We start from the raw sequence: 111613 nt of genomic DNA on the forward strand, positions 1-111613 counted from the left end.
CGTCAGCATCAGCTGCAGCAGCGGTTGATGCAGCTCTTGCGCAAACGAATTCTGCAGCAGCGCGACGAAGCGCAGCCAATCCTCATTGCCTTGTTCTGAAAGAGCGGGGTCGTTTAACGATAATTGCGTCATGGCAGCCACCATACTATTTAACTAGTACAGCAGCATACCATAGGGCCGTCAAAATCAATAACGTCTCTGCCACTCGGCGTCGGTCAACACCTTGGCCGGCCGGTGCGTCAGATAACGGTAAAACGCATCGTAGGCCAGCACATTCTTGACGTAGCCGCGGGTTTCCGAGAACGGAATGCTTTCGATGAACGCCACCGGATCGATACGCCCCGCGCTGTTGCCCAGCCAGGTGTTCACCCGTGACGGGCCGGCGTTATAGGCGGCGCTCGACAGGATCCGGTTGCGGCCGAACTGCTGATAGACCGACTCCAGATAGCTGGTGCCGATGGTGATGTTGGTCTGCGGATCGAACAGCTGGCTCGGGCCAACGTAACCGGGAATATTGAACATCTGCACCGTATGCTGCGCGGTGCGCGGCATCACCTGCATCAGGCCGGAAGCGCCAACCGGCGACTGCGCCTTCGGATTCCAGGCGCTCTCCTGGCGCGCTATCGCCATCGCGTAGCTGGTGGTGATCCCCTTGTCATCGGTGGCGCGGCGGAACTCCTGCGGCCAGGCGACCGGGAAGCGCTCCTCCAGATGATCCCACAGCTTGCCGACGATGGTCGCCTGCACGCTCAGATCGGCCCATTTTTGCTCAAAGGCGTAGCGCGCCAGCGCCTCTTGTTCCGGCCGGCTGCGGCTGGCGACGTAGGAGCCCCACTCGCTGCGGGCCAGGTTGTCCATGTTCCAGTACATCAGCTCGCGCACCCGGGCAACCTCCGGCCCGTCGACCAGCGACGCGCGCGGCTTGGCCGCCACCGCCACCATCACCGGATAAGTGGCGTTCAGCTTCTGCGCCGCCGCCATCGGATAGAAGCCGCGTTCGGTCATCAGGTTACGCAATATCTCCTCGCCTTCGGCGCGTTTGCCTTCGTCCATCAGCTGACTGGCGCGCCAGTAGCGCCACTCATCCTTGTTGCGCGACGCCTCCGGCAGGCGGGCCAGCCAGGTCGCCACGCCCTGCCGATCGCCGTTGCCCAACGCCATGCGCACCCGGCGCTCCAGCAGCGAAGGCGAACGGCTGCGCAGAATCACCCGATCGCGCCACTGCGCCTGTTCATAGGTGGCATCGCTGCCCATCAGGCGCCAGGCCACCGCCTCTTCCAGCCCCAGACGCTCGTCGTCGCTCATTTTCTGCAGCCGCGCGAGCGTCGGGATCATCGCCCGCGCGTTTTCCACATCCTGCCGCGCCAGGCGCTCAAAGGCGATGCCGGTGGCGGCGCGGGTAAAGTCGGTCGGCCCCACGCTGCGGGCGAAGGCTTCCACGGTGGTCGGATCGTTTTGCAAGCGCACCAGGGCGTTGCCCATGGTTTGGTAGTCGGCCGGCAGCTGGCTGTAGAGGTTGCTGACCAGCGAACTGTTGCCCTCCTTCAACGCCAGCTTCATGCGCGCCAGAATATCCAGCGGCGTTTGCTTGCCTGCGCCGCGCCAGACGCTGAACAGCCGATCGCAGGCGCCCGGCAGCGTTTTGCCGTTCAGCCACAGTTCGTCGGCGCCGCTCCAGGCCGCCTGCTGATCGCCGGTGGCCCACTTGGCGTAGTAATAATTGCAGCGCGCCGCCACCGGTTTGGGCGGCTGCGGGCTGAAGGCCAACAGGGTGCGCCAGTCTTCGCGCCGCGCCAGCTCATTGACGAAGCGCGGGGCCAGTGATTTCGCCGGCGGCAGCGTCGGGTTGCGTTTGATAAAGTCGTTCACCTCGGAGAACCCCGCCTGGCTCAGATCCTGTGTCAGCTCGCGGTATTCCAGGTAAGGATAAAGCGGATAATCGCGCAGCGTCGGCATCAGCTGCGCCACCACGCCCATCTGATTGCCGTCCCATGCCTGTTTGATCTGCTGGTAGCGCTGACGTTGCGCATCCAGAGAATCCGCCAGCGCCGCGCCTGAAAACGCCGTCAGGCACAGGCCCATTGCCAACAGCCGTCGCTTGTCCACCTTGACCATCCTCGCTCTTTCCTCACTGGTTGGACCGCAGGAGCCGCCCAGCTCCCCGGTGACCGCCGCGCCACGGCACAGCGGGACAAAATAAAGCCGGGCGCACGGCCCGGACGCAGATATCTACCATAGACAGCGCAATCGCTCATCCATTCAATACTGTAGAAGAAGAAGTGTATCGCCATGACGGGAGCCAGGTAAAAAACGTTTACTTTGGCTGACAAATCAGGCCGACGGGATATTTCCAGCCACCGGATTTTTATTAGCCACCCCGGCATTTATAAGAGAAGTAAAATAATTTTTAATTATTAGCTATGACATTATTGCATTTGTGAGATGGCGCCGCCGTTGCGCAAATCGCCTGACAGCTGGCCAAACGCGCCAACTTTGCAGAAAAGCGGTGGCAAACCCGGGTAGGCATTTTTATACTATCAAAAATAAGTAGGATAATTCCGAGAAAACAGCACATAAAGCGCCCAACGAAGACATCTTATAATACAATCCGCGCCAATTATGGGTGAGATAGTGTTCATTAGGCAGTGCGACTGACAGCTTTCAGCAAAACGATTGTCCCTTCAAGCGGGCCGAACTTTTCCTTGTCAGGCCACGGCCTGCGGGCGGTGGATCAGGCCGGAATGGCGGGTGAAGATGGCGAATAAGACCGCGATAGCGATGCGTTGCGCAAAAAGCCCCGTGCCGGGCTTCCTTGGCGCACGTCTGAATATCGGTCGCCTGCTGCTGATCGTGTTGTTGGTGCTGCTGACGTTGTCCGGGCCTGCGCGCGCCGCTGATGATCCCTATCAAAAACGCACGCACGCCGTGACGACCGTGGTGGTAGGCATCATCAGCTACGCCCGCTGGTCGCGTGAACCCAATCCGATCCGCTTGTGCGTGACCGCACCCACCCAGTATGCCGAAGGGCTGTTCGATCCGATCCTGCTGAGCGCCCCGCGTCCGATTAAAGCCGAGCGTGTGCCGTTCGACAGCCCAACGCTGAGTACCGGCTGCGATGTCATCTACTTAGGGAACATCACCGCCGCGCAGAGACAAAATTTCATGCAGCGCATTTCCGGCAACTCCATTCTCAGCATCAGCGAGAACGATAGCGAATGCTCCGCCGGCAGCGCATTTTGCCTGCAGATCGATGGGGACCAGGCCAGTTTCAAGGTCAACCTGGATGCTCTGGCGCGCAGCGGCGTGCGCGTTCACCCCAACGTGCTGCAGCTGGCACGCAAACAGGCGCCGCCGCTATGAGGCTGTTGCACAGAAACCGCGCCGGCAATGCGCGCCCGACGCTGGGCCGAGTGCTGCAGCGGGTGCATCTTGGGCTGGCGCTGATCGCCGTCGGCACCGCCGGCATCTTTTTGACGCTGGTGGCGCTGTTTGCGCTGCGCGCCTATGCCGACCACAACCTGCACCTGATCGCGCGCTCCATCAGCTATACCGTCGAGGCCGCCGTGGTGTTTGAAGACGGCGTCGCCGCGCGTGAGGCGCTGATGTTGATCGCCTCCAACGAAGAGATCCTGGAGGCGCGCATTCTGGATAATAAAGGCAAGATGCTGGCCAGCTGGCGCCATCCCTCCGACAGCCCGCTGCACGGTCTGGAGCAGATGGTTGCGCACTGGGCGCTGCCCGAGCCGGTCATCCTGCCTATTTCTCACGGGGGCAAACAGGTCGGCCAGGTCTGGTTGAGCGGCAACGGCGGCAGCCTGTTGCGTTTCCTGTTGCGCGGCCTGGTCGGCATGATCGCCTGCATGGTACTCAGCACCCTGTGCGCTCTGGTGTTGTCGCGCCGTATGCTGGTCGGCATCGTCAGTTCGCTGGACGACATCGCCAACGTGGCGCACGCGGTGCGCCGCGATCGCACCTTCGGCCTGCGGGTGCCGTCGGCGCCGATCGCCGAGCTGCATGAGCTCAGCAACGATTTCAACGGCTTGCTCGACGAGCTGGAGGCCTGGCAGGCCCATCTGAAGCAGGAGAACGACTCGCTGGCTCACCGGGCGACACACGACAGCCTGACCGGCTTGCCGAACCGCGCCTTCTTCGAAGGGCGGCTGAGCCGGGCGCTGGGCGATATCGAACCGCCGGCGAAATTGGCGGTGCTGTTTATCGACGGCGATCGCTTCAAGGAGGTGAACGACAGTTACGGCCACGCCGCAGGCGATGCGGTGCTGACCACCATTGCCGGGCGCATTCGCGCGCAGCTGCGCGAGACCGATCTGGTCGCGCGTCTGGGCGGGGATGAATTCGCCGTGCTGCTGGCGCCGGTACACGGCACGGAAGATGTCCTGCAGATCGCTGACAACATCATCGACTGCATGACGCAACCGGTCATTTTGCCGAACGACGAGGCGGTCATTACCTCTCTGAGTATCGGTATTGCGCTGTACCCTGATCACGCGTCGACGCCTCAGGGTCTTTTGCACGAAGCTGACGATGCGATGTATCAGGCAAAGCATCGTTATAACGGAGGCTGGCGGCTGGCTATACATAAATAAGAGCCCCGGCTATAACACTTGAACTAGGGATTTTGACTATGATACAGCAACTGTTTAAAGGTCGTTTTTCACTGCTGACGATGGTGTTCGTCGCCCTGCTGGCGCTCGCCGGCTGCCAGAGCAAACCGCAGGGCCTGACGCCCGAGCAGATCGCGCTGCTGCAATCGCAGGGCTTCAAGCTGACCGATAACGGCTGGGAGTTCGGCCTGTCGGATAAAGTGCTGTTCGGCAATAACATCGGCAAGCTGAACCCGGAAAGCACCGAGACGGTGCAGAAGATGGGCCGTGCGCTGCTGAGCGTCGGCATCACCAAGTTCCGCCTGGACGGCCATACCGACAACTACGGTGAAGACAGCTATAACGACCAGCTCTCCCTGCGCCGCGCCGATGCGGTGGCCGATCTGCTGGCCAGCGTCGGCATTCCGCGCGCCAATATCGAAACCCGCGGCATGGGCAAGCGCGATCCCGTTGCCGATAACCGCACCTCCAGCGGCCGCGCGGAAAACCGCCGCGTCGCGATCGTCGTCACGCCATAAGCCACCAATATGCGCCTTTATCGGCGCATAAACGGTTATACTTAGCGATCGCTGAGCGATGTCTGGGATCCGAGATCGAAACGGGCTACACTCATGCCGCCAGACATCCTATAAATACTGATATAGAGAGGCTTAGAGCAACGTGGCTCAATACGTCTATACCATGCACCGCGTCGGCAAGGTGGTACCGCCGAAGCGTCATATTTTGAAAAACATCTCCCTGAGCTTCTTCCCCGGGGCCAAAATCGGCGTACTGGGCCTGAACGGCGCCGGTAAGTCCACCCTGCTGCGCATCATGGCCGGCATCGATACCGATATCGAAGGGGAAGCGCGCCCGCAGCCGGGCATCAAGATCGGTTACCTGCCGCAGGAGCCGCAGCTTAACCTCGAACACACCGTGCGTGAGTCGGTGGAAGAAGCGCTGGCGGAAGTGGTCGGCGCGCTGAAACGCCTGGACGAAGTGTACGCGCTGTACGCCGAAGAAGGCGCAGACTTCGACAAGCTGGCCGCCGAACAGGGCCGCCTGGAAGAGATCATTCAGGCGCACGACGGTCACAACCTCAACGCCCAGCTGGAACGCGCCGCCGACGCGCTGCGCCTGCCGGACTGGGACGCCAAAATCGCCCACCTGTCCGGGGGTGAACGCCGCCGCGTCGCGCTGTGCCGCCTGCTGCTCGAAAAGCCGGACATGCTGCTGCTGGACGAACCGACCAACCACCTGGACGCCGAGTCCGTGGCCTGGCTGGAACGCTTCCTGCACGACTTCGAAGGCACCGTGGTGGCGATTACCCACGACCGTTACTTCCTGGATAACGTGGCCGGCTGGATCCTCGAACTGGACCGCGGCGAGGGCATTCCATGGGAAGGCAACTACTCTTCCTGGCTGGAGCAGAAAGACGCGCGTCTGGCCCAGGAAGCGTCCGCCGAAGCCGCTCGCCGCAAGTCGATCGAGAAAGAGCTGGAGTGGGTGCGTCAGGGCGCCAAAGGCCGTCAGTCCAAAGGCAAGGCCCGTTTGGCCCGCTTCGAAGAGCTGAACAACACCGAATACCAGAAACGTAACGAAACCAACGAACTGTTCATTCCACCTGGCGCACGCCTGGGCGACAAAGTGGTCGAAGTCAGCAACCTGCGCAAGTCCTACGGCGACCGCCTGCTGATCGACGACCTGTCGTTCTCGGTGCCGAAAGGGGCAATCGTCGGCATCATCGGCCCGAACGGCGCGGGTAAATCCACGCTGTTCCGCATGATGTCCGGCCAGGAACAGCCGGATTCCGGCAGCATCGTGCTGGGCGACACCGTCAAGCTGGCGTCCGTCGATCAGTTCCGCGACAGCATGGACGGTTCGAAAACCGTGTGGGAAGAAGTCTCCGGCGGGCAGGACATCATGCGCATCGGCAACACCGAGATGCCGAGCCGCGCCTATGTCGGCCGCTTCAACTTCAAGGGCGTCGATCAGGGCAAACGCGTGGGCGAGCTGTCCGGCGGTGAGCGTGGCCGTCTGCACCTGGCCAAGCTGCTGCAGGTTGGCGGCAACGTGCTGCTGCTCGATGAACCGACCAACGACCTGGATATCGAAACCCTGCGCGCGCTGGAAAACGCCCTGCTGGAATTCCCTGGCTGCGCCATGGTGATCTCGCACGACCGTTGGTTCCTCGACCGTATCGCCACCCACATTCTGGACTACCAGGATGAAGGCAAGGTGGAATTCTTCGAAGGCAACTTCACCGAGTACGAAGAATACAAGAAGCGTACGCTGGGCGCCGACGCGCTCGAGCCGCACCGCATCAAGTACAAGAAGATCGCCAAGTAATGCCCGAGGCGCCGCATGCGGCGCCTTTTTTACGCCTGCGCCCGGCGATAGTCGCGCGGTGAGCACGCCATCACGCGTTTGAACGCGTGGCTGAAAGCGCTGTCGGAATCGTACCCCAAACGCTGCGCGATAGCGGAGACCGGTTCGCCGCCGGTACGCAGCGCCCGCGCCGCCAGCAGCATGCGCCAGCGCGACACGTACTCGAGCGGCGCCATGCCGGCTTTCTGCTTGAAGCGCAGCGCCAACGTCGAACGGGAAACGCTCGCCGCGTCGGCCAACGCCGCCACCGTCCAGCGCCGGGCCGGATCGGCATGTACCGCCTGCATCGCGGCGCCGATGCGCGGATCGAACAAAGCGGGTAGCCAGCCGGACGCCGCACTCTCCTCCCCCATCAGGTAAATCCGCAGCGCCTGGGTCAACATGATTTGCCCCAGATGATGCGCCATCAACGTACTGCCCGGCGAAGGCCTCACCAGCTCATCCGCCAGCCGCTGCAGCGCCCATTGCAGCACGGCTGCCTCTTCCGTGCCCCCGCGGATCACCATCAACGCGGGCAGGCTGCCGAACAGCCGCTCCACCTCCTCGCCAAAGCTAAAACGGCCGCCGATAAACAGGCACGTTTCCCCCTCGCCGCAGCTCGCCACGCCGTTTTGCGCCTGCAGATAAAGCGCGTCGGCGTCGAGCGCCGGAAGAGACAAGTCGCTGCCGACGGTCAGCGGCAGGCTGCGAGTCAGCAGTAAACAGTCGCCGGCCGCCAGCCACAGCGGTTCTGCCAGCCCTTCCGCCGCCAACCAACAGCCGCCGCGCACCACCGCGTTGAACTTCCCGCCTTGCGGAGCGGGAAAATGAACGGCCCAGTCGCCGCCGGCCTTCAGGCCGCCGAAAAACGCATTCTGGCTGTTCAGTGGCGCCAGCACTTCCGATAAAGGATCCATACCCTCTCCCCATAAAGATCTTGCAAGAGCATAACCCGCGCGATGCGCTGGTCGAAGACTTTAGGACGATGGCGACAGAAATTAGGTTTTTGTTGCATTCATCCGCCGGATAGCGCCGATTTACACTCCCTGTGTCACAGCCAACCACAGCGAGGAATCCCCAATGAACAAACAAACGCCCATCGGCTCTGGCTTCAACGCCACCACCACCGCCGCCGACGTGCTCAAAGATCGTCAACTGGCCGGCATGACGGCGCTGGTCACCGGCGGCCATTCCGGCCTGGGGTTGGAAACGACTCGCGCATTGACGCAGGCGGGAGCACAGGTGATTGTCGCCGCCCGCGATCCCGTCATCGCCCGCACTCGTCTGGCCCTCGCCGGTATCAGCAACGTCGACATTTATGAGCTTGATTTGGCCGATCTGAACAACATTAGAGAGTTCGCGCAACATCTTCTGGCGACCGGCGTCCACCTCGATATGGTGATCTGCGGCGCCGGCATCATGGCCTGTACTGAAACCCGCATCGGCCCAGGCTGGGAGGCACAATTCGCGATCAACCACCTGGGGCATTACGCACTGGTGAACCACCTCTGGCCGGCTTTGGCGGGCGTCGCCCGCGTTGTCGTCATCTCCTCTTCCGGCCACCATGCCAGCGCCATACGCTGGAATGACGTGCAGTTTCACAGCGGCTATGACAAGTGGCGGGCCTACGGCCAGTCGAAAACCGCTAATGCGTTATTCGCCGTGCACCTCGACAAACGAGGACGAGCCGCCGGTGTACGCGCCTTCACGCTGCATCCCGGCATGATCCCCACGCCACTGCAGCGTTACCTCTCGCAGGAAGAGATGCTCGCATTGGACTGGATCGACGCCGACGGCAAACCCGCCCACCCGGAAATGCTGAAAACGCCGCAACAGGGTGCGGCAACCCAGGTGTGGGCGGCGACATCGCCTCAACTCAATGGCCTTGGCGGATTGTATTGCGAAGACTGCGATATCGCCCGGCGCAACGATGACGAGGGCCTTTCCTTCAGCGGCGTAAAAAGCTACGCCGTCGATCCTGAACAGGCCCAACGCCTGTGGGAATTGTCGGCGCAACTCACCGGCATCGACATCTTCGGCAAGATTTAAACAGGAGCCCCCTATGCAGAATCGCCAAATCATCCTCGGCAAACTCCCGCAGGGAAAGCTGACCGTCGATTGTTTTCAGACTCGCGAGACCCCGATGCCGATCCCCGGCCCCGGAGAGGTTCTGTTGCGCACGCTTTACGTGCCTTTGGATGCGGCCAGCAGAGCCTGGATGCAGGGCGTCACCTATCGTTCCGGATTGCAGCCAGGAGACATCATGGCCGCGACGACGCTGGCCGAAGTCGTCACGTCGCGCTCTCCCCTGCTGGCCGCCGGCGATATCGTGTTGGCGGAAACCGGCTGGCAAACCTTCACGGCCCTGCCGGCGGCTGAGGCGCTCAAACAGCCGGACATCGTTCCGCATACGCACTTGCTTAGCGTTTACGGCGTGCCCGGACTCACCGCTTACTTCGGCCTGCTGGAATGCGGACGCCCCAAGGCCGGTGAAACCGTCGTCATTTCCGCCGCCGCGGGGGCGGTAGGCATGTTCGCCGGACAAATCGCCCGGCTCCACGGCTGCCGCACGGTGGGCATTGCCGGCGGCGCCGCCAAAACGGCTCTGCTGACGGACAGGCTGGGTTTCGACGCGGCGATAGATTATAAGGCGGGGAATCTGCATGACGGCCTGCGCCGCTCGTGCCCCAACGGCATTGACGTGCTGTTCGACAACGTCGGCGGCGATATTTTGGCGGCCTGCCTGCCGCACATGGCGAAACAGGGGCGCATTGTTTGCTGCGGCGCGGTGTCGCAGTACGATACGGCCTCCCCACCGGCCGCGCCGGCCGGGATCCCCGGTTTGCTGATCGTCAACAGCTTGACGATGCGGGGGTTCCTGTTGGCCGACTTCCTTCACCGACAAGAACAGGCGCTGACGGCGCTCACGGCCTGGGTCGCGGAGGAGAAATTAGCGGTCATCGAAGATCTGATCGCCGGTTTTGAGCTGCTGCCCGCGGCCCTGGTTGGCCTGCTGGCGGGGGAGAACACAGGAAAACGCATCGTGCAAGTGACGTAATATCTTGTTTAACCCAGGAGCGGCCTGGGCTTCCTTGGTTCTTATTCCCGCGGCAGCTCGCGGGCGTAGTCGTCGAACGCCGGATGCTGCAGCACCACATCGATGAAGCAGGCCAGCGCCGGGGAATTCAGCTTGCGGCTCGGGTAAACCAGATACAGCTCGTTGCCCTCCGCGCGCCACGCCGGCAAGACTTCCACCAACAGCTTCTGCGCCACCACCTCGCGGCTGAGAAACGCCGGCAACAGCGTGATCCCCGCGCCGGCAATAGCGCATTCACGCGCATACAGCAGGTTGTCGGTGGTGTGCGCCAGCGGCAGCTGCCAGCGGTAATAGTCATCGCCGCAGCGCAGGTTCCAGGCCGTCCAGGCGCGGTGGGCAATGCAGCGATGCTGTTGCAGCTGCTGCGGGTGTTCGATCGGCGGATGCTGCGCCAGATAGGACGGCGCGGCCAACAGATAGCGCGGCGCATACCCGAGACGGCGACCGATCAGCGAAGAATCCTGCGGCTTGCCGGTGCGCAGCGCGGCGTCGAAGCCTTCCTGCACCAGATCCACCATGGCATCGGATACCGACACCTCCAGCGAAACGTCCGGATACTGGCGCTGAAAATCCGCCGCCAGCCGCGCCACCAGGGTCGCCCCCAGCCCGGCGGGCGTTGAAATGCGCAGGCGGCCGCTCGGGTTATCGCGCAGCCGCTGCAGCGCCAGATCGGCGCGTTCCGCGGCGGACATCATCGCCTGACAATGTTCCAGATAGCGCTCACCGGCGAAGGTCAGGTTCAGCTGGCGCGTGGTGCGATTGAGCAAGCGCAGCCCCAGCGTCTGTTCGAGCTGGCTGATGCGCTGGCTGACGCTGGACTTCGGCAACCCGACGCGCTGCGCGGCGGCGGTGAAGCTGCCGCACTCCGCCACCAGCGCGAACAGCGCCATGTCCTGCAGCTGTTTGAATTTCATTGTTCACCTTAAACGAACACTCCGTTAGATATTGTCCATCTTATCACCCCACTGCCGCGGGTCTACACTGGGGACATCATTTAAAAGGAGCACAATCATGTCGATAAAAGCCATTGCCGTAGACCCGCAGAACCCCGCCGGTTTCATCGAAATCTCACCGGAAATGCCGGTTCCCGGCCAGTACGATCTGCTGGTGGCAGTGAAAGCGGCGTCGGTCAACCCGGTGGACACCAAAGTGCACGCCGGTCTGCAAAAGAGCGGCCTGCAGCAGCCGCGCATCCTCGGCTGGGACGCCAGCGGCGTGGTGGTAGACGTGGGCAGCGGCGTCAGCGGCTTCAAGCCCGGCGATGAAGTGTGGTACGCCGGCGACATCACCCGCCCCGGCAGCAACAGCAGCCACCAGCTGATCGACTCACGCATCGCCGCGCACAAGCCGCGCAGCCTGAACTGGGCCGAGTCCGCCGCCCTGCCGCTCACCGCCCTCACCGCCTGGGAAGCGCTGTTCGAACACCTGAACATTCAGGACGCGCCGGAGCACAAGACGCTGCTGATCATCGGCGGCGCCGGCGGCGTCGGCTCGCTGGCCATTCCGCTGGCCGCGCTGCGCAGCAAGGTGAAAGTGATCGCCACCGCCTCAAGGCCGGAATCCGCCGCCTGGTGCCGTGAGCGCGGCGCCGATCTGGTGGTGGACTACCGCGATCTGAAGGGCGAGCTGGCGCAGCACGGCATCGAGCAGGTGGATTACATCCTGTGCCTGAACGATACCGACGGCCACTGGCCGGCGATGGCCGAGCTGGTCGCGCCGCTGGGCCATATCTGCACCATCGTCGAGAACGCGCAGCCGTTGGATCAAAACGCGCTGAAGCTGAAAAGCGCCGCGCTGCACTGGGAATTCATGTTCACCCGCAGCATGTTCACCACCCCAGACATCGCGCAGCAGGGGCGCATCCTGCAGCAGGTGGCGCAGCTGCTGGACGAGGGCAAGCTGAGCACCACGCTGAGCGAAACCCTGCACGGGCTGTCGGTAGAGACGCTGACCGCCGCGCATCAACGGCTGCTCGGCGGCCATATGCAAGGCAAGCTGGTTATCGCTTACTAAGCCTGAATCGCGGCGGCGTTTTGCGCCGCCGTTACTGCGGACGAACGAAGCCGACGCACAGCGCTTGCTCGTCGGCATGCGGATCGGCGCGGAACGTCAGCGTCTGCTGCCAATCGAGGCGCATCTTCGGCCAGTGGGCCAGCTCGCCGCCGAAGTCGCTGCGCGCGCAGTCTTCACCCAACCGCCCGAACAGAGCGACGCCGTGCTGCGCAATCTGCGGATAGCTGATGTTGACGTTGTAGATATTCGGGCGCGTATGATTAGACCAGCGCGTAATGGTCTGCGGCCGGGAGCCGGCGTACACCGTCATCCACTGCGACAGGTATTCGCCGCCGACGTAGCGCAGGCTGACGCCATACCGCTCCTGCCACAGCCGCTCCACTCCGACGCTGAACGCCTTGATACCCACCATTTTCTGGCCGGCGTTGCGCACGTTGCCCAGCATCACCGCGGCATACCCCAGATAGACCGCCAGCGCCGCGCACATCAGCCCGATGGTCGCCGCGCGCAGCGAACGCACCGGCGGCTGGCGCACGCAGCCGACCAGCAGCGCGGGCGCCAGCATGAAGAACGGCTGCAGCCACTCGGTCAGCCGGCCGCCGACGTTGAAAGAGAACCAGAAGGTAATGATGCCGAGCGGCAACAGGTAGACCCACAGCAACACCCGCATCGGCAACGCCGCTGGCCAGGCCAGCACCGCCCCGCTGCGCCGCAGGATCACCCACAGCGCCAGCGACGGATAGAACACCAGCAGCAGCGACTGCAGCATATCGAGGTTGAGCTGCATCTTGATCTGCGAATCCACCCACTTGAAGGCGGCGAAGTCATGGTTCCACAGCCAGAACAGGTTCGGCAGCACCAGCGCCAACCAGATCGCCACCGCCAGATAGAACTGCGGCTGGCGATAGCAGCGGCGGATCTGCGGTACGAACAGCGTCGACAGCGCCGCGAAATAGACGAAGGCGAAGGTCGAGTATTTCGCCATCATCGCCAGACCGGCCACCAATGCGAAAGCCGGCCACCAGTTGGCCGAACGCGAGATCGCCAGGTGGAAGAACAGCGCCATCCACGGCCACAGCATCACCAACAGGTAATTGTCGTTGTAGGGAATGATGTCGAAATTGATGATGCCGGACAGGTTGAGCGTCAGCAGCGCCATCCAGGCCAGCGAGGTGCTGCCGCTCAGGCGGCGCGCCAATAGCCAGACGCCCAACATGCCGATGGCGATGGCGATGAAGTGCCCGCCATACCAGTACAGGTTCAGCGGCAGCCACGAGAGCCAGATCGCCGGCTGCATCGCCGCACCGACCAGCCAAGGATTTTTCGGTGAGCCCCACTCGGCGTTGAAGCCCCAGTTGAGCGCCTCGACGGCGTCGTAAGGCAGGGTGGGATCGAGATGAACGGTCAGCAGCGTCCAGGCTGCGGCATAGCAGATCAACCAGAGAGCGAGTAAGCGATAAGACATGTCTTCTTCTGAGCGTTATTGTAAAGAAAATCTTAACCTAGTCGCTACCGAATGAACCATGTTTAAACAAGCCGTCAAATGTGCGCCACAGAGGCGTTTCTGCCGCCGCGACCGCACATTCCGCTAATTTTCTCAGCCTGCGGCGTGGCGATGGGCGGGCGCATTCGCCAACCGGCCGGCGTCCGCCGCCAGCAGCTGCTGCACCAGCTCGACGCAGCGCAGGAAACGCTCTTCGTAATCGCTGGATTCAACGTGCACGTACTCGATGTTGTTGGCGCGCAACATCTCCTCCAGCAGGCGCTGGAACGCCAGGCGATCGGCGGTGCTGCCGAGGCTGCGCAGGCCGTCCGCCACCCACGGCGTGTTGTTTTCCAACAGGATCACCAGATCGAAACGGTATTCGTCGATCAGCGCCTGCACGAAGGGGTGTTCACGCCCCTCGTACTTTTTGCAAAACGCCTGGGTGGTGACGAAATCGGTATCGATAAACGCCACCTTGTTGGCGTACTTGACCGCGAAATCCACGTATTGCGCCTGCCCGAGAGCGATTTTGTCGTAGTCGGAGTACTGCAGCGCCATCTCGTCGCCGCCCAGGTGCGAAAACACGTAATCGCGGCCATATTCCCAGGCGCTGGTGGTGTTGAAGATGTTGGCCAGCTTGTTGACCAGCGTCGACTTGCCGCTCGACTCGCCGCCGAGGATCGCCACGGTGCGCACGAAGAACGGCTTCACCTCGGTCGGGATATAGTCCCAATAGCGGAACGGATCCTGGCGGATCTGATTGCCGCTGATGTTCATGAACGAACGCTCGGGATCGACCAAGATGGTTTCGATGCCCAGATGCTCGCGGTAGCGCGGCGCATCCTGCGCTTCGCTGGAATAGATGAAGCTCGGCACGATGCCCTTCTGTTCCATAAAGGCCTTCATGCCGTCGCTCCACACGTTCCAGCCGTGCGGATAGGGTTCGATGCCCTGCTCGTCGAACGAGTGGATATGGATGTTTTTCTGGTACTTGAAGGTCTGCAGCAGCCAGCGCAGGCGATCGCTGACCGTTGGCTGTTGCGACATCGAACTGTTCTCGAACAGCTCGCGGTCGCGCGGTTCGTCGTGGCACAAGATAACGTGAAGTTCGTCCACCTGGCTGCAGGCGCGCTGGATCAGATAGATGTGGCCGGTGTGCAGCGGGTAAAATTTACCAAACACCACGCCGACTTTGATCTCTTTACGCGGGAACTCCAGCCCGAGAAAACGGTGCAGCGCCTCGAGCTTTTGCGCGCTCGGGCTTTTGATTTTGTCGTTCAACAGCTGGCTCAGATAGCCCTTGGTCATGCCGCTGGCATCCGCCACCTGCTGCAAAGTACAGCCCTTTTGCTTAATGGACGTCTTCAGGTAATCAAATTGCGGCATGGCCACCTCCGTTTAGTATGCTAAACAAAATAGCATATCTTACTCGCCGTCGGCGACATTAATAAAACTCTTCCAGCACGTCGAGCGCGTCCGCCAGCTTCTTGACCCCAAACACCTGCATGTTGGCCGGCGGCTTCTTCGGCATGTTGCCGTGCGGCACGATGGCGCGCTTGAAACCGTGCTTGGCCGCTTCGGAGATGCGCTCCTGGCCGCTCGGCACCGGACGGATTTCTCCCGCCAGCCCCACTTCGCCGAACACCACCAGATCGTTCGGCAGCGGCCGATCGCGCAGGCTCGACACCAGCGACATCAGCAGCGCCAGATCGGCGCTGGTCTCGCTGACCTTCACCCCGCCGACCACGTTGACGAACACGTCCTGATCCGACATCTGCAGCCCGCCGTGCCGGTGCAGCACCGCCAGCAGGATCGCCAACCGGTTCTGCTCCAGGCCCACCGCCACGCGGCGCGGGTTGGACATCATCGAGTGATCCACCAGCGCCTGGATCTCCACCAGCAGCGGCCGGGTGCCTTCCCACACCACCATCACCGAGCTGCCGGAGGTGACTTCATCGCCGCGGCTGAGGAAGATCGCCGAAGGGTTGCTGACTTCGCGCAGCCCCTGTTCGGTCATGGCGAACACCCCCAGCTCGTTGACCGCGCCGAAGCGGTTCTTGTGGCTGCGCAGGGTGCGGAAGCGGGAATCGGCGTCGCCGTCCAGCAGCACCGAACAGTCAATGCAGTGTTCCAGCACTTTCGGCCCGGCCAGCGAGCCGTCTTTGGTGACGTGGCCGACCATGACGATCGCCACGCCGCGCGTCTTGGCGAAGCGCGTCAGATAGGCGGCGGTTTCGCGCACCTGGGCCACGCTGCCCGGCGAAGACTGAATGTCCGCCATGTGCATCACCTGGATCGAGTCGATCACCATCAGCTTCGGCTGTTCCTGCTCGGCGATCAGGCAGATCTGCTCGATGCTGGTTTCCGACAGCATGTTCAGGCCGCCGGTCGGCAGCCCCAGCCGATGAGCGCGCATCGCCACCTGCTGCAGCGACTCCTCGCCGGTGACGTACAGGGTTTTCATCTGCTCGGACAGTTTGCACAGCACCTGCAGCAACAGGGTGCTCTTGCCGGCGCCGGGGTTGCCGCCGATCAGAATGGCGCTGCCGGGCACCACGCCGCCGCCCAGCACGCGATCGAACTCGAGAAAGCCGGTGGTGAAGCGCGGCAGCGCCTCAAGGCTGATTTCCGACAGCTTCTGCACCTTGCTGACGCCGGCGTCGCCGGCATAGCCGCTGAGGCGATCGTTGCGCGCCGCTGCGGGCGACGCGGCCAAACGCACTTCCGTGATGGTGTTCCAGGCATGACAGGCGCTGCACTGCCCCTGCCAACGCGGATAGTCCGCCCCGCACTCATTGCACACAAATGCCCGTTTTGCCGCTTTTGCCACGTCTTACCTCAATCTTTCGTTATCGCACTTCGTGTTTCAGGCTGCCGGTGAGAATGCACAGCACGCCCATCAGATCCGCATGCCGGATCGCCACCTGCGCTTTTTCATATACTTTCGGCTTGGCGTGGTAGGCGATGCCCAGCCCCGCCGCCTGCATCATTTTCAAATCGTTGGCACCGTCGCCGATGGCCACGGTCTGCGCCAGCGGGATCTCCAGCTTCTCCGCCAGCCGCAGCAGCGTATCGGCTTTGAACTGCGCGTCCACCACCGGCCCCAGCACTTCGCCGGTCAGCTTGCCGTCGCGGATCTCCAGCTCATTGGCCGCCGCCGCCACCAGCCGCAGCCGGTTGCGCAGGTATTCGGCGTAGTAGGTGAAGCCGCCGGAGGCGATCGCCACATGCCAGCCCATCGCCTGTAGCTTGCCCACCAGGCTGGTCAGCCCCGGCATCAGCGGCAGCTCGTCGCGCACCTGCTTGAGGATGTTGGCGTCGGCTCCTTTCAGCGTGCCGACGCGCTGGCGCAGGCTGGCGGTAAAGTCCAGCTCGCCGCGCATCGCGCGTTCGGTGACTTCCGCCACCTGCTCACCGACGCCCGCCAGCTTGGCGATCTCGTCGATGCACTCGATCTCGATCGCCGTCGAATCCATGTCCATCACCAGCAGCCCCGGCGTGCGCAGGTGCGGGATCTTGCCGAGCGGCGCCACGTCCAGCCCGCTTTCCGCCGCCAGCAGCTTGGCGCGCGGCGTCAAGGTGCCTGCCAGGCGCACCACCTGATAGTCGTCCACGCCCCAGGCGGTGACGATCACCATCGCCGCGCCCAGCTTGCGTTGGAATTGTGTAATGCGCGCCTTGTCCAGCTTTCTGCCGTATAACAGCCATCCGGTATTGCCCGCCCGGTAGTCCAGCGGCATCACTTCGTCGCCGCTGAGCGAAAGGGGAAGACCCGGCCATTGAGAGATCTCCGCCGGAAGATCGCAATAGGTCAGACTGTTTGACATCATTGACTCCTGAATGGACAAAAACGCTGCATGATAAAACGACGCATCAAGCTATCCTATCGCCAGCGGTTCTGGCAACATAAAGTGTCCCCGATGCCCAAGGAACCTGCATGGCTCGCGCTAAACTGAAATTTCGCCTGCACCGTACCGCTATTATCCTGATTTGCCTGGCTTTGCTGGTGCTGCTGATGCAGGGTGCCTCTTATTTTAGCCTGAGTCACCAAATGGCGCGATCCGAACAGGTCGAAGAGCTGGCGCAGACGCTGACCAAACAGGTCGCCTACAGCCTGGCGCCGCTGCTGGACGACGACGGCAACAACCCGCGCATCGACGCAATCCTCAAGCAGCTCACCGATCACAGCCGCATTCTCGACGTCAGCGTGTATCAGTTGGACGGCACGCTGGTCTCCCACGCCGGGGAGCAGATAAGTATACGCGATCGGCTGTCGCTCGACGGCAAGCGCGCTGGCAGCTACTTCAACCACCAGTTGGTCGAATCCATTCAGGGCAAAGACGGCCCGATCGGCTTTATCCGCATCACCCTCGACACCCACGTGCTGGCGACCGAGTCCAAGCAGGTGGACAACACCACCAACCTGCTGCGCCTGATGATCCTGCTGGCGTTGGCGATCGGCATCATTCTGGCGCGCACCCTATTGCAACACCGCCGCAGCCGCTGGCAGCAGTCACCGTACCTGTTGACCGCCAACACGCCGTTGGCAGAAGGCAATACGGTGGAAGACGACGAAGAGGATGCGCCTGAGGCAAAACAGGAAGCGCCGAAGAAGGGGTAACTCAGGCCAGGCGCTGAATGCGCTCGTGCAGCTTCTGCAGTTGCACCAACATTTGCTCGGCAATCGCCCGAAACGCCTCGCTGATGTCGTCATGTTGCGCCGTTCGCCGCCAGAACTCGAGAGCCAATAGCTCCGCTTGCCGCCAGACGGCGCCGCTCACCTCGTTGCTCAAACGGATCTCCAGCGCGTCGTGGCGCAGATTACCGCTGCTTGCCGGGGCAAAAGCCATCGGCAACATATCATACAAAGGCGCCAACATGACCGGCCGCTGGGTTATCCGCAAGAACGACAGGTTGCCTTGGTGCATATCGCTGTTGGCGATCAACCGGCCAAAGGCCCAATACAGGGCAACCCGTTGGTAGACTGAGTGATCGATCACCCCTTGCTGCAATAACCGCTCGGCGGCCACGACCCAGTTGGCGTGGCCGCTGCCGCTGAACTCGGCATCCAGCGCCTCCAGCGACACCATCGCTACCCTCCCTTCTTCACCGATGCGATCAAAGCGCTCGATCTCTAAAAAGCATTGTCGGTCAGCACCGAACAGGATTTGCGCCGATGCGGCAGGCAATCCCGCAGCGGCGACCGTCTGCAACGCCAGCGACTCGGCGATCAGCAAATCGCTCCAGCGCTGTGCAATGACATGCGTCGGCGCCAGGCTGAACTTCACCAAAACATGCGCACGGCGCCCTGGCGCCAGCTCAGCATAGGCGGCAAACTTGGGTTGCTCGCCACCGGCGGAAGAGCCTACCAGCTCCCCGGCCAGCGCCTGGACAGACAATGCGGCGTAACGCTCGATTTTATCTTCCACCGTGATGGCGACGGCTGTATCCCGCATTAACCAACGCTGATAGCTGTCGGCACCAGGCAACAGATCGCCGGTCATGTCTTCGCCATAACGGCAGAGCGCCAACAAGCGTTGACCTTCATCCCATCGCCGCACATCCTCCGGCAAATTCAACTCGCGCGCCGCTGCTTTTCCCCAGGCTCGCCCGAGAAAGCCAATCGGCCGTAGGTCGTTCAAATACCATGGCATGCCGTCATAGAGCTGCCACTCTCCGCTGCGCTCATCGCACACCGCACAGTTATCGGCAGGATACAGCGGGCAAAGCGTGGCAAACAGGTGCGCCTTACCCCGTTCATCAACCCGATATAGCGGAAACTGCCTCTCACCGCCGATCCCGCGCCGCAACGCATAGCGCGTCGCCTTACCTTTACCGAGGATCAATACGGCGCCCGCCAGTTCACGGAGACGGCGCGATAGCGTCGGCTGGCTGATGCCTAACGCTTCTGTCAGTTGACGAGCCGTAGCCGGCCCATGACGCAAAACTTGTTCAACGGTGAGCATCGGATGAATAGATTGGTGAATAGATTGATAAAGGAAGTAATAGCGTTAAATGGCAGAAAGGTAAAGCGTTAGCCAAAACTGGCCAAGCGGAATGAATAGATTGACGGGCGGGCGCCATGATGACGCCCGCCGGGGTATTATGCTTTGTCGCCCAGCAGCACGGATTCCAGCGCGATAACGATCATTTCGTTAAAGGTGGTCTGGCGTTCCGCCGCCGTGGTCGCTTCGTGACGCAGGATGTGGTCGGACACGGTGCAGATGGTCAGCGCCTTGCAGCCGAACTCTTCGTACAGCTCTGCCGCCACGCCGTAGATGCCGGCCGCTTCCATTTCCACGCCCAGGATGCCGTACTTCTTCATCACCTGGAACATGTCCGGATCCGGGGTGTAGAACAGATCGGCGGAGAAGATGTTGCCCACGCGCGCCGGGATGCCCTGCGCCGCCGCTGCGTCGACCGCGTTGCGCACCATGTCGAAGTCGGCGATCGCCGCGTAGTCGTTGTCCTTGAAGCGCAGACGGTTCACCTTGGAGTCGGTGCACGCGCCCATGCCGATCACCACGTCACGCAGTTTGATATCGTCACGCACCGCGCCGCAGGAGCCCACGCGAATGATCTTCTTCACGCCGAATTCTGCGATCAGCTCGCGCGCATAGATGGAGCAGGACGGGATGCCCATGCCGTGGCCCATTACGGAGATGCGGCGGCCTTTGTAGGTGCCGGTGAAGCCCAACATGCCGCGCACGTTGTTCACTTCCACCGCGCCTTCCAGGAAGGTTTCGGCGATGTATTTTGCACGCAGCGGATCGCCCGGCATCAGTACTACGTCAGCGAAATCACCCATCTCAGCATTAATGTGCGGCGTAGCCATAATTCTCTTCCTTTAAATCGTATTAAATAGCGTTAAACGTATAAGCCGTGGCATGTCAGACGGCGGCCAACTGCGCCGCCGCCTTAAACTCACGGATTAAAACATGCTCTTACCGTAATCCATCGGCGACAGGCCAAAGTAATTGGCGACGGTCTGGCCGATGTCGGCGAAGGTCTCGCGGTGGCCCAGCGAGCCCGGTTTCACTTTCGGGCCGTAAACCAGCACCGGGATGTGCTCGCGGGTGTGGTCGGTGCCCGGCCAGGTCGGGTCGCAGCCGTGGTCGGCGGTGAAGATGATGATGTCTTCGTCTTTCACCAGCTTCAACAGCTCCGGCAGGCGGCGGTCGAACAGCTCCAGCGCGGCGGCGTAGCCCGCCACGTCACGGCGGTGGCCATAGGAGGAATCGAAGTCCACGAAGTTGGTGAACACGATGGTGTTGTCGCCGGCCTTTTCCATTTCGATCAGGGTCGCGTCGAACAGCGCGTCGATGCCGGTCGCCTTCACCTTCTTGGTGATGCCGACGTTGGCGTAGATGTCGGCGATTTTACCGATCGACACCACTTCGCCGCCCTTCTCGTCCACCAGCTTTTTCAGCACGGTCGGCGCCGGCGGCTCTACCGCCAGATCGTGACGGTTGCCAGTGCGCTGGAAGTTGCCCGGCTTGTCGCCGACGAACGGACGCGCGATCACGCGGCCGATGTTATACCCGCCTTCGGTCAGCTCTTCACGCGCGATTTCGCACAGCTCGTACAGGCGATCCAGGCCGAAGGTTTCTTCATGGCAGGCGATCTGGAATACCGAGTCGGCGGAGGTGTAGAAAATCGGCTTGCCGGTTTTCATGTGCTCTTCACCCAGCTGATCGAGGATCACGGTGCCGGATGAGTGGCAGTTGCCCAGGTAGCCCGGCAGCTTGGCGCGTTCGACCAGTTTGTCCAGCAGCGCCTGCGGGAAGCTATTGTGCTCGTCCTTGAAATAGCCCCAGTCGAACAGCACCGGCACGCCGGCGATTTCCCAGTGGCCCGACGGCGTGTCTTTACCGGAAGAGAGTTCGCTAGCGTAAGCGTAAGCGCCGATGATGTCGGCGTTGCGATCCAGCCCCTGCGGGAAGTTGCCGGTGGACTCTTCCGCCGCTTTGCCGAGACCCAGACGGCTCAGGTTAGGCAGCGTCAGCGGGCCCTGGCGGCCCACGTTGGCCTCACCGCGCGCGCAAACCTCGGCGATGTGGCCCAGGGTGTCGGAACCCTGATCGCCAAAACGTTCGGCGTCTTCGCTGGCGCCGATGCCGAAGGAGTCCAATACCATAATAAATGTGCGTTTCATCTGTGCTCTCCTGCGTGTTCTCACGCTTTGGACGGCCGCGAAAAAGCCGCGACCGTTCCTGATTCTTGGGTTATTCCGTGATGCGCTTATATACCACCGGCGTCGCTTCCGGCGCCTTGTCGCTCAGCGTCATCGCGCTGCGCACCGCATCGGCCGCCTGCTGCCAGCTCTCTTCATCGTTGGCGTGGATCATCGCCAGCGGCTGCTGGGCATCCACTTTCTCGCCCAGGCGCGCCACCTCGGTCAGGCCAACGCTGTAATCGATGGCGTCGCTCGCCCGGCGACGGCCGCCGCCCAGCGCAACCACCGCCATGCCCAGCGCGCGGGTATCCATGGCGCTGATGATGCCCGGCTTTTCAGCATACACCGGCTTGCTCAGCGTTGCCGCCGGCAGATAGCTATCGTAGCGTTCGACGAAGTCTATCGGCCCCTGCTGCGCCGCCACCATGCGGCCAAACACCTCCGCCGCCTTGCCGTTGTCCAGCACCGCCTGCAGTTTGGCGCGCGCGTCGGCCTCGTCTTGCGCCAGGCCGCCGGACAGCAGCATTTCCACGCACAGCGCCAGCGTCACTTCCAGCAGGCGCGGGTTGCGGTATTCGCCGGTCAGGAAACGCACCGCTTCGCGCACTTCCACCGCGTTGCCGGCGCTGGAGGCCAGCACCTGGTTCATGTCGGTCAGCAGGGCGGTGGTCTTGCAGCCCGCGCCGTTGGCCACGCCGACGATCGCCTGCGCCAAGTCCTGCGACAGGGCATAGGTCGGCATAAAGGCGCCGGAGCCGACCTTCACGTCCATCACCAGCGCATCCAGCCCTTCCGCCAGCTTCTTGGCCAGAATGGAGGCGGTGATCAGCGGGATCGAATCCACGGTGGCGGTGATGTCGCGGGTGGCGTAAAAACGTTTGTCCGCCGGCGCCAGCGAGCTGGTCTGGCCGATGATCGCCACGCCGACGTCCTGAATGATTTTGCGGAAGGCGTTATCGTCCGGGAAAATATTGAAGCCCGGAATGGCTTCCAGCTTGTCCAGCGTGCCGCCGGTATGCCCCAGGCCGCGGCCGGAGATCATCGGCACATAGCCGCCGCAGGCCGCCACCATCGGGCCGAGCATCAGCGAGGTCACGTCGCCCACGCCGCCGGTCGAATGCTTGTCGACGATCGGGCCGTTCAGCGCCAGGCTTTTCCAGTCCAGCACGGTGCCGGAATCGCGCATCGCCATGGTGAGCGCCACGCGCTCCGGCATGCTCATGTCATGGAAATAAATGGTCATCGCCAGCGCGGCGATCTGCCCTTCCGACACCACGTTGTCGCGAATGCCGTTGATGAAAAAGCGGATTTCCGCTTCGCTTAACGGCTGGCCGTCGCGTTTCTTACGAATAATTTCTTGAGCCAGGAACAAGGCATCCCCCTGTGTCGCCGAGAGTCGGTGCAGACGGGCGCGCCTGGCGCCCGCCAACGAAATCGATCAGTAGCCGCCGCCGGCGGTCTGGGTCTGGTGGCCCAGCGCGGCCAGCAAGCTGGCCAGCAGGCTGGAAGCGCCAAAGCGGAAATGCCGCGCATCGGCCCAGCCTTCGCCCAGAATACGATCGGCAAGCTGCAGATAATGCAGCGCATCCTCTGCGGTGCGCACGCCGCCGGCCGGCTTGAAGCCCACCGTCTTCGCCACGCCCATATCGCGGATCACCGACATCATCAGCTCGGCGCTTTCCAGCGTGGCGTTGACCGGCACCTTGCCGGTGGAGGTCTTGATAAAGTCCGCCCCGGCCTTGATGGCGATCTCGGACGCCTTGCGGATCAGATCGGCCTGCTTCAGCTCACCGGTTTCGATGATCACTTTCAGCAGCACGTTGGCCGCCTGGCAAGCCTGCTTGCACTGTTTCACCAGCTCGAAGCCGACCTGTTCGTTGCCGGCAATCAGCGCGCGGTAAGGAAACACCACGTCCACTTCATCCGCGCCATAGGCGATGGCCGCGCGGGTTTCCGCCAGCGCGATGTCGATATCGTCGTTGCCATGCGGGAAGTTGGTCACGGTGGCGATGCGGATGTCCGGCGTGCCTTGCTCGCGCAGCGCCTTACGCGCCACCGGGATAAAACGCGGGTAGATGCAGATGGCCGCCGTGTGGCCGGCCGGGCTGTTGGCCTGACGACAGAGCGCGATCACTTTCTCGTCGGTGTCATCATCATTCAGCGTGGTTAAATCCATCAAATTCAGCGCACGTTGCGCTGCTGCGGTTAATTCGGTCATAAAACTCTCCAACTGAGTACCTGGGTGTTGGCGAGCGGACTTGGTTCCATGAAGATAGCGCTGGGGAACGGCGTTCCCGCGGCGGCAACTGAGATCCTTCTCACCGCACATGGCCACCCGCCTTGCGGCCGGCCAGTAATAGCTATTTGAACACGAATGCCGGGGGCGATTCGCGTTCATCGTCACACTATATGAAATAGCACTGTAACAGACCGGAATTATATGTGAAGAACATCACAAAATAACGCGATATCGTTCACAAATTCGCTAAAGAAGCGGCTGAAGATCGCGGGTGCGGCACGCACCCGCGTTGCTTAGAGTATAGGCGGAGTCCCGCGATCGGTCGCGCCGTCGCGGGCCTCGGGATGGCTTACAGCGCCAGGAAGAAGCCAGCGATGGTGGCGCTCATCAGGTTGGACAGCGTGCCCGCCGCCACGGCCTTCAGACCGAAGCGCGCGATGTCGTGGCGACGATTGGGCGCCATGCTGCCCAGACCGCCCAGCAGGATCGCCACCGAGGAAAGGTTGGCGAAGCCGCACAGCGCGAAGGAGATGATCGCCTTGGTATGGGCCGACAGCACCTGCAGGCCTTCCGCCGCCACTACGTCATCCGGACGCAGATAGGCGCCGAAGTTCATGTAGGCGACGAACTCGTTGACGATGATCTTCTGGCCGATGAACGAACCGGCGGTCATCGCCTCGCTCCACGGCACGCCGATCAGGAAGGCGATCGGCGAGAACACCCAGCCGAGGATCAGTTCAAGCGACAGCTGCGGATAATCGAACCAGCCGCCGATGCCGCCGAGAATGCCGTTAAGCAAGGCGATCAGCGCGATAAACGCCAGCAGCATCGCACCGACGTTCAGTGCCAGCTGCATGCCGGAGGCCGCGCCGGAAGCCGCCGCGTCGATCACGTTGGCCGGACGATCCTCTTCGGCGATCAGCTTCATCGCATCGTCTTTATCGTGGGTCTGCTCGGTTTCCGGCACCATCAGCTTGGCGAACAGCAGCCCGCCCGGCGCGGCCATGAAGGACGCGGCGATCAGGTATTCCAGCGGCACGCCCATCTGCGCATATCCCGCCAGCACCGAACCGGCCACCGAGGCCAGGCCGCCGCACATCACCGCGAACAGTTCTGATTGGCTCATGGTGGCGATATACGGACGCACCACCAGCGGCGCTTCGGTCTGACCAACGAAAATGTTGGCGGTCGCCGACAGCGATTCGGTGCGCGAGGTGCCCAACAGCTTTTGCAGCCCGCCGCCCAGCACGCGGATCACCAACTGCATGATGCCGAGGTAGTACAGCACCGCAATCAGCGAGGAGAAGAACACGATCACCGGCAGGACGCGCAGCGCGAACACGAAGCCGCCGCCGCCGAACACCTCGAACATCTTGTCGGACACCAGCCCGCCGAAAATGAACGAAATGCCCTGATTGCCGTAGGCGATAACGTTTGCCACGCCGTTCGACATACTGCCGAGGATGCTGCGGCCCAGCGGCACATACAGCACCAGCGCGCCGATGCCGACCTGAATGATGAACGCCCACGCGACGGTGCGCAGTTTGATGGCCCGGCGGTTGCTGGAGAGCAGCACCGCAATGGCGATCAGCACCGCCATGCCGACTAGGCTCATGATGAGTTGCATGCAAAGTTTCCCTGTTGCAAAAAATAAAATACATCCCTGCTCATAAAGAGAGGTCTGCTATTGGAGAGTTTCGGGGGGATTATACTGAGCGAGGTCACTCTCGCACCGATTTATGTCACAAATGCATACAACGAGACGCAAATGAAAATCTTATAACGTGACGCATGTCACGTTATCACCTCATCAATCCGGCATGGCAAACAGCGCCTGAGCATTGCGCTGCAGATGGGCGGCGATCTCGTCGGCCGGTTCCGGCCGCAGCTCGCACAGCGTTTGAAACACCTCGGCGGCGCGTTCGGGGCGATTCGGCTGCCCCTGATAGCCCGCCAGCGGCATGTCCGGCGCATCGGTCTCCAGCAGCAGCGCCTCGAGCGGCAGCTGCGCCATCACGCCGCGCGTTTTCTGCGCCCGCTCATAGGTGATGGTGCCGCCCACGCCGATGTAATAGCCGAGGCGGATAAACGCCTGCGCCTGCGACAGGCTGCCGGCGAAGCCGTGCACCACGCCGCGACGCGGCAGCTGCACGCGCCGCAGGGCTGCAGCCAGCTGATCGTGGGTGCGGCGCGAATGGAGGATCACCGGCAGGTCATGCTGTTTCGCCAGCCGCAGCTGGGCCAGCAGCACGCTTTGCTGGCGCTCGAACTGTGGGTTGTCCATATACAGATCGAGCCCGACCTCCCCCACCGCTACCAGCTTGCGCGGCCGTTCGGCCAGCAGCGCCGCCAGTTGCTCCAACTGCGGCTCATGATGCTGCGCGATATACAGCGGATGCAGCCCCAGCGCGGCGAACAGCGGCGCGTGATCCTGCGCCAGCCGCAGCACCCGCGCGAAGCGATCGGCGGTGACCGTCGGGACGATGATGCGCGTGACGCCGGCGCTTGCCGCTCGCACCAGGCTCTCGCCCTCATGCCCGGTAAAGGGCGGGAAATCGAAATGACAGTGGGTGTCGGTAAAGGCATAACTCACAGCGCGCCCCCTTCACCCGGCGGCAGATCGCCCGGCAGAATGATCTTCGGCGCCGCCACCGCGGCCTCCGGCTGCGCGCCAAGATCGGACGGCATGACGATGTCGGTCACGATCGGCGAAGGCATTCTGACGTTCTCCGGCTGGATCAGGCGGCGCGACAGCGCTTTTTTCACCCTCATGCCGTCCGGCTCCGGCTGCGCCATCCACTGGCCGACGGTGGCCAGGAAATAGCGGCCGCAGCGGCGCCCCAGGTGATAATCCTGATTGAGCGACCCCAGTCGGCTGCCCAGTGCATTGCTGGCCAGCGGCTTCGGCGGGAAGATCTCGAAGATGCGCAGCTTGCCCGGCGGCTTCTCGATAAAGCGCTGGATGCGGTGATAGCTTTGCTCGTGATGCTGCAGGATACGCACCATCTGCTGCAGGCTGCTGTCGCTCAGCCAGTGCTCCATGCGCTTCATCCACTGCGGGGTGTAGTACATCTGCGAAGGCACGGTGCGGATCACTACGATGGTGTCGGCGCCGCGGCGATAGGCCTCTTCCACCGGGATCGCATCGCTGATGCCGCCGTCCTGATAGCTGATGCCGTCCAGCTCCACGCCTTGGCGATAGAAGCCGGGAATGGCGCTGGACGCCTTGATGGCCGGCAGCCAGCGCTCGCGCTGCGCGGGCAGATAGGTCGGTTCGAAATCGTCGCTGCGGCAGGCACACAGCAGAAACTCGCGCCCGTCGGTAAAGTGCCGTTCCGCTACGTCCATCGCCAGCGGCATCTGCGCCGCTGCCGTATCAACCAGCCAATCGAGATCGATCAGATGCCCGCCGCGCACGAAGCGCAGCGGATTGAAGAATTGAGCCGAGGTGGTGTAACGGGTGATCACCCGGCGCGCGTAGCCCACCTGTCCGCAAATATAGGCAGACAGATTCTGGGCGCCGGCCGACGTGCCGATCAGCAGGTCGAATGGGTTAAAGCCCGCGCGCTGAAACTCGTCCAGCACGCCGGCGGTGAAAATGCCGCGCTGGCCGCCGCCTTCGCAGACCAGCGCCATCTTGCCTGGCCGAAAGGGCTTAGACGCCAGCGGTTCTATATTGCCGAGCGTGATGGGTATTCTGTATCCCAACTTGGCATCCTCAGTGAGATGTTTTCTCCGAGGATACCGCGTCTCGCTCTCTTCCGTAATCCTCTTGCAGCACGCCGGCGAGGAAATCATTGCTGCCGGCCAGCCAGACGCAATCGCTGCCGGACCATTCGGCCAATGCCTGCCATACCTGGCCTTTCAGCTGTTTCCAGCGCCCGACGATGATGTCGCTGTTCATGGCCGGCCCTCCCCGACGTGAGAAAAGGAATTAAGCTTTGTTACAGTTTGCAGGAAAATACCGGCCGGCTAAGGGCGCCGGCGGCCGGTGAACAGGCTGACCAGGAACAGGATAATGCCGACGACAAACACGATTTTAGCCGCCCAGGCGGCGGTGCCCGCCAGCGAACCGAACCCCAGTGCCGCAGCGATAAGCGCGATGACTAAAAAGATAATGCCCCAACGAAACATAAGCTTCTCCTTACCATTGTGAAAAAATTCGCTGCTGTCTACCGCCCCGACAACGGGGCGCGACGGCAAATCAGTTTCTTTTTTTGGTGGTACATGTCGGGCCGCCTTCACGGCCCGACCGATACGGCTTGTTGTTACTTGTTACGGGCGCCTGGCGGGATTACGGCTTGACCACCAGGTCGTTTTTCACGCTTTTCACGCCGTCGATAGCCTTGGCGATGCTTTCCGCACGCTCAGACTGCGCCTGCGTTTTCACCTCACCGGAAAGCTGCACCACGCCATCGGTGGTTTCCACTTTCACATTGCGCGACGGCACGATGTCATCGGCCAGCAGCTTGGCTTTCAGCTCGCTGGTGGTGGCGGTGTCGCCGGCATACGATTTGATCGACTGGTTGGCTTCATCTTTCACGTGCAGCTTGTCGCTGACGGTCTTGACGCCTTCCACCTTGCCGGCGACAGCGACCGCATGCTCCGCCTGCGCCTGGCTGCCGACGAACCCGCTCAGGGTCACGGCGCCTTTTTCGGTTTTCACCGAAATGTCGGAACTTTTGATGGTTTTATCTTCCACCAACGCACTTTTAACTTTAGCCGTTATCGCGCTGTCATCCATGTAACCGTCAACTTTTTTCATGGAGCTATCGATTTTGGCACCGGCACTGTCCGCGGCGTTAGACGCCTTGTTGAGCAGACTCTCTTCGGCCAGCGCACTGCCGCTGACCAACACAGAACCCAATACAACAGCCATCAACGAGTGTGCAAATTTGGTCTTTTTCATCGATCTCTTCCTTTTGTTGGGGGCTCACAACGCCAGAGCGCCGGAACCCTGCGGCCACCTTCACGCGGCCTTCTCGGTAAATACTTCATCATCGCTATACGATTAAGCGTTCACGACAGGAATATTGCAACGGCCGTGCCAACTCAAAAAAAACCTTAAAAATCAAAGAAAAAAAATCAGACGTTGGATTTTTAGCCAAAAAACTGTCGCCTATTGACGACAGGCTAAGTCACACAAAACTGAAATATAGTTATCTCATTGATATTTAAAGATACTGACTGTCTCCTATCGGCAACACATCAGAATAACTCACCAAACAAACAACATATTACAGTGATTTACTCTCAAGCAATGTGCGGACATCCCGTTAAAGATAGACCATTAGACAGAAAATGCAGGCCGAACGAACATCGCCTGGTGTCCTAGGTTCGCAAGAAAAATATGAGGGAGGTTTATTAATTAGCGCAGTGGGAATAGGAGAGGCGTGCAGGGCGCACTGGGCGCCCTGCCGATTGATCAGTGTTCGCGCGTCTTGCGGAAGGTCACATCAGGATAACGTTCCTGCGTCAGGTTGAGGTTCACCATGGTCGGCGCGATATAGGACAGGTTGTCCCCGCCGTCCAGCGCCAGGTTGATCTCGTTCTTGCGCTTGAACTCTTCGAACTTCTTCACGTCGTCGCACTCGACCCAGCGCGCGGTCGACACGTTGACCGACTCGTACAGCGCTTCCACGTTGTACTCGCTCTTCAAGCGCGCTACCACCACGTCGAACTGCAGCACACCGACCGCACCGACGATCAGATCGTTGTTGGCGATCGGACGGAACACCTGCACCGCGCCCTCTTCGGACAGCTGCACCAGCCCCTTCAGCAGCTGTTTCTGCTTCAGCGGATCGCGCAGGCGAATGCGGCGGAACAGTTCCGGCGCGAAGTTCGGGATGCCGGTGAACTTCATGTCTTCACCCTGGGTGAAGGTATCGCCGATCTGAATGGTGCCGTGGTTGTGCAGGCCGATGATGTCGCCCGGATAGGCTTCTTCCACGTGCGAACGGTCGCCGGCCATAAAGGTCAGCGCGTCGGAGATCACCACGTCTTTGCCGGTGCGCACCTGGCGCAGCTTCATGCCCTTCTCGTAGCGGCCGGAAACCACGCGCATAAAGGCCACGCGGTCGCGGTGTTTCGGATCCATGTTGGCCTGGATCTTGAACACGAAGCCGGTGAATTTCTCTTCCGCCGCCGTCACTTCGCGGGTGTCGGTTTTGCGCGGCATCGGCGCCGGCGCCCAGGCCACCAGGCCGTCCAGCATGTGATCCACGCCGAAGTTGCCCAATGCGGTCCCGAAGAACACCGGGGTCAGCTCGCCGCTCAGGAAGGCTTCCTGATCGAATTCGTGGGAAGCGCCCTGCACCAGCTCCAGCTCATCGCGCAGCTGCGCCGCCAGATCTTCACCCACCGCCTCATCCAGCTCCGGGTTGTTCAGGCCCTTGACGATGCGCACTTCCTGAATGGTGTGGCCTTTACCGGTCTGGTACAGGTAGGTTTCATCCTTGTACAGGTGGTAAACGCCCTTGAACAGCTTGCCGCAGCCGATCGGCCAAGTGATGGGCGAGCAGGCGATCTTCAGTTCGCGCTCGACTTCATCCATCACTTCCATCGGATCGCGGATATCGCGGTCCAGTTTGTTCATGAAGGTCAGGATCGGCGTGTCGCGCAGACGGGTAACCTCCATCAGCTTGCGGGTGCGATCCTCAACGCCCTTGGCGGCGTCGATCACCATCAGGCAGCAGTCGACGGCGGTCAGAGTACGGTAAGTATCTTCGGAGAAGTCTTCGTGCCCCGGGGTATCCAGCAGGTTGACCAGGCTGTCGCGGTACGGGAACTGCATCACCGAGGTGGTGATCGAGATCCCACGCTGCTTTTCCATTTCCATCCAGTCGGATTTGGCGTGCTGGCTGGAGCCGCGGCCTTTTACCGTACCGGCGGTCTGGATCGCCTGTCCGAACAGCAGCACTTTTTCGGTAATGGTGGTTTTACCGGCATCGGGGTGCGAGATGATGGCGAAAGTTCTTCTTTTGGAGACTTCGCGGGCAAATTCACTAGGAGACATGGTTTTCAGGTTCTACGGTTAGTCCGCCCTGCGACATCATCAGAACGCGCCGATCGCGGCGCCGGGCAAAGCGGTGAATAAAAGATAACAGCCGGGCATTTTCGCCGATTTGCCAACCGGTGACAATCAATGCTTTTACCGGCCGGGCGGATTACGCCAGCGGCAGCGCCATCACGATCGCGTCTTCGCGGCCGTGGGCGCTCGGGTAATAATTGCGGCGCACGGTAACCTCGTTGAAACCGAGATCTTCATACAGCGCGATCGCCGCCTGGTTGGAGGCGCGCACTTCCAGCCACAGCGTGACCACGCCGCGGCTCTCCAGCCGTTCAATCAACGCGTTGAGCAACAGGCGGCCAAAGCCACGGCGCTGGTACTGCGGATGAATGGCGATGTTGAACAGCGTGGCTTCGTCCAGCACGATCTGCGTGATGGCGAACCCCGCCATCTCCCCGTCGGCGCTCAGCTTCAGGTTAAGATAGCGATCGCCCTGATTGCTGGCGAAGGTGGTTTCCGTCCAGGGGAAAGCGTGGCTGGCTTGCTCAATGGTGAAGGCCGTGGCCAGGTCGGCCGCCGTCAGGGTAGAAATCGTGTTCATGATGACAAATCTGCTGCCAGAGGGCGCGTTTGGCCCCCGCGTCTTGGGAAAGCTCGGCCAGCGCCGGGCTGTGTAGCTGCGCACCGGCGACCGCAAGCGGTTCCGCCACGCCCAGCCGCCAACTGTTGCATGCGGTCTCTTCAGGCAGCATCGCCGCCTGTTCCGGCGTCAGGCTGTAAGTTTGCGCCGGCGTCAGCCCCAGGCTGCGCAGCACGTCGCAAAACAGCGGATCGTCCGGTGCGGGCAGCGTCTGCGCCACCACCAGCAGGCGCGCCTCGGGTGGCAGACTGACCGCCACTTCGCCCTGCAACACGCCCGGGCGGCGCAATGTCCACTGCGTAATACCCAGTTGTTGTAACAGCCAGTCGCGTTTTGATGCCATGCCGATTCCTACCCGTTGTGGTGCGCCATGCCTGCCATGCGCCGCGCTATGCTAACAAACCCGCGCAGCCCGCGCCAACAAACCCGTCGAACATATCGCCACAAAGCTCTATAATCCCCGGTCTCATTTCCAGGAGCCAATATCTGATGTCTGCATTAACCCCCGCCAGTGAAGTCATGCTGCGCCACAGTGATGAATTTATCGAACGCCGCGTGCTGTTTGCCGGCGACCTGCAGGACAGCCTGCCGGCCCAATTCGAGGCCGCGGACGTGCGCGTCCACACTCAGCAATACCATCACTGGCAGTTACTGAACCGGACGATGGGCGATAACGTGCAGTTCGGTTTGACCGTCGATCCCGCTTTCGTCGCCAACTGCGACACGCTGGTTTACTACTGGCCGAAGAGCAAGCAGGAAGCGCAATTCCAGCTGTGCAACATCCTGGCGCTGCTGCCGGTGGGCGTAGACGTGTTCGTGGTCGGTGAAAACCGCAGCGGCGTGCGCAGCGCCGAGCCAACGCTGGAAGGCCACGCCACGCTGGTGAAAATCGACAGCGCGCGCCGCTGCGGCCTGTATCACGGCCGCCTGGACGCACAGACCGAGTTCAGCCTGGACGACTGGTGGGACAGCTATCAGCTGCACGATCTGGAAGTGAAAACGCTGCCGGGCGTGTTCAGCCGCGACGGCCTGGACGTCGGCAGCTCGCTGCTGCTGTCGACGCTGGAAAAACACATGAAAGGCAAGGTGCTGGACATCGGCTGCGGCGCCGGCGTGATGGCCTCGGTGATGGCCAAGCTGTCGCCGAAGGTGAAACTGACCCTCAGCGACGTTAACGCCGCCGCGGTGGAGTCCAGCCGCGCGACGCTGGCCGCCAACGGCATCGAAGGCGAAGTGATCGTCAGCAACGTTTACTCCGACATCACCGGCCGTTTCGACATGATCATCTCCAACCCGCCGTTCCACGACGGGCTGCAGACCAGCCTGACCGCCGCCGAAACCCTGATCCGCGGCGCGGTGAAACACCTGCCGATCGGCGGCCAGCTGCGCATCGTCGCCAACGCCTTCCTGCCGTACCCGGACATTCTGGACGCCACCTTCGGCAGCCACGAAGTGCTGGCGCAGAACGGCCGCTTCAAGGTGTATCAGGCCACCGTCGGCCGCCCACCGCGCGCGCCGAAGAAGAAATAATTCGCCGTTGGCGGAAAACGACAGAGCGCGGCCTGAGGCCGCGCTTTTTTTTAGCCGTTGATATAGGCCATCGACTCAGCGCCGTAGCGATCGCCGGCCGCCGCACTCAGCGGAAACACCGCGTCGATCGCCGCCAGTTCGGCCGCGCTCAGCGTTATCTCCGCCGCCGCGACGTTCTCTTCGAGGTAGCGACGGCGTTTGGTGCCGGGGATCGGCACGATGTGCTCGCCCTGCGCCAACACCCAGGCCAGCGCCAGCTGTGAAGGCTTGACGCCCTTCTGTGCCGCCAGCTCCCCCACCTTCTCCACCAGCGCCAGGTTGCGGGCGAAGTTTTCCCCCTGGAAGCGCGGGTTGCCGCGGCGGAAATCGTCCTCGGCCAGATCCTCCGGCCGCCGGATAGCGCCGGTGAGGAAACCGCGCCCTAACGGGCTGTAAGGCACAAAGCCGATGCCGAGGCGCTCACAGGCCGCCAGCACGCCCTGTTCGGCATCGCGCGTCCACAGCGAATACTCGGTCTGCAGCGCGGTGATCGGATGCACCTTGTGCGCCCGCTCCAGCGTGGCGACCGACGCCTCGCTCAGGCCGATATGGCGGATCTTGCCTTCGCGGATCAGATCCGCCATCGTGCCCACGACGTCTTCGATCGGCACCTGCGGATCGACCCGATGCTGATAATAAAGATCGATCTCTTCTACGCCCAAGCGCCGCAGGCTGCCTTCCACCGAGCGCCGGATATACTCGGGCCGGCTGCTGACGCCGCGCGCCGAAGGATCCGCCGGATCGCGCAGGATGCCGAACTTGGTGGCCAGGAACACCTGTTGCCGTTTGCCCTTGATCGCTTCCCCCACCAATTCCTCGTTGGTGTGCGGGCCATACATGTCGGCGGTGTCGAGCAGCGTGACGCCCAGCTCCAGCGCCCGGTGCAGCGTGGCGATGGCTTCCTGCCGATCGGCGCCGGTGGAGTAGAAGTCGCTCATGCCCATGCATCCCAGCCCCAAGGCGGAGACGAGGGGGCCGTGAGAACCCAGTTTACGTTGTTGCATTGTGCTGCCCTCATGCGATGAACGGATAACGCAGCAAAGTCTGGTTGTTTACGCTACAAAGATAAATAATGCAGATTGCACATCACTGTTCAAAAATCACCAACAATCCGGAGTGGACATGGATCAGGTTCAAGCCATGCGCATTTTTACCCGCATCGTCGAACTGGGCAGCTTCAGCCGGGCGGCCGAGCGCTTGCAGCTGCCGCGCGCCACGGTCAGCAACGCGTTGAAACGGCTGGAGCAGCGGCTGGGCGTGCGCCTGCTGATCCGCACCACCCGCCAGGTGCAGGTGACCAGCGAAGGCAGCCTCTACTATCAACGCTGCGTACAGTTGCTGGGGGCGCTTGAGGAGGCGGACACGCTGTTCAGCCACCATAAGCTGCAGCCGTCCGGCAAAGTGCGCATCGATATGCCCCATTCGCTGGCGCGCCAGATTGTCATTCCGGCGCTGGACGGCTTTTACCGGCGCTATCCCGACATCACGCTGGCGCTGGGCGCCAACGACACCCACGTCGATCTGTTGCGCGAAGGCGTGGACTGCGTGCTGCGCGCCTGGGAAACCGAAGACGACAGCCTGGTGGCGCGGCGCATCGCCCAGCTGCCACAGGTCACCTGCGCTTCCCCCGCTTACCTGCAGGCCTGCGGCACGCCGCGCGACATTGATAGCCTGGAGCCGCACCGCGCGGTAGGGTATTTTTCCCTGGCCAGCAACCGCGATTACCCGCTGGAATTCTGCCGCGGCGGCAAAGTGGAACTGCGCGAACTCCCCGCCCGGCTGAGCGTCAGCGGCGCCGACGCCTACATCGCCGGCGCGCGGGCCGGCATGGGGTTGATTCAGGCGGCGCGCTATTCGCTTGCCCCCTGGCTGGAACGGGGCGAACTGGTGGAAGTGCTGGCGGACACGCCGCCGCCGCCGATGCCGATTTACATCATGTATCCGCCCGGCCGTTTCCTGGCGCCACGGGTCAGGGTGTTGATTGATTGGCTGATTTGGCTGTTTGACCAGCGGAAAAGCGGCGATATGGCTGTTTTTCCAGCAAACGCCCGCAATGCGGGGAAATAACTGTTGACGTGCCCGCCAAAATCTCTAGAATTCGCCTCCGTGGTAACGTTACTCCGGTAATGTTTCTGGTACGCGAAGGTGGCGGAATTGGTAGACGCGCTAGCTTCAGGTGTTAGTGTCCTTACGGACGTGAGGGTTCAAGTCCCTCTCTTCGCACCAAATAACCACATGATTTATATTGCACTCAGCATCGATGCGAAGGTGGCGGAATTGGTAGACGCGCTAGCTTCAGGTGTTAGTGTTCTTACGGACGTGAGGGTTCAAGTCCCTCTCTTCGCACCACGCTGGCGACGTAATATAAATCAAAGCAACAACATCGACTGTGCGAAGGTGGCGGAATTGGTAGACGCGCTAGCTTCAGGTGTTAGTGTCCTTACGGACGTGAGGGTTCAAGTCCCTCTCTTCGCACCAATTGATGATCTCTCCGGTAGTTCCTTCGAAAAAATCCCAACGCATTGATGAAAAACACGCCTAAGCGTGGTTTTGCCGTTTCCGGCGTTTTACCCGAAGTTGAAGTTGAGGCTGACCGCCGCCAGGCCGCCCGCCAGCGCCATGCAGGAAGGCAGCAGCAGATAATGACGCAGCCGGCTGTTGAACAGCATCACCAGCGTCGCCAACATCGCTATCACGATCAGGCTGCGCAGCTGCATCATATCGAGATCGATCAAGGCCAGCAGCGGCATCAGCGCGCATGGCAGCAAAACGCCCCAGGCGCTGGCCAGGCGATCGCCGAGGCACCAGCTGACGCCCCACAGCCCGCATGCGGCAATCATGGCAGTGAGCATGACAACCCCCTCAAGTGATAATGATAACCAATATCATATAACACTTTTTTGGCCGCCGCATCATTTTCGCTGCGATGACCAAACCCAGATGACACCAGCAGGAAAAAATGATAATTTGACATAAGAAAATTCCTAGTCCTGTTTGCATGATAATAATCACAACGGTCAACCATGCAATTCAAGTGGATATTTCGCGCCAAGGGAATGCTTCTCAACCTTAATTATTCGACAGTACGACTTTGCAAAGAGTGACCTCCGTATGAACGCCCGTTCTTATCAGGAATTACTGAACAGCAAGCAGCGCCTGGCATTATTTCTTTTTCTAATGATGAATGCCGCCTCTTCCATATTTACGTTATTGTTCCCTTTTAGGGATGTCCCTTCTTTTACTCTGCCTTTATTATGCATCCCGTTATTTTGTCTGGCGGCGGCGCTATTTTCTCTGCATACGCCGCGGCAATACCTGTACAAACTCAACCTGTTCGCCAGCGTGCTCGGCCTGCTGTGGGCTGCACATATCTACGTTAAAAGTCAATATTGCCTGCCGAATAACCAAGATTTTTTATTAATTAGTTTGTTCAGCATCTTTTTTATCAGCGCTATTTCTCTGACGGATAACTTTACCGCCTTTTGTTTACATGCCGTGCCTTCCGCAATGATGATCCTGGCTTTAGACGGTATGCATAATACCCTGCGGATATTATTCACCACGCTATTGCCTATTATTGCTTTCTCCATTCATCACCTGATGTTGAAACGCAGTGAAATCTTTACCCACGCGCTGGTGGCCAACCTGTATAACGAGCGGGACAAATTCAATAATTTGAGCATGCTCGATCCCCTGACCGGCCTTTATAACCGTCGCGGGCTGGAGAATAAGATCAACATGCTGCTGGAACCGCAAACCGGCCGCCACTACGTGCTGCTGCTGGATATCGACCACTTCAAGGTCTACAACGACAGCTACGGCCACGCCATGGGCGACCGGGCGCTGGTGCAGGTGGCGATCGCCATCCGCGATGCGGTGCGTTCGCGCGACATCGTGGTGCGCTACGGCGGGGAAGAGTTTTTGGTGCTGCTGACCAACGTGCACGAAGGCTACGCGGCGCAGCTGGCCGAACGGGTGCGCCAACGGGTGGCGGAACTGAATATCCCGCACGGCGCCAGCCCGCAGCACAGCGGTACGCTGACGCTCAGCGCCGGCATCTCGGCATTGGAAAAACTGGACGTCGAATCGGCGATCGGCGCGGCCGACGCCGCGCTCTATCTGGCGAAGCAAAGCGGCCGCAACAATATTCAGCTGGCGCAAAACGTCCAGCCCGCCCTGCTGCTGCCGCAGGAGTAAATACCCTGCCCGGTTAAGCGGCCGTTGGCCGCAAGCCGTTCAGCAATAGCGACAAACCGGCCAACGCCTGCTCCAAAGCGGTTTTCTCATCCGGCTGGTGCGCGATCCAAAGCGCGGCATCCATCAGGCCGCCGTTGATCAAATGCGCCAGCGATTCCGGCTCGGCGACGGCGATGCGCCCCTGCGCCATTAACGCCTGCAATGCGCCCGTCATCCAGACAATGCATTGCAGCTTACTGGCCTGCAAATATTCAGCCCCCAGCACCGAAGGTGAATCGCGCAACAAAATGCGTTGCGCTTGCGGCTCCGTCATCATGATCAAATAACCGCGACAACGCGCCGCAAACGCCTCCCAGCCATCCGCCGAACTCGCGGTAATGTCGGCCAAGCGCGCATCTATCTCGGCGTCGATTTCTTGCACGACGGCCAAAAACAAACCTTTCTTGTCCCCAAAGTGGTGGTAGAGCGCACCGCGCGTCATGCCGGCTTGCGCGGTGAGTTCATCCATCACCGTCTCGGCATACCCCACGCTGCCGAACTGCTGACGGGCGGCCGCCACCAGTTTTTGTCGGGTTTCTTCAATCATTTCTGCGCGCGCTTTACGTGCCATGGGTCCACTCCCGCCTCATTATTGATGAACGTTATAATTGACATACGCCATGTATGTCAATTAACGTAACATACGTGGCGTATGTCAATGATGGCCATTGAGCAAATACTGAGCCGCCAACTTCTGGAGCCCTTTCCATGGCAAATCCTTATTTCAACCTGTTCAACGCCCCGGGCAGCAAGGCGTTTTCCTCTGCCGGGCTGATCGCGCGCCTGCCGGTCTCGATGACCGGTATCGGCATCATTACCATGCTCTCACAGGTACGCGGCTCTTATTGGTTGGCGGGCGCGGTGGCGGCGACGTTCGCCTTTTCCATGGCGCTGCTTGCGCCGCAAATCGCGCGCGCGGCGGATCGTCACGGCCAAAGCCGCGTGCTGCCATATGCCACCGGGATCAGCACGCTCGCCCTGCTACTGCTGTTGCTCTGCACCCACTATCGGGCGCCGGACTGGACGCTGTTCGTCTTCGCCGCGCTTGCGGGCAGCATGCCCAGCATCTCCGCGATGGTCAGAGCCCGCTGGAGCGAAATTTATCGCGGCACGCCACAGCTGCACACGGCATTTTCATTCGAGTCCGTGTTAGATGAAGTGGCCTTTATCGTCGGCCCACCGATCGCCGTGGGGCTTAGCGTTTCACTCTTCCCAGAAGCCGGCCCTCTGGTGGCCGCGCTGCTTCTGGTGGCGGGCGTTGCGGCATTCGCCTCGCAAAAAAGCACTCAGCCCCCGGTCTACACCCGCAATAACCAGCGGCAGCGCGCCATCCTGGCCATGCCGTCAATGCAGATCCTGCTGCTGGCGCTGATCGCCCTGGGCACCATCGTCGGCACCGTGGACGTCATCAGCGTGGCCTTCGCCGAGCAGCAAGGACAGCCGGCCGCCGCCAGCATCGTGCTGTCGGTTTATGCGTTCGGCTCCTGCCTGGCCGGGCTGATTTTCGGCGCAATGAAGATCCCCGTCCCCTTGCCTCGCCTGTTCTTATACGCGGCGTTCGCCACCGCCTTCACCACCCTGCCGCTGCTGTGGGTGCACAATGTCTTGACGCTGGCGGCGGCGATGTTTGTCGCCGGACTGTTTTTTGCGCCGACCATGATCATTGCCATGGGGCTGGTTGAAAACATCGTGCCGCCCTCCCGGCTGACGGAGGGGTTGACCTGGATGGTCACCGGCCTGGGGATAGGCGTGGCGCTCGGCGCCGCATTGGCGGGCCTGGCGATCGATGCCGCCGGGATAGCGGCCGGCTTCGGCGTCACGCTCACCGCCGGGCTGATCGTGCTGCTGGTGGCGGCCGGCGGCTACCGCTTAATGCGGCGAACGCTGGCCTTGAAAGCGGCGTGAATCGCTCGCGCTAAGCGGTTTCCCAAATCGCCTTGCCCTGCCAGCGCCGTTCGATCGCCGCCAGGAACAGTTTCACCTTGGGGGAGAGATGGCGCCGGCTGGGATAGACGGCGCAGATCGGCGGCCCCGGGCGGCAATAGCGCTCCAGCACCGGCACCAGCGTGCCGGCCGCAATCTGCTCGCCGACCAGAAACGCCCCCACCTGGCACAGGCCGGCTCCGGCGACGGCCGCATCCCGCAAGGCCTCGACGTTGTTGAAACGCATCCGGCCGCGCACCGGCTGTTCGTGCAGTTGGCCGTTGACCAAATAGCGCCAGGGCGCCGGCAGCCCCTGATGGCTGAAGACCAGCGTCTCGTGATCGCCCAACGCCTCCGGTTTTGCAGGCGTGCCGTGCCGCGCCAGATAATCCGGCGCCGCGCAGGTGATCAGGCGATGTGGCGCGAGCACCCGCCGCACCAGCCGGCTGTCGTCGTTGCCGCCGACGCGGACAGCCACGTCGATGCCGTCGCGCACCAGATCGCTGTAATCGTCGGAGAAGCTGACGTCGGCGTCCACCTCCGGCCACTGCGCCAAAAACTCCCGCAGAATCGGCAGGATATGCAACCGCCCCAACGAGACCGGCAGATCCAGCCGCAGCCGCCCGCGTGGGGTTTGCCGCCGCGTATTGAGCGCCGTTTCCGCCTCTTCGGCCTGCGACAGGATGCGCTGCGCATACTCGTAAAACACCGCGCCGTCTTCGGTCAGGCTGACGCTGCGCGTGGTGCGCTGCAGCAACCGGGTGGCTAATCGCTCCTCCAATCGGATCACGCATTTGCCCGCCGCCGAGCGGGAGATGCCCAGCCTCTCGGCCGCCAGCGTGAAGCTACAGGCGTCGGCGACGCGAATGAACACCAGCAGGTCGGTCAGGTTATCCAACGGCATAGACGGTAAATTAGCCACGATGTGTCCCCAATGTTGCGCATTCAGGCCAGTTTATCAGCCATTTTGGCGCGGATACACTGAGGCTCTTCATCTGTTGGGAGAGTCATTATGAGTGCCTTACACGCCGGCGGCGGCGCAAAACCCTGGCTGGCGACCTTCGCCATCGGTCTGTCCACCTTTACCGTCGTCACGGCAGAAATGCTGCCCGTCGGGCTGCTGACCCCGATAGTCAGCACCTTGAACGCATCGATAGGCCGCGCCGGGTTACTGATTTCCCTGCCTGCCCTGTTCGCCGCGCTGTTCGCCCCGCTGGTGGTGCTGGGCGCCCGGCGCACGGATCGCCGCAGCCTGCTGATCGTCTTTCTGCTGCTGCTGATCGCCGCCAACCTGCTGGCCGCCGCCGCTACCTCCATAGCGCTGCTGTTCGCTGCGCGCATCCTGCTGGGCTTTTGCATCGGCGGTATCTGGGCCATCGCCGGCGGCTTGGCGGAACGTCTGGTGCCGCCGGCCTCCGTCGGATTGGCGCTGTCCGTCATCTTCGGCGGCGTAGCGGCGGCCTCGGTGCTCGGCGTGCCGCTCGGGGTGTTGCTCGGCGAAGCGCTGGGCTGGCGCATGGCGTTTCTGGCCGTCGCCGTCCTGGCGGCGCTGACCCTGCTCCTGCTGCTGTGCGTGCTGCCGCCGCTGCCGGTCACGCAGGCGGTGAGCTGGCGGTCGTTCACCGCGCAGCGCGCGAATCGCCGGTTGCTCCTCGGGCTGCTGCTGACGTTTCTGCTGGTCGCCGGCCACTTTATGGCCTACACCTTTGTCCGCCCGCTGCTGCAGACGGTCGCCGGCATCGAGAGCCGCTGGGTGGGGCCGCTGCTGTTCGCCTACGGCGTCGCCGGTATCGTCGGGAATTTCATCGCCGGCCAGGCCGCCGCCAAACGGCTGCGCCGCACCCTGGCGCTGATCGCCTTCGGGCTGGCGCTCGCCGTCCTGCTGCTGCCGCTGCTGGGCCGCGCGCCGCTGAGCGGCGGCGCCTTCCTCCTGCTGTGGGGCATCGCCTACGGCGGCGTTTCCGTGTCGCTGATGGCGTGGATGCTCAAGGCGGCGCCCAATGCGGTCGAGGTCGCCTCTTCGCTGTATATCGCGCTGTTTAATCTGGCGATTTCCTGCGGTTCACTGGCGGGCGGGCTGGTGGTGGATGCAGGGGGATTGACGATAAACGGTGTGCTGTCCGGCATCGTGCTGCTGCTGGCGCTGGCGATCCTGATGCGAACGCGCCCACAGGCGCTGACAACGGCGGCGAAGGCCGATTCGCCGCCGGGTTGAATCAGGCGCGGCGCTGCCGCAGGCCGTAAACCAGCACCACCGCGAAGCACAGCAGCGGCAACAGATAAGAGAGCGCGGTGCTGTAACGGTCGGCCAGCGCCCCCATAAAGTACGGCATGATGGCGCCGCCGACGATCGCCATGATCATAAAGGAGCTGGCGCGCTTGGTGTGTTTACCCAGGTTTTTCACCCCCAGGGCGAAAATGGTCGGGAACATGATCGACATAAAGAAGAACACCGCGATCAGCGCCACCACCGACACCCCGTCGACGCTCAGCATCACCACGCCGCACAGCGCGATGTTGATCAGCGCATAGGCCGCCAGCAGCGTCGCCGGTTTGACTCGCCCCATCAGCCAGGTGCTGAAGAAGCGCCCGACCATAAAGCAGATCATGGCGATCGACAGCAGGTAAGAGGCGCTTTGGTTAGACACATCGCGCCAGTGTTCGGTGGCGTAGTTGATGAAGAACGCCCCCACGCCCACCTGCGCCGCCACGTAGAAGAACTGCGTGATCACCCCGCCGACGAAATGCGGATGCTGCCATAAGCCCTGCGCTATCACGCCGTGCACCGGTTTTTCCTCTTCTCGGATCGCCGGCAGCCGGGTGCGGCTGAACAACAGCGCGATCAGCAGCACCAGCAGGGCGATCGCCACATAGGTCATCTTCACCGCGCTCTGATCGCCGCCGCCGGCGGACTGGCTGGCGGAGAAGAACAGCGTGCCGCCGATCAATGGGCCGATAAACTGCCCGAGGCCGTTGAACGACTGGGCCAGGTTGAGCCGCCGTTCGGCGCCCTGCGCGTCGCCCAGCACCGTGGCGTACGGGTTGGCGGCCGTTTCCAGGCAGCCCAAACCGCTGGCGATAACGAACAGCGCGAACAGGAACACGCCGAAGCTGTTGGCCGACGCCGCCGGCACGAACAGCAGCGCTCCCAGCGCATACAGGCACAGCCCGACCAGAATGCCCGCCTTATAGCCCTTGCGGTCCATAAAGTACCCGGCAGGCAGCGCCACCAGGAAATAGGCGCCGAAATAGGCCGCCTGCAACAGCCCCGACTGCGCCTTGGTAACGTGCAACGTCTCCTGAAAATGTTTGTTTAATACGTCCAGCAGGCCATAGGACAGCCCCCACATGAAGAACAGGCTGGTGACCAGGATAAAGGCCCAGCGCAGATTGGCGGTCACGGCGACGCCCGGCTGCGCGGAGGCCGCACTTTTTTCAGCAAGCATGGTGATACCCTCGTATCGTCTGGCGATGATGATGTTGGCGTTATTGCTGTTGCAGAGAAAATATCCGCGCCATTTCCACCCATTTTTCGCCCTGCGGCGTCCAGGGGGTGGCGGCCTGGTAGTGCCACATCAGCGCTTCCCATCGCTGTACTTCGGGGTTGTTCAGGCTAGCGGCGTCAAAGCGCGCAGCGTCGAAATCGGCGCTGACCTCCACGATCATGAACAGCCGGGTGCCCAACCGGTAAATCTCCATGTCCAGAATGCCGTGCTCGCGCAAATGCGCGGCGATGCCCGGCCAGATGCGCTGATGATGCTGCAGGTACTCCGCAATTAGCGCCGGTGAGTCAATCAGATCGAGCGCCTGGCAGAAACGGCGCCGCCCTGCCGCCGCGCCGCTCACGTCAGCGCCCGATCGAGATGCAGGTAGCCGCCGTCCACCGACAGCCACTGCCCGGTGGTGTGCGACGACCGCGACGACAACAGGAACGCCACGGTATCGGCGATCTCCTGCGGCGTGGTCATGCGCTGCCCGAGCGGAATGCGCGCGGTGATTTTCGCCATCTGCCGCTGCGGCTCGGCGAAGGTGTTGAGCCAGCGCTGGTACTGCGGGGTGATCACCTCCGCCGGCACCACCGCGTTCACCCGCACCCCGTCATGGCGCAGCGACACCGCCCATTCACGCGTCAGCGCCAGCACCGCGCCCTTGGCGGCGGTGTAGCCGCTGGTGCCGCCCTGGCCGCTGAGCGCGGTCTTGGAGGCGATGTTGACGATAGCGCCCCGGCTCTCCTGCAGCGCCGCCTGGCACAGGTGCGCCATCAGGTAGTAGTGCACCAGGTTCTTTTCCAACGAGCCGACGAAGGCTTCGCGCCCCGCCTCCAGTCCGACGCCGTCGTTGACCCCGGCGTTATTCACCAGCCCGTCGATGCGGCCGAAGGCCGCCAGCGTCTGGCTGACCGCGCGGCGGCAGGCCGCCTCGTCGCACAGTTCGGTGAGGATCACCTCGGTGCGCGGCTGCAGCCGCTGCAAATCGGCCAGCAGCGCCGCCTCCGGCGCGGCGTTGGTGACCAACACCGGGATCGCCCCTTCTTCGGCCAGCACATGTGCAATCGCCGCGCCGATGCCGGCACCGCCGCCGGTGACCAGCACCACCTTATCTTGCAGATACAGATCCATAACCAGACTCCGTTAAACCGTAAATTCGCCAGGCGGTGTCGCCCCAAATCGCCGCCTGCTCGGCGGCCCCCAGCGTCGACAGCGCCCGTTCGCACAGTTGCACCACCTGGCGGTAATCGCCGGCCAGCAGGCACACCGGCCAGTCGGAGCCGAACATCAGCCGCTGCGGGCCAAACGCCTCCAGCGCGGCGTCGACGAACGGCAGCAGTTCTTCCGCCCGCCACCGGCCACCCGGCGCCTCGGTGATCAGCCCCGACAGCTTGCAGGCCACGTGCGGCAGCGCCGCCAGCGGCCGAATTTGCTGCGCCCAGTGCCGCGCGCCGCGCGCGATATCCGGCTTGCCGAGATGATCCAACACCAACCAGTGCTCATCGTGGCGGGCGGCGAACGCCGCCGCGGCCGCCAGATGCCGGTGCGTCACCAGGATCTCGTACACATACCCGGCGCGCTGCAGCGTTTGCATGCCGCGCTTCACTTCCGGCCGCGCCAGCCAGGCCGCCGGATCCGCTTCGTCCTGCACCTGATGGCGCACCCCGCGCAGCGCGGTACGCGGACGAAAAGTTTCCAGACGCTGCGCCAGCTGTGGCGAAGCGATATCCAGCCAGCCCACCACGCCGCATACGCCCTCGCTCTGCTCAGCCAGCGCCAGCAGGGCCAGCGTCTCTTCCTCGCTGGGGCGCGCCTGCACCGCCAGAGCGCCGTCGAACCCCTGTTCCTGCAACAGCGGCCGCAGCCGGGGCGGATCGAAATCCTGCCGCAGCACGCTCATCCGCTCGTCGATCCACGGGTAATGCTGTGGGTGATAGCGCCAGTAGTGCTGGTGAGCATCGATGCACGGCATTCGATCCTCCCGCCTCACCCGCGGAACCGATACTGCTCGATCGACGACGGATGCATCTCGATCGAATAGCCGGGGCGGCTCGGCGGCATGTAGGCCGCGCCGTTGATCACGCAGGGATCGACAAAGTGTTCATGCAGATGATCGACGTACTCGATCACCCGGCCTTCGTGGCTGCCGGCAATGCACAGGTAGTCGATCATCGACAGGTGCTGCACGTACTCACACAGCCCGACGCCGCCGGCGTGCGGGCAGACCGGCAGCTGGTATTTGGCCGCCATCAGCATCACCGCCAGCACTTCGTTGACGCCGCCGAGGCGGCAGGCGTCGATCTGAACCACGTCTACCGCGCCGCGCATGATGAACTGCTTGAACATGATGCGGTTCTGGCACATCTCGCCGGTGGCCACCTTGACCGGCGCCACCCCTTCGCGGATGCGGCGGTGCCCTTCCACGTCGTCCGGGCTGGTCGGTTCTTCGATAAACCAGGGTTTGGCGAACGCCAGATGCTTCACCCACGGAATGGCTTCGTCCACCTCCCACACCTGGTTGGCGTCGATCATCAGCCGGCGATCCGGGCCGATCACCTCGCGGGCGATGCGCACCCGGCGGATGTCATCTTCCAGATCGCGCCCTACCTTCAGCTTCAGGTAGGAGAAACCGGCGTCGACCGCTTCCTGGCACAGGCGACGCAGCTTGTCGTCCGGATAACCCAGCCAGCCGGCGGAGGTGGTGTAGCAGGGATACCCCTCCTGCAGCAGCCGCGCCAGGCGCTCTTCTTTGCCCTCGGCACGCTGTTTCAGCAGCGCCAGCGCTTCCTGCGGCGTGATGCAGTCGGTGATGTAACGGAAGTCGATGCAGCGCACCAGCTCCTCTGGCGTCATCTCCGCCACCAGCCGCCACACCGGCTTGCCGACCGATTTGGCCCACAGATCCCACACCGCGTTGACCACCGCACCGGTCGCCAGGTGAATGGCCCCCTTGTCCGGCCCGATCCAGCGCAGCTGGCTGTCGCTGGTGAAGCGCCGCCAGAAGGCGCCCATGTCGGCGGCGATATCTTCCAGCCGCTCGCCGACGATCTGATGCTCCAGCGCGCGGATCGCCGCGCAGCAGATCTCGTTGCCGCGGCCGATGGTGAACGTCAGCCCGTGGCCGCTGAGATCCGCGCGATCGGTCTCCAGGATCACGTAGGCGGCGGAATAGTCGGGATCCGGATTCATGGCGTCGGATCCGTCCAGCCCCAGCGACGTGGGGAAACGAATGTCTTCAACCCGCAGTGCGGTAATGGTGGTCATGGCGGCGCTCCCGGTTAGGCCTGTACGGTTTGCTGGCGCTGTTCGCCCAGCCCTTCGATGCCCAGACGCATCGTCTGGCCCGCCCGCAGATAGATGGGCTGCGGTTTCTGCCCCATGCCGACGCCCGGCGGCGTGCCGGTGGAGATCACGTCGCCCGGCTGCAGGCTCATAAAGCGGCTGAGGTAGCTGACGATCTGCGGAATGCGGAAGATCATGGTGCTGGTGTTGCCGTCCTGATAGCGCTTGCCGTCCACCTCCAGCCACAGGTTCAGGCTGTGCGGATCGGCGATCTCATCGGCGGTGACCAGCCAGGGGCCGATCGGCCCGAAGGTGTCGCAGCCTTTGCCCTTGTCCCAGGTGCCGCCGCGCTCAATTTGATACTCGCGTTCGGAGACGTCGTTGATCACGCAGTAACCGGCGACGTGGCGCATGGCGTCAGCTTCGCTGATGTAGCGCCCGCCCTGGCCGATCACCACGCCCAGCTCCACTTCCCAGTCGGTTTTCTGCGAGCCGCGCGGGATCTCCACCTGGTCATAGGGGCCGACCACCGCGCTGGTCCATTTGTTAAACACCACCGGTTCTTCAGGAATGGCCGCGCCGGTCTCCGCCGCGTGATCGGCGTAGTTCAGGCCGATGCAGATAAACTTGCCGATGCCGCCGACGCAGGCGCCGAGGCGCGGCTGCCCTTCGACCAGCGGCAGCGCGGCGCTGTCCAGCGCGCGCAGTTTGGCGAGCGACGCCGGCAATAACGCGGCGCCCCCCACGTCGGCGATATGCTGCGACAGATCGCGCAGGCGGCCCTGCGCATCCAACATGCCGGGGCGCTCTTGCCCGGGTTGCCCGTAACGTAAAAGTTTCATGCGTTCCTCTCTCAAAAATGGCGGCTCAGTTGCTCCAGCCGCCGTCGATGATCTGCACCGTGCCGGTGGTGTACGAACTGGCGTCGGAGGCCAGATACAGCGCCAGTTGGGCGATTTCCTCGGTGGTGCCGATGCGCCCGATCGGCTGACGGGCGACGAACGCCTGATACACCTCTTGCTCGCTGCGCCCCTGCTCGCGCGCCTGCTCGGCAATGCGCTGGCGCAGCGACGGCGACTCCACCGTGCCGGGGCAGATGGCGTTGCAGCGGATGCCCTGCGTGACGTAGTCCGCCGCCACCGAGCGCGTCAGGCCGATCACCGCCGCCTTGCTGGCGCTGTAAGCGAAGCGGTTCGGCACCCCTTTCACGCTCGAGGCCACCGAGGACATGTTGATGATCGAGCCTTTGCCGCGCGCCAACATGCCCGGCAGGAAGGCGCGGATCATGCGGAACATCGCGGTAACGTTGAGATCGAGCGCGAACGCCCACTGATCTTCGCTGCAATCGAGGATCGATCCGCTGTGCACCACGCCGGCGCAGTTGAACAGCACGTCGATCGGGCCGATCGCTTCCGCCGCCGCCGCGATGGCGGCCGGATCGGTGACGTTCAGAGTTAGTGCGCGGATCCCGGCGCAGCCCTGCAGGCGCTCGAGGTTGATGTCGCTGGCGATCACCTCGGCACCGGCGGCGGCGAACAGCCTGGCGGTGGTAAAACCGATCCCTTGCCCGGCGGCGGTGATCAGTACGCGTTTCCCGGTTAAATCCATCTTGACTCCTCGGCCTAAAGGTCTAATGGTCAGGCCACTAAGGGCGGTTAAAGGTCAGGCCTCTAACATGACAAAAGACGCTTTACGCGTTATCGTTGGGGGAAGAAGTTAATAAAACAGCCTTGAAACCGCATTTCAATTAACCATTTTTTTACACTTGAATAACGATTACTCAAGCGCCTTGTCGCATAATTGTGCGCCAAATCACTGAACGCCGAATCGTCAAAGGTCAAAAATGCCGATTACCCGACTGGAAAACCCAAGAATTTACAGACAGATAGCAGACCAGCTCAAACGTCTGATCGAAAATAACGAATTTCCGCCGGGCAGCCGCCTGCCCTCGGAGCGCGATCTCGCCCAGCAGTTGCAGGTCAGCCGCGCGTCGGTGCGCGAAGCGCTGATCGCGCTGGAAGTGATCGGCCTGGTGGACGTCAAGGTCGGCAACGGGGTGATCGTGCGCTCGCAAACGCCGCTGGCGCCGTCGCAGGAGCCGGTGATGGCGCAGGCCGGCCGCAACCAGTGGGCGGAGATCGACGACGAACTGAATATTGAACTGGATTTCAACGCCGAGCTGCCGCCGTTTTCACTGCTGCAAACCCGCCTGTTGATCGAACCGGAGACCGCCGCGCTGGCCGCGCGCCACGCCACCGACGAAGAGCTGGCGGGCATCCGCGCCGCCTACGAGCAGAACTGCCGCGATAACCGCGCCGGCTCCGCCACTCACCCCGGCGATCGGCTGTTCCACATCCGCATCGCCCAGGCCAGCGGCAACCCGGCCTATGCGTTCATCATCGGCCACCTGCTCGGCCACCGTTACGGCAGCATGTTTCGCGTGCTGCAGCGCCACTATACGCCGGACGACATGCCGCACCGTTCCGAGCTGGAACACCGGGCGATCCTGGCAGCGATCGAAGCGCGCGACGTGCGCGGCGCCCGCAAGGCGATGAAGGCGCACCTCGATGAAGTGATCGCCATTTTCGCCCGCGCGCAGTAGGCCGCCAGCGGTCAAAAAATTTTATCGCCACCGCTCTTTTTTCTACATGCAGCCGGGGCCTGAGCGCATTACACTGGGCGACGAATAAGCCCTTTCCCCGCTGCATTGTTAAATGGATAACGACCGTTGAAGAACTCTGTCTCCGCTTTATTGCTGGCGCTGGGCCTGTGCGCCGCGCCGCTGGCCGCGCTGGCCGCCCCCCCGCAGCTGGCTTCGCAAATCGTCGACCAGTATGCCGAACATATTTTCTACAACAGCGGCGCCACCGGCATGGCGCTGGTGGTGATCGACGGCAATCAGGTGGTTAACCGCAGCTTTGGCGATACCAAACCCGGCAACAACCTGCGCCCGCGCCCGGATTCGCTGATCCGCATCGCTTCGATCACCAAGCTGATGACCAGCGAAGTGATGGTGAAAATGGCGGCGGCAGGCCAGGTCAAACTGACCGACCCGCTGCGCAAGTACGCCCCCAAAGGCGCCTATGTGCCGGCTTACAACGCCGGGCAGCCGATCACCCTGCTGAACCTGGCGACGCACACCAGCTCGCTGCCGCGCGAGCAGCCGGGCAAAAAGCCGCCGAAAACGCCGGTGTTCACCTGGCCGACCAAGGCCCAGCGCTGGCAGTGGCTGGCGCATGCCAACGTCACGGTGCCGCCGGGCGTACGCGCCGCCTACTCCAATCTGGCGTATGACCTGCTGGCCGACGCGCTGTCGCGCGCCGCGGGCAAGCCTTACAACGCGCTGCTGAAAGAGAAAATCACCGCGCCGCTCGGCATGGTCGACACCACGCTGACGCCGAGCCCCGAACAGTGCTCGCGCCTGATGGTGGCGGCGGCCGGCCCGAGCGCCTGCCGCGACACCACCGCCGCGGCCGGCAGCGGCGGCGTCTACTCCACCCCGCGCGACATGCAGCGCTGGATGCAGCAGTTCCTCTCCTCCAGCGCCAGCGGCCCACGCAAAGCCACCGCCGCCAGCGAGCAAACCATGTACTTCCAGCGCCACGATCTGGTGTCGCTGAAGGGCATGGACGTGCCGGGGCAAGCGGATGCGCTGGGGTTGGGCTGGGTGTATATGGCGCCGAAGGACGGGCTGCCGGGCATCATTCAGAAGACCGGCGGCGGCGGCGGGTTCATTACCTACATGGCGATGATCCCGGCGAAAAACGTCGGGGTGTTCGTGGTGGTGACCCGCTCTGAGCTGAGCAAGTTCACCAACATGAGCGATCCGGTCAACCGCCTGGTGAGCGATCTGGCGGCTAACAAGAGTTGAAACGCGGAGCGCAGCCTGCTGCGCCCCAACGCCTCAGGCCGGCACCGCCATCGGGTGGATCACCGAATGGAAATTGCGCTTGAAGTAGATCAGCCCGTTGCCGGCTTCGCTCAGCGCGATCTGTTTGATCTGCACCAGGTACATCTGGTGGGTGCCGATGCTCTGGATCTGCTCGATCTCCCCTTCCAGGCTGGCCAGGGTATTGCGCAGCACCGGCTGCCCCAGCGCACCGAGTTGCCACTCTTTCAGCCGGAAACGATCTTCCATGCTGACGCCGGTCATGCCGGCGAAGTGGCGCGCCATCAGCTCCTGCTCGTGGTTGAGTACGTTGACGCACAGCCTGCGGTTTTCCTGAAACACCGGGTTCATCGCGCTGTTGCGGTTGATGCACACCAGCAGCGTCGGCGGCGTATCGGTTACCGAGCACACCGCCGTGGCGGTGATGCCGCAGCGCCCCGCCGGGCCGTCGGTGGTGACGATATTCACCGCCGCCGACAGGCTGGCCATGGCGTCGCGAAAGCGCAGGCGCTGTTCATTTTCCTGAGACATACAACCTCCTCCTGAATTACTTCAGCAGATTATCCAACTGATTAATATCGTCATTGTTCCGCAGGTGCGGCACCTTCCAGCCGTGCTGATCGTAATCGGCCAGGCACTTGTCGACCATCTGCATCATGCGATCCATGTTGCCGGATCCCTGCGCGTGGCGCAGGCACTGCAGGCGGATCTCATCCTGGCTGCCGGCGTAGTTGATCTCATACAGCTCGTGACGGCCGCCGAATTCGCTGCCGATCGCATCCCACATCAGCTTGAGGATCTTGATGCGTTCGACGTGATCCATACCGTCCGATCCGCGCACGTAGCGCGCCAGGTACTTGTCGATCTCCGGGTTGTTCATGTCGCGCACGCTGGACGGCAGGTAGATCAGGCCGCTGGTGACGTTCTTCTCGATGATGTGTTTCACCTTGGTGTAGGCCATCGGCGCCATCACGCGGTAGGTTTGCAGCGCGGCGGAATCCGGCAGGTAGGCGCCGTTTTCCCATTTTGTGGCTTCGGCGCACATCGCGTCGCTCAGCGACCAGAACAGGTTGCGCCAGGCCACCACTTCGCCCAGATCGGCCTGCACGCCGCGGAACTCCAGCACGCCGGTGCACGAGAGGCTCTTTTGCAGCAGCGCGGTGATGAAGTCCATCTTCACCGCCAGGCGCACGCAGGCCTGCAGCGGGAACAGCCGGGCGAAACCGCCCTGGGTGCTCCAGCGCCGGCAGCGGTCGAAATCGCGGTAGATCAGCACGTTTTCCCACGGGATCAGCACATGATCCATAATCAGGATCGCGTCGTTCTCGTCGAAGCGGCTGGTGAGCGGGTAGTCGAACGGCGATCCGGTGGCGCCGGCCACCAGCTCGTAAGAAGCGCGCGAAATCAGCTTCACCCCTTCGGCGTCCATCGGCGCCACAAACATCAGCGCGAAGTCCGGGTTATCGCCCATCACCTGCGCCGAACCGAAGCCGATGAAGTTGTAGTGGGTCAACGCCGAGTTGGTGGCCACCACTTTGGCGCCGCTGACCACGATACCGGCGTCGGTCTCTTTCTCCACCTGAATGTAAACGTCCTTCACCTCGTTGACCGGCTTGTGGCGGTCGATCGGCGGGTTGACGATGGCGTGGTTGAAATAGAGCCCGGTTTCCTGAATGCGTTTGTACCAGTGGCGCGCGTTGTCGGCGAACTGGCCGTAGAACTCCGGATAAGCGCCCAGCGCGCAGCCGAAGGCCGCCTTGTAGTCCGGCGTGCGCCCCATCCAGCCGTAGCTTTGGCGCGACCAGTCGGCGATGGCGTCGCGCTGCTGACGCATCTCTTCCGGGCTGCGGGCATAGCGGAAGAATTTATGGGTATAGCCGCCGTTGCCGGTGTCGGTATTCCAGCACAGGCGATCCTGGCTGGCCGGATCGTGCAGCGCGTCATACAGCTGGCCGACAGACGCCGCCGCGTTGCGGAACGCCGGGTGGGTGGTGACGTCTTTCACACGCTCGCCGTAAATGTAGATTTCGCGGCTGTCCTGCAAACTTTTCAGGTATTCGGCGCCGGTAAACGGGCGTTTGCTGTCGGCACGAAAGTCTTCTGGTTTCATCGGGTCTTCCTCGTCATCGGCATTTTTCAGGCCGTGGATCCGGCCATTTGTTAAAATAATGTTTTCTTTTGGTTGCTTAATTGAAGCTGCCAAAGCCGGTTTCGAGAAGAGACTTTTGCGGCAATCGCCGGTACTTTTCAGGTCAGTTTGCCGCTTTCGCGGCAAACTGTGATCGCGGTTACGAAAGGGCGTGTTGCGCCGCGCGGTAGGTCGAGGGGGAACAGCCTTCCAGCCGATTGAAAAAACGGGCGAAATAGGCCGGATCCTTGAAGCCGAGGCTGTAGGCGGTTTCATGCACCGTGCAGGCGCTGAACAGCAGCATGCGTTTGGCCTCGCGCAGCAGCCGATCGAAGATCAACCGCTTGGGCGGCCGGTTGGCGAAGCGCCGGCACAGGTCGTTGAGCCGCGATTCGGTCACTCCCAGCGCCTGCGCATACTCCGGCACCGGCAGGTGCTCGCGAAAACGCTCGTCCACCATCTTGTTGAACCGCTGAAACAGCTGCAGTTCGCCGCGCACGCCGCTGTTGGCGTTGTCTTCCAGCGCGGTGTTGCGCAGCAGCAGCGTGAACACCGCCTGCGCCAGCAGCGCCAGCGTCTGTTCGCGCCCGGCCAGGTTCTGGCCGAACTCGCGGCGGATCAGCGTCCAGTAGTGGCTGAGCGCCGTCAGCTCCTGCGGCGCATCGGCCAGCGACAGGCAGATGCCCGGCATGTCCAACGCCAGGTTGCTGCCGGGATACAGGCGCTCCAGCAGCGGCCAAATCAGCTCCTGGCGCACCGTCAGCACGTGGCCGTCGCTGTCCGGTTCGGTGAAGAACGCATGCGGCACCGACGGCGGCGTAAGGATGAACAGCGGCGCCTGCACCGAATAGTGCTGATCGTCGAGCTGCAGCTCTATCTTGCCGGTTTCCAGGAAATGCACCTGAAAGAAGCAGTCGTGCCAGTGCACCTGCATGTCGCGGCCGAAGAATGCCGCCAGCCCGGCGAAGGTTTCGTAGTGCACCTCGTCGGCGGCGTAACGCGCGTCATACTCTTTGCAAATATCGATGTTGGCGATAAAGCCGGTACTTTTCCGCACCTCATGACCTCCTGCAATCATGCCCACTTGCGCATCAAGGCGTCGCCCTCGGGCGCGAATCCTTCATCGGGATGCGCCACACCAGCACGGCGCCGACGATCAGCAGCGCCGAGACGAAATACAGCCCGGAGTTGAAGCTGCCGGTCAGATCCTTGAACCAGCCGATCAACAGCGGGCTGAGCGCCGATCCGATATTGCCGGTGGCGTTGATCACCGCGATCCCCACCGCGCGCGCTTCCAGGCTGATCGACTGATCCGGCGTGGTCCAGAAGATCGCCATGGCGGTAAAGGAGCCGACCGAGGCCATCACGATCCCCAGCAGCTGGATCAGGCTGTGATCGGTGGCGGACGCCAGCAGCCAGCCGGCGGCGGCGAACAGGTATGGCAGCGCGGTGTGATGCTTGCGCTCCTGCAGCCTGTCGGATCGTTTGCTCCACCACACCATGCCGGCGATGGTGCAGATCTGCGGGATCGCCGCCAGAATGCCGATCGTCACGTTGCTGCTGCCCTGGTTGAAGCTTTGCAGGATCTGCGGCGTCCAGATGTTGATCGCGCTCAGGGTGTTGGTCAGGCAGAAATAGGCCAGCGTGTACATCAGCACGATCGGCGTGAAAATCTCGCGCCACAGGCTGCGTTGCTGCAGCGCGCGGTGGCTGCTCGGCCCGTTGGGCTGCACCAGCTGCAGCTTGTCGGCCTCCATCATCGCCTGCAGGCTGGATTTTTCCTCGTCGGTCAGCCACTTGGCCTTGGCCGGCGTATCGTCGAGGTAAAACCACACCACCACGCCCAGCAGCACCGACGGAATGCCTTCCAGCAGAAACAGCCACTGCCAGCCCTTCAGGTTCATCACCCCATCCAGCGCCAGGATATAGCCGGAGACCAGCGAGCCGATCGCCATGGTCACCGGCATGGCGATCATGAACAAGGCGTTGGCGCGGGCGCGGTAGAACGCCGGGAACCAGTAGGTGAGGTACACCAGAATGCCCGGCAGGAAACCGGCCTCGGTGATGCCGACGATCATGCGCAGCACGTACAGGCTGGTCGGCCCGGTGGCGAACATGGTGCAGGTGGAGGCGATGCCCCACAGCACCATGATGGTGGCGATCCAGCGCCGCGCGCCGACCCGGCTCAGCATCATGTTGCTCGGAATGCCGAAGATCACGTAGGTGACATAGAACAACGTCGCCGCCAGCCCGAACATGGTCGAGCTGAGGCCGAGATCTTTGCCCATCGTCAGCCCGGCGAAGCCGATGTTGATACGGTCGAGGAAAGAGAAAACAAACAACACGAACAGGAAAATGATCAGGCGCCGAAACAACTTTTTAATCACCGATTGCTCGGCGGCGGTTAACGCTTTATGTTGCTGCGCCGGGTTGGCCGGCGGCAGCGAATCGACGTGGTTCATGGTTCAGTAAACTCCCGATGAAGGCGCTTGCACCCCGCCCTGTTTGAACTCGTCAGCCAGGGCTTCCGCCGCCCGCGCCAGCAGGGTGGTGTCCACCCCCACCGCGACGAACAGCGCGCCGGCTTCCAGATAGCGCTGCGCCAGTGCCTTGTTGGCCATCAAAATGCCGGGCGCCTTGCCGGCGGCGCGGATGCGCGCAATCGCGTCGTCGATGGTGCGCTGCACTTCCGGGTGCTGCGGATTGCCGGCGAAGCCCATATCGGCGCTGAGATCCGCCGGGCCGATAAACACGCCGTCCACCCCTTCCACCTGCAAAATGGCGTCGAGGTTTTTCACCGCTTCGCGGGTTTCAATCTGCACCAGCACGCACATCTGCTCGTCGGCCTGCTGCAGGTAATCGGGCACCCGGTTCCAGCGCGAAGCGCGCGCCAGGGCGCTGCCGACGCCGCGCACGCCGTGCGGCGGATAGCGCGTGGCGCGCACCGCATCGCGCGCCTGTTCGGCGTTTTGGATCATCGGGATAAGCAAGGTTTGCGCGCCGACGTCCAGCAGTTGCTTGATGATCACCGCGTCGTTCCACGGCGGCCGCACCACCGGCCGGCTCGGGTAAGGCGCGACCGCCTGCAGCTGCCCCAGCACCGTTTGCACGTTGTTGGGCGCATGTTCGCCGTCGATCAGCAGCCAGTCGAAACCGGCGCCGGCCAGCAGCTCGGCGCTGTAGCTGCTGCACAGCCCGAGCCACAGCCCGATCTGCGGGCGTTTTTCCTGCAGCGCACGCTTGAAGTGGTTGGTTAACATCGCATTCTCCCTGACAAGCGGGCGTAGCGCATGGCCCCCGCCCGGTTTAGTCGGCCCGGTTCGCCGAGCCTGCTTTTTAGACGAAGCGGCAGCTGATGCAGCCCATCGGGCCGTAGTCGACGTGGAAGGTATCACCGCGCCGCGCCGGCACCGGCCGGGTGAAGGAGCCGCCGAGGATCACCTGCCCCGCTTCCAGCTCCACCTCATACGGCGCAAGCTTGTTGGCCAGCCAGGCCACGCCGTTGGCCGGGTGGTTGAGCACCGCCGCCGCCACGCCGGATTCTTCAATCACGCCGTTGCGGTACAGCAGCGCGGAGATCCAGCGCAGATCCAGCGCATCCGGCTTGATCGGCCGCCCGCCCATCACCACCCCGGCGTTGGCGGCGTTGTCGGAGATGGTGTCGAACACCTTGCGCGGCCGTTGAGTCTCGGGATCGACGTTGTGGCTGCGCGCGTCGATGATCTCCAGCGCGGGAATGACGTAGTCGGTGGCGTTGTAGACGTCGAACAGCGTGCAGTTCGGCCCGCGCAGCGGCTTGGCCAGCACGAACGCCAGCTCCACCTCCACCCGCGGCACGATAAAGCGATCGATCGGAATGTCGCTGCCGTCGTTGAAGAACATGTCGTCCAGCAGCGCGCCGTAGTCCGGCTCGGTGATCTGCGAGCTCACCTGCATGGCGCGCGAGGTCAGACCGATCTTGTGGCCTTTGAGCGTGCGCCCCTCGGCGATCTTCAGCTCCACCCACTGCCGTTGAATGGCATAGGCGTCTTCGATGGTGATCTCGGGATGATCGAGCGACAGCGCGCGGATCTGTTCACGACTCTTTTCCGCCTGATGCAGGCGCTGTACGGCGCGGTTAACCTGCTCTTTATCCAGCATTTACGACCCCTTATTCACGCCTTGTTGAACAGCGCGTGGACATTGTTCTGTTTGTAATTCAGCACCGGATCCAGCTCTTCCATGGTGAAAGAGAGCGCCAGGTAACGCTGCGCCATCAGCGCGGCGAAGTGTTCCTTGATCAGCGCAAACAGCATCTCGCCCACCTGCTGCCGGCTTTCCAGACTGCGGCCGTGGCCGATCTTCAGCGTCATGTGCACGAAGGCGTAGTCCTGCTTGCCGTCGGCCATCTGCCAGGTGTCGAGCCAGATGGCGCGGCTGCGCACGCCGGCCAGCGGAAAGATGCCGGTCGCCGCCAGCGCCTCGTTGACCTTGGCGAACAGGGTGGGCAAATCCGCCTCGCGGCGGATGTTGTCGGTACATTCAGCGTAAAAATGGGGCATAGCGTTCTCCAGACGGCAAATATGCGCGGGCGCGGCCCGCGCAGCGGCATTTACAGCGTATTGCCAAGCTTGAAACCTTTTTCCGTATCGCCCTCACGGGTATAGGAAAAACCGTCTGCGCCGATGGTGACGGCCATTTCGCTGGGCGCACTGCGCTCGATGACCGGCTGTGGCTGCCCATCGAGATCCAGCACCAGCGATCCTTCGGTATACCAGCTCGGCACCACTGGATTGCCCCACCAGTCGCGGCGCTGGTTGTCATGCACGTCCCAGGTCACGGTCGGGTTGTCCGGATCGCCGGTGTAGTAATCCTGCGTGTAGATTTCCACGCGGTGGCCATCGGGATCGCGCAGGTAGAGGTAGAACGCGTTAGAGACGCCGTGACGGCCGGGGCCGCGTTCGATCAAATCGGACTTGCGCAGCGCGCCGAGCTTGTCGCAGATGGCCAAAATATTGTGCTTTTCATGGGTGGCGAAGGCGATGTGGTGCATGCGCGGCCCGGCGCCGCCGGTCATCGCGGTATCGTGCACCGTCGCCTTGCGGCGCATCCAGGCAGCGTAAACCACGCCGTCTTCATCGCGGATGTCTTCCGTTACGCGGAAGCCCAGCCCCTGGATGTATTCCACGGCGCGCGGCACGTCAGGGGTGATTTGGTTAAAGTGGTCGAGGCGCACCAGCGCGCCCGGCGTATACAGATCGTAGCGCCAGGCCAGGCGCTCGACGTGCTGCACGTCGTAGAAAAACTCATACGGGAAACCGAGCGGATCCTCTACCCGCACCGCATCGCCGATGCCTTTGGCGAACCCGTTCACCCGCCGCTCGGTACGGCAGCCAAGCGCCTTGAAATACGCTTCGGCGCGATCGACGTCTTCCGGCGTGCGTACGCGGAAAGCAAACGCCGCCACGGCGGCGACCGGGCCTTCGCGCAGCACCAGGTTATGGTGAATGAACTCCTCCATCGAACGCAGGTAGAGGGTTTTGTCATCCTCGGCGGTCACGACCAGGCCGAGGATATCGACGTAAAATTCGCGTGCGGCTTTAAGGTTCGTGACCTGAATTTCCATGTAGGCACAGCGCACGACGTCGGGAGCAGGGACAGCATTAGTGGTAAGTTTTGTCGTCATTGTTCTCATCTCTTTCGTTATTATTGTGGCCCGAGGCTTAGACGCCCCATTTCGGGATCGGGTGGTCGCCCATGGAAATGCACACGTTCTTCATTTCGGCGAACACTTCGAAGCTGTATTCGCCGCCTTCGCGGCCGGTGCCGGAGGCTTTCACGCCGCCGAACGGTTGGCGCAGATCGCGTACGTTTTGGGTGTTGACGAAAACCATGCCCGCTTCGATGCCGCGGGCCAGGCGCAGAACCTTGCTCACATCCTGCGTCCAGATGTACGACGCCAGGCCGTATTCCACGTCGTTGGCCATGCGCAGGCCGTCTTCTTCCGACTTGAACGGCAGCAGGCAGGCCACCGGCCCGAAGATCTCTTCCTGCGCCACGCGCATCCGGTTGTCGACATCCGCCAGTACCGTCGGGCGCAGGAAGTTGCCGTGGCTCAAACCGGCCGGTTTGTCCGGGCCGCCGGCCAACAGGGTCGCCCCTTCTTCCACCCCGAGGCGGATATAGCCGGAGACTTTTTCCCAGTGCTGCGGGCTGATCAGCGCCCCCACCTGGGTGTTGGGATCTTGCGGATCGCCCACGCGCAGACGGTTGGCGCGCTCGGCGAAGCGTTTGACGAATTCCGGGTAGATGCTCTCCTGAATGAAGATGCGCGAACCGGCGGTGCAACGCTCGCCGTTGATCGAGAAGATGGTGAACAGCGCGGCGTCGAGCGCCCGCTCGATGTCGGCGTCTTCAAAGATCAGCACCGGCGACTTGCCGCCCAGTTCCATGGAGAATTTCTTCAGCCCGGCGCTTTCGATGATGCGGCGGCCGGTGGCGGTGCCGCCGGTGAAGGAGACCGCGCGCACGTCTTTATGGCGCACCAATGCGTCGCCGGCGGTGGCGCCGTAGCCCTGCACCACGTTCAGCACCCCGGCCGGAATGCCGGCCTCCAGCGCCAGCTCGCCCAGGCGATCGGCGGTCAGCGGCGACAGTTCGGACATCTTCAGCACCGCGGTGTTGCCCAGCGCCAGGCAAGGCGCGGTTTTCCAGGTGGCGGTCATGAACGGCACGTTCCACGGCGACACCAGCGCGCATACCCCCACCGGCTGCACCAGCGTGTAGTTGAGCATCTTGTCGTCCACCGGGTAGGTCTTGCCGTTCATCTGCTGGCACACCTCGGCGAAGAACTCGAAGTTGTGCGAAGCCCGCGGGATCAGCACGTTTTTGGTCTGGTGGATCGGCAGGCCGGTGTCGGCGGTTTCCAGTTCGGCGATCTGCGGCACGTTCTGGTCGATCAGCTCGCCCAGGCGGCGCATCAGGCGCGCGCGCTCTTTCATCGGCGTGTTGGCCCACTTGGGGAACGCCTCTTTCGCCGCCGCCACCGCCTGATCTATCTCCAGCTGGCCGCCGGAGGCCACTTCCGCCAGCACCTCGCCGTTCGCCGGGTTGGTGGTGGTGAAATACTCTTTGCTGGCGACGTTCTTGCCGTTGATCCAGTGGTTGATGGTTTTCATCGCAGGCTCTCCTCGTAATCTTTTTCACTGATAATGTGGTTAACCAGACGGCCGATGCCCTCGATCTCCACCACCACTTCGTCGCCCGGCTGCACGTCGGCCAGCCCTTTCGGCGTGCCGGTGGCGATCATGTCGCCCGGCTGCAGCGTCATGAATTCGCTCAGGTAGGCGACCAGGAACGGAATGTCGAAAATCATGTCGGCGGTGCTGCCGCGCTGGCGCAGCTCGCCGTTGACGTAAGTGCTGAGCGCCAGCCGGTGCGGATCGGCGACGTCGTCACGATCGACGATGTAAGGCCCGATCGGCGTCAGGGTGTCGCGGCTCTTCACCCGCAGATTCGGCCGGTAGTAATTCTCCAGGTAATCGCGGATGGCGTAGTCGTTGCACAGGGTGTAGCCCGCCACATACTCCATGGCGTGCTCGCGGCTGACGTTGCGCGCGGTCTTGCCGATCACCGCCACCAGCTCGGCTTCGTAATGCATATACTCCACGCCGGCCGGGCGCACCGACACCTGGCGGTGACCGGTCAGGGTGTTCGGTGCCTTGAGGAACACCAGCGGCTCTTCCGGCGCCTTGAATTCCAGCTCGCTGGCGTGGTCGGCATAGTTCAGCCCCAGGGCGAACACCGTGCCCTGCGCCGGCGGCAGCCATTCCACTTCGCGCTCCTGCAGCACCTCGCCGTTCGGCAGCGTGACGCGCAGCTGCTCGTCCACCTGCACGTTGAAGACCTGGCCATGATGGCGAATACGGGCATGTTTCATGATGCGGCTCCTGCCTGGGTGACGCGGTTGGTCAGCGTGGGCAGGCCGGCGGCGCGCACCGTCACCTCATCCCCCGGTTTGATCTCCACCCGCTGGTGCGGGGTGCCGATCAGCACCGCATCGCCCGGCTGCAGGGTGATAAAGTCGCTGATGGCGGCGATCAGCTCAGGCACCGAGCGCACCAGATCGGCGGTGGACCAACGATCCTGCTCCACGCCGTTGATCTCGGTGACGATCTCCAGCCGATCGGCATTCGCCAGCTGGCCGATCTCCCCCAACGGGCAGAACCCGTCGCGGCATTTAGCCTTGATCGCCGGGCGGTAGAAGCTGCTCTCCGGTAGGCTGACGTCGTTGGCCAACGCGTAGCCGGCCAGATAACGGCCCACCTGCGCCACCGGCACCTTGCGCGCGGTATCGCCGATGATCACCGCCAGCGTGCCGCCGCTCTGCACGGTTTCACCGGCCGGAAACGGGATCGCCCCGCCGTTGGCGAGGTGGGTGTTGCGCGGTTTGATAAACCAGACCGGGGTTTTGGGCGGGGTCTGATACGGCGGCTGGTGAAACGCCTGATCCCAGGCGTCCAGTTGGCTGCGGTGGTTCAGCGCAACGGAAAATACGGTGCCTTTCATGCGAACTCCTCCAATGGCAAAACATGACAACCGGCATTCATTAATATATTAATGATTACTTTTATACGCTGTGCAGCTTTTACGCAACGCGCTTGGAGTGATTTGTGATCGTGATAACAAAATATTCACAAATAACGAACATTAGCGTGATTATTCAACGTATTAATCATTTTTCTCGCCATTTTTCGCTGCGGCACGCATTTTTGCTTTATCCCTACGGGTAACTTTGGCTACTATTAAGTTATTAACAAAATCGGGCTTTGCGGGGCGGGCGCCCCCATAACGAGCGCCGTAACAACGAACACCTTGATAGCTAAGGCCAAACTTATGCATGAATCGTTAACCATCGCCCTGCTGCAGGCGCGTGAAACCGCCATGGGGTTCTTCCGCCCGATCCTGAAAAGCCACAATTTGACCGAACAGCAGTGGCGCATCATCCGCGTGCTGGCCAACAGCCGCTCGATCGAATTCCACGAGCTGGCGGCGGAAACCTGCATCCTGCGCCCCAGCCTGACCGGCATTCTGTCACGCATGGAGCGTGACAAGCTGATCTTCCGCCTCAAGCCGGTCAACGATCAGCGCAAGCTGTACGTGTCGCTGACCCAGCAGGGCCAGGATCTGTATGAAGTGGCGCGCCACCAGGTGGAACAGGGCTACGCCGAGATTGAAGCCGCTTTCTCGCGGCAGAAAATGGACCAGCTGATGACGCTGCTGGACGAGCTGATCACCCTGGGCGACAGCCTGCCCGCCAACGTCACCGCGCATCCCACTAAGAAGTGATTTAACCAACCGGAATTCTCAAATTAATTGGCGTTGCAGCAAACAACGCTGCAGCGTCAAGTAAGCAGAGAATTCGTTTCCGGCAACAGCGCGCCGCCGTCCACCACCAGCGTCTGGCCGGTGATGTAGGCCGCCGCCGGCGAGGCGAGAAACACCATCGCCGCGGCGATGTCTTCCGGTTCCCCCAGCCGCCCGAGCGGCACCGAGGCGGCGATCGCCTGATTCACCTGTGCGCCGCCCAGGTTGACCATCGCCGGCGTGCGGATCATCCCCGGCTCCACGCCGTTGACGCGAATTTTCTCCGCCGCCAGCTCCAGCGCCGCCGCGCGAATAAACCCGTTCACCCCGGCCTTGGAGGCAGCGTAGTGCGCCAGCCCCGGGTAGGCCACCCGCGGGCCGGTCACCGACGAAGTCACCAGAAGGCAGCCGCCGCCCCGGCGGCGCATCCACGGCAGCGCCGCCTGCGCCAGAAAGAACGGCGCCATCAGATTGACGCTCAGCGTGCGTTGCAGCAGGGCCGCGTCGATGGCGGCGAACGGCGTCAGCGGAAAGTAAGCGGCGTTGTGGATCACCACGTCCAGCCGTTGATGCCGCTCGCCCACCATCGCCACCAGCTCGGCGATCTGCCCCGGTTCGGCCAGATCGCAGGCCAGCGCCTGCACGCTCAGCCCTTCGTCCCGCAGCGCCTGCGCCGCCGCCTGCGCCTGCGGCAGCTGCACGTCCGCGATCGTCACCTCGGCGCCCAGCCGGGCAAAGGCGCTGACGATCGCCAGCCCAATGCCCTGCGCGCCGCCGGTCACCAGCACCGCCTGCCCCGCGAAGGCGTCGGCCGCATAGGTTGCGCTCATCGCCCTATCCTCGCGGGTGGCGCGTGGTGTTCAGCACCTGCGCATGGGCACCGACCGCAAAGTTGCTCAGCGCGCTGAAATCGCTGCCCTGATAACCGAGGATCTTGCCGTCGGTGCGCATGCCCTGCAGATCGATCATCACCACGCCCAGCGTCGGGATGATCTTCTCGCGCCAGACGAACAGATAAAGCTGCTCCGCCACCTTCACGTAGTGGCAGCGATCGACGTCCGCCAGCCCTTTCTCCACCCCGTCCAGACACTGCCAGGCGTAGAAGTTATCGTTCAGGTAGATGTGCTCGTACCGCTCGGTCGGGCTGTAGGTGTACATGTTGCGCATGCCGATCAGCTCATCGGTAAAGCCCGGCGGCGCCACGTCGGCGTCATCCAGCGTGCCGAAGCGGAACTCGGCCTCGACCGCGGTCAGCGGCAGCCCCTGTTCCACCCGGCTGAAGGCATCGAGCCGCGCCTGCGCTTCGTCCGGCAGCTGGCCGTATACCGCAGTGAAGTTGCCCTGATTGCGGTCGCATACCAGCGTAATGCTGGCGTTGGCGCGGGCGGGATCGAGAAAATCGATGAACAGCACGCCGGGGCGAATGCTGGTGGCACGATAGGCGACGCCGCGCCGTTCGCCCCACTCCAGCGTCTGCTCGTCGGTAAACCGGCAGCGCTGCGTCGCGCCGTCGCTAAAGCGCAGCGTCAGCGTGCTGCCCGCCAGCCCGTGCTGCCGTTCCAGCGTATTGCTGTGCGGCGCAAAGCCTTCCGCCAGCGCGCCAACCTGAATGAATACCGCTTCTGAACTCATGGAAATGCTCCTTACAGGGAAGTGAAAGCCAGGGTCGGCACGTCAACGATGGTGGAGCCGCCGTCGGCCACCAGCGCCGCGCCGGTAATGATTGAAGCTTCGCTGGAACACAGGAAACGGCAGACGCGGGCGATCTCCTCGGCGCTGGCCGGGCGGCGCAGCGGCACGTCGCGGCAGACCATCTGGTAAGCCTGCTCCAGCGATATCTGATGGGCGTCCATCAGCAGTTGCATCTCTTCGTCCGCCATCGGCGTGGTCACCCAGCCCGGGCACACCGCGTTGGCGCGCACGCCCAGCGGGCCATAGTCGCGGGCGATGGAGCGCATCAGCCCGATCAGCGCGTGCTTGGCGGTGACGTAGCCGCAGACCTCCGGCCCGGCGGCCAGCGAGGCGATCGAGGCCACGAACAGCAGGTTGCCGCCGCTTTTAATCAGCTCCGGCAGGCAGGCGCGCGCGCTGGCGAAGGCGCTGTTGAGGTTGCTGTCCATCGCCCCTTGCCACTGCGCGTCGGTCATCTCGGTGATGCGCTTGAAGCCCATGCCGCCGGCGCTGCCGATCAGGCAGTCGATGCGCCCGGCGTCGCGCAGAATGGCCGGTAGCAGCGCGTGGTTCCAGCTCTCGCCGCTGGCGGCGTCGCCCACCAGCGCCTGCGCGCCGATCTCTTGCGCCAGCGCCGCCAGCGGTTCCGGGCGGCGGCCGATGATGAACACCCGATCGCCCTGCGCCGCCAGCAGACGGGCGCAGGCGGCGCCGACGCCGGTGCCGCCGCCGGTAATCACAACCACTCTATTCATGATTCAGCTTCTCCATCAGTTGGCCGATCATCAGCAGGCTGCTCAACAGCAGCCGCCGCTGTTCGGCATCCAGCCGCAAATAGCGGCGGCCGGCCGGCAAACGGCTGACCACCTCCGACGCGGCAAAATGCTCGATATCCACCTGCCAGCGCCCGTCTTTCACCGTCAGCCGCACGCGGCGAAAATCCAGCTGCGCCAGCGTCTCGCCGATCTGCGGGTAGCGCTGCAGGCCGTCCAGCACCCGCTGCGCGGCCGCGTGGCGCTGGCGCAGCAGATAACGCACCCCGCGCCGCCGCAGCCAGCCGCCGGTCACCACGTCCAGCGTCATCGGGGGCTGCGCCGCGCACGCGCCCTGCAACCGAAAGCGGTGGCTGACGATATGCGCCATAAACAGCCCCTGCACCTGTTCGTCGATCTCGATCTGCGGCCCCTGCGGCAGCGTCAGCCGCAGCAGGCCCGGTGCCAGGCGTTCGCACGCGTAGGGTTCCAGGTTGCGCGCCAGACGATCCAGCGCGGCGCCCGGCCGATAGCCCGACGGCGCTCGCCGCCAGGCGCGATTAAATGAGGGAAGTAAGCCGATCAAACTGCGCCTCCTCGTTTTCACCTTTGGCGAACGCGTTCTCCAGCACCTGCTCGACCGGCACCGGCTTGAACGGATTCACTTTCTGCACGCACAGCGTCCAGAACAGCGCATAGGCGGCGGTCAGGCCGATCATCCAGCCGAAGGGAATGTAGATGTCGCTCGGGTTCATTCCCGGCGGCGTGATGTAAACGATGGCCAACACGATGCCGACGCTGGAAACGATCTGCGGCAGCGGGAACCACGGCGATTTATAGGCGCGCGGCAGATCGGGGCGGCGTACGCGCAGGATCACCACCGAGCAGGTCACCAGCAGGTAGGCCACGCCCCAGGCGCACACCGCCGCCAGCACCAGCGGAATGATCCTGTCGAGGTTGCCCTGAATGGCGAAGGCGTGTACGCAGGGGATCAACACCGCCACCAGAATGCCGACCACCGGCGTCTTAAAACGCGGGTGCAGATAGGCGAATATGCGCGGCAGCGCGCCGTCCAGCGCCATGCCGTACAGAATGCGCGGCACCGCCGCCATCAGCGTGTTGATGGTCGCCGCGCCCGCCAACAGCAGGCCGACGCCGAGCCAGTATTTGCCGAACTGGCCCATTACCTGGCCGGCGAACGCCGGGATGGCCATCGGCGTTTCCAGCAGGCGCGCGCCGCTGGCGGCGTCGATCACCACGTTTTCCACCTGGTGGCTGAGCGCCGCGCCATACAGCGCCATGCACACCGCCACGCCGCACAGCCCCAGCGCCATCGCGCGCGGGATCACCCGATCGCAGCGTTTGATCTCCGGTGCCATCGGCGTCACCAGCTCACAGCCGACGAACATGAACATCGCCATGCCGATCAGGCTGAATACCGCGAAGGGATCGTTCAGGCTCAGCGTGCTGCCGAACCAGCCCTCGAGCGGCACCGCATGCGGCGACAGCAGCCCGACGATGCCGAAAATCACCAGCGTGCTCCACATGGCAAAGGTCAGCACGATCTCCGCCTTGCCGAAGGCCTCGATGCCGAACGCGTTGAGCAGGCCGAACACGATGACCAGCCCGACGCCGACCATCCAGGAGGCGTTGTGGCTTTCCATCAGGGTGTTGAGGTGCTCGAAGTTCACCAGCGCCATGATGCCGGAGAGAATGGTCTCGGCGGTGCCGGCGAAGATGTGCACGATCAGGTAGGCCGACAGCGCGCCGGTGATGGCGAAAAAGCGCCCCATGCCGCTGGAGATGTAGTCGTAAACCGAACCGGAGGTCGGCAGCAGCGCCGCCGCTTCGGAGAAGGTGGTGAGCTGCGCCTGCATCATGATGAAGGCGATCAGCATCGCCAGCGCGAAGGTGTCGCCGCCGATGCCGAAGCCGCTGGTGACCGTCAGGATCACCGGGCTGGCCATGATCACCCCAACCGAACTGGCCAGGGTGGTGGGAAAGCCGACCTTGCCTCGAGCCAGGTGGGCGTGCAACCGCGACGACAGGTTCATGGTTATTTCCTCTTATAGTTTTGGCCTGATGCATGCAGGTGCTTGCAGGTTTTTCACCGCCAGCGGCGGTCATCTCACTATAGAGAGGAAAGGAAAATGCTGACTATCGTCCTTAAGGACGAGACGGTTTCAACCTGCGGCCGCGCTCACGGCGGCGCGCCACTGCATCGCTCCCTGCGGGCTGCGCGGGTAGGCGCGCAGCGGCGCCAGCAGCGCGGAAAAGAAGGCGTAATAGCCGGCGCACAGCCGGTTGTAACGATCTTCGCCCACATGCGCCGGGCAGCCGCCCTGGCAGACGCTTTTCACGCTGCAGCGTTGGCACTCGCGGCGCAGGCTCTTGTTTTTACCGAACGGCATCTCCGCCGCCCTTGCCGCCAGGGTGGCGAGCGGCGTGTGGCGATCGGCATGGCCGAGCAGGTGCTGCGCGTTGATCAGATGATCGCAGGCGTAAAGCCGCCCGTCCGGCTCCATCACCAGATTGCCGCCGCAGCGTTCGGCGTGTACGCAGCTGGGGCTGACGTGGGTGAAATACTGCGCGTAGACCTGCTCGATGTTCATTACGAAGACCTGGCCGACGTGCCCGCGGCTGCGCCAGCGGCGGTATACCGCCAGCATGAAGCGCCCCCAGTTGGCGGCGCTCAGCCCATAGCCGGCGGTGGGCGCATCCCCTTCCAGCATCAGCGGCTGGAACTGCAGATAGCGCGCCCCGATCGCCACCGCATGATCGTAGATCGCCTCGGCGCGATCCGCGACGCCGTCGTGCACCACCATCAGCAGGTTGAAATCGATCTGATGGCGCTGCAACAGCGCAATGCCGCGCAGCGCGGCGTCATAGCTGGCACCGCCGCGCTTGTCCGGCCGGTGGGCGTCCTGCACCTCGCGATCGCCGTCCAGGCTGACGCCGAGGATAAAGTGATGCTGCCGGAACAGCCGGCACCAGGCGTCGTTCAGCAGGGTACCGTTGGTCTGCAGGCTGTTGCTGATCCGCACGCCCGGCGGCGCGTAGCGGCGTTGCAACGCCAGCGCCCGCTTGTAAAAACCGATCCCCGCCAGCAGCGGCTCACCACCCTGCCAGACGAAGTTGATCTCGCGGCTGTAACGCGGCTGGGCGGCAATGTAGCCGCGGATAAATTCCGCCAGCAGGTCGTCGTCCATCTTGCGCGTCCGCTCCTGCTGGCGCTGCGGATAGTAGCAGTAGCGGCAGCCCAGGTTGCAGCCGGCGCCGATCGGCTTCACCAACAGATGAAAAGGCGCCGCCGCGCGCGGTTCGCTCTCTACCGGGATCTGCTGCACGCGCAGCTGGGCCAGGTTCATGGCGCCGCCTGCGGCAACGGTTTGTGGGTCAACGGATCCAGGCCGATGTAGTCGCCGGTGCTGGCGTCGACGCCGAGGTAGTCGATCGCTGCGCCTTTGGCTTCAATGACCATGCCCTGCTGCGCAAAGCGGCGATACGCCTCGCTCAGCCGTTTGACTCGATCCGGGTTGGCGGCGGCCAGATCGCGCGTTTCCAGCGGATCGTCATGCAGGTTGAACAGCCCCCACGGCGCCATCTGCGCCGTCGGCCCGGCCTTCACCAACCGCCGCAGCTTCCAGACGCCGTCCACATAGGCGGCCTGGTTATGCAGCTCCACGCCGTAGGTCGCGCGCGGCACGCCGTCGGCCTCGCCGCTGAAATAGCGTTTGAAGCTGACGCCGACCATCGGCAGCGTCGGTTTGGCCTTCAGCGGTTTGTTGGCGTCGATGCCGGCATAGTCATACAGCGTCGGGGCGATGTCATACACCGCCATCGGCGTGCGGTCGATGCCGCCGCGCCCCTTCAGCCGCGGCGCGGAGATGATGAAATCGGTATTGATGCCGCCCTGCGCGCTGGTGGTTTTGTGGTAATTGGCGTACGGCGCGTTGCTGACGTTGGCCCAGTGCGGCCCGTAGGAGATGAACGAGCCCTTGCGGCCGAGGTTGGCGTAGCTGTTGTCGAACTGCCGCCAATACTCCGGCTTCGAGCCGTAGTAGAAGCCGCTGGCGGGGTTGGCGCCGTTGTCGGTGGCGAACACGATCACCGTATTTTGGTCGCGGCCGGTCTGCTTCAGGGTGTTCAGCACCGCGCCGACCTGATCGTCCATGTAAGCGATCATCGCCGCGTACACCTGCATGGTCTTGGCTTCATATTTTTGCTGCTCGGGCGTCAGCGCGTTCCAGGCCTTATCCAGCGCCAACGTCGGCATCGGCGTGCGCTCGGAAATCAGCCCCAGCGCTTTCAGGCGCTGAATGCGCTGCTGATAGGCCTGCTGGTAACCGGCGTCGTATTTGCCGTCGAATTTGGCGATCCAGTCATCCGGCGCCTGCAATGGATCGTGCGGCGCGGTGAAGGCCAGATAGGCGAAGACGGGCTTATTTTGCGGCGTATCGCGGATCCACTGTTCCAGCTGATCGGCATAGGCCTTGCTGGAATAGAAATCTTTGGGCAACGACACGCGTTTGCCGTTCAGAGTGTAGAAGGTGTGGAACGCCTCCACGGTGCCCAGCGGTTTCGCATCGTCGAAATGGCTGGTGCCGCCGCCCATAAAGGCGAAGGCGCGCTCGAAGCCGCGATCGGTCGGTTTGGCGCCGTCGACATAGCCCAGATGCCATTTGCCCGCCATCATGGTGGCGTAACCCGCGTCGCGAAAACGCTCCGGCAGCGTGATCACGCGGTCGGTCAGGCGCATTTCATAGCCCGGCTGCGCGGCGGTGCTCTCATACCACCACATGCCGCCCATGCCGGCCTGCTGATTGGTATTGCCGGTCATCAGCATCGACCGCGCCGGCGCCGACATCGGCGAGGTGTAGTACTGGCTCATGCGCACGCCCCGTTCGGCCAACGCCTGCAGGTTGGGCGTCGGTATCTCACCGCCGAACGGGCTGATGTCGGAGTAGCCCATGTCGTCTACCAGAATGATCAGCACATTGGGGCGATCGGCGTCCGCCCCCTGTGCCAGACCCGATAAGGCGCCGCTCAACGCCACCGCCAACGTTTTTTTCTGCATCGTTTGTTCCCCGTATGGTCATGCGGACTGAACAACCCGACGCCTCAGCCCGAGAAAGGTCATCATTTTTTCGTCTTATACGTTTGGCGCCGCCTGGCGCTATCTTCAATTCGCAGTGTAGGAAGCGGCGGAAAAGCCTGGCTATCGTTCTTAAGAACGAGGGACGACGGCGACGGCATCGGCTGTAGCACGCGCAGGGCGGCGAGGGCTTCGTCCGGGCAAACATTGAAAAGCGCTGTAAATTCAGCGGGAAAAGCGGTGAATTATTTCATTAACCTATTAATGAAAATCGCGATAAATCCGAACCGAAAAGCCCTGATTAACGCAGTGTCATCTTGTTATTTATGTGTTTTATTGCAATCGGCCTCACGTTGTTAATATGTTTTTATTGTGTTGCCAAATTGCTACAACTATGCTTGTATCGTTCATATATTGACCGCCAACCTTCTCCAGATTGAACGATAAAGGGAGGAACACGAATCATGCACAGCACAGCATCCGATGCCTTTATCAACAGTTGTTTGGCGACCATTACGCACCTGATCCCGGTGTCCGCCGGGGTGTTTTATCTGGTCGATCGCGACCTGCGGCCGGATCACTACATCCTGTACGGCATGCCCGATAAAACGCATCAGCAGTATCTGAACCACTTCCAACAGATAGACCCGCTGCAACCGGCCAATTTCCATCGCCAGGACATCACCATGGTCGGCATGAGCCCGGCGGCGATCGCCGGCAACCGCCGCTATTACCACGACTTTATGCTGCCGAACGACATGCGCGACATGACGGAGATCTTCATCCGCCAGCGCAAGCGCATCGTCGCCGGGGTATCGCTGATCCGCGATACGCCGTTTACCGAAGTGGAGCGCGGCCGCCTGCGCGCGGTGCTGCCGCTGATCGAGCTGGCGACGCGCGATCTGCTGCCCGACGGCGAGGCGCAGATGCTGACCGCCAAAGAGCAAGAGATCGTCAACCTGGTGCGCGAAGGCGCCAGCAATAAGCGCATCGCCCTGAAGCTGGGCATTTCGCTGTCCACGGTGAAAACCCATATGCGCAATATTTTCGCCAAAACCGACGTGGTGAACCGCACCGAGCTGGTCGCCGGCGGCTTTCTCGCCCACGGTTAACGCCCGATAACGGCCGCCGCTGCCGACGGCCGGAAAATAACGCCAAAACGTATTCGCCATTTATGGCGCGGCCTCCCCCTGCCCGCAATCGGGCCGGGCGGGATATTTCATCGTCACTTAACGCTTGGGGAATAAGGTTTATGTCCAGTGATTCGGTTTCCGCGCCCGCCGTCGGCGCGGCGCTCCCCTGCCCGCCGCGGCTGCTGACCGCCATTATCGTCTTCGCCGCCATCGCGCCGGGCATTCTGATGACCGCCCCCGCCGTGGCCGCCCAGCTCGCCGCGCAGTGGCAGCTCGGCCCGGCGCAGATCGGCCACCTGTTCTCCACCGAACTCGGCGCCATGAGCCTGGCCACGCTGCCGGCGTGGTGGTGGATCGGGCGCATCAACTGGCGGCGGGTCGCTACGCTGTCGGCGCTGGTGTTTATCGCCGGCAACCTGGCTTCGGCGCTGGCGCAGGATTTTACCCTGCTGCTGCCGCTGCGCTTTATCGCCTCGCTGGCGGGCGGCACCCTGATGATCCTGTGCATCACCTGCGCCGCCGGCACCGCCAATCCCAGCCGGGTCTATGCCTTCTGGGTGCTCGGCCAGCTGGTGCTGGGCGCGGTCGGGCTGCTGGTGCTGCCGCCGCTGTTCGCGCACTTCGGCCTGATGGCGGTCTACCTGATTCTGGCGGCCATCATGCTGTGCTGCCTGCCGCTCATCCCGGCGTTCCCCAACGGTTTCACCGCTGCCCGCGCCGCCCGCAGCGGCCCCGCCGCCTCGCTGGCGCGCAAGCTGTGCGCCGTGCTGGCGGTGCTGACCTTTTACATCAGCCTGAGCGCGGTCTGGACCTTTATCGGCGGCATCGCTGCCGGCGCCGGGCTGTCGCCGGCCCACAGCGGCCAGGTGCTGGCCGTCGCCACCTTGCTCGGCATCGTCGGCGCGGGGGCCGCGGCGCTGATCGGCGCGCGCTTCGGCGGCGGACGCCCGATCGTGCTGGGGTACGCCCTGCTGCTGGCCAGCGTGGCGCTGCTGACGAGCCAGCCCCTGCTGCTGCGCTTCGCCCTGGCGGCCCTGCTGTTCAAATTCACCTGGACCTTCGTGCTGCCGTTCATTCTGGCGCGCGTCGCCGGGTTGGATAACGACGGCAAGCTGATGAACGGCATCAACCTGGTGATCGGCGGCGGCATGGCCATCGGCCCGACGCTGGCCGGCTCTCTGATCGAATCTTCCGGCGGTTTCAACGCCTTGCTGTTCGGCGCGCTGGGCTGCGCGCTGCTGTCGCTGCTGTTGATTTCGCTGGCTTCACCGCGCGCACCGCGCCGTATAACAGGAGGAGAAAGGTGAAAAGAACAACCGGTTTCTTGTTTGATGAACGCTGTTTCTGGCACAGCACCGGCCTGCACGCCACCACCCTGCCGGTCGGCGGCTGGGTACAACCGCCCTCGGGCGCCGGCCACGCCGAGTCGCCGGAAACCAAACGGCGCATGAAGAACCTGATGGACGTGTCCGGCCTGTCGCGCCAGCTCACCCTGCTGAGCGCCGAACCGGCGACGGAAGAAGACCTGCTGCGCATTCACCCCGCCCACTACCTGCAGCGTTTCAAACAGGTGAGCGACAGCGGCGGCGGCCTGCTGGGAGAGGAAGCGCCGCTGGGGCCGGGCAGCTATGAGATCGCCAAACTCTCCGCCGGGCTGGCCTGCGCGGCGGTGGAGGCGGTGCTGCAGGGCGAGCTGGATAACGCCTATGCGCTGTCGCGCCCGCCGGGCCACCACTGCCTGCCGGATCAATCGATGGGTTTCTGCTTCCTGGCCAATATTCCGATCGCCATCGAGCGCGCCAAGGCCCGCCATGGCCTCGGCAAGGTAGCGGTGCTCGACTGGGACGTGCACCACGGCAACGGCACCCAGCACATCTATTGGCAGCGCGGCGACGTGCTGACGCTGTCGCTGCATCAGGACGGCTGCTTCCCGGCGGGCTATTCCGGCGAACGGGATCGCGGCGAAGGCACCGGGGCGGGCTGCAACGTTAACGTGCCGATGCTGGCCGGCGCCGGCGACGACGGCTACCTGCACGCCATGCGGCGCATCATCATCCCGGCACTGGAAAAATTCGAGCCGGAGCTGATCATCGTCGCCTGCGGTTACGACGCCAACGCCCTCGATCCGCTGGCGCGCATGCAGCTGCACAGCGACAGCTTCCGCGCCATGACCGCGCTGGTGCAGGACGCCGCCGACCGGCTGTGCGGCGGCAAGCTGGTGATGGTGCACGAAGGCGGCTACGCCGAATCCTACGTGCCGTTCTGCGGGCTGGCGGTAATGGAACAGCTGAGCGGCGTGCGCACTGAAGTGCAGGATCCGTTGCTGGCGTTCATCCAGCAACAGCAGCCGCGCGACGCCTTCAACCGCTTCCAGCGCGAAGCGCTCGACGAACTGGCGCGCCAGTTCGGCCTGTAATCCCCTCTCTGCGGGCGCCGCACCCGGCGCCCCTGACAACTTAGTCGCCAGCCGCTACGCTGAAGGGCAACCCTACCACCATGAGAACAATAAGATGCCCGAACAAACCGTCAGCTTTATCAAAGGCCGTCACGGCGACATCGCCGTGCATGATTGGGGAAATGACCAGCCGCGCTATCTGGCGCTGCTGATACACGGCTACGGCGAGCATCTCGGCCGTTACCAATACGTGGCGCGCACGCTACAGGTGCAGGGCGCGCGGGTGTTTGGCCCCGACCATCTCGGCCACGGCCTGTCGCAGGGCGAACGCGTGCTGATCGAGGATTACGACGCCGTGGTCGACGACGTGCAGCGCGTGGTCAGCCATTTCCGGCAGCAATACCCCACCTTGCCGCTGGTGGTGATCGGCCACTCGATGGGCGGCATGATCGCCACCCGCTACGTGCAGCGCTACGGCGAGGAGGTGCGCGCGCTGGTGCTGTCCGGCCCGCTGCTTGGCGACAGAACGGCGATCTCCGATCTGGCCGAACTGCCGACGATCCCCGACGCGCCGCTGGATACCGCTACCCTGGCGCGCGATCCGGCGGTTGGCGCGGCGTATCAGGAAGATCCGCTGGTGTGGCACGGGCCGTTCAAGCGCCCCACCCTGCGCGCCATGCAGCGGATCCTCGCCGCCATCAACGCCGGGCCGGGCTTCGGCGCGCTGCCCACGCTGTGGATCCACGGCGACGACGATCGGCTGGTGCTGATGAGCGAAACGCAAACCGCGCTCGATCGTCTGCGCGGCGACAATTTCGAACGGATGATCAATGCGGGCGGGCGGCACGAGAGCTTTAACGAAACCAATAAGGATCGGATCCTCAAGCGGGTGACCGATTTTATTGCGCGGGCGTTAGGCTAAGGCGCTCCCCCTCAGCGGGCCGAGGGGGCATGACGGCGTCAGCCCTCGACGATGGCGAGGTAGTGTTTGACGAAGCGATCCGAGGTGATGTCCCAGCGCACCGGAGTGCCTTTCTCAACGAACCAGGAATCGCCGGCCTGATACTGCACCGATTCGCCGGTGCGTTCGTTGGTCAGGGTCGCGCTGCCTTCCCACACCGTGGCGTGCTCGGCGAACGGATACTCCATCACGAAGCTGCCGCGGGTGCAGCTGAACACGCCGCAGTTCAGGTTGTCGGTCGGCTCGCCGAAGATGCTGGCCACGCCGACGGTCGGCGTGCCGGCGATCACCGTGGCGCCCAGGTTGCTGACGCTGCCGATCTCCAGCAGTTCCGGCAGTGGTTGTTTAAGCAGTAACGGTTTCATGTCATTCTCCTCTGAGGGTTAACGGCGGCCTTTCCAGTAGCCGGATGTCTGGTGCCAAACCTTACCGGCGGTGGTCATCACCCGCCGCAGCTTGTCCTTGCCGAAGATGTTGACGTGCGGGATCGAGCTCATCAGATCGTAGCGATCGGATCCTTCGCTCATGCCTTCCGCCAGCACCTTGCACACGATGTGGCTCGGCGTCACGCCAAAGCCGGAGTAGCCCTGCACGTAAAACACGTTGTCGCGATCCGGCAGCGTGCCGATCTGCGGGAACAGGTTGGCGCTGCAGCACAGCGGGCCGCCCCAGGCCAGATCGATCTTCACGTCTTTCAGGTACGGGAACACTTTCAGCATCAGGTTGCGGTTCCAGGCCTTGAGATCCGACGGGAAGTATTCGATCAGGCGGGTGGCGCTGCCGAACAGCAGCCGGTTTTCGTTGGTCACCCGGTAATAGTCGATCACCGGGCGGATGTCGCTGTAGGCGCCGCGGATCGGGCTGATCTGGCGGATCAGATCGTCAGACAGCGGCTCGGTGGCCAGCTGGAAGGCGTAGGTATTGATGGTCTTGCGATAAATCTGCGGCTCCATGCCGTTGAGGAAGCCGTTGCAGGCCCACAGCATCTTGTTGGCGCGCACCGAGCCCATGGCGGTGCGCACCGTGATGCGCGGGCCATACTCCACGTTGAGCACGCTGCTGTTCTCGAAGATTTTCACCCCGTAGCCGCTCAGCGCCTTGGCCTCGCCCAGCAGCAGGTTGAGCGAATGCACGTGGCCGCCGCCCATGTGTTTCAGCGCGCAGGTGTAGGCGTCGGAGCCCACCACCTGCTTCACCTCCGCCCCGGTGTAGAGCTCAATCTCCTCCTGCGGCGCTACCGCCCTGAACTCCTTCAGCCAGCCGCGCAGGGTCTTCTCCTGGCGCGCATTGCTGCCGAGGTAGCCGTAGCCGAAACAGAAGTCGGCGTCGATGTCATATTTCTTGATGCGCTCGCGGATAATGCCGGCGCCGAGGTTGCTGATTTTGAAGATGGTTTCCAGCCCGGCCGGGCCAACGTGGCGCTTGATCTTCTCCAGATCGTGGCCGATGCCGGCCATCACCTGGCCGCCGTTGCGCCCGGTGCCGCCGTAACCCAGATAGCGGCCTTCGAGAATGGCGATGTTGGTGATGCCCTTCTCCGCCAGCTCCAGCGCAGTGTTGATGCCGGAGAAGCCGCCGCCGATGATCACCACGTCGACGTCCAGATCCTCTTCCAGCGTCGGGAAGCGCAGATCGTATTTTTTGGTCGCCGCGTAGTAGGTTAAGGACTCGATTTCGTTGTTCACTGCCGCACTCCCGATTGCCTATGCCATGACATCGGATTATCGGGAGGCGGCAGCCGTGCCGCTATGTCCCCTTAGGGACATTCGTCCCCTTCATCTTTCAAACTACAGCGTTGTTGGCTGCTGACGTTCACCCCAGTCACTTACCTAAGTAAGCTCCTGGGGACGCTCGTCCTGGCCGCCTAGCTGTAGCTTGAAAGCTATAGGGGATAGATCGATACATTCACGCGCTGCGGCGCTGCGGCGCTGCGGGGCGGTCAGCAGCAGGCTGAACAGTTCGGCCTGCGAGCCGATGTTCAGCTTGCCGTAGATGTTCTTACGGTGATTTTTTACCGTGCCGAGGCTGATGAACAGCCGGTCGGCAATCTGCTGCGAACCGCAGCCGGCGAGGATCAGATCGACAATCTCGCGCTCGCGCGGCGTCAGCAGATAGCGCGCCTGCGCGCCATCGTCGTTCCCCGTGTCGGCCTCGGCCGGCGCCGCCACCACTTCGCCGTGCAGCCGCGCCACGCTTTTCACCAGCGTCAGCGCGCTGCGCAGATCCGCCCGCTGCGGGTAGCGCACCGCCACCGTGCGGCGCGCCGAGCCGAAGAACACCCCCAGCCCGCGCTCCGGCGTCAGCTGCAGCAGCACGCCGGCCTCGTCGTGCCAGCCGGTCTTGCGATAAAAATTACGGTAATAGTCGCTGTGATAAAACCCGCAGGGCGCCAGCTGGCGCAGCGTGAGCACCTCGCCTGCGCCGCCGTCGTTCAGCGCACGGTAAAACGGATCCTGCAGATAGGCGCCCTGTTGGTAGATCTGGTTGACCGCATCGCTGTTTTCCCGCTCGGTTTTGATCAGGCAGCGCGGCGGCCGGCCGCGTTCGAAGGCATAAACGATGGCGTTGTCGAAGGCGAAAAAACCTTCCAGCCAGTTCAACAGGCTGGGATAAAAGCGCGGGCTGGCCACCGCATCGATCACCGCAGACAAGCGTTCAACCTGAATATCCATACCCGCCTCGCCATTATTAATACATTAACAATCTACCGATTTCGGATGGGGTTGGCCGAATGACGGCCGGTACTGTTAAAAAAAAGCATCAGGCGCGCCGAAATGCAAGAACGCGATCGTTTACATGTTAAACAACTCACAAGTTGCCGCAGCGGGGAAAGCGGTGGCCGCTCCGCGCCCGCTGGCTTATGCTGTGGCATCGCGCCCTGCAACGCCGTCAAGGAGACCTCATGTCCGTCAGCCACATCATCGCCAACCGCCAGACCTGGTTCGGCCACGGCAGCATCCGGCAACTGCCGCCGCTGCTGCTTGCCGATCCGCAGCCAACGCTGCTGTTCAGCTGCCGATCTTTTCTCAACGGCCCGGTGTACGCCGGCCTGCGCGAATCGCTGGCGCCACTGTTCATCGGCACCGAGATCGTCAGCCACGAGGCGTCACCGCAGGAAATCGACGCCTGGGTGGCGCGCTGGCGCGGCCAGGCGCGGCGCGTGGTGGCCATCGGCGGCGGCAGCGTGCTGGACGCCGCCAAGGCGTTCTCCGCGCTGGTGGAGCATCCGCTGCCGACGCTGCGCTATATGGAAAAGGTGGGCGACAGCAAAATCAGCGGCGCCACCCTGCCGCTGATCGCCATTCCCACCACCGCCGGCACCGGCAGCGAGGTGACGCAGAACGCGGTGATCACCGACACTCAGGTCAGCAAAGTGAAGGCCTCGCTGCGCCACAATAACTTCGTGCCGCACACCGCCATTCTCGATCCGCAGCTGCTGTCCGGCGCGCCGGACAAGGTGCTGGCCTACTGCGCCATCGACGCCTTCACCCACCTGTTCGAGGCCTATCTGTCGAAAACCGCCGGCACCATGACGCGCGACATGTCGCTGAGCGGCATCCGCCACTTCCTTGCGGCCTGGCCGGCGCTCAACCGCAGCGACGCGGCGCGCGAAGCGATTATGCAAGCTTCGTACCTTGGGGGGCTGACGCTGAGCGCCGCCGGGCTGGGGGTGATCCACGGCATCGCCGGCGAGATCGGCGCGCTGCGCGACTACCACCACGGCCAGGTCTGCGGCCGTCTGCTGCTGCCGTTCCTCGCCCTGTTGGAAAGCAGCGAACAGCCGCAGCAACGCGCGCTGATGGCCGAGCTGGCCGCGCGCCTGTATCCGCACTGGCAGGGCAGCCCGGAGAGCTACCTGACCGATTTCATCACCCGCCACGCCATCGCGCCGTTCTGGCAGGACGATTTGCCGATTTCCGGCCAGGAACTGGCGGTGGCGCTGGACAAATCCAACAGCAAGAATTCCTGGATCGACTATGCGCCGGCGCAGCGGCAACGGATGATCGAAGAGGCATTTCGCGTCGAATGACTATTTCTACCCTAAATAGTTGGAGCTGCATCCCGGCGGCAAGAGGCGGCTCGCCAGAGCTTACTCAAGTCAGTGACTGGCGTACGCGCTCGCAGCCAACACAGATGCAGTTTCAAGTATGACGGGTATAATCAGATCAACGCACTAGCAGGAGTTAAGGAAATGGGCATCATCGGCTGGATCTTCGCCGGCATCGCGGTCGGCATCCTGGTCGGCGCGCTGATCAAAATCTTCGGCAAGAAGAAAGAGCAGTAAGCGTCACGCTGTTCCGTGGGCCGCCAGCAGGCACTCATGGAACAGCTTCACCACCCGCTGCGGCACCGGCGAGCGGCGCAGCACGCTGGAGTATTCGCAGTGATAGCGGAACAGCGCCGGTTTGATCGCCCGCATCAGGTTCTGCGCCACGAAAAACGCCGCGTAGTGATCCGGCAAAAAGCCGACGTATTTGCCGGAGAGGATCAGCGTGGCGATCGACTCCTGCGCGAACCCCGTCGCCTTGCGATGCAAATGTTGCTGCAGGCTCAGTTCCATATTCGGCGAATGGTAGCCTAATCCAGCGAAGGCATAATTGTGCAGCAGATCCCAATTTAATGTTTCATGGGGGGCGGAAAATAATTCATGCTGCGCGCCGCAATATAAGAACATCCTCTCACTGAATAACGAATGATAAGATAAACTTTCCGCGCTGCGGTGCATGGGAATAACGCCAACCTGAAATTGCCCATCAATTACGCCGCGTTCAATGGTATTAATCGGCTCCACGTACATTTGCAAAGAAACCTCCGGCGCACGCTCGCTGAATAACGCGATGGCCCGGCCGATCTGCGCCTGCGGATTGCTGACCGTATGGTCGAATATCGCCACGTGCAGCTGCCCGCCCAGGCGCTGATGCACCTCGTCCACCCCGCGCCGGAACGCCTCGGTGGCCGCCAGCAGGTTGACCGTTTCCTGGTAGATCAACAGCCCCTCGTCGGTGACCGCAAAGCCCTCGCGCCCGCGCTGACACAGCGTCAGACCCAGCCGCTGTTCCAGATCCTTGATGTGCTTGCTGATGGTCGACAGGCTGATGTTCAGCTCCAGTTCGGCGGCGCTCATCCCACCACAGTCGACCACGGCTTTGAATACCCGCAGCAAACGCAGATCCATATCCGACAATTGCCCTAACAGCGCGCGCTTTTTTACTTGCATAAAACCTTAAGTAAGTTTCGACATATGATTATTCACAGTAGAGAACAAGCGGTACATAGTCAATTTCGCACAACAATTCGTTAACAACTCGGTTTATTTCATTAATCGCTCTTATTTTCCTGTTCGGAGGAAAACATGGCCGCTGAAAATCACCCGCTAAATAGTCTCGATGCCGAAGGGTTAGAGGCCCATTGGATGCCTTTTACCGGCAACCGTAATTTTAAAGCGCAGCCGCGCATCATTACTCAAGCCGCGGGGGCGTATTACACCAGCCATGACGGCAGAAAGATTTTCGACGGCCTGTCCGGATTATGGTGTTGCGGATTGGGGCACGGCCGGCAGGAAATCACCGACGCCGCCCAGCGCCAGCTGGCGACGCTGGATTACTCGCCGGCGTTTCAGTTCGGCCACCCGCTGTCGTTCGAACTGGCCAACAAGATCAAGGCACTGACGCCGGCAGGGCTGGATTACGTGTTCTTCACCGGCTCCGGCTCGGAAGCGGCGGACACCTCGCTAAAAATGGCGCGCGCGTACTGGCGCGCCAAAGGCCAGGCGGGCAAAACCTGCTTTATCGGCCGGGAAAAGGGCTATCACGGCGTTAACTTCGGCGGTATCTCAGTCGGCGGTATCGCCGGCAACCGCAAAACGTTCGGCGCCGGCGCCGAGGCGGACCACCTGCCGCATACCCTGCTGGCCGGCAACGCCTTTTCGCGCGGCATGCCGCAACAGGGGGCGGAGCTGGCGGAAGAGCTCAACCGCATCATCGCGCTGCGCGACGCCTCAACGATCGCCGCGGTGATCGTCGAACCCTTCTCCGGCTCCGCCGGGGTGATCGTGCCGCCGGTCGGCTACCTGCAGCGCCTGCGCGAAATCTGTACCCAGCATGACATCCTGCTGATCTTCGACGAAGTGATCACCGCCTTCGGCCGCTGCGGCGCGATGACCGGCGCCGAGGCGTTCGGCGTCACGCCGGACATCATGAACATCGCCAAACAGGTGACTAACGGCGCGCAACCGATGGGCGCAGTGGTGGTGCGGCCGGAGATTTACCAAACCTTCATGAACGGCGGCGAGCCTGACTACCAGCTCGAATTCCCGCACGGCTACACCTACTCCGCCCACCCGGTCAGCTGCGCGGTCGCGCTGGCGACGCTGGACATCCTGCAGCGCGAACAGATGGTGGAGCGCGTACAGGCGCTGGCGCCCTACTTCGAGCGCGCGGTGCACAGCCTGCAGGGAACCAAACACGTCGCCGACATTCGCAACATCGGCCTGGCGGCCGGCATTACGCTGGCGGCGCGGCCGGGCGAACCGGCGCGGCGCCCCTTCGAGGCGGCGATGCGCTGCTGGGAAAGCGGATTTTACGTGCGCTACGGCGGCGACACCCTGCAGCTGGCGCCACCGTTCATCAGCAGCGAAGCGCAGGTCGATGCGCTGATCAACGCCGTCGGCGACGCCCTCAACGCCACAGAATAAGGAGAGAACCATGACCATTACCCATTGGATCAACGGCGAGCCCGCCGCCGGCGGCGAACGCAGCCAGCCGGTTTACGACCCGGCCACCGGTCAGTCGGCGCAGGAGGTGCAGCTGGCCGACCGCGCCACGGTGGAGCGCGCCATCGCCGCCGCCGAACAGGCCTATCCCGCCTGGCGCGACACCCCGCCGCTGAAGCGCGCGCGCATCATGATGAAGCTCAAGGATCTGCTGGAGCAGCACGCCGACGCCATCTGCCAACTGATCACCGCCGAGCACGGCAAGGTGCTCAGCGATGCCCTGGGCGAACTGCAGCGCGGCATCGAGAATATCGAATACGCCGGCTATGTGCCGGAACTGCTGAAGGGCGAACACAGCAAAGAGGCCGGCCCGGGCATCGACAGCTGGAGCGAGTTTCAGCCGCTGGGGGTGGTGGCGGGCATCACGCCGTTCAACTTCCCGGCGATGGTGCCGCTGTGGATGTGGCCGATGGCGGTCGCCTGCGGCAACACCTTCGTGCTGAAGCCTTCCGAGCGCGTGCCTTCCGCCGCGCTGTATATCGCGAGGCTGGCGACGGAGGCCGGGCTGCCGCCGGGGGTGCTCAACGTGGTCAACGGCGATCGCGAAGCGGTGGAGACGCTGCTGCATGACGGGCGCGTGAAGGCGATCAGTTTCGTCGGTTCGACGCCGGTGGCGGAGCACATCTATCACACCGGCTGCGCGCAGAACAAACGGGTGCAGGCGCTGGGCGGCGCCAAGAACCACGCGGTGGTGCTGCCGGACGCCGATATCCCCGGTGCGGTCGGCGCGCTGATGGGCGCGGCCTTCGGCTCCTGCGGCCAGCGCTGCATGGCCATCCCGCTGGTGGTGGCGGTGGGCGACGGCACCGCCGAAGCGCTGATCGCCGGGCTGCGGCAACAGATGGCCGCCATGCGCGTCGGCCCCGGCAGCGACAACCGCAACGACATGGGGCCGCTGGTGACTCAACAGCATTATCAGAAGGTGAAAGGCTATATCGATCAGGGCGTGGCCGAAGGCGCCGAGCTGCTGGTGGACGGGCGCGAACTGAGCGTGACCGGCGCGGACGGCCGCCCCAGCCAGGGCTATTTCCTCGGCCCGACGCTGTTCGATCGCGTGACGCCCGGCATGCGCATCTATCAGGAGGAGATCTTCGGCCCGGTGCTCGGCGTGGTGCGCGCGGCGTCGCTGCCGGAGGCGATGGCCTTGATCGACGCCCACGAATACGGCAACGGCACCTGTCTGTTCACCCGCGACGGCGAGGCGGCGCGCTACTTCTCCAGCCGCATTCAGGTCGGCATGGTGGGGATCAACGTGGCGCTGCCGGTACCGGTGGCCTACCACTCGTTCGGCGGCTGGAAGCGCTCGCTGTTCGGCGATCTGCACGCCTACGGCCCGGACGCCGTCAGGTTCTACACCAAACGCAAGACCGTGACCCAGCGCTGGCCGGCCTCCGGCGATGCCCGGCGCGCCAGCTTCAGCTTCCCATCGGGGCAGGGGTAATCCCAGCATAACGAAAAGTCCCTTCCGGGGAAGTTCGCTTCCCCGGTATTTCCACGCGCTCCATTTCATCTTTACGCAGGACAACAGAGTCGCCCTTCTGGCGGCAACAACAATTCACCCAAGCGTTAATGGAGTAGTTCCCAATGAAAGAGTCCGCCCCTGAACACACCTTCAAAGGCAATCTCAGCGTCCTCGACGTGGTGATGATCACCGCGTCCGGCGTGACGCCGGCCAGTTCGATCTTCGTCATCGCCCCGCTGGCGATCGCCAACGCCGGCAGCGGCGCCTTTCTGTCGTTTCTGATCGCCGCCTGCGTCGCCGCCGCCATCGCGCTGTGCTATGCCGAACTCGGCGCCGCACACCCCAGCGCAGGCGGCGAATACAGCATCATCAAGCGCCTGTTCGGCACCCTGTGCGGGTTGCAGACCTATCTGTTTATCCTCAGCGCCTCGCTGTTCGTGCCGGCGGTGCTGGCCACCGGCGCGGTGCCCTACCTGAACACCGCGCTGGGCACCCAGTTCGACGCCTCGACCGCCGGCATGCTCACCGTGCTGGTCGGCGGCATCTGCGCCATTTTCAACATCAAGGCCAACGCCCTGCTGACCGGCGCCTTTCTGGTGGTGGAAGTGGCGGTGCTGGCGCTGATCGCCTGGCTCGGCTTCAGCCACCCGCATCAGAGCACGGAGATCCTCACCGCGCCGGTGATGCTGGACGCGCAGGGCAGCCTGGCGCCGGTGTCACTGCCGCTGATCGTCGCCATGGTCGGAGTCGCGCTGTTCTCCTACAACGGCTACGGCGCGGCGGTGTACATGGCGGAAGACATGCGCGAACAGGGCAGGCCGATGGCGATCGCGATCATGCTGACGCTGGCCATCGTGGTGCTGGTGGAACTGGTGCCGTTCACTGCCCTGCTGATCGGCTCGCCGTCGCTGACGGAGATGGCCAAACAGGCCGATCCGGTCGGCTATGTGGTCACCCAGCTCGGCGGCCCGACGCTGGCGCGGGTGGTAAGCGGCGCGATTTATCTGTCGGTGTTCAACGCCATCATCGCCATCGTGGCGCAGTTCAGCCGCATGATGTTTGCCAGCGGGCGTGACGGTTTCTGGCTGCCGGCGTTTAACCGGGCGCTGAAAATCATCCACCCGCGCTTCGGCACTCCCTGGATCGCCACCCTGCTGTTCGGCGTGCCGTCGGCGCTGCTGGCGTTTTGCTCCGATCTCGAATCGCTGACCTCGTTCACCGTGATCCTGCTGCTGCTGGTGTACATCATCATGGCGGTGGCGGCGCTGATCAGCCGCCGTCGCCGCCACTTCCACCACCCGTACCTGATGCCGCTGTGGCCGCTGCCGGTGGTGGTGGCGCTGCTGTGCTGCCTGTACGTGCTGTGGACGATTTTGATCGCCAGCAGCCTGAAAGACTTTATTATCATTGCCGGCATCATCGGCTTCGGGCTGGCGCTGAACCATCTGCGCGGCCGCCAACCGGCGCCCCTCGCCGCCCCCTCAATAGAAGGAGAATAACCATGACGCAGCGCGCTCAGGATCTGGGCATTATCATCGGACAGGGCACGCCCGGCCCGCTGAACGCCATCACCGACGTGCCCGGCGTGCGCGTCGGCCATGCCAGCATCCATGCCGATTTGGCGGACGGACGCAGCGTGCGCACCGGCGTGACGGTGATCGAACCGCGCCCCGGTTCCGCCCGCCACGCCCCCTGCTTTGCCGGGGTGCACGTGCTGAACGGCAACGGCGACGCCACCGGCCTGGAATGGGTGCGCGAAGCGGGCCTGCTGACCAGCCCGATCGCCTTCACCAACACCCACAGCGTGGGCGTGGTGCGCGATGCGCTGATCGCGCTGGAGCGTGAAACGCTGCCCGCGGGCGACAATGCGGTGTATTGGAATATGCCGGTGGTGATGGAAACCTTCGACGGCCTGCTCAACGACATCAACGGCTTTCACGTCAAGGCCGAGCACGTGCGCCAGGCGCAGCAGGCGGCCCGGGGCGGCTTGCCGCAGGAGGGCGCGGTCGGCGGCGGCAGCGGCATGATCTGCCATGAATTCAAAGGCGGCAGCGGCACCGCGTCGCGCCGCTTGCCCGCCGATCAGGGCGGCTGGACGGTGGGCGCCATCGTGCAGGCCAACCACGGCAAGCGCGAGTCGCTGCTGGTCGGCGGTTACCCGGTAGGCCGGCATCTGGGGCATCTCCCCTCGCCGTTCACGCCGCAGTTGCCGCATCCCGGCATGGGCTCCATCGTGGTGGCGCTGGCGACCGACGCGCCGCTGCTGCCGCACCAGTGTGCGCGGCTGGCGCAGCGCGCCAGCATCGGCATCGCCCGCACCGGCGGCGGCACCGAGGATTCGAGCGGCGACATTTTCATCGCCTTCGCTACCGGCAACGACGGCCTGCCGCCCGCCGACTACGCCAACAAAGGCGCCTTCACCACGCCGCTGCGCATGGTGAACAACGACTATATTTCGGCGCTGTTCGCCGCCGCGGCGGAAGCGGTGGAAGAAGCGATCGTCAATGCGTTGCTGGCGGCCAATACCGTCAGCGGCAACGGCCACCGGGCGGAAGGGTTGAGCGCCGAGCAGTTGGTGACGGCGCTGGAGAAGGCCGGCTGGCGGCGCTAAAAAACACAGGGCGCGGAGGTGAACCGCGCCCTGCTCATCAGGATTCTCCGCCCGGCTTGGGCGGCGGGTAGTCGTAATCCAGCCGCAACGGTTCGGCGTAGACGCTGTTCCACAGCTGTTGGTACAGCTTGTCCAACCGCCCGCTCATCGCCGCGCTGTGCATCACCAGCTCCAGATTGCGCGAGTTGTCCAGATAGCCGCCGGTCCAGTTGCTGGTGCCCACCCAGGCAATCTCATCGTCGATGGTCATCAGCTTGCTGTGGATGACGCGGGCGAACGGAATGAAGCCGCTGCTGGCCGGCGGAATGGTCACCACCTTGATCTGCACATTCGGCACCAGCGCCAGGCTCTTCAGCCAGGCGATATCCGGCTTTTTGGTGTTCCAGTTGGCCACCATCAGCTCGATCTGCACCCCGCGCGCCGCCGCGCTGCGCAGCGCGTTGTCGATCACCGCATAGAAGGGGCGGCTGCGTTCCGGGCCGAACGACAGCGGCGCGTAGTCCATCACCTGCACCCGCACCCGCCGCTTGGCGCCGGCCAGCAGGCGCGGCAGCTCGGCCTGCGAATCAATCACCCCCGCCGGGTTGTAGGCGCGCGGGCTGGCCGCCAGATAGTTGCCCTGCGGCTGCGCCGTCGGCGGCGAATCGGGCAGCGCCGGCACCGGCTTATCCTGCGCCAACAGCGCCTGCGCCTGCCAGTCCTGTTCGAAGATCGCCTGGATCTGCCCCACCACCTTGGCGTCGCTGATGCGCAGCCCGGTTTCGTGAATGTGTTCCAGCGCACGCCAGTCGAAGTTCTGGCTGCCGACGAACGCCTGCTCGCCGTCCACCAGCAGATATTTGGCGTGCAGAATGCCGCCGCTCAGCTTCTGGTAAGGAATGATGCGCAGCTCCAGATTTGGGATCGCCTTCAGCTGTTCCAGCGTCTCGGCGGTAGACATGCGAAGGCCCTTCTCTTCCAGCAAAAAGCGGATTTTCACCCCGCGTTCGCCGGCCGCCTTCAGGTGCTGCAGCACGCCGTCCAGCAGCGAACCGTCCTGATTCGCCACGTAGAACTGCCCCAGATCGATGCGGGTTTTCGCCGCGTCGAACATCTCGCGCCACACCTCGGCGGTGTTGCGCAGATCGTCGGCCTGCAGCGCGGTTTCCACCGGTGCGGTGTACACCAGCTCATAGCCGGGAATAGCAAAACGCGCCGCGGCGCTCTGGCTCAACATCAACAAACAACCGCCCCACAATGCCGTATAAAGGCGGCCGAGCGGCCGCCGTACTGGATGGCCATTAGGCATAGCGCGGCGCCCCGCTGTCAACCCATTGTTCGCCGCTGCCGCTCTCCGGGCGGCTGGCCGGTTGGCCGGCGCGGATCAGCAGCACCTTCAGCAGTTCGTTGATGCGCTCCATGCGGCTCTGCAGGAAGTTGTTGGCCACCAGGCACAGCAGCGCGATGGCGATGCCGAGGCCGGTGGCGTACAGCGCGGTGCCCATCCCGGCCGACACCAGGCTCGGCTCGGACACCCCCGAGGCGGCCAGCGCCTTGAAGGTTTCGATGATCCCCATCACGGTGCCCAGCAGCCCCAGCAGCGGCGCGGCGGTGACCACGGTTTCCAGCAGCCACAGGCCGCGCGCCATCGGCGGCTTGCTCAGCAGGTACTGGGCGTCGATCAGATCGCCGATCGCCTCGCGGTCGCCGGCGTGGTGTTTCTGCGCCAATACCGGCGCGATCACCGTCATCGGCAGGCTGTTGCGCTGGGTCAGCTCGTCCGGCAGATCGGCGGCGCGGCGCACGTCCGGCGTCAGCGCCTGCTCCAGCCGGCGCGCCTGGCGCTGGGTATAGGCGAAGTACAGCGTGCGTTCGATGATGATCACCAGCGCAATCGCCAGCGCGGCGTACATCACGTAGAAAATAATGTCGTGCAACAGATTGGCGTCCATACAGGGCTCCTCTTCCCCGCCGCCCGGCAGGCGGCGGGGCATTCAGTTAAAAGGTGGCTTCCAGCGAGACGCTGAAGGTGCGTTCTTCGCCGACGTTGTAATACGGCGTGCTGGCCCTCACGCCGCCGTAAGGCGCCGCGTTGAAGGTGGTGGTGCGCACCGAGGTCAGGTATTCCTTGTCAAACAGGTTGCTGATGCCAAAGCGCAGCGCGGCGCTTTTGACGATTTTCTTGTCCACCGGCAGATGCACGCCCGCCGCCAGATCGAACACCGTGCGGCCACCGATCTTCTCGTCGTTGGTCAGATCGCCGTAGAACGCACTGACGTACTTGCCGCTGACGCTGCCGTAATACAGCCCGTCGTCATAACCCAGCGTCATGTTCAGCAGGTTTTTCGGCACGTTCGGCACCTCTTTGCCGGAAGTCGGCAGCGGCAGCCCGCCGTTGCTGACGATGTCGTTCTTCTGCTTCGATTCGGTGTAGGTATACGAGGTGTAGTAGTTGAAGTGATGCGGCAGTTGGCCACTCCACTCCAGCTCCAGCCCTTTGTTCTCCACGTTGCCGATGTTCATCATCTCGTAGTCGCCGGCCGCGTTGGTGGTGGAGATTTGGCGATCGCTGTAGCGCATGTAGAACAGCGTGGCGCTCAGCAGCATGTCCTCTTGCTGGAAACGCCAGCCCAGTTCGTGGTTCCAGCTCAGTTCCGGCTTGGTGCTGAGCGAGTCGCCGACGTTGTACAGCACGTAGTTTGGCGGCGTGCGCATGTTGCGCGTCAGGTTGTAGAACACCTGGTTTTCCTGATTCACCTTATAGCTGGCGCTGAAGTTCGGCAGGAATTCATGATAGGTGGCTTTGCGCTTCTCCGGCACGTTGTACAGGCTACCGCGGTTGTCCCCTTTGCGCTCCACATACTGATAGGCCAGGCCACCGACGAAGGTCCAGTCCGGCGTGGCGAACCAGGTATCCTGCAGCCACACCTTCTGCGCCGGGGTGATGGTGTACTGGTTGCGCCCCTGCACCGTATTGCCGTTGGCGTCCTTCACCTGATCGGAGCCGCCAGGTTTTCCCCAAATCTGCGCCGGGTTGCCGTCGTCCTTGATGCTGATGAACGGCTGGGTTTGCAGCTGGCGCGCACGCTCATACCAGTAGCCGATATCCAGGCTGTGCTGCTCGTTGATGTCCCACTTCAGCTTGGTGGTGATGCCCGGCCGCCAGGTTTGGGTCCACGACGGGCGGTAATAGGTGTTGGACTGCAGGTTGCTGAGGTCATACTGCCCTGCCCTGTCCGACGTGCTGGACAATACCGAGGCCGTCTGGCCGTTGAAACTGCCGCCGTTGCCCCAGTAGTAATACGGCTGCAGGGTCAGCGACAGGTCGTCGCGCAGCTGCAGTTTCTGGGTGAACGATAGCGTGAAGTTCTCGAACGGGTTGCGTTCGATCTTGTAATACTTGTTCAACTGCCCTTTGCTGTTGTACTCCGGCGTGGTGGCGTAATCGGTACCACGCCCATCGTTTTGGAACTGCGCCTTGCTCAGGGTGTTGTAGTTGGTGTTGTTCTGGCGGTTGTACTTCATCACCAGATTGCTGCTGTTGCCGTTGCCGTCTTCATACAGCGAGTTCATCTCGAACTTGTCGGAGTACAGGCGCCCTTCGCCGCGCCACTTCTTCGCCTCGGTGTGCGAATAAGATATCCAGTTGCTGAAACCGTTGTATTCGCCGGTCTCCAGGCGGGCAAAGGTTTTGCTCAGATTATTGCTGCCCAGCGTCTGCTTGAGGAAACCGCCGAAGTCTTTCGCCGGGCGGCGCGTCACCAGGCCAATGTTGCCGCCGCTCGAGCCGATGTGCGGGCCGTCCGCTTCGGAGGAGCCCTGGGTGACGAACACCTCTTCCAGGTTCTCCGCATCGCCCAGCAGGTTCGGGTATACCGCGTAGTTGCCGGAGTCGTTGATCGGGATGCCGTCCATCGACAGGCCGATCTGATCCGAGTTCATGCCGCGCATGGTGTAGTCCACGCCGCTCAGGCCGCTGGCGTCGTTGCTGTTGACGTTCAGACCCGGCGTGTATTTCAGCTTATCGATGGCGTTGGCCGCCGACGGCATTTTGTCCATCGCTTCTTTGGTGACGGTGGAGCGCGCCTTGGCGCTGTCATCCTGCACCATCATGCCGCCGCCGAGCGACTGCCCCTTGACGCTGATGGTGCCGACATCGGTGGCGTCGGCCGCCAGCGCGGCGCCCGGCAGCATCGCCGACATCACCGCCAGATAGATCCCAGAACGATTAAACGATTTCATTGTGTGCATCCCATAAAAATCAAACGATTAACCCTTGCGCTAAGGCGCCTGATAATTGAACGTCGCGGTAAATCTTTTGGTTGTTTGCCCGGCGAACGCCTCGCTCGGGAACGGCTTTACTGAACTGATGCTTTGCAGGCTGCTCATCGCCGCGCGGTTCAGCAGCATGCTGGCGGCTTTGTTGGCGATGCCGGAAGAGAGCACCCGCCCGCTGCGATCGACCTCCAGCCACACTTCGACGTTGCCCTGCGGGCGCTCGAGCGAGGCCTGGCGCCCGCTTGGGTAGCGCTTGCGCTGTTCCAGCTCGCGGCGCAAGGCCAGCAGATAGCCGTTTTCAATCGCCTGCGCATTCACCTTCGGCGCGGCCGGGGCGGTCGGTGCGGGCTGCGCCGCCGGTTTGCTGACCAGCGCGCGCGGGGCGGCGGGCGCCGGCGTCGGTTTAGGCTTCTCTACCGGTTTGGCTTTCTCTTTCACCGGTTTGGGTTTGGGCTTCGGCTGCGGTTTCGGCACCGGCTTGGCTTCCACGATCGGCTCCGGCGCCGGCACTACCGGTTCGGGGATCGGCTCCGGCTCGGGCGGCGGCGGTTCTGGCTGGGGCTCCGGCGGCGTTTCCGGTTGAGGTTCAGGCGCCGGTTCAGGCTCCACCAGCGCCAGTTCGATGGCGGTTTCGTCGTAGCGCGGCTGGATCTTCAGCGCCGCCTGCTGGCTGGCGAACAGCAGGCAACCGGCGACAATCAGCGCCGGCAACCAGCTGAAAAGATGACGTGAGCGATAGAGCAGATACATGTCACAGCTTCCGTGTCGCGATGGAGACGGAGAAGAAACCGCCCTGGCGCAGGTTGTCCATCACCGCCACCAGCCGCTCGACCGCCACGCCCTTGTCGCTGTTGACGATGATGGTGGTGGTCTGGTTGGCCTGCTGCTGTTGCTTCAGCGTGTTGACCAGCGCGTCGAGCGCGATCGGCTGGCCATCCAGCTGCAGCTGTTCGTCGGCCCCCAGCGTGATGATCGCTTTCTTCTGCGGTTTCAGTTGCTGCGCGCTGCCGGCGGACGGCAGCTGCGTTTTCAGCCCGAGCGCAGGAATGACGTTCAGGCTAATCAAGACGAAAAACACCAATAAAAACATCATCACGTCGATCATCGGGATCAGTTCGATGTGCGCTTTGTTCTTTTTCGGTTCGTTCCAGTTACGCATGACACTCCCTCCCAAAAGCGAAGCAGCCAATATAGGAGGGGTTTGTTTACCTTTTGTTACGCTTGTGTGATCTTATTTTCACAGTGTGGATTTTTTGCGAGAATTTTTTCAATGGCAGGCGATAACGGAAGAGATATAACTTATTAATTAGCTATAGTTTTTATTGGAATAATTGCGAGGCGGGTATATTGACTTGGCAACAACAGAGAGAGCAATGTGAGAATAGTGACATCAACAATCATTGCGCCCCTCAAAATGACATGCCGCCATTCCTCAACGCTTGTGAGCCTTCCAGGCCTTTATACCTTCGAGCAACGGGATATTTCACAGAGAGTAAAAGAATAAGACTCCCCTCTATACACTTCTTTCTCAAAACATTCGTACCATTCAAAAAACCACGCTAAATGCAGCGTTGAAACAGAGTAAGACAATCATTATTGTCCTATCTGGCAATGTATTAACCCATGAGCACCACTTTTAATAACCAAGAAAAATGAATCAAGACCAACCAATAATTTTTAAATAAGAACAAACGCCCTATAAACATAAAATATAAGCACTGGCGCAAAATCCATTAATATATATTCACTAGGGAAATAAGATGAAAAGGAATCGTCGTATCGCCATGTGTCTTACGCTATTGTTTTCTTGCCACTCAGCAAAATCAGAAGAGGAAAACATTCTCGTTATTGAGCAAAGAAGTACGCATATCAATGAAACGTCCACCGCAACCCGAACCATGACGCCATTAAAGCTGATACCGCAAACTGTCGACAGCGTTTATGTTGACCAAGCCACCGCCTTTGGCCAGCCAACATTAAGCGAAGCTTTGAGTGGCGTTCCCGGCGTTAACGCCAGTGGAGACACCCGTTTTGACAACGTCAAAATTCGCGGTTTTTCCGCCGGTAATGACTTACTGTTGGACGGGTTTCGTGATGATATGCAATATACGCGCGATCTGAGCAATATTGAGCGTATCGATGTGCTGAAAGGGCCGGCCGCCGTATTATATGGACGAGGAAGCAGTGGCGGAATTATTAATCGCATCAGTAAGAAACCGCAGAAAGGTAAAGGTTCGAAAGTCACTACGCAAATAGGAGAATACGGTTTTAAACGCCTGCACGCCGACATCAACCACGATCTCGATGAAAGCACAATTTTTCGCTTTAATGTCGCTCAGGAGAAGGCAAATAGCTTTCGCCACGGCGTCTCACGCGACAAAATCTTACTGGCTCCTTCAGGACTATGGAAAATCACGCCGCGGCTTAATGGGTTGTTGCAATACGATTATCAAAGTAGCAAACGTACGCCCGATCGCGGCATTCCAGCGGTAAACGGTCGCCCCGCTAACGTCGCCATCGGCAGTGTATACAGCGATACCGAAAACGACTATATCCATGACCGATTCCACTCGTTACGTTCGCGCCTGAATTATGAACTGAACCTCCAGTGGCAATTGCGTCACCTGCTCATGTTCAGCTCACTCAATAGCCAGTTCGATAACACCTACGTCACTGGCGTTAGCGGAGATAACGTCAGGCGCGCACGATGGCAACAAGACCTGCACGCCAAAAATATCAGCAGCAATCTTGAAGCCGAAGGGCTGGTACATGCTGGGGCATTCGAACACCAACTTCTGATCGGCATTGAACAAAGCTGGCAAAATCGCAACCCAAAACTCTACCGCAATAATCGCCCCTTCCCTATCAAAAATCTATTCGCGCCAGAAAAATTACGACAACAGCATGACGGTAATATGCTGCTGGCCAGTCACAGCCGCCATCAGGTTCGAAATAACGCATTCTACCTGCAGAACCAGATGGCAATAGATGACTGGCACCTCGTCGCCAGCCTGCGCGGCGATCGCTTCCACGTCACCAGCAATCGGTACGATAGAAACCTTCAGGAGTCCAGAAACAACAACAACATCAGCCCCAGGCTGGGCGTGGTATGGCAACCCGTTGCGGCACACGCTCTGTACACGTCTTTCAGCAAAACCTATGCTCCCGTCGGCGGCGGATTGATCGGCATAACGCCAGAGAATAAAAATAACCGCCTGTCGCCGGAATATACCCGTCAATTTGAAACCGGCGTAAAAAGCGATTGGTTGGAGCAGCAAGTCACCACTACGCTTTCCCTCTACCGGCTTGAAATGTATAACCGCCGCACCCGAGATCCGGTGAATCCAGACATATTGCAACTGACGGGCCAGCAACGTACCGATGGCTTGGAACTGAGCATGAACGCCAACCTCACAGCAAACCTTTATCTGCGCGGCGGTATGGCGTTGCAAAATGCCTCGTTTCTCGAAGCAGAGGAACAATTCCAAGGCAAGCGCCCCAATAATGTGTCGCGGCGCAACGGTGAGTTGTATATAGGCTATAGAGACAAGTCAGGCTGGTTCAGTGAGGCCGGTGTAACAGCAGTAAGTAAGCGTTTCGCCGACAATCAAAACACCACTGCGTTACCCGGCTATCAGAGGTATGACGTGCGTATCGGTTATGGCGGGAAACGCTGGGATCTGCAGTTAAGTGCCGAAAACGTGTTGGATAATAGGTATTACCTCAGTGCAACCAGCGCCGCACAAATCCAGCCTGGTTCGCCGCGTCAAATAAATCTCTCCGCATCCTATCGCTTCTAGTCCACCGTCGAAACAGCAGCCCGAAAACGGGTTCATTCGATGTAAAAAAAGGTCCAAACTGAGTTTGGACCTTAGTCTCTGACACGAGACCCGTGATGACGGGCCAGAGGCTTTTACGCCGCGATCAGTTCACTTTCACCGGCATACCGGAACGGGCCTTGATCGCCGCGTCCACTTCGCTCTGGTTGACGCCGGCGTCCATCAGCACTTTGCCGACCGGCGCGGAGATGGTCAGCGGCACCGGATCCTTGGATTGCAGCTGCTCTTCGTTGGCCGACAGCGGGTTGTGCACTTCCACGTAGCGCGAGCCGTCCGGTTCTACGGTGGCTTTCATCGGTTCGTTGATGAACTGCACGCGGGTGCCGACCGGCACGTTCTCGAACAGGTACTTGATGTCGTCGGCGCGCAGACGCACGCAGCCGTGGCTCACGCGCAGGCCGATGCCGAAGTTGGCGTTGGTGCCGTGGATGGCGTACAGGCGGCCAACATACAGCGCATACAGCCCCATCGGGTTGTCCGGGCCGGCCGGGAACACCGCAGGCAGGATCTCGCCGTCGGCCGCGTATTCGGCGCGCATCTTGGCGGTCGGCGTCCAGGTCGGGCCGTCTTTCTTGCGCTGCACGGTGGTGGTCCAGTTCAGCGGGGTGTCTTTGCCCAGCTGGCCGATGCCGATCGGCAGCACCACCACGGTGTTGGAGCCTTTCGGGTAGTAGTACAGACGCATCTCGGCGCTGTTGATGATGATGCCTTCACGCGGCGCGTCCGGCAGGATCAGCTGCTGCGGGATGGTCAGGGTGCTGCCGGCCTTCGGCAGGAACGGATCCACGCCCGGGTTGGCTTCCAGCATGTTGCTCAGCCCCATCTGATACTGGGCGGCGAAGCTTTCCAGCGGCAGTTTGCTGTCTTCCGGTACGGTGATTTGGATATTTTCGCCCACCAAACGGCTGTCTTTTGGCGGCAGCGGGTAAACGACGGCGAAGGCAGCCTGGCTGAATGCAACCAGTGCCGTAAACAGGGTTAATAACGCGCGAATGCTCATTTTCATCTTCGTGTTGGTCAAGGCCACTGGCGATTAGGGGGATCGGTTTCTACGGCCACTTTTACCCCGATGGGTTTCAGCCGGCAGCCAAGCGCTGCGGCCTGAAATACAGGGGGGGATTTGACCGGATGCGCATTATATGTGCACATCAATCAAAGTGTGAACCATTACCGATGTAATATCGCAATTTTTTGTAACCTGAAGCGCCACGAAGGAGATTTTTTGCGAGAACCGCCGCCTAACCGGCGGCGGCCAACGCTTCTACCCGCCGGATCGGGATCAGATATTCGCAGCGGATCGCCGCGCCGCCGAGCGGGCAGCGGCCCTCCTGCGCCGGGTAGAAAAGCTCGATATCCTGCCCCGGCCGACGGATGGCGTTCATCTGCGGCATCGCGGTGTCATACAATCGGACGATAAAGTTTTGTAACCCTTCCTCCTGCCCTTGATAGGTGAAGCGGGCATACTCACCCTGTTCGATAGTCACCCGCTCCCCCATCGCCCCTTCGTCCGGCAAAGCGGCGGTGTAGGCCATGCGCGGGTTACCCCGGCGTTGCCGATCGACCTCCAGGCTGGTGAGGCCGTATACCACCTCCGGCAGCGCCTGCGGCGGCAGCAGCTGCCGCCAGGCGTGGCGGCGCAGCTCGCACTTGGAGGCCGCCAGCTGCCCCAGCGTAAAGCTGCGGCGCTGGGTATGGCCCACCAGCTGCATGGCGGGCAGCGTCACGATATCGGCCTGCGGCAACGGTGTTTCGGTCAGCCGCAGCGGCGGCTGCAGGCCATAGCTCGACCAATCCTGGCTGCGGCGATAGCTGGCCGGCGGCAAACCGAACTGCTTGCGGAAGCAACGGGTGAAGGTCTGCTGCGAATCGAACTGGTAAGTGTCGGCGATGCAGGCCACGCTGGTGCCGGTCAGGCGCAGTTCGCGCGCGGCGGCGGTCAGCCTTCTGCGGCGCGCGTACGTGCCGAGAATATGGCCGGTATGCTGCTTGAACATCCGCTGCAAATGCCACTTGGAGTAGCCGGACTTGGCGGCAATGTCGTCCAGCGTCAGCGGCTGATCCAGGCTCTGCTCGATCCAGGCCAGCAGCTGTTCAATCACCTGTTGCTGGTGCATGGTATTCCCCTTATTTTAACAATAACGTCTGCGCCAATACCCGGCCTGCGGCTTCATCGGCGGCCACCAGCACCGGATAGCCCCAGAACTTGGCGCCGTATTCGGCGAACTCTTCCGCCGCCGCGCGTTTGGCATCGTCCGGCTCCAGCATGATCATGCCTTTCACCCACAGCTTCAGCGCCTCGCGGTTATCGCGTTTCCACAGCGCGACCTGGGTGCGGGCATCGCGATCGTGCTCTTCTTCTTCATCGCCGACGCTGCGGTCGGTCATCAGGACAAAAGGCTCGGCGCGCGCCAGCAGCGCGCTGAATTCGGCCAGCTCGGCCTGGGTATCGCGCCCGTTTTGGCGCATCCATACCAGCGGAAAATCGGCGGTATCCAATGACATAATCAGTTTCCTCAGGAAATGGTTTAGGACTGGCGCTTACTTTATCGGCACCGGCGCTAGACCGCATTGCGCAATCAGGACATAATACTTTTCAATTCCGCCAAATTGAGAATTATTCTCATGAAAGTACAAATCCCCCGCCGCTGTCTGGATATCGATCAGGTGCCGCGCCCGCTGTTTGCCCTGCAAGGTTCGACCCTCGAGCAGGATTGGGAAGTCGAGCCGCACCGCCACCAGAAGGCGCAGCTGATTTACACCGTGCGCGGCATGATCCGCTGCGAAGTGGAAAACGGGCTGTGGCTGGTGCCGCCGCAGTGCGCACTGTGGATGCCGGGCAACGTGTTGCACAACGCCCAGGGCGCCGGCTCCACCGAGGCCTACTGCCTGTTCGTCGATCAACATGCCGCCGCCGGTCTGCCGCAAAACTGCTGCACGCTGTCGGTCTCGCCGCTGCTGCGCGAACTGCTGCTGCAGGCCACCACCTTCGAACCGCTCTACGACGAACAGGGCGCCGAAGGGCGCCTGACGGCGGTGTTGCTGGATCAGCTGGTAGCCGCGCCGATCGAAAATCTGCACCTGCCGGTATCCGACGACGCGCGCATCCGGCAGTTGACCGAAGGCATGCTGAGCTGCCCGGCGGACAAATCCACCCTCGGGCAGTGGGCGCAGCGCATCGGCATGAGCGAGCGCTCCCTCAGCCGCACCTTGCAACAACAGATGGGCATGAGCTTCGGCCACTGGCGGCGCCAGCTGCACGTGATGCTGGCGCTGCAGCGCTTGACGCAGGGCGAGAGCGTGCAGACGGTGGCGCTGGATCTGGGCTACGAGAGCGCCAGCGGCTTCGTCACCATGTTCAGAAAGGCGGTAGGCAAACCGCCGGCGCGCTACCTGGCGGAGCGCAACGCCTCTGGAGAAACCCTGGGCGGCGCAATTACCATGTGAAAAAGCCGGCGCAGGCGCCGGCTTGGAGCAGGTGAAAATCAGAAGTCGTAGAACACCGTAATCCAGGTGGAGTCCGGCTCGTTGTCGCTGCTGTTGGCCAGCGTGCGCTCCACGTACACCGACAGTCCGTAACCGATGGTGGTACCCGCGCCGAGGTAAACGTGGTTGGCGTGATACGCCTCGTCCCCCTTCAGCCGCAGCGAGTCCGCCGCCACGTAAGGCTGGATCGATTTGAGGAACGGCTTGTCGATATTGAAGGTGTAACCGACAAAGCCTTCCAGCCCGTAGCCGTCACCGGCGAAGAAGTGCGACAGCGTGCGCTGGCGGGTGCTCGGCACATAGTCTTTGTAGTAGCTGGCGGTGCCGACGATGTACCAGTTGTTCGGCTGCCAGGTCAACGCGGTGCCGGACAGCTGCTGGTGATAATCCTTTTCGTTGTACAGATTGTCTTTGATCTTCGCGTCGGTATAACTGTAGGCCGCGCTGAAGGTGAAATCCTTCGTCACCTTGTAATCGAAGCCCAGCCCGCCCCCGCCCTTGCGGCGATAAATCAGATTATCCGCGGTGTGCAGATCGTCTTCCGGCAATAAATAGTTGGCGTACAGCGTTACCGGCCCGAAATCATTGGTGTACTTGATGCTGTTTTTCGGTTTATTGCCGCCGTCGTAGTCGCCGGAAATACCGATGCCGGTGCCGCCCGCGTGGCCATCGTTATCCCAGACGTCGCTTTTGATGCCGACCACCGAATAATAGATGCCGTATTGATGACCGTAGGTCAGGGTGCCGTAACGATCGTCTTTGAAACCGGCGTACAGCTGGCGCTGATAGTCGCGCTTGCCGTCTTCGTTATAGTGCCCGTCCCAGCTGAGCGCGTGCGCCAGATCGACGCCCCACTCGTAATAGCCGATGATCGAGGTGTTCTGCGTCAGCGCATAGTCGCCGCTGAAGCGAAAACGCGTGCCGCCGTCGTGGCCGTTTTTGTCATAGCCCGGCTCCGGGCCGTTATTGAAGATCCACTCGGGGCGAATGCTGCCACCCACCTTTAAACTGAGCGGTGCCAGCAACACATTGCTCTGCGGGTTTTTATCCAGAATGGTGATCTCGGCCTGTGCGCCGGCGGATAACGCCGACAGCAAGACGCCGCCAATGAATATTGGCGTTGTATTTTTTCTCATTATTACCCCTGCCCGAAAAAAATTATTGTTATAAACACGGTGGTCTTAAGCCACGCGGAAATAATTACCCGATGTGAACAGCGCACGCAAGATATAAAAATTCACGCCATAACCTGCCATTATTTCAGGTTGGATTTAATTTCAGCAAAAACGTGTTCATCTGTAACGCAGAGAAAAATAATGTAATAACCGCAGCACAAAATAAACCAATCCGCACGTTTCACCCAAAATAAACCGGCGTGATTATCTGGGAATAAAGATAGCAAATAACAAATAAATATTATTGCCGCAGGTAAACCGTCACGCAGGGGAATTAACTCATGGCGGGAAATAACGACGGAGCGCGTTGCGCGCTCCGGGAAAAAGAATTCACTACTGCGCCAGCCAGCCGCCGTCCATGTTCCAGGCGGCGCCGCGCACCTGCGCCGCCGCATCGCTGCACAGGAACAGCGCCAGCTCGCCGAGCTGCTCTGGCGTGACGAACTCTTGCGACGGCTGCTTCTCCGCCAACAGCTCATCGCGCGCCCGCTGCGGATCGGTGCCGGCGGCAATGCGCTTGTCGATCTGCTGTTGCACCAGCGGCGTCAGCACCCAGCCGGGGCAAATGGCGTTGCAGGTGACGGGCGTGCGCGCGGTCTCCAGCGCCAGCGTCTTGGTCAGCCCCACCACGCCGTGCTTGGCCGCCACATAGGCCGACTTGTCTTTCGACGCCACCAGCCCGTGCACCGACGCCACGTTGATGATGCGCCCCCAGTTGCGCTCGCGCATCCCCGGCAGCGCCAATCGGCAGGTGTGGAACACCGCCGACAGGTTGATGGCGAGGATGGCGTTCCATTTATCCACTGGGAACTGATCCAGCGGCGCCACGTGCTGAATGCCGGCGTTGTTCACCAGAATGTCCACGCCGCCGAACTCGCGCTCGGCATACTCCATCATGTCTGCTATCTGGGCCGCATCGCCGAGATCGGCGCCGTGATAGCCCGGCGCGGCGCCCAACCGCGCGACCTGCGCTTGTGCCTGCTCCACGTCGCCGAAGCCGTTGAGGATCACGCGCGCGCCGGCGGCGGCCAACACGGACGCTATCCCGAGGCCGATGCCGCTGGTCGAGCCGGTCACCAGCGCGGTTTTGCCTTGTACACTCATGGTATCGCTCCTTTAAACAATGCCGGTCAGGTAGAACACGCCGATCACGAACAGCACCGCGGCGCTCTTGATCAGGGTGATGGCGAAGATGCCGCCATAGGCCTGCCGGTGGCTGAGGCCGGTGATCGCCAGCAGGGTGATCACCGCGCCGTTGTGCGGCAAGGTGTCCATGCCGCCGCTGGCCATCGAGGCCACCCGGTGCAGCACTTCCAGCGGGATATGCGCGGCGTGGGCGGCGGCCACGAAATTATCGGCCATCGCCGCCAGCGCGATGCTCATGCCGCCGGAGGCCGACCCGGTGATGCCGGCCAGCAGGGTGACGCTGATCGCTTCGTTCAGCAGCGGATTGGGGATCGCCGACAGCGCCTGCGACAGCACCAAAAAGCCCGGCAGCGCGGCGATCACCGCGCCGAAGCCGTATTCGGAGGCGGTGTTCATCGCCGCCAGAATTGCCCCGCCGACCGCCGTCTTGCTGCCTTCCGCCAGCCGGCCGCGAATATTGCGAAAGCCGAACGCCACCACCAGCAGAATACCCGACACCAGCGCCGCTTCCACCGCCCAGATGGCGGTGATCTTCGCCACGTCGGTGGCGATCGGCTTGGCCAGCCCCGGCAGCGTCAGCTCGTGGCTGGCGCCGTACCACTGCGGGATCCAATGGGTGAAGCCAAGGTTGAATACCCCGACCAAAATCAACGGCAGGATGGCGATCAGCGGGTTCGGCAGGTTGATGTCGTCCGGGGTTTCCGGCTCGTTCAGCAGATCGGTGCCGTACCCTTCTCCCTTCAGCTGCGCCTTGCGCCGCTGGCGTTCAAGATACAGCAGACCGACCGCGATGATGAACAGCGAGCCGATCAGCCCCAGCCAGGGCGCGGCCCAGGCATTGGTGCCGAAGAAGCTGGTCGGGATGATGTTTTGGATCTGCGGCGTGCCCGGCAGGGCGTCCATGGTGAAGGAGAAAGCACCGAGCGCCACGGTGGCCGGGATCAGCCGCTTGGGGATACCGCTCTGGCGGAACAGCTCGGCGGCGAACGGATAGACCGCGAACGCCACCACGAACAGCGACACCCCGCCGTAGGTCAGCAGCGCGCACACCAGCACGATCACCGGAATGGCGTGACGCCGGCCGAGAATGCGGATCGCCGCCGCGACGATCGAACGGGAGAAGCCGGACAGCTCGATCAGCTTGCCGAACACTGCCCCCAGCAGGAACACCGGGAAGTAGAGCTTCACGAAGCCGACCATCTTCTCCATAAACAGCCCGGTGAAGGTCGGCGCCACCGCGCCGGGATCGGTCAACAGCACCGCGCCCAGCGCGGCGATCGGGGCGAACAAAATCACGCTGTAGCCGCGGTAGGCGGCCAGCATCAGTAATCCCAGTGCTGCCAGGGCAATCAAAACGCTCATCGGTCACCTCTTTCCCCTGCGTCTTTCGTGCCGCAGCGTTGTTGCTTGCGTGCGTTCTCCCCAGTCACTTACTTAAGTAAGCTCCTGGGAATTCACCCGCTTGCCGCCTGGCTGCAACCCGAAATCCATTGGGGTGGTTGTTGTTATTGTCAGGTACGGAGTGCGAAATTACGGTTTCAGCGCAAAGCGCAGCTGATGCGCCCGTCGCCGTTGAATGCGTTCCCTGCGTGCGTCATCCCAAAGATAAAATCCCCGGCCGCTGCGCTGGCCGGTATCGCCGCGCTGCAGCCGCTGTTCCACCAGCGCCATCATCTCGTCGCCGGTCGCCAGTTCCGGGAACAGGTGGCGGGCGATGTCCGCCACCGTCGGCAGCCCGGTCATGTCGGCGGCCTCCAGCGGGCCGACCATGGCGTAGCGCCGCCCCAGCGAGGCGCGCATCACCTGATCCACCACCTCGGCGCTGGCGATGCCGCTGTGGACGATGTGCAGCGCCTCGCGCAGCACCGCAAACTGCAGCCGGTTGCCGACAAACCCCGGCGCGGCGCGCTCCAGCAGCACCGCCTCCAGCGCCATCCCGCCGAGCAGCGCCTGCACCGCCGCCAGATGGCGCGGATCGGTGGCGCGGCCGGGTACGATCTCCACCAGCGGGATCAGGTGCGGCGGGTGCTAGAAGTGGGCGATCAGCAGGCGCTGCGGATGGGTCATGCGCGCCGCCAGCTCGTCCGGCGGCAGGCCGCTGGTGTTGCTGGCAATCACCGCGTCGTCGGCGATCAGCCCTTCCAACTGCTCATACAGCGCGTGCTTCAGCTCGAGCCGTTCCGGGATCGCCTCGATAAGCAGCCGGGCGCGCGCCACGTCGTTCAGATCGCCGGTCACGCGCAGCCGCGCCAGCGCCGCGACGCGCTCAGCGTTATCAAACTGCCCGACGTCGCTCAGCTCGGCCAGAATGCCGCTCGCCACCGCCGGCGCCTCCGCCAGGCGCTGCGGATCCGGGTCGTACAGCAGCACCTCATGGCCGTGGCGAATAAAGTGGGTGGCGATGCCCACCCCCATCAATCCGGCGCCCAGTACCGCATAGTCAGATGACTGCATCGTGCCCTCCTCGGTTGTTTACGGGCGCTCTACCGCCAGCGCCACGCCCTGCCCGCCGCCGATGCACAGCATCGCCAGCCCCTTGTTCACCCCGCGGCGCTGCATTTCGAACAGCAGCGACACCAAAATGCGGCAGCCGGACGCGCCGATCGGATGCCCCAGCGCGATCGCCCCGCCGTTGACGTTGACCCGCTCCGCCTCCCAGCCCAGTTCTTTGCCCACCGCCAGCGCCTGCGCGGCGAAGGCTTCGTTGGCTTCGATCAGATCGACCTCCTCCAGCCGCCAGCCGGCTTTCTCCAGGCAGCGGCGCGCGGCCGGCGCCGGGCCGATGCCCATGATCGCCGGATCCACGCCCGACGAGGCGTAACCGGCGATGCGCGCCAGCACCGGCAAACGCAATTCAGCGGCTTTTTCCGCGCTCATCAGCAGCACCACGGCGGCGCCGTCGTTGAGCGACGAGGCGTTGCCGGCGGTCACCGTGCCTTCCTTGCGGAACGCCGGGCGCAGCCGCGCCAGCGCCTCCAGGCTGGTGTCGCGCGGCTGTTCGTCGTGCTTAACAAGCAGCGCTTCGCCCTTCGGCTTCGGCACCGTCACCGGCGTGATCTCCTGCGCGAAACGCCCGGCCTGCTGCGCCGCCTGCGCCTTCTGCTGCGAGCGCAGCGCAAAGCTGTCCTGCTCGGCACGGCTGATGGCGTATTTCTCCGCCAGGTTCTCGGCGGTGATGCCCATGTGGTAGTCGTTGAACGCGTCCCACAGGCCATCGTGGATCACGCTGTCCACCATCTGCGCGTGGCCGAGGCGCAGACCGGCGCGCGCGCCGGCCATCAGGTAAGGCGACTGGCTCATGCTCTCCTGGCCGCCGGCGATCACCGCGTCGGCGTCGCCGCTGCGGATCGCCTGCACCGCCAGATGCACCGCCTTCAAACCAGAGCCGCACACCTTATTGATGGTCAGCGCCGGCGTCGTAACGGGCAGCCCGGCATTCAGCGCGGTCTGGCGCGCCGGATTCTGCCCGCAGCCGGCGGTCAGCACCTGGCCGAGGATCACTTCATCAATTTGCTGCGGCGCCACCCCGCTTTGCGCCAGCAGCCCTTGCACCGCCGCCGTGCCCAGTTCCACCGCCGTCAACGGCGCCAGCGCGCCGTGAAAACTGCCGACCGGCGTGCGCGTTGCCGCCACGATCACCACTTCACGTTGTTGCACATTCACCTCCGTCTCAGAAACGCATTTCAGGCACTTGATCCGGCACGATCAGCCGGCCGGCGGTTTTGGCGACAATCTCCGCCACGCTGACGCCGGGCGCGCGTTCGCGCAGCACGAAGGCGCCGTCTTCAATTTCCAGGTAGGCCAGATCGGTCAATACCTTGCGGATGCAGCGGGCGCCGGTCAGCGGCAGCGTGCAGCGCGGCAGCAGCTTGGACTCGCCGCTCTTCGAGGCGTGGGTCATCACCACGATGATGTTCTCCGCCCCCGCCACCAGATCCATCGCGCCGCCCATACCCTTGACCATCTTGCCGGGGATCATCCACGAGGCGATGTTGCCCTCGACGTCCACTTCAAACGCCCCCAGCACGGTCAGATCGACGTGGCCGCCGCGGATCATGGCGAACGACTGCGCCGAATCGAAGATCGACGCGCCGAGGCGCGCGGTGACCGTCTGCTTGCCGGCGTTGATCATGTCGGCGTCCAGCTGCTGCTCGGTCGGGAACTCGCCCATCCCCAGCAGGCCGTTTTCCGACTGCAGCATCACGTCCATGCCCGCCGGCACGTAGTTGGCCACCAGCGTCGGGATGCCGATGCCCAGGTTGACGTAGTAACCATCCCTCAGCTCTTGCGCCACGCGCTGCGCCATTTGTTCACGGGTAAGCATGCGAATTCTCCTTATGCCCGCAGGGTGCGTTGTTCGATACGCTTCTCGAAGGTGCCCTGGATCAGCCGATCGACGTAGATGCCGGGGGTGTGGATCGCCGCCGGATCCAGCTCGCCCGGCGCGACGATCTCTTCCACTTCCACCACCGTGATGCGCCCGGCGGTCGCCATCAGCGGATTGAAGTTCTGTGCGGTGTGGCGGTAGATGACGTTGCCGAAGTGATCGGCCTTCCAGCCTTTAACGATGGCGAAATCGCCGGAGATGGCGGTTTCCATGATGTAAGGGCGGCCGTTGAACTCGCGCACCTCTTTGCCTTCGGCGATCGGCGTGCCGTAACCGGTGGCGGTGAAGAACGCCGGGATACCGGCGCCGCCGGCGCGGATCTTCTCCGCCAGCGTGCCCTGCGGCGTGAGATCGACCTCCAGCTCGCCGCTGAGCGCCTGCTGCTCGAACAGCGCGTTTTCGCCGACGTAAGATCCCACCACCTTGCGGATCTGATGGGTTTCCAGCAGCCGCCCGAGGCCGAACCCGTCGACGCCGCAGTTGTTGGAGACCACCGTCAACCCGCGCACGCCGCGCCGGCGGATCTCTTCGATCAGATTTTCCGGGATGCCGCACAGGCCAAAGCCGCCCGCCAGCACCGTCATGTTGTCCGTCAGGCCTGCCAGCGCTTCCTGGTAGCTGCCGACGCGTTTGTCGAGCCCTGCCATATCGTTGCCCCTGCATGTTGCGGCGCAGGGCGAAATGCCCTGGCTTGCGTGAGGGCATCTTCAGGTCACAAAAATGATTTGTTAATTTTGTTTTTATGCCGCATTCATTTAGAATTTTTATCAATCATTCGTTAACCGACAATTAACAAAGAGTTAACGCCAACCAAAATGAAAATGAGCATCAAACAGTTACGCGCGTTTTTAGCGGTAGCTCACACTCTGAACTTCGCCCAGGCCAGCGAGCGGCTGAATATTTCTCAGCCGGCGCTCAGCCTGGCGATCCGTGGGCTGGAAGACGCGCTGGGCGGGCCGCTGCTGCTGCGCACCACCCGCCGGGTGACGCTGACGCCGGAGGGGGAAACCTTCTTTCCGATGGCGCGCCAGCTGCTGGCGGACTGGGACAACGCGGAAGAGGCAATGCGCCAGCGCTTCACCCTGCAGATGGGCAAGGTGGCGATCGCCGCCATGCCGTCGTTCGCCGGCAACCCGCTGCCGCCGATCCTCAAGGCGTTTCGCGATCGTTACGCTGGCATCAACGTGGCGGTGCACGACGTCATCAACGAGCAGGTGTTTGAAATGATCCGCGAAGGGCGGGTAGAGATGGGCATCGCCTTCGAGCCGGAGCCGAGCGACACCCTGCACTTCACCCCGCTGTGCCGAGATCGCTTTCTGGCGGTGGTGCCGAAGGATTCGGCGCTGGCGCGCAAGGCGCAGGTAAGCTGGAAGGAGCTGCTGACGCTGGATTTCATCACCCTGCAGCGGCCATCGGCGGTGCGGCTGCTGCTGGAACAAGAACTGGCCCGCAGCGGGCGAACGCTGGAGGTGGCGTTTGAAAGCCACCAGTTGGTGACGGTCGGGCGCATGGTGGCCAACGGCCTCGGCGCCAGCGCGGTGCCGGCGCTGTGCGAGCAACAGATGGATGAGCTGGGGGCGGTCTGCGTGCCGCTGATCGGCCCGATCATCGAACGGCGCGTGGGCCTGATCCGCCTGGCGCAGCACCAACTCTCTTCCGCCGCGCAGGCGCTGGCGACCGTGATCGAACGGGAAATGGCGGGGAGTGGCGCGCAGCCCGCGCTTAGACCGTAAACCCGACGTGCTTGCCGCCCGGCAGCTCAACGTCCAGGCGCAGCGTGCCGCCCATCGCTTCCACGTAGCGTTTCAGGGTCGAAATCTTCAGCTCGTTGCCGCGCCCTTCGATGGCCGCGACCGAAGGCTGGGAAATGCCCAGCGTTTTCGCCAGTTCCTGTTGGGAAATATTCAGCGCTTCCCGCAGCTGGTGCAGGTGCGCTTCAAACAGCATCTCTTCGGCCATTTCCTCGATGCGCTGGCGGCTCTCCGGGGTGCGGGAGGCCAGCAGTTGCTTTAAGGTGCTCATGGGTTACTCCTTGAAATAACACATCAAATATTGGGTGAACTGCGCATCCGCGATGGGCAACATCACTTTATAAAACCGCTTCTCATTACCCGTTTTGTCGCCCGCACACAGCACAATCGCCTGCCGCGCCGGATCGAAGGCGAAAAAAGCGCGAATCGGCCGCCCTTTGTGCTGAATACGCAGCTCTTTCATGTTGGGATGCAACGAACCTTTCAGCACGTCGACAAAAGGCCGCCGGAGAGAAGGCCCGGCACGCTCGAGCATCACCAGCGCGGCCAACACCTTTTCCTGCGTCGATTCATCCTGCTCACAGAGCCACCGATCAAACTCTTCCGTTGTCATTACCGTCCACATGGCATCTCCTGATTATAGAGTACAATCTATGGCAAGACGATAGACCGGAATATATAATTTTCTCCACACCGCCGTTGGCGTTTTGCCTGGCAACTCGCAAAAGAAACCGATAAGACACCATTCAGCAATTCAATCGAAAAGAGGAAAGGAGTGGCAGATTTAGCGAAATACCGCTGTTTTCAGATGATTCTCCGATCGAGAGCGTGAGCCAGAACCTGTTACCACCCTGTAGAAAATGTTAAGTTTCCTAAAAATAAGGAGGCTTTTCGACATGGAACAGAAGTCCAGCAGCATCGCACCGGGCTATTGCATCGCCCAACAAACCGGCCCGCTCGCCTTCCACGCCAACTACCTGTTCGGTGGCAAGCCATCGGAAGCGGCACGCTTTTTTATGCAGCTCAATGCCGATACGCCGCTGGTTCAACCGGGGCAAATGCTGATCGTCGCCGATCCGCGCAATCATAATCAATCTACGCAGATCGCCGCCCTGATGCAGGCCAAGAGCCGCACCAGCAAAGCGGTGAAAGCCGGTGACAGCGATTTCTCCACCTTCTTGCACCGCAATTACGCCGCTATCGCCGCCTTCACCAGCTATGGGGAAACGGTCGTCGGGCTGGCTTCGGATGCCGGAGAACGCTACTTCAGCCAGATCAAAAATATCCTGGTCGAGATTGAAAAAACCTACCAAAATCAGTTCCGCACGAGTGGCGCTTTGATTGGCACGCAGTTTCAGGTGGAACGGGCGCGGCTGTTCGGTACATTAAAACCATTACTGAATCGCCTTACTCGTGCTCAACTCAATATGAAAGAGTATGCGCAAATCAAACACGCGCTGGGGCTCTCCAGTAAATCGCTGGTGCATGAATGGAGCACCGCCGGCGTCGGTGCCATCAAGGGCTATTCGAACTACGTCGACAGCGCCAGCCGTGCGGCCAAGTTTATGAAAGCCGGCGGCTGGATCGGCATCGGATTGAGTGGGCTGAACACCACCAACGACGTCTACAACGCCTGCACCACCGGCCGTGAACAGGAGTGCGCCAAGATCGCGGTGAAGGGATACAGTCATTTTGCGGCAAGTACTGCGGCGGGGATTTGGGTGGGAAATGCAGGTGCAGGTCTTGCGATTGCAGCCTGTTCAATTGTGTTAGGTGCAGCAACAGCAGGAACAGGAGTGATCGTTTGTGGTATCGCTGGAGCCGCTATAGGAGGCGCCGCAGGATCCACACTGGGTGGCATGGGTTCCGATTATTTGACGACGTTAGTGGTAGGTGAATGATGAAATTTATCGTCATATCGTGTTTGATATTGCTGGTTTTAAGCGCCTTCATCCAATTCATTGGTTACCGTCGCTATAAAAAAGAGTTTGATGCTTTCTATCAACGTTACGCCGGCAGCGGACATTTTATTCCGCCCTACGTCGCCTTTGCCGATAGCCTCGGCATGCTAGGTACCTCATTGAAGGCACAGTGGTTTCTTTGGATCCTGAAGAGGAAAAAAATCAAGATTAGGGGTCAGGTTTGGCTCGATGCGAAAACCTATGATTTCGTGCAAAAAACCGCCTCTCCTGAGCTACAGAAATGGCTGGCGATGGATTTTATACTTTTACTCGTAGAGGCCATTATTACCACCGTGGGCTGTATTTTTATTTACCTCATCAAGCATCAAGGTTGAGCAGACGCGTTGCTCCCCTCCACCGCCTGCACCGCCGCCTTCTGCGTGGCGCGCTGATATAAGCACAGCTCCCTGCCCGGCTTGTTTTTCATAAACGGCTGCGGGTAGCGCCCGCCGATAAACAGCGCCGAATAGCCGACGTCATCACCGTAGTGAACGATCGCCCCTTCCACCCTGGCGTTTTTTAGCCCGCTGGCTTTCAGGCAGGCGGCGCGCATCGCCCGTTCGCTCTTGGCCCACGCCTGTGGGGAAGACGCGGTGGCGTTGAACGCGGCCAGCGCGACGATAAGCAGCCCTATTCTCTTCATCATTGCCTCTCCTTCAACGGCCCGTCTCGCCAGTATAGACCGTGCCGGCGCGGCCAACCCGCCAACGCCGCCACGCTCTTTACGGCATTTTTATTCCGCGCCCCGTTAACGTTACGGCGTTTTTACAGACAGTTTTTGCCGCCGCAGATACCCTTTTCACATCGCCGCTATGGCCTCACAAGAGAGTTGTCCCATGCGTTTATCCCTGCCTCTGGCCGTGACCGGTCGTCGTTCTGGAGCACGCCATGCATGCTAATATCATCGGCTTCAATCCGCTGCTGGCGGAGCTGCCCGCTTCGCCAACGCGCGCCTTCCACAAAGAGCTGGAACACTACCTGCAGCGCTATCCGCAGACCGAACAGTTGGATATTTATCTGCACGATCTGAACGGCCAGCTGCGCGGCAAGCGGCTGCCGATCGCCGAAGCCTTTGGGCTGGAGAAAGGCTGCTACTTCCCGCTGTCGATCTACGCCCTGGATCTGCACGGCCGGGTGATTGAAGAAAGCGGGCTGGGGCTGCGGGCGGGCGAGCCGGATCGCTTGTGCCTGCCGGTGCCCGGCACGCTGCGCCCCTGCGCGCGCGATCCCGAACGCCACGCCCAGCTGCTGCTGACGATGCAAAATGCCGACGGCGGCGCCTGCGAGCTGGAGCCGCGCGTGGTGCTGCAACGGGTGCTGAAGCGCCTGCACGAGCGCAACTGCTTCCCGGTGGTGGCGGCCGAGCTGGAGTTCTACCTGCAGGATCCGCAGCACCCCGCCGCGGCGGAAACCTGCCCAACGCAGAGCTTTGCGGTGGATGCGCCCGAGCGCCACCATGCGCTGCTGAGCGACATCGAACGGCACGCGCGGCTGCAAAACCTGCCGTTGACCGGCGTGGTGGCCGAAGCCGCCTCCGGCCAGTACGAGCTGAATCTGCATCACAGCCGGCGCGTGCTGGAAGCCTGCGACCAGATCATGGCGCTAAAGCGCCTGACGCGGCAGATTGCCGAGCAACATCACCAGCACGCCTGCTTTATGGCCAAGCCCTGCGCCCACGCCGCCGGCAGCGGGCTGCATTTCCACATCAGCCTGCAGAACGAGCACGGCGAGAACCTGCTGACCGGCGCGCCGGGCGAACTGAGCGACAACATGCAGCAGGCGATGGCGGGCATGCTGGCGCTGATGCCGGCGTCGATGGCGATCCTGGCGCCCAACATCAACGCGTTTCGCCGCTTCCGCCCCGGCATGCACGTGCCGCTGCGCGCCTCCTGGGGCCACAACAACCGCACGGTGGCGCTGCGCCTGCCCTGCGCCGACAGCGCCAACCAGCGCATCGAATACCGTCTGGCCGGCGCCGACGCCAACCCTTATCTGGCGCTGGCGGTGATGCTCGGCGGCCTGCTGCACGGGCTGGAACACCCGCTGCCGCTGCCGCCCGCCGCCAACGGCTGCGAGAGCGACAACGCCGCGCCCTTGCCGCTCGGCCAGCAGGAGGCGCTGGCGCTGTTCCGCCACAGCGATCCGCTGCGTGAGCTGCTCGGCCCGGCGTTCTGCACCCTGTGGCACACCTGCAAAAGCGCCGAACTGCGCCGCTTCGAGGAACAGGTCACCGCCGCCGAACTCGGCTGGATGCTGTAACCCCCCGGTTCATTAACCTAAGGATAATCATGAATATGCAACCGCAACGGGCGCCCGTGCAGCCGCTGCTCTGCTGGCGCAAAGGCGTTTTTCATATCAGCACCGATCGGCAGTTGTTGGATATCGAGGCGATCCAACGTTTTCTCAGCCTGCCGGATCGGGCAGCGGCGGAGCGTCTGGTGCACCACGGCCTGTGCTTTGGCCTGTACCGCAAGCGCCACCTGCTCGGCTTCGCCCGCATGGTGACCGATTACGCCACCTTCGCCTCGGTGAGCGAACTGTTCGTCAGCGCCGAATACCGCGGCGTCGGGTTGGGAAGCTGGCTGACGCGCTGCTGCCTGGCGCATCCGGCCTTGCGCGGCCTGCGCGTCACGCTGCCCGCCCTGCAAACACCCTGGCGCGCCGATGGTTCGGCACACGCCCTGCGCGCCCTTCACTGATGAGGAGACCCCCATGTCTCGTTTGGTGCTGATTTCCAACAAGCAGTGCGACGGTAAGGATCTGGCCTGCGCCGGCCAGACGCTGGCGACCGATGCCGAACCGGGGCTGTGGCTCGGCTGGAACGGCGACGTGCAGAATTTCGCGCAGCGCCCGATCAGCTGCCGGCAGCGCGCCGGTTACGATCAGGTGACCTTTCCGCTGTCGATCGAGGAGTTTCGCCGCCACTATCAGGGCTATTACCACGACGGCCTGTGGCCGGTGTTCCACAACCAGCCGGAGAAGGCGCACTTCACGCCGGAAAACTACCGCGCCTATCGGCAGCTGAACCGCCGGTTTGCCGATATCGCCTGCGAGCACCTGTGCCCCGGCGATACCGTCTGCATCGACGACTACCAACTGCTGCCCTGCGCCCAGGCGCTGAAGGAGCAAGGGCTGCTTAACGCCTGCGCGTTTTTCTTCCACCTGCCGTTCCCGTCGGCGGCGCTGCTGCGGCGCATCCCGGAACATCGCCAGCTGATCGCGTCGCTGCTGTTCTACGATCTGATTGGCTTTACCACCACCGACGATCGCAACGCCTTTCTCAGCTGCCTAGCGGCCGAGTTCCCGCTGGAGATGCTGCCCGACGACCAGATCCAGGCCAACGGGCATATTTTCGCCACCGGCATTTTCCCCGCCGGCATCAACGGCAGGCAGGTTTATTGATTTACGGCGGCGCGCACCCTTCAGGCGCGCCGTTTTATTTCGCCGCGATTTATTTTTTCCGTCTTTATCGCCACCACAATGCGTTATTTTATTTTCCGGATATAGCGATTAAAAAATGAATATTTATCCTGTTACACATCAACCGTAAAAACCGCGCGGCGCCAATTGCTTTTTATTGGCGAAAAACATTACCCTTTCCCTGCCATATTTAAACCGAGGAGGGCCCCATGGGCGATGAAAGTTTTAGTTTTACGCTAATGCTATTGGGCGTCTTTCAGTAATGCCATCCAGGTTGCATTCTGAAAGACACGGAATGCGGCAACCGCTCCCCTTCTGACGGCCTTTCCCACTCTGCCGGCCCACCCATCGCCCCGCTGCGAAAACAACGTCTGTCTCAACCGCTACGGCGGTATTTATCTGGTGTCGCCGGGCATATTCCCCGAGCGCCGACGGATTTCTTATGGGAAAAATAAGGTATTGCGTTATGCAAAATAACCGGGGTACATCTGTTTTCAGAAAGTCTTATTTAAATGACTTTATCGTTATCGCCATCGGTGTTTTTTTCATTGCCTTTTTTATTCGTGCCTGGGGTGACATGCACGGTGACTTCAATGAACAAAACGTCTCTGCCATTAGTCTTGATGCCTGGAACCTGCTTTATTATTCGCTCAGAACCAGCATGCGCTTTCTCCTCGGCATGGCCTGGTCGCTGCTGTTTTCTGTGGTATTCGCCGTGCTGGCCGCGCGCTATACGCCACTGCGCCGGGTGATCCTGCCCTTCGTCAACTTTATGGAGTCGGTGCCGCTGGTAGGGTTCCTGACCTTCACGACCGTGTATTTTCTCAACCTCTACCCGCACAGCGTGATGGGGCTGGAGTGCACCGCCATCTTCGCGGTGTTTACCGGCCAGGCCTGGAACATGATGCTGACGCTGTATCAGACGCTGCGCATCGTGCCCAAGGAGCTGGATGAAGCCGCCCGCAGCTTCAATTACAACCCGTGGCAACGCTTCTGGCGGCTGGAGTTCATCTATTCGGTGCCGGGCCTGCTGTGGAACGCTATGGTGTCGCAATCCGCCGCCTGGTTCGCCCTGGTGGCCTCCGAGGCCATTCCGGTCGGCGATCGCTCGGTCGAACTGCCCGGCGTCGGCTCCTATATCGCCGAAGCGCTGGCGCAGCAGAACGTGCCGGCGATCCTGTATGCGATCGTCGCGCTGGCCGCCAACATCGTGCTGCTCGATCAGCTGGTTTTCCGCCCGCTGGTGCGCTACACCGCGCGCTTCAAATACGAAGACGTCACCGCCAGCCGGCCGCTCGGCAATCCGTGGTTCTACAACAGTCTGGCCTTTTCGCACGTCGGTGCGGCACTGGGCCACACGCTGCGCGCGCTGGCTGACCTGTGGCTGTTCAAGCTGCCGCGGCTGTGGTACGCCCTCGGCCTGCACCGCCTGTTCAGGCTCGCCGCCAAGGGAAACTGGCTGTGGCGCAGCCTGTGGTATCTCGGCGTGGTGCTGGCCTGCGTCTGGTTCGGTTACCGGCTGTGGGAATACTTCCCCAAACAGTACTTCGCCATGCTGCCGGAATGGATGCTGCTCACCACCGCGCGCGTGGCCGCAGCCATGCTGCTCAGCGTGGCGATCTTCACGCCGCTGGGGGTGTGGATCGGCATGAATCCGCGGCTGGTGAAGATCTTCCAGCCGATCATCCAGATCCTGGCGGCCATTCCGCCCAACATTTTCTACCCGCTGATCGCCGCCTTCATCGCCATTTATCATCAGGATCTCGGCTGGTGGGCCATCCCGATGATCATGCTGGGCACCCAGTGGTACGTGTTGTTTAACGTGATCGCCGGCGTATCCGCCATTCCAACGCA

Annotated in this window: 105 protein-coding genes, 3 tRNA genes and 2 pseudogenes (2 of these 110 cut by a window edge); 37 read left to right on the forward strand and 73 right to left on the reverse strand. The window is 62.4% G+C overall.

Features of this window, described 5'->3' with window-relative positions; all coding sequences use genetic code 11:
* Positions 1-132: the start of a trp operon repressor gene (gene trpR, locus ACJ8PI_RS14615; RefSeq protein ID WP_004933017.1), read on the reverse strand. It extends 198 nt beyond the left edge of the window; 132 of the gene's 330 nt are visible here — the first part of the coding sequence; the start codon lies at positions 130-132; its stop codon lies off the left edge, out of view.
* A 54-nt stretch (positions 133-186) separates the two neighbouring features.
* On the reverse strand, positions 187-2115 hold the full coding sequence (gene sltY / locus ACJ8PI_RS14620) for a murein transglycosylase (RefSeq protein WP_033637039.1): 1929 nt from the start codon (positions 2113-2115) through the stop codon (positions 187-189).
* A 633-nt stretch (positions 2116-2748) separates the two neighbouring features.
* On the opposite strand from sltY, the gene ACJ8PI_RS14625 reads away from it, so the two are divergent.
* The 4 genes from ACJ8PI_RS14625 to ettA all read left to right on the forward strand — a co-directional run bounded on the left by ACJ8PI_RS14625 (position 2749) and on the right by ettA (position 6950).
* The gene (locus tag ACJ8PI_RS14625) at positions 2749-3360 is read left to right on the forward strand and encodes a YfiR family protein (protein ID WP_369783288.1); all 612 of its coding nucleotides are present in this window, start codon (positions 2749-2751) and stop codon (positions 3358-3360) included.
* On the forward strand, positions 3357-4604 hold the full coding sequence (locus ACJ8PI_RS14630; protein ID WP_033637037.1) for a diguanylate cyclase domain-containing protein: 1248 nt from the start codon (positions 3357-3359) through the stop codon (positions 4602-4604). Before ACJ8PI_RS14625 ends, ACJ8PI_RS14630 begins: the two co-directional genes overlap by 4 nt.
* 38 nt (positions 4605-4642) lie before the next feature.
* Positions 4643-5140 (forward strand): OmpA family protein, encoded by a 498-nt coding sequence (locus ACJ8PI_RS14635; protein WP_033649136.1) that lies wholly within the window; start codon positions 4643-4645, stop codon positions 5138-5140.
* A 142-nt stretch (positions 5141-5282) separates the two neighbouring features.
* Complete coding sequence (gene ettA / locus ACJ8PI_RS14640) at positions 5283-6950, forward strand: energy-dependent translational throttle protein EttA (protein WP_025159620.1); 1668 nt, start codon at positions 5283-5285, stop codon at positions 6948-6950.
* A 29-nt stretch (positions 6951-6979) separates the two neighbouring features.
* On the opposite strand, the gene ACJ8PI_RS14645 is transcribed toward ettA, so the two are convergent.
* Complete coding sequence (locus tag ACJ8PI_RS14645; protein WP_033652884.1) at positions 6980-7885, reverse strand: AraC family transcriptional regulator; 906 nt, start codon at positions 7883-7885, stop codon at positions 6980-6982.
* A gap of 163 nt (positions 7886-8048) precedes the next feature.
* On the opposite strand from ACJ8PI_RS14645, the gene ACJ8PI_RS14650 reads away from it, so the two are divergent.
* Both ACJ8PI_RS14650 and ACJ8PI_RS14655 read left to right on the forward strand, forming a co-directional pair.
* Entirely contained in the window at positions 8049-9017 is a 969-nt protein-coding gene (locus ACJ8PI_RS14650) for an SDR family NAD(P)-dependent oxidoreductase (protein ID WP_164134601.1), read from the forward strand.
* A 13-nt stretch (positions 9018-9030) separates the two neighbouring features.
* Positions 9031-10026 carry an NADP-dependent oxidoreductase gene (locus ACJ8PI_RS14655; protein WP_041037841.1) on the forward strand — a complete coding sequence of 332 codons (996 nt, stop codon included), beginning with the start codon at positions 9031-9033 and terminating at the stop codon, positions 10024-10026.
* A 41-nt stretch (positions 10027-10067) separates the two neighbouring features.
* Here the strand turns inward: ACJ8PI_RS14655 and ACJ8PI_RS14660 are convergent, their stop codons facing one another.
* Positions 10068-10979: a LysR family transcriptional regulator gene (locus tag ACJ8PI_RS14660; RefSeq protein WP_164134602.1), complete on the reverse strand. Its 912-nt coding sequence runs from the start codon at positions 10977-10979 to the stop codon at positions 10068-10070.
* A 97-nt stretch (positions 10980-11076) separates the two neighbouring features.
* Between ACJ8PI_RS14660 and ACJ8PI_RS14665 the strand changes: the two genes are divergently transcribed.
* Positions 11077-12078, forward strand: coding sequence for a zinc-binding alcohol dehydrogenase family protein (locus tag ACJ8PI_RS14665; RefSeq protein ID WP_049196008.1), 1002 nt, complete (start codon positions 11077-11079; stop codon positions 12076-12078).
* Positions 12079-12109: 31 nt separating this feature from the next.
* On the opposite strand, the gene ACJ8PI_RS14670 is transcribed toward ACJ8PI_RS14665, so the two are convergent.
* From ACJ8PI_RS14670 to serB, 4 genes are all read right to left on the reverse strand, one after another.
* The gene (locus tag ACJ8PI_RS14670; protein WP_074026370.1) at positions 12110-13543 is read right to left on the reverse strand and encodes a glycosyltransferase family 39 protein; all 1434 of its coding nucleotides are present in this window, start codon (positions 13541-13543) and stop codon (positions 12110-12112) included.
* A gap of 132 nt (positions 13544-13675) precedes the next feature.
* Positions 13676-14950 (reverse strand): multifunctional transcriptional regulator/nicotinamide-nucleotide adenylyltransferase/ribosylnicotinamide kinase NadR, encoded by a 1275-nt coding sequence (gene nadR, locus ACJ8PI_RS14675; protein WP_074026369.1) that lies wholly within the window; start codon positions 14948-14950, stop codon positions 13676-13678.
* A 58-nt stretch (positions 14951-15008) separates the two neighbouring features.
* The gene (radA, locus tag ACJ8PI_RS14680) at positions 15009-16394 is read right to left on the reverse strand and encodes a DNA repair protein RadA (RefSeq protein ID WP_025159617.1); all 1386 of its coding nucleotides are present in this window, start codon (positions 16392-16394) and stop codon (positions 15009-15011) included.
* Positions 16395-16413: 19 nt separating this feature from the next.
* Positions 16414-17391 carry a phosphoserine phosphatase gene (serB, locus tag ACJ8PI_RS14685; RefSeq protein WP_016929162.1) on the reverse strand — a complete coding sequence of 326 codons (978 nt, stop codon included), beginning with the start codon at positions 17389-17391 and terminating at the stop codon, positions 16414-16416.
* Between the two features lie 110 nt (positions 17392-17501).
* Here serB and ACJ8PI_RS14690 point away from each other — a divergent pair, with 110 nt between their 5' ends.
* Positions 17502-18185, forward strand: coding sequence for a YtjB family periplasmic protein (locus tag ACJ8PI_RS14690; RefSeq protein ID WP_033637029.1), 684 nt, complete (start codon positions 17502-17504; stop codon positions 18183-18185).
* Between the two features lies 1 nt (position 18186).
* Here the strand turns inward: ACJ8PI_RS14690 and yjjJ are convergent, their stop codons facing one another.
* The 14 genes from yjjJ to ACJ8PI_RS14760 form a co-directional block, all read right to left on the reverse strand.
* A complete protein-coding gene (gene yjjJ / locus ACJ8PI_RS14695; protein ID WP_049213065.1) occupies positions 18187-19530 on the reverse strand; it encodes a type II toxin-antitoxin system HipA family toxin YjjJ in 1344 nt (447 codons plus the stop codon).
* Positions 19531-19667: 137 nt separating this feature from the next.
* Positions 19668-20399: a purine-nucleoside phosphorylase gene (gene deoD, locus ACJ8PI_RS14700; protein ID WP_004933059.1), complete on the reverse strand. Its 732-nt coding sequence runs from the start codon at positions 20397-20399 to the stop codon at positions 19668-19670.
* Between the two features lie 96 nt (positions 20400-20495).
* Entirely contained in the window at positions 20496-21719 is a 1224-nt protein-coding gene (deoB, locus tag ACJ8PI_RS14705; protein ID WP_033649124.1) for a phosphopentomutase, read from the reverse strand.
* 70 nt (positions 21720-21789) lie between these two features.
* Positions 21790-23112, reverse strand: coding sequence for a thymidine phosphorylase (gene deoA / locus ACJ8PI_RS14710; protein ID WP_033652873.1), 1323 nt, complete (start codon positions 23110-23112; stop codon positions 21790-21792).
* Positions 23113-23178: 66 nt separating this feature from the next.
* Positions 23179-23958, reverse strand: coding sequence for a deoxyribose-phosphate aldolase (gene deoC / locus ACJ8PI_RS14715; RefSeq protein WP_033641793.1), 780 nt, complete (start codon positions 23956-23958; stop codon positions 23179-23181).
* 370 nt (positions 23959-24328) lie between these two features.
* On the reverse strand, positions 24329-25606 hold the full coding sequence (locus ACJ8PI_RS14720; protein ID WP_033637021.1) for a NupC/NupG family nucleoside CNT transporter: 1278 nt from the start codon (positions 25604-25606) through the stop codon (positions 24329-24331).
* A gap of 183 nt (positions 25607-25789) precedes the next feature.
* Complete coding sequence (locus ACJ8PI_RS14725; RefSeq protein WP_033649122.1) at positions 25790-26572, reverse strand: TatD family hydrolase; 783 nt, start codon at positions 26570-26572, stop codon at positions 25790-25792.
* A complete protein-coding gene (locus ACJ8PI_RS14730; RefSeq protein ID WP_049196002.1) occupies positions 26569-27687 on the reverse strand; it encodes a patatin-like phospholipase family protein in 1119 nt (372 codons plus the stop codon). The genes ACJ8PI_RS14725 and ACJ8PI_RS14730 overlap by 4 nt, the downstream gene beginning before the upstream one ends.
* Before the next feature lie 10 nt (positions 27688-27697).
* Positions 27698-27883, reverse strand: a complete 186-nt coding sequence (locus ACJ8PI_RS14735) for a CsbD family protein (RefSeq protein WP_033649120.1) — start codon at positions 27881-27883, stop codon at positions 27698-27700.
* Positions 27884-27951: 68 nt separating this feature from the next.
* Positions 27952-28113 (reverse strand): DUF1328 domain-containing protein, encoded by a 162-nt coding sequence (locus tag ACJ8PI_RS14740; RefSeq protein ID WP_004857650.1) that lies wholly within the window; start codon positions 28111-28113, stop codon positions 27952-27954.
* A 160-nt stretch (positions 28114-28273) separates the two neighbouring features.
* On the reverse strand, positions 28274-28888 hold the full coding sequence (gene osmY / locus ACJ8PI_RS14745; protein ID WP_033637016.1) for a molecular chaperone OsmY: 615 nt from the start codon (positions 28886-28888) through the stop codon (positions 28274-28276).
* Positions 28889-29404: 516 nt separating this feature from the next.
* Positions 29405-30994, reverse strand: coding sequence for a peptide chain release factor 3 (gene prfC, locus ACJ8PI_RS14750; RefSeq protein WP_164134605.1), 1590 nt, complete (start codon positions 30992-30994; stop codon positions 29405-29407).
* Between the two features lie 151 nt (positions 30995-31145).
* The gene (rimI, locus tag ACJ8PI_RS14755; protein ID WP_033649119.1) at positions 31146-31589 is read right to left on the reverse strand and encodes a ribosomal protein S18-alanine N-acetyltransferase; all 444 of its coding nucleotides are present in this window, start codon (positions 31587-31589) and stop codon (positions 31146-31148) included.
* Positions 31534-31971 carry a DNA polymerase III subunit psi gene (locus ACJ8PI_RS14760; protein WP_033637012.1) on the reverse strand — a complete coding sequence of 146 codons (438 nt, stop codon included), beginning with the start codon at positions 31969-31971 and terminating at the stop codon, positions 31534-31536. Before ACJ8PI_RS14760 ends, rimI begins: the two co-directional genes overlap by 56 nt.
* A 146-nt stretch (positions 31972-32117) precedes the next feature.
* Between ACJ8PI_RS14760 and rsmC the strand changes: the two genes are divergently transcribed.
* On the forward strand, positions 32118-33158 hold the full coding sequence (gene rsmC / locus ACJ8PI_RS14765) for a 16S rRNA (guanine(1207)-N(2))-methyltransferase RsmC (RefSeq protein WP_164134606.1): 1041 nt from the start codon (positions 32118-32120) through the stop codon (positions 33156-33158).
* 50 nt (positions 33159-33208) lie between these two features.
* Here the strand turns inward: rsmC and ACJ8PI_RS14770 are convergent, their stop codons facing one another.
* The gene (locus tag ACJ8PI_RS14770) at positions 33209-34201 is read right to left on the reverse strand and encodes an aldo/keto reductase (RefSeq protein WP_049195996.1); all 993 of its coding nucleotides are present in this window, start codon (positions 34199-34201) and stop codon (positions 33209-33211) included.
* A 118-nt stretch (positions 34202-34319) separates the two neighbouring features.
* On the opposite strand from ACJ8PI_RS14770, the gene ACJ8PI_RS14775 reads away from it, so the two are divergent.
* From ACJ8PI_RS14775 to ACJ8PI_RS14790, 4 genes are all read left to right on the forward strand, one after another.
* Positions 34320-35264, forward strand: a complete 945-nt coding sequence (locus ACJ8PI_RS14775; RefSeq protein ID WP_164134607.1) for a LysR family transcriptional regulator — start codon at positions 34320-34322, stop codon at positions 35262-35264.
* A gap of 72 nt (positions 35265-35336) precedes the next feature.
* A tRNA-Leu gene (locus tag ACJ8PI_RS14780) sits at positions 35337-35423 on the forward strand.
* A gap of 36 nt (positions 35424-35459) precedes the next feature.
* A tRNA-Leu gene (locus ACJ8PI_RS14785) sits at positions 35460-35546 on the forward strand.
* 42 nt (positions 35547-35588) lie between these two features.
* Positions 35589-35675, forward strand: a tRNA-Leu gene (locus ACJ8PI_RS14790).
* 89 nt (positions 35676-35764) lie between these two features.
* Here ACJ8PI_RS14790 and ACJ8PI_RS14795 read toward each other — a convergent pair.
* Entirely contained in the window at positions 35765-36049 is a 285-nt protein-coding gene (locus tag ACJ8PI_RS14795) for a DUF1435 domain-containing protein (protein ID WP_060426865.1), read from the reverse strand.
* A 442-nt stretch (positions 36050-36491) separates the two neighbouring features.
* On the opposite strand from ACJ8PI_RS14795, the gene ACJ8PI_RS14800 reads away from it, so the two are divergent.
* On the forward strand, positions 36492-37394 hold the full coding sequence (locus tag ACJ8PI_RS14800; protein WP_399573952.1) for a GGDEF domain-containing protein: 903 nt from the start codon (positions 36492-36494) through the stop codon (positions 37392-37394).
* Positions 37395-37407: 13 nt separating this feature from the next.
* Here ACJ8PI_RS14800 and ACJ8PI_RS14805 read toward each other — a convergent pair whose 3' ends face one another.
* Positions 37408-38004: a TetR/AcrR family transcriptional regulator gene (locus tag ACJ8PI_RS14805; protein ID WP_060423279.1), complete on the reverse strand. Its 597-nt coding sequence runs from the start codon at positions 38002-38004 to the stop codon at positions 37408-37410.
* 137 nt (positions 38005-38141) lie between these two features.
* On the opposite strand from ACJ8PI_RS14805, the gene ACJ8PI_RS14810 reads away from it, so the two are divergent.
* Positions 38142-39338: an MFS transporter gene (locus ACJ8PI_RS14810; RefSeq protein ID WP_164134817.1), complete on the forward strand. Its 1197-nt coding sequence runs from the start codon at positions 38142-38144 to the stop codon at positions 39336-39338.
* 10 nt (positions 39339-39348) lie between these two features.
* On the opposite strand, the gene ACJ8PI_RS14815 is transcribed toward ACJ8PI_RS14810, so the two are convergent.
* Positions 39349-40260, reverse strand: coding sequence for a LysR family transcriptional regulator (locus ACJ8PI_RS14815; RefSeq protein ID WP_033637002.1), 912 nt, complete (start codon positions 40258-40260; stop codon positions 39349-39351).
* Between the two features lie 108 nt (positions 40261-40368).
* On the opposite strand from ACJ8PI_RS14815, the gene ACJ8PI_RS14820 reads away from it, so the two are divergent.
* Positions 40369-41571 (forward strand): MFS transporter, encoded by a 1203-nt coding sequence (locus ACJ8PI_RS14820; protein WP_164134818.1) that lies wholly within the window; start codon positions 40369-40371, stop codon positions 41569-41571.
* 1 nt (position 41572) lies between these two features.
* Here the strand turns inward: ACJ8PI_RS14820 and fucP are convergent, their stop codons facing one another.
* Genes fucP through ACJ8PI_RS14855 form a run of 7 tightly spaced genes read right to left on the reverse strand, consistent with a single transcriptional unit; the run spans position 41573 to position 47734 of the window.
* Positions 41573-42802 (reverse strand): L-fucose:H+ symporter permease, encoded by a 1230-nt coding sequence (gene fucP / locus ACJ8PI_RS14825; RefSeq protein ID WP_164134819.1) that lies wholly within the window; start codon positions 42800-42802, stop codon positions 41573-41575.
* A 40-nt stretch (positions 42803-42842) separates the two neighbouring features.
* Positions 42843-43202 (reverse strand): L-rhamnose mutarotase, encoded by a 360-nt coding sequence (locus ACJ8PI_RS14830; RefSeq protein ID WP_033652860.1) that lies wholly within the window; start codon positions 43200-43202, stop codon positions 42843-42845.
* Positions 43199-43975, reverse strand: a complete 777-nt coding sequence (locus tag ACJ8PI_RS14835; RefSeq protein WP_033636997.1) for an SDR family oxidoreductase — start codon at positions 43973-43975, stop codon at positions 43199-43201. The genes ACJ8PI_RS14830 and ACJ8PI_RS14835 overlap by 4 nt, the downstream gene beginning before the upstream one ends.
* On the reverse strand, positions 43953-44816 hold the full coding sequence (locus ACJ8PI_RS14840) for an amidohydrolase family protein (protein ID WP_164134820.1): 864 nt from the start codon (positions 44814-44816) through the stop codon (positions 43953-43955). Before ACJ8PI_RS14840 ends, ACJ8PI_RS14835 begins: the two co-directional genes overlap by 23 nt.
* A 14-nt stretch (positions 44817-44830) precedes the next feature.
* Positions 44831-46108, reverse strand: coding sequence for an L-fuconate dehydratase (locus tag ACJ8PI_RS14845; protein WP_041037809.1), 1278 nt, complete (start codon positions 46106-46108; stop codon positions 44831-44833).
* Positions 46109-46122: 14 nt separating this feature from the next.
* The gene (locus ACJ8PI_RS14850; RefSeq protein ID WP_033648523.1) at positions 46123-46968 is read right to left on the reverse strand and encodes a fumarylacetoacetate hydrolase family protein; all 846 of its coding nucleotides are present in this window, start codon (positions 46966-46968) and stop codon (positions 46123-46125) included.
* A 25-nt stretch (positions 46969-46993) separates the two neighbouring features.
* Complete coding sequence (locus tag ACJ8PI_RS14855) at positions 46994-47734, reverse strand: SDR family oxidoreductase (RefSeq protein WP_016929185.1); 741 nt, start codon at positions 47732-47734, stop codon at positions 46994-46996.
* Between the two features lie 235 nt (positions 47735-47969).
* Between ACJ8PI_RS14855 and ACJ8PI_RS14860 the strand changes: the two genes are divergently transcribed.
* Complete coding sequence (locus tag ACJ8PI_RS14860) at positions 47970-48728, forward strand: FadR/GntR family transcriptional regulator (protein WP_033636991.1); 759 nt, start codon at positions 47970-47972, stop codon at positions 48726-48728.
* 126 nt (positions 48729-48854) lie between these two features.
* Positions 48855-49997, forward strand: a complete 1143-nt coding sequence (gene ampH / locus ACJ8PI_RS14865; protein ID WP_060428689.1) for a D-alanyl-D-alanine-carboxypeptidase/endopeptidase AmpH — start codon at positions 48855-48857, stop codon at positions 49995-49997.
* Positions 49998-50030: 33 nt separating this feature from the next.
* Here the strand turns inward: ampH and hpaC are convergent, their stop codons facing one another.
* The 11 genes from hpaC to ACJ8PI_RS14920 form a co-directional block, all read right to left on the reverse strand.
* On the reverse strand, positions 50031-50546 hold the full coding sequence (gene hpaC / locus ACJ8PI_RS14870; protein WP_033648527.1) for a 4-hydroxyphenylacetate 3-monooxygenase, reductase component: 516 nt from the start codon (positions 50544-50546) through the stop codon (positions 50031-50033).
* 16 nt (positions 50547-50562) lie between these two features.
* Complete coding sequence (gene hpaB / locus ACJ8PI_RS14875) at positions 50563-52125, reverse strand: 4-hydroxyphenylacetate 3-monooxygenase, oxygenase component (protein WP_047569441.1); 1563 nt, start codon at positions 52123-52125, stop codon at positions 50563-50565.
* 178 nt (positions 52126-52303) lie between these two features.
* A complete protein-coding gene (gene hpaA, locus ACJ8PI_RS14880; protein WP_164134821.1) occupies positions 52304-53200 on the reverse strand; it encodes a 4-hydroxyphenylacetate catabolism regulatory protein HpaA in 897 nt (298 codons plus the stop codon).
* Positions 53201-53234: 34 nt separating this feature from the next.
* Positions 53235-54605 (reverse strand): 4-hydroxyphenylacetate permease, encoded by a 1371-nt coding sequence (gene hpaX, locus ACJ8PI_RS14885; RefSeq protein WP_033636986.1) that lies wholly within the window; start codon positions 54603-54605, stop codon positions 53235-53237.
* 3 nt (positions 54606-54608) lie between these two features.
* Positions 54609-55403: a 4-hydroxy-2-oxoheptanedioate aldolase gene (gene hpaI, locus ACJ8PI_RS14890; protein WP_033636985.1), complete on the reverse strand. Its 795-nt coding sequence runs from the start codon at positions 55401-55403 to the stop codon at positions 54609-54611.
* Between the two features lie 76 nt (positions 55404-55479).
* Entirely contained in the window at positions 55480-56283 is an 804-nt protein-coding gene (hpaH, locus tag ACJ8PI_RS14895; protein ID WP_004933170.1) for a 2-oxo-hept-4-ene-1,7-dioate hydratase, read from the reverse strand.
* Between the two features lie 14 nt (positions 56284-56297).
* The gene (locus ACJ8PI_RS14900) at positions 56298-56684 is read right to left on the reverse strand and encodes a 5-carboxymethyl-2-hydroxymuconate Delta-isomerase (protein WP_004933172.1); all 387 of its coding nucleotides are present in this window, start codon (positions 56682-56684) and stop codon (positions 56298-56300) included.
* Between the two features lie 50 nt (positions 56685-56734).
* The gene (hpaD, locus tag ACJ8PI_RS14905) at positions 56735-57808 is read right to left on the reverse strand and encodes a 3,4-dihydroxyphenylacetate 2,3-dioxygenase (RefSeq protein WP_004933173.1); all 1074 of its coding nucleotides are present in this window, start codon (positions 57806-57808) and stop codon (positions 56735-56737) included.
* A 37-nt stretch (positions 57809-57845) separates the two neighbouring features.
* Entirely contained in the window at positions 57846-59300 is a 1455-nt protein-coding gene (gene hpaE, locus ACJ8PI_RS14910) for a 5-carboxymethyl-2-hydroxymuconate semialdehyde dehydrogenase (RefSeq protein WP_033636981.1), read from the reverse strand.
* Positions 59297-60061, reverse strand: a complete 765-nt coding sequence (locus tag ACJ8PI_RS14915) for a fumarylacetoacetate hydrolase family protein (protein ID WP_049272369.1) — start codon at positions 60059-60061, stop codon at positions 59297-59299. Before ACJ8PI_RS14915 ends, hpaE begins: the two co-directional genes overlap by 4 nt.
* A complete protein-coding gene (locus tag ACJ8PI_RS14920) occupies positions 60058-60690 on the reverse strand; it encodes a fumarylacetoacetate hydrolase family protein (RefSeq protein ID WP_164134822.1) in 633 nt (210 codons plus the stop codon). The genes ACJ8PI_RS14915 and ACJ8PI_RS14920 overlap by 4 nt, the downstream gene beginning before the upstream one ends.
* Positions 60691-61017: 327 nt before the next feature.
* On the opposite strand from ACJ8PI_RS14920, the gene hpaR reads away from it, so the two are divergent.
* On the forward strand, positions 61018-61470 hold the full coding sequence (gene hpaR, locus ACJ8PI_RS14925) for a homoprotocatechuate degradation operon regulator HpaR (RefSeq protein WP_033648530.1): 453 nt from the start codon (positions 61018-61020) through the stop codon (positions 61468-61470).
* Positions 61471-61526: 56 nt separating this feature from the next.
* On the opposite strand, the gene ACJ8PI_RS14930 is transcribed toward hpaR, so the two are convergent.
* The 7 genes from ACJ8PI_RS14930 to ACJ8PI_RS14960 form a co-directional block, all read right to left on the reverse strand.
* Entirely contained in the window at positions 61527-62318 is a 792-nt protein-coding gene (locus ACJ8PI_RS14930) for an SDR family oxidoreductase (protein WP_164134823.1), read from the reverse strand.
* 4 nt (positions 62319-62322) lie between these two features.
* Positions 62323-63120: a molybdenum cofactor biosynthesis F family protein gene (locus ACJ8PI_RS14935; RefSeq protein WP_033636970.1), complete on the reverse strand. Its 798-nt coding sequence runs from the start codon at positions 63118-63120 to the stop codon at positions 62323-62325.
* 11 nt (positions 63121-63131) lie between these two features.
* The gene (locus ACJ8PI_RS14940; RefSeq protein ID WP_033636968.1) at positions 63132-63914 is read right to left on the reverse strand and encodes an SDR family NAD(P)-dependent oxidoreductase; all 783 of its coding nucleotides are present in this window, start codon (positions 63912-63914) and stop codon (positions 63132-63134) included.
* On the reverse strand, positions 63907-64497 hold the full coding sequence (locus ACJ8PI_RS14945; protein WP_049194551.1) for a DUF3156 family protein: 591 nt from the start codon (positions 64495-64497) through the stop codon (positions 63907-63909). Before ACJ8PI_RS14945 ends, ACJ8PI_RS14940 begins: the two co-directional genes overlap by 8 nt.
* Positions 64472-65965, reverse strand: coding sequence for an APC family permease (locus ACJ8PI_RS14950; RefSeq protein ID WP_164134824.1), 1494 nt, complete (start codon positions 65963-65965; stop codon positions 64472-64474). Before ACJ8PI_RS14950 ends, ACJ8PI_RS14945 begins: the two co-directional genes overlap by 26 nt.
* A gap of 129 nt (positions 65966-66094) precedes the next feature.
* Complete coding sequence (locus ACJ8PI_RS14955; RefSeq protein ID WP_049212476.1) at positions 66095-67279, reverse strand: anaerobic sulfatase maturase; 1185 nt, start codon at positions 67277-67279, stop codon at positions 66095-66097.
* Positions 67276-68988 (reverse strand): arylsulfatase, encoded by a 1713-nt coding sequence (locus tag ACJ8PI_RS14960; RefSeq protein ID WP_164134825.1) that lies wholly within the window; start codon positions 68986-68988, stop codon positions 67276-67278. Before ACJ8PI_RS14960 ends, ACJ8PI_RS14955 begins: the two co-directional genes overlap by 4 nt.
* Before the next feature lie 482 nt (positions 68989-69470).
* Here ACJ8PI_RS14960 and ACJ8PI_RS14965 point away from each other — a divergent pair, with 482 nt between their 5' ends.
* The 4 genes from ACJ8PI_RS14965 to ACJ8PI_RS14980 all read left to right on the forward strand — a co-directional run bounded on the left by ACJ8PI_RS14965 (position 69471) and on the right by ACJ8PI_RS14980 (position 73456).
* Complete coding sequence (locus ACJ8PI_RS14965; protein WP_033636963.1) at positions 69471-70118, forward strand: helix-turn-helix transcriptional regulator; 648 nt, start codon at positions 69471-69473, stop codon at positions 70116-70118.
* Between the two features lie 140 nt (positions 70119-70258).
* Positions 70259-71446 (forward strand): MFS transporter, encoded by a 1188-nt coding sequence (locus ACJ8PI_RS14970; protein ID WP_049194543.1) that lies wholly within the window; start codon positions 70259-70261, stop codon positions 71444-71446.
* Positions 71443-72555 carry a class II histone deacetylase gene (locus ACJ8PI_RS14975; protein WP_164134826.1) on the forward strand — a complete coding sequence of 371 codons (1113 nt, stop codon included), beginning with the start codon at positions 71443-71445 and terminating at the stop codon, positions 72553-72555. Before ACJ8PI_RS14970 ends, ACJ8PI_RS14975 begins: the two co-directional genes overlap by 4 nt.
* A 94-nt stretch (positions 72556-72649) precedes the next feature.
* On the forward strand, positions 72650-73456 hold the full coding sequence (locus ACJ8PI_RS14980; protein ID WP_154030091.1) for an alpha/beta hydrolase: 807 nt from the start codon (positions 72650-72652) through the stop codon (positions 73454-73456).
* Between the two features lie 38 nt (positions 73457-73494).
* Here ACJ8PI_RS14980 and ACJ8PI_RS14985 read toward each other — a convergent pair whose 3' ends face one another.
* The 3 genes and pseudogenes from ACJ8PI_RS14985 to ACJ8PI_RS14995 form a co-directional block, all read right to left on the reverse strand.
* The gene (locus tag ACJ8PI_RS14985; RefSeq protein ID WP_019454941.1) at positions 73495-73860 is read right to left on the reverse strand and encodes a cupin domain-containing protein; all 366 of its coding nucleotides are present in this window, start codon (positions 73858-73860) and stop codon (positions 73495-73497) included.
* Positions 73861-73878: 18 nt separating this feature from the next.
* Complete coding sequence (locus ACJ8PI_RS14990) at positions 73879-75180, reverse strand: NAD(P)/FAD-dependent oxidoreductase (protein ID WP_043148190.1); 1302 nt, start codon at positions 75178-75180, stop codon at positions 73879-73881.
* A gap of 231 nt (positions 75181-75411) precedes the next feature.
* Positions 75412-76167, reverse strand: a pseudogene (locus tag ACJ8PI_RS14995) (response regulator transcription factor); the annotation flags it as partial.
* Between the two features lie 230 nt (positions 76168-76397).
* On the opposite strand from ACJ8PI_RS14995, the gene ACJ8PI_RS15000 reads away from it, so the two are divergent.
* Positions 76398-77525, forward strand: a complete 1128-nt coding sequence (locus tag ACJ8PI_RS15000) for an iron-containing alcohol dehydrogenase (RefSeq protein WP_164134827.1) — start codon at positions 76398-76400, stop codon at positions 77523-77525.
* Positions 77526-77783: 258 nt separating this feature from the next.
* Here ACJ8PI_RS15000 and ACJ8PI_RS15005 read toward each other — a convergent pair whose 3' ends face one another.
* The gene (locus ACJ8PI_RS15005; protein ID WP_033648549.1) at positions 77784-78713 is read right to left on the reverse strand and encodes a LysR family transcriptional regulator; all 930 of its coding nucleotides are present in this window, start codon (positions 78711-78713) and stop codon (positions 77784-77786) included.
* A gap of 135 nt (positions 78714-78848) precedes the next feature.
* Here ACJ8PI_RS15005 and ACJ8PI_RS15010 point away from each other — a divergent pair, with 135 nt between their 5' ends.
* The 4 genes from ACJ8PI_RS15010 (at position 78849) to ACJ8PI_RS15025 (ending at position 84340) form a co-directional block, all read left to right on the forward strand.
* A complete protein-coding gene (locus ACJ8PI_RS15010) occupies positions 78849-80189 on the forward strand; it encodes an aspartate aminotransferase family protein (RefSeq protein WP_049212483.1) in 1341 nt (446 codons plus the stop codon).
* A gap of 10 nt (positions 80190-80199) precedes the next feature.
* Complete coding sequence (locus ACJ8PI_RS15015) at positions 80200-81708, forward strand: CoA-acylating methylmalonate-semialdehyde dehydrogenase (RefSeq protein ID WP_164134828.1); 1509 nt, start codon at positions 80200-80202, stop codon at positions 81706-81708.
* 143 nt (positions 81709-81851) lie between these two features.
* Positions 81852-83228, forward strand: a complete 1377-nt coding sequence (locus ACJ8PI_RS15020; protein WP_033652836.1) for an APC family permease — start codon at positions 81852-81854, stop codon at positions 83226-83228.
* Between the two features lie 2 nt (positions 83229-83230).
* Positions 83231-84340: a DmpA family aminopeptidase gene (locus ACJ8PI_RS15025; RefSeq protein ID WP_033652835.1), complete on the forward strand. Its 1110-nt coding sequence runs from the start codon at positions 83231-83233 to the stop codon at positions 84338-84340.
* Positions 84341-84377: 37 nt separating this feature from the next.
* Here the strand turns inward: ACJ8PI_RS15025 and ACJ8PI_RS15030 are convergent, their stop codons facing one another.
* Genes ACJ8PI_RS15030 through ACJ8PI_RS15050 form a run of 5 tightly spaced genes read right to left on the reverse strand, consistent with a single transcriptional unit; the run spans position 84378 to position 89756 of the window.
* Positions 84378-85628: a phospholipase D-like domain-containing protein gene (locus ACJ8PI_RS15030; RefSeq protein WP_039567548.1), complete on the reverse strand. Its 1251-nt coding sequence runs from the start codon at positions 85626-85628 to the stop codon at positions 84378-84380.
* Positions 85621-86271, reverse strand: a complete 651-nt coding sequence (locus ACJ8PI_RS15035; protein ID WP_033648555.1) for a MotA/TolQ/ExbB proton channel family protein — start codon at positions 86269-86271, stop codon at positions 85621-85623. Before ACJ8PI_RS15035 ends, ACJ8PI_RS15030 begins: the two co-directional genes overlap by 8 nt.
* A gap of 46 nt (positions 86272-86317) precedes the next feature.
* Positions 86318-88561, reverse strand: coding sequence for a TonB-dependent receptor family protein (locus ACJ8PI_RS15040; protein ID WP_103829893.1), 2244 nt, complete (start codon positions 88559-88561; stop codon positions 86318-86320).
* A 39-nt stretch (positions 88562-88600) separates the two neighbouring features.
* Positions 88601-89347 carry an energy transducer TonB family protein gene (locus ACJ8PI_RS15045; RefSeq protein ID WP_049194524.1) on the reverse strand — a complete coding sequence of 249 codons (747 nt, stop codon included), beginning with the start codon at positions 89345-89347 and terminating at the stop codon, positions 88601-88603.
* Position 89348: 1 nt separating this feature from the next.
* Positions 89349-89756, reverse strand: a complete 408-nt coding sequence (locus ACJ8PI_RS15050; protein WP_004933244.1) for an ExbD/TolR family protein — start codon at positions 89754-89756, stop codon at positions 89349-89351.
* 601 nt (positions 89757-90357) lie between these two features.
* On the opposite strand from ACJ8PI_RS15050, the gene ACJ8PI_RS15055 reads away from it, so the two are divergent.
* Positions 90358-92397, forward strand: coding sequence for a TonB-dependent receptor (locus ACJ8PI_RS15055; protein WP_060452802.1), 2040 nt, complete (start codon positions 90358-90360; stop codon positions 92395-92397).
* Between the two features lie 124 nt (positions 92398-92521).
* Here the strand turns inward: ACJ8PI_RS15055 and ACJ8PI_RS15060 are convergent, their stop codons facing one another.
* The 3 genes from ACJ8PI_RS15060 to ACJ8PI_RS15070 all read right to left on the reverse strand — a co-directional run bounded on the left by ACJ8PI_RS15060 (position 92522) and on the right by ACJ8PI_RS15070 (position 94938).
* Complete coding sequence (locus ACJ8PI_RS15060) at positions 92522-93442, reverse strand: L,D-transpeptidase family protein (protein WP_025305160.1); 921 nt, start codon at positions 93440-93442, stop codon at positions 92522-92524.
* Positions 93443-93674: 232 nt separating this feature from the next.
* Positions 93675-94550 carry a helix-turn-helix domain-containing protein gene (locus ACJ8PI_RS15065; RefSeq protein ID WP_033648560.1) on the reverse strand — a complete coding sequence of 292 codons (876 nt, stop codon included), beginning with the start codon at positions 94548-94550 and terminating at the stop codon, positions 93675-93677.
* 10 nt (positions 94551-94560) lie between these two features.
* Positions 94561-94938 (reverse strand): hypothetical protein, encoded by a 378-nt coding sequence (locus ACJ8PI_RS15070; RefSeq protein WP_033636939.1) that lies wholly within the window; start codon positions 94936-94938, stop codon positions 94561-94563.
* Between the two features lie 120 nt (positions 94939-95058).
* Here ACJ8PI_RS15070 and ACJ8PI_RS15075 point away from each other — a divergent pair, with 120 nt between their 5' ends.
* Positions 95059-95880, forward strand: coding sequence for an AraC family transcriptional regulator (locus tag ACJ8PI_RS15075; protein ID WP_047569483.1), 822 nt, complete (start codon positions 95059-95061; stop codon positions 95878-95880).
* A 38-nt stretch (positions 95881-95918) separates the two neighbouring features.
* Here ACJ8PI_RS15075 and ACJ8PI_RS15080 read toward each other — a convergent pair whose 3' ends face one another.
* From ACJ8PI_RS15080 to ACJ8PI_RS15110, 7 genes and pseudogenes are all read right to left on the reverse strand, one after another.
* Entirely contained in the window at positions 95919-97055 is a 1137-nt protein-coding gene (locus ACJ8PI_RS15080; protein WP_047569485.1) for a porin, read from the reverse strand.
* A 372-nt stretch (positions 97056-97427) separates the two neighbouring features.
* A complete protein-coding gene (locus ACJ8PI_RS15085; RefSeq protein ID WP_060439124.1) occupies positions 97428-98198 on the reverse strand; it encodes a 3-hydroxybutyrate dehydrogenase in 771 nt (256 codons plus the stop codon).
* A 12-nt stretch (positions 98199-98210) separates the two neighbouring features.
* Complete coding sequence (locus ACJ8PI_RS15090) at positions 98211-99602, reverse strand: GntP family permease (RefSeq protein ID WP_041037758.1); 1392 nt, start codon at positions 99600-99602, stop codon at positions 98211-98213.
* Positions 99603-99770: 168 nt separating this feature from the next.
* Positions 99771-100694 (reverse strand): annotated as a pseudogene (locus ACJ8PI_RS15095) (3-hydroxyacyl-CoA dehydrogenase family protein).
* A gap of 18 nt (positions 100695-100712) precedes the next feature.
* Positions 100713-101897, reverse strand: a complete 1185-nt coding sequence (locus tag ACJ8PI_RS15100) for an acetyl-CoA C-acetyltransferase (protein ID WP_060430969.1) — start codon at positions 101895-101897, stop codon at positions 100713-100715.
* A 13-nt stretch (positions 101898-101910) separates the two neighbouring features.
* Entirely contained in the window at positions 101911-102564 is a 654-nt protein-coding gene (locus tag ACJ8PI_RS15105; RefSeq protein WP_041037752.1) for a CoA transferase subunit B, read from the reverse strand.
* Between the two features lie 11 nt (positions 102565-102575).
* The gene (locus ACJ8PI_RS15110) at positions 102576-103274 is read right to left on the reverse strand and encodes a CoA transferase subunit A (protein ID WP_060430971.1); all 699 of its coding nucleotides are present in this window, start codon (positions 103272-103274) and stop codon (positions 102576-102578) included.
* A 168-nt stretch (positions 103275-103442) separates the two neighbouring features.
* On the opposite strand from ACJ8PI_RS15110, the gene ACJ8PI_RS15115 reads away from it, so the two are divergent.
* On the forward strand, positions 103443-104360 hold the full coding sequence (locus tag ACJ8PI_RS15115; protein ID WP_033648568.1) for a LysR family transcriptional regulator: 918 nt from the start codon (positions 103443-103445) through the stop codon (positions 104358-104360).
* Here ACJ8PI_RS15115 and ACJ8PI_RS15120 read toward each other — a convergent pair.
* Both ACJ8PI_RS15120 and ACJ8PI_RS15125 read right to left on the reverse strand, forming a co-directional pair.
* Positions 104350-104649 (reverse strand): helix-turn-helix domain-containing protein, encoded by a 300-nt coding sequence (locus ACJ8PI_RS15120; RefSeq protein WP_049272488.1) that lies wholly within the window; start codon positions 104647-104649, stop codon positions 104350-104352. The genes ACJ8PI_RS15115 and ACJ8PI_RS15120 overlap by 11 nt on opposite strands.
* Before the next feature lie 3 nt (positions 104650-104652).
* Complete coding sequence (locus ACJ8PI_RS15125) at positions 104653-105003, reverse strand: type II toxin-antitoxin system RelE/ParE family toxin (RefSeq protein ID WP_033645671.1); 351 nt, start codon at positions 105001-105003, stop codon at positions 104653-104655.
* Positions 105004-105274: 271 nt separating this feature from the next.
* Between ACJ8PI_RS15125 and ACJ8PI_RS15130 the strand changes: the two genes are divergently transcribed.
* On the forward strand, positions 105275-106279 hold the full coding sequence (locus ACJ8PI_RS15130; RefSeq protein ID WP_049202378.1) for a hypothetical protein: 1005 nt from the start codon (positions 105275-105277) through the stop codon (positions 106277-106279).
* Entirely contained in the window at positions 106276-106674 is a 399-nt protein-coding gene (locus ACJ8PI_RS15135; RefSeq protein WP_369819448.1) for a hypothetical protein, read from the forward strand. The genes ACJ8PI_RS15130 and ACJ8PI_RS15135 overlap by 4 nt, the downstream gene beginning before the upstream one ends.
* On the opposite strand, the gene ACJ8PI_RS15140 is transcribed toward ACJ8PI_RS15135, so the two are convergent.
* Entirely contained in the window at positions 106665-106982 is a 318-nt protein-coding gene (locus ACJ8PI_RS15140) for a hypothetical protein (protein ID WP_080434129.1), read from the reverse strand. The genes ACJ8PI_RS15135 and ACJ8PI_RS15140 overlap by 10 nt on opposite strands.
* 245 nt (positions 106983-107227) lie before the next feature.
* On the opposite strand from ACJ8PI_RS15140, the gene ACJ8PI_RS15145 reads away from it, so the two are divergent.
* The 4 genes from ACJ8PI_RS15145 to ACJ8PI_RS15160 all read left to right on the forward strand — a co-directional run.
* Positions 107228-108598: a glutamine synthetase family protein gene (locus ACJ8PI_RS15145; protein WP_164134830.1), complete on the forward strand. Its 1371-nt coding sequence runs from the start codon at positions 107228-107230 to the stop codon at positions 108596-108598.
* A gap of 29 nt (positions 108599-108627) precedes the next feature.
* Positions 108628-109038 carry a GNAT family N-acetyltransferase gene (locus ACJ8PI_RS15150; RefSeq protein ID WP_164134831.1) on the forward strand — a complete coding sequence of 137 codons (411 nt, stop codon included), beginning with the start codon at positions 108628-108630 and terminating at the stop codon, positions 109036-109038.
* A 13-nt stretch (positions 109039-109051) separates the two neighbouring features.
* Positions 109052-109741, forward strand: coding sequence for a trehalose-6-phosphate synthase (locus ACJ8PI_RS15155; RefSeq protein WP_033652815.1), 690 nt, complete (start codon positions 109052-109054; stop codon positions 109739-109741).
* A gap of 679 nt (positions 109742-110420) precedes the next feature.
* A protein-coding gene (locus tag ACJ8PI_RS15160; protein ID WP_086556823.1) for an ABC transporter permease subunit crosses the window boundary here: on the forward strand, positions 110421-111613 show its 5' portion. 334 nt of this gene lie beyond the right edge of the window; the window shows 1193 of its 1527 coding nt (coding positions 1-1193); it begins with the start codon at positions 110421-110423; the stop codon falls past the right edge of the window.

Origin of the sequence: Serratia sp. CY82433, assembly GCF_052166535.1 — a bacterium.
In the GTDB taxonomy this organism is placed as follows: domain Bacteria; phylum Pseudomonadota; class Gammaproteobacteria; order Enterobacterales; family Enterobacteriaceae; genus Serratia; species Serratia sarumanii.

What these genes read in the sequence shown, in the direction of transcription:
- ACJ8PI_RS15130 (WP_049202378.1), top strand. Translation starts at nt 105,275, where the DNA reads ATGGAACAGAAGTCCAGCAGCATCGCACCGGGCTATTGCATCGCCCAA.
- ACJ8PI_RS14770 (WP_049195996.1), bottom strand. Translation starts at nt 34,201, where the DNA reads ATGCAACAACGTAAACTGGGTTCTCACGGCCCCCTCGTCTCCGCCTTG.
- ACJ8PI_RS14850 (WP_033648523.1), bottom strand. Translation starts at nt 46,968, where the DNA reads ATGAAACTTTTACGTTACGGGCAACCCGGGCAAGAGCGCCCCGGCATG.
- ACJ8PI_RS15115 (WP_033648568.1), top strand. Translation starts at nt 103,443, where the DNA reads ATGAAAATGAGCATCAAACAGTTACGCGCGTTTTTAGCGGTAGCTCAC.
- ACJ8PI_RS15015 (WP_164134828.1), top strand. Translation starts at nt 80,200, where the DNA reads ATGACCATTACCCATTGGATCAACGGCGAGCCCGCCGCCGGCGGCGAA.
- ACJ8PI_RS15010 (WP_049212483.1), top strand. Translation starts at nt 78,849, where the DNA reads ATGGCCGCTGAAAATCACCCGCTAAATAGTCTCGATGCCGAAGGGTTA.
- ACJ8PI_RS14645 (WP_033652884.1), bottom strand. Translation starts at nt 7,885, where the DNA reads ATGGATCCTTTATCGGAAGTGCTGGCGCCACTGAACAGCCAGAATGCG.
- ACJ8PI_RS14840 (WP_164134820.1), bottom strand. Translation starts at nt 44,816, where the DNA reads ATGCCGTGCATCGATGCTCACCAGCACTACTGGCGCTATCACCCACAG.
- prfC (WP_164134605.1), bottom strand. Translation starts at nt 30,994, where the DNA reads ATGTCTCCTAGTGAATTTGCCCGCGAAGTCTCCAAAAGAAGAACTTTC.
- ACJ8PI_RS14660 (WP_164134602.1), bottom strand. Translation starts at nt 10,979, where the DNA reads ATGAAATTCAAACAGCTGCAGGACATGGCGCTGTTCGCGCTGGTGGCG.
- hpaR (WP_033648530.1), top strand. Translation starts at nt 61,018, where the DNA reads ATGCATGAATCGTTAACCATCGCCCTGCTGCAGGCGCGTGAAACCGCC.
- serB (WP_016929162.1), bottom strand. Translation starts at nt 17,391, where the DNA reads ATGTCAAACAGTCTGACCTATTGCGATCTTCCGGCGGAGATCTCTCAA.
- ACJ8PI_RS15075 (WP_047569483.1), top strand. Translation starts at nt 95,059, where the DNA reads ATGAAAGTACAAATCCCCCGCCGCTGTCTGGATATCGATCAGGTGCCG.
- ACJ8PI_RS14795 (WP_060426865.1), bottom strand. Translation starts at nt 36,049, where the DNA reads ATGCTCACTGCCATGATTGCCGCATGCGGGCTGTGGGGCGTCAGCTGG.
- ACJ8PI_RS14630 (WP_033637037.1), top strand. Translation starts at nt 3,357, where the DNA reads ATGAGGCTGTTGCACAGAAACCGCGCCGGCAATGCGCGCCCGACGCTG.
- ACJ8PI_RS14955 (WP_049212476.1), bottom strand. Translation starts at nt 67,279, where the DNA reads ATGAACCTGGCCCAGCTGCGCGTGCAGCAGATCCCGGTAGAGAGCGAA.
- ACJ8PI_RS14835 (WP_033636997.1), bottom strand. Translation starts at nt 43,975, where the DNA reads ATGGATCTGTATCTGCAAGATAAGGTGGTGCTGGTCACCGGCGGCGGT.
- fucP (WP_164134819.1), bottom strand. Translation starts at nt 42,802, where the DNA reads ATGCTTGCTGAAAAAAGTGCGGCCTCCGCGCAGCCGGGCGTCGCCGTG.
- ACJ8PI_RS15155 (WP_033652815.1), top strand. Translation starts at nt 109,052, where the DNA reads ATGTCTCGTTTGGTGCTGATTTCCAACAAGCAGTGCGACGGTAAGGAT.
- ACJ8PI_RS14740 (WP_004857650.1), bottom strand. Translation starts at nt 28,113, where the DNA reads ATGTTTCGTTGGGGCATTATCTTTTTAGTCATCGCGCTTATCGCTGCG.
- ACJ8PI_RS14815 (WP_033637002.1), bottom strand. Translation starts at nt 40,260, where the DNA reads ATGCCGTTGGATAACCTGACCGACCTGCTGGTGTTCATTCGCGTCGCC.
- ACJ8PI_RS15045 (WP_049194524.1), bottom strand. Translation starts at nt 89,347, where the DNA reads ATGTATCTGCTCTATCGCTCACGTCATCTTTTCAGCTGGTTGCCGGCG.
- osmY (WP_033637016.1), bottom strand. Translation starts at nt 28,888, where the DNA reads ATGAAAAAGACCAAATTTGCACACTCGTTGATGGCTGTTGTATTGGGT.
- ACJ8PI_RS14930 (WP_164134823.1), bottom strand. Translation starts at nt 62,318, where the DNA reads ATGAGCGCAACCTATGCGGCCGACGCCTTCGCGGGGCAGGCGGTGCTG.
- ACJ8PI_RS15105 (WP_041037752.1), bottom strand. Translation starts at nt 102,564, where the DNA reads ATGCTTACCCGTGAACAAATGGCGCAGCGCGTGGCGCAAGAGCTGAGG.
- hpaX (WP_033636986.1), bottom strand. Translation starts at nt 54,605, where the DNA reads ATGAACCACGTCGATTCGCTGCCGCCGGCCAACCCGGCGCAGCAACAT.
- nadR (WP_074026369.1), bottom strand. Translation starts at nt 14,950, where the DNA reads ATGCCGCAATTTGATTACCTGAAGACGTCCATTAAGCAAAAGGGCTGT.
- deoB (WP_033649124.1), bottom strand. Translation starts at nt 21,719, where the DNA reads ATGAAACGCACATTTATTATGGTATTGGACTCCTTCGGCATCGGCGCC.
- ACJ8PI_RS15085 (WP_060439124.1), bottom strand. Translation starts at nt 98,198, where the DNA reads ATGAGTGTACAAGGCAAAACCGCGCTGGTGACCGGCTCGACCAGCGGC.
- ACJ8PI_RS14760 (WP_033637012.1), bottom strand. Translation starts at nt 31,971, where the DNA reads ATGGCATCAAAACGCGACTGGCTGTTACAACAACTGGGTATTACGCAG.
- ACJ8PI_RS15080 (WP_047569485.1), bottom strand. Translation starts at nt 97,055, where the DNA reads ATGAGAAAAAATACAACGCCAATATTCATTGGCGGCGTCTTGCTGTCG.
- ACJ8PI_RS14635 (WP_033649136.1), top strand. Translation starts at nt 4,643, where the DNA reads ATGATACAGCAACTGTTTAAAGGTCGTTTTTCACTGCTGACGATGGTG.
- ACJ8PI_RS14655 (WP_041037841.1), top strand. Translation starts at nt 9,031, where the DNA reads ATGCAGAATCGCCAAATCATCCTCGGCAAACTCCCGCAGGGAAAGCTG.
- ACJ8PI_RS15050 (WP_004933244.1), bottom strand. Translation starts at nt 89,756, where the DNA reads ATGCGTAACTGGAACGAACCGAAAAAGAACAAAGCGCACATCGAACTG.
- ACJ8PI_RS14860 (WP_033636991.1), top strand. Translation starts at nt 47,970, where the DNA reads ATGCCGATTACCCGACTGGAAAACCCAAGAATTTACAGACAGATAGCA.
- ACJ8PI_RS15025 (WP_033652835.1), top strand. Translation starts at nt 83,231, where the DNA reads ATGACGCAGCGCGCTCAGGATCTGGGCATTATCATCGGACAGGGCACG.
- ACJ8PI_RS14900 (WP_004933172.1), bottom strand. Translation starts at nt 56,684, where the DNA reads ATGCCCCATTTTTACGCTGAATGTACCGACAACATCCGCCGCGAGGCG.
- ACJ8PI_RS15140 (WP_080434129.1), bottom strand. Translation starts at nt 106,982, where the DNA reads ATGAAGAGAATAGGGCTGCTTATCGTCGCGCTGGCCGCGTTCAACGCC.
- ACJ8PI_RS15070 (WP_033636939.1), bottom strand. Translation starts at nt 94,938, where the DNA reads ATGTCATTGGATACCGCCGATTTTCCGCTGGTATGGATGCGCCAAAAC.
- ACJ8PI_RS15120 (WP_049272488.1), bottom strand. Translation starts at nt 104,649, where the DNA reads ATGAGCACCTTAAAGCAACTGCTGGCCTCCCGCACCCCGGAGAGCCGC.
- ACJ8PI_RS14670 (WP_074026370.1), bottom strand. Translation starts at nt 13,543, where the DNA reads ATGTCTTATCGCTTACTCGCTCTCTGGTTGATCTGCTATGCCGCAGCC.
- ACJ8PI_RS15145 (WP_164134830.1), top strand. Translation starts at nt 107,228, where the DNA reads ATGCATGCTAATATCATCGGCTTCAATCCGCTGCTGGCGGAGCTGCCC.
- ACJ8PI_RS14810 (WP_164134817.1), top strand. Translation starts at nt 38,142, where the DNA reads ATGGCAAATCCTTATTTCAACCTGTTCAACGCCCCGGGCAGCAAGGCG.
- ACJ8PI_RS15060 (WP_025305160.1), bottom strand. Translation starts at nt 93,442, where the DNA reads ATGAAAATGAGCATTCGCGCGTTATTAACCCTGTTTACGGCACTGGTT.
- ACJ8PI_RS14985 (WP_019454941.1), bottom strand. Translation starts at nt 73,860, where the DNA reads ATGAAACCGTTACTGCTTAAACAACCACTGCCGGAACTGCTGGAGATC.
- hpaI (WP_033636985.1), bottom strand. Translation starts at nt 55,403, where the DNA reads ATGTTAACCAACCACTTCAAGCGTGCGCTGCAGGAAAAACGCCCGCAG.
- ACJ8PI_RS14805 (WP_060423279.1), bottom strand. Translation starts at nt 38,004, where the DNA reads ATGGCACGTAAAGCGCGCGCAGAAATGATTGAAGAAACCCGACAAAAA.
- ACJ8PI_RS15055 (WP_060452802.1), top strand. Translation starts at nt 90,358, where the DNA reads ATGAAAAGGAATCGTCGTATCGCCATGTGTCTTACGCTATTGTTTTCT.
- ACJ8PI_RS14935 (WP_033636970.1), bottom strand. Translation starts at nt 63,120, where the DNA reads ATGAGTTCAGAAGCGGTATTCATTCAGGTTGGCGCGCTGGCGGAAGGC.
- rsmC (WP_164134606.1), top strand. Translation starts at nt 32,118, where the DNA reads ATGTCTGCATTAACCCCCGCCAGTGAAGTCATGCTGCGCCACAGTGAT.
- ACJ8PI_RS14915 (WP_049272369.1), bottom strand. Translation starts at nt 60,061, where the DNA reads ATGAAACATGCCCGTATTCGCCATCATGGCCAGGTCTTCAACGTGCAG.
- ACJ8PI_RS15150 (WP_164134831.1), top strand. Translation starts at nt 108,628, where the DNA reads ATGAATATGCAACCGCAACGGGCGCCCGTGCAGCCGCTGCTCTGCTGG.
- hpaB (WP_047569441.1), bottom strand. Translation starts at nt 52,125, where the DNA reads ATGAAACCAGAAGACTTTCGTGCCGACAGCAAACGCCCGTTTACCGGC.
- ACJ8PI_RS15110 (WP_060430971.1), bottom strand. Translation starts at nt 103,274, where the DNA reads ATGGCAGGGCTCGACAAACGCGTCGGCAGCTACCAGGAAGCGCTGGCA.
- ACJ8PI_RS14940 (WP_033636968.1), bottom strand. Translation starts at nt 63,914, where the DNA reads ATGAATAGAGTGGTTGTGATTACCGGCGGCGGCACCGGCGTCGGCGCC.
- ACJ8PI_RS14650 (WP_164134601.1), top strand. Translation starts at nt 8,049, where the DNA reads ATGAACAAACAAACGCCCATCGGCTCTGGCTTCAACGCCACCACCACC.
- ACJ8PI_RS15035 (WP_033648555.1), bottom strand. Translation starts at nt 86,271, where the DNA reads ATGGACGCCAATCTGTTGCACGACATTATTTTCTACGTGATGTACGCC.
- hpaE (WP_033636981.1), bottom strand. Translation starts at nt 59,300, where the DNA reads ATGAAAACCATCAACCACTGGATCAACGGCAAGAACGTCGCCAGCAAA.
- ACJ8PI_RS14845 (WP_041037809.1), bottom strand. Translation starts at nt 46,108, where the DNA reads ATGACCACCATTACCGCACTGCGGGTTGAAGACATTCGTTTCCCCACG.
- ACJ8PI_RS14950 (WP_164134824.1), bottom strand. Translation starts at nt 65,965, where the DNA reads ATGAACCTGTCGTCGCGGTTGCACGCCCACCTGGCTCGAGGCAAGGTC.
- ACJ8PI_RS15125 (WP_033645671.1), bottom strand. Translation starts at nt 105,003, where the DNA reads ATGTGGACGGTAATGACAACGGAAGAGTTTGATCGGTGGCTCTGTGAG.
- ACJ8PI_RS15030 (WP_039567548.1), bottom strand. Translation starts at nt 85,628, where the DNA reads ATGCCTAATGGCCATCCAGTACGGCGGCCGCTCGGCCGCCTTTATACG.
- deoD (WP_004933059.1), bottom strand. Translation starts at nt 20,399, where the DNA reads ATGGCTACGCCGCACATTAATGCTGAGATGGGTGATTTCGCTGACGTA.
- ACJ8PI_RS15090 (WP_041037758.1), bottom strand. Translation starts at nt 99,602, where the DNA reads ATGAGCGTTTTGATTGCCCTGGCAGCACTGGGATTACTGATGCTGGCC.
- ACJ8PI_RS15000 (WP_164134827.1), top strand. Translation starts at nt 76,398, where the DNA reads ATGTCCGTCAGCCACATCATCGCCAACCGCCAGACCTGGTTCGGCCAC.
- ACJ8PI_RS14775 (WP_164134607.1), top strand. Translation starts at nt 34,320, where the DNA reads ATGGATCAGGTTCAAGCCATGCGCATTTTTACCCGCATCGTCGAACTG.
- hpaD (WP_004933173.1), bottom strand. Translation starts at nt 57,808, where the DNA reads ATGACGACAAAACTTACCACTAATGCTGTCCCTGCTCCCGACGTCGTG.
- ACJ8PI_RS14735 (WP_033649120.1), bottom strand. Translation starts at nt 27,883, where the DNA reads ATGAACAGCGACATCATCGTCGGGCGCTGGAAACAGCTGAAAGGCCAG.
- yjjJ (WP_049213065.1), bottom strand. Translation starts at nt 19,530, where the DNA reads ATGCTCACCGTTGAACAAGTTTTGCGTCATGGGCCGGCTACGGCTCGT.
- ACJ8PI_RS15040 (WP_103829893.1), bottom strand. Translation starts at nt 88,561, where the DNA reads ATGAAATCGTTTAATCGTTCTGGGATCTATCTGGCGGTGATGTCGGCG.
- ACJ8PI_RS14855 (WP_016929185.1), bottom strand. Translation starts at nt 47,734, where the DNA reads ATGGATTTAACCGGGAAACGCGTACTGATCACCGCCGCCGGGCAAGGG.
- sltY (WP_033637039.1), bottom strand. Translation starts at nt 2,115, where the DNA reads ATGGTCAAGGTGGACAAGCGACGGCTGTTGGCAATGGGCCTGTGCCTG.
- ACJ8PI_RS14980 (WP_154030091.1), top strand. Translation starts at nt 72,650, where the DNA reads ATGCCCGAACAAACCGTCAGCTTTATCAAAGGCCGTCACGGCGACATC.
- ACJ8PI_RS14720 (WP_033637021.1), bottom strand. Translation starts at nt 25,606, where the DNA reads ATGCAACTCATCATGAGCCTAGTCGGCATGGCGGTGCTGATCGCCATT.
- ACJ8PI_RS15065 (WP_033648560.1), bottom strand. Translation starts at nt 94,550, where the DNA reads ATGCACCAGCAACAGGTGATTGAACAGCTGCTGGCCTGGATCGAGCAG.
- ACJ8PI_RS15005 (WP_033648549.1), bottom strand. Translation starts at nt 78,713, where the DNA reads ATGCAAGTAAAAAAGCGCGCGCTGTTAGGGCAATTGTCGGATATGGAT.
- ACJ8PI_RS14820 (WP_164134818.1), top strand. Translation starts at nt 40,369, where the DNA reads ATGAGTGCCTTACACGCCGGCGGCGGCGCAAAACCCTGGCTGGCGACC.
- hpaC (WP_033648527.1), bottom strand. Translation starts at nt 50,546, where the DNA reads ATGTCTCAGGAAAATGAACAGCGCCTGCGCTTTCGCGACGCCATGGCC.
- ACJ8PI_RS15135 (WP_369819448.1), top strand. Translation starts at nt 106,276, where the DNA reads ATGATGAAATTTATCGTCATATCGTGTTTGATATTGCTGGTTTTAAGC.
- ACJ8PI_RS14690 (WP_033637029.1), top strand. Translation starts at nt 17,502, where the DNA reads ATGGCTCGCGCTAAACTGAAATTTCGCCTGCACCGTACCGCTATTATC.
- ACJ8PI_RS14970 (WP_049194543.1), top strand. Translation starts at nt 70,259, where the DNA reads ATGTCCAGTGATTCGGTTTCCGCGCCCGCCGTCGGCGCGGCGCTCCCC.
- ACJ8PI_RS14920 (WP_164134822.1), bottom strand. Translation starts at nt 60,690, where the DNA reads ATGAAAGGCACCGTATTTTCCGTTGCGCTGAACCACCGCAGCCAACTG.
- hpaH (WP_004933170.1), bottom strand. Translation starts at nt 56,283, where the DNA reads ATGCTGGATAAAGAGCAGGTTAACCGCGCCGTACAGCGCCTGCATCAG.
- ACJ8PI_RS14960 (WP_164134825.1), bottom strand. Translation starts at nt 68,988, where the DNA reads ATGCAGAAAAAAACGTTGGCGGTGGCGTTGAGCGGCGCCTTATCGGGT.
- deoC (WP_033641793.1), bottom strand. Translation starts at nt 23,958, where the DNA reads ATGACCGAATTAACCGCAGCAGCGCAACGTGCGCTGAATTTGATGGAT.
- ACJ8PI_RS14965 (WP_033636963.1), top strand. Translation starts at nt 69,471, where the DNA reads ATGCACAGCACAGCATCCGATGCCTTTATCAACAGTTGTTTGGCGACC.
- ACJ8PI_RS15020 (WP_033652836.1), top strand. Translation starts at nt 81,852, where the DNA reads ATGAAAGAGTCCGCCCCTGAACACACCTTCAAAGGCAATCTCAGCGTC.
- ACJ8PI_RS14665 (WP_049196008.1), top strand. Translation starts at nt 11,077, where the DNA reads ATGTCGATAAAAGCCATTGCCGTAGACCCGCAGAACCCCGCCGGTTTC.
- rimI (WP_033649119.1), bottom strand. Translation starts at nt 31,589, where the DNA reads ATGAACACGATTTCTACCCTGACGGCGGCCGACCTGGCCACGGCCTTC.